Source organism: Saccharomonospora sp. NPDC046836 (genome assembly GCF_040645195.1).
Classification (GTDB): domain Bacteria; phylum Actinomycetota; class Actinomycetes; order Mycobacteriales; family Pseudonocardiaceae; genus Prauserella_A.
Map to the genome: position 1 here is coordinate 56,984 of NZ_JBEYXW010000016.1, position 98,889 is coordinate 155,872.

Here is a 98,889-nt window from a genome sequence, read left to right on the forward strand (position 1 = left end):
TCGATGTTCGCAGAACCAGCTGAGCCCGTGCTCGACCGGGCTCCGGGCAACGTACGGGCTGTCACCGCCGCCCATGCTGGTCATGGTACGACGCGACTTCGCCGCGTTGCCGGGTTCCGTGACTCGCCGTTCTACATTTTGGACTGGGAGTTCCCTCCCGGCACGAGCGAGGGAGCACACGATCACCGTGGGGACCAGATCGGTGTGGAGCACTACCACGTCATCCACGGTGAACTCGTGATCGTCGTCGATGGAGCTCGTCACGAGCTCCGCGACGGTGACGCCATAGCGATTCGGCCGCAGCACATGCGGGAGGTCCGCAACGACTCGCGGCAACCTGCCCGGCTGTTGCTTGTGGTCGAACGGCTGACGGGAAGGTTTCACCGGGCAACACGGGGCCTTGACGCAGACGGATTCCCGGCTACTCTACCTGTCTAAGCGTACGCGTGTTCGCTTGTAGCGAGCAGAGTAACGATCGGTTCCGCATGGCGCGCCGGCGGAGGGCGACAGCGCGGTCGGGGTGAGCAGCCGTCCACCATCAACCTCAGGGACTCTCATGAAGAACAAGGTTCGAGCTCTCAGTGTTGCGGCCAGTGTTGCTGTTGGGTTGTCCGCGTGCACCACCGGCGGCGCGGGCGGGGAAGGCGTCAGCGGTACGAGCACGATCCGGACCGCGATCAATGCCGCTCCGACGACATTCACACCGTGGACGGCGGAGACCCGGGACGACTACGACGTCAGCCGTCTGCTGTTCAACACGCTGGTGCGCCGCGGCGCGGACAACAAGATTGTGCCCGCGCTGGCGACCTCGTGGGACGCGACGCCGACCACGGCGAGGTTCACCCTGCGCGAAGGCGCTACGTGTGCCGACGGCACGCCGATCACCGCGGAGGTGGTCCGAAACTCGCTGCAGACGATGGCGACGGCCGAGCACTCCGTCTTCCGGGAGATCGTGTTCGGGCCGGGCAAGCCCACGATCTCGGCCGACAACAAGGCGAAGACGGTGACCATCCAGCTCGCACAGCCATGGCAGGACCTGTTGCAGGGGATGAGCCTCGTGGCCACCGGCATCGTCTGTCCGGCGGGCCTGGAGGACCAGGAGGGACTGCGGACCGGTTCCGTGAAGGGCGCATTCTCCGGCCCATACGTGCTCAGCAAGAGCTCGCATGGCGTGTCGTACACGCTCACCTTGCGCGAGGACTTCACGGAATGGCCGGACTATGGCGACACGCCGCAGCGCGGCGAACCCGCGCGGACCATCCAGGTCGACGTGATGGCGAACGGGTCCTCGCGGGCGAACGCGCTGCTCACAGGCGGGATGGACATTACAACGATCAGCACCCAGGACATGACTCGTTTCGACGGCCAGAAGGAGTACACCACCCACCGGCTGCCCTCCAGCAGCCTGTACCTGCTCTTCAATGAACGTCCCGGCAGCCTCTTCTCCGACGAGAGGGTACGGCGGGCAGTGGTCCAGACCTTAAGCCGGGAAGCGTTCAACAGCGCCGCGACCGGTGGTCTGGGAGATCTCGCGGTCACGTTCAGCCACAGTGCGGTCCCGTGCGCCAACACCGACCCCTCCGTGCTCGTCAAACAGGATGTCGCAGCAGCCAAGCCAGTCCTGAGCGGCAAGACCATCCGGATCAACGGGCTGGAGGTGATCGGGCCACAGGGCGCCGGGAACACCTACATCGCCGAGGCACTCCGCGCCGCCGGGGCCACAGTGGAGCTCGCCAACGTCGACGTCGCCACCTGGTCGACCACCGGCACGACGAAACCCGGCGCATGGGACCTCACCGTGTTCGCCGGAATCAACGCGGGCGGGACGATGTACGGCGCGCTCTCACCCATCGTCGGGCCACCGACCGAGGCTGGTGGCGCGAACTGGTCGGGCAACGAGCACAAGGACGTGCTGGCGATGGTCGACCAGGCGATGCAAGAACCCGACCAGCGGACGAGGTGCGGTATCTATCAGCGGATCCAGGAGACGCTGATCGACGGGGTGCACGTGATGCCCCTGTCGTACCTCCCGGCTCAGCTCACCGCCCGCCCTGGCTTCTCCGCACAGGTCTACAACGAGCAGGTCGACGTCAGCACGATGCAGATCGACAACGAGGGCTGAGTCGTGAGCACCGCGCGTGTAGACGATCCGGCTCAGCACGCGGTATCGGCGGCGGCCTTGTGGGAAAGGCCGTGGCTGCGGTTCGGTGTCCAGCGGGTGACCGGGCTGCTGGTGTCGTTCGTCCTCCTGGTCACGGTGACGTTCGTGATCGTCCCGCTGATCCCAGGGGATCCGGCGGCGGCGATCGCCGGCCCGGAGGCCAGCGGAGCGGAGATCGCACATATTCGCCAACAGCTCGGGCTGGACGAGCCACTGCACGTCCAGTTTCTCGACTATGTCAGCGGACTGCTCACCCTGGACCTGGGGACGTCGTTCGCGAGTGGACAGGACGTCGCGACGGTGATCCTCGCCCGGCTGCCGTTCACCGCGGAGCTGGCCCTGCTGGCCATCGTGCTGGTGCTGATCATCTCGGTGCCGGTGGGCATGCTGGTCGCCGTCCTCACCCACGGTGGGCGCCGGTCGTGGCTCGACCACCTGTTCAACTTCGTGACAAGCCTGGTCTACTCGGTGCCCCAGTACGTGATGGCCACCCTGCTCGTCTCGGTCCTCGCAGTCGGCCTCGGTTTGTTCCCGGCGGCCGGAGCCGAGACCTTGCTCTCGCTGGTTCTGCCGACGCTGGCGCTCATGCTGCTGCCCATTTGTGTCGTCTCGCGGGTGGTTCGCCGGGAGACCGCGATCGTGCTGGATCAGGACTACATTCGTACCGCCAGAGGATGGCGGATCGGCCGCCTGCGGATGTTCGGCCGGTACGTGCTGCCGAACGTCATCACCACCACGCTCACCTTGTCCGGTCTCATCCTGGCCTCGCAGCTCGGCGGAGCGGTGGTCATCGAGAGGGTGTTCGCGTGGCCAGGACTGGGACAGGGCATCGTCGATGCCTTCCAGGCGCGCGACTACCCCGTCATCCGGGGCGCGATCCTCGTCCTTGGACTGATGGCAACCGTGATCATCATCGTCGTGGATGTCATCCTGGCGATCATCGACCCCCGCACGCTGGAGGCCGACCATGAGTAGCCTCCAGCGCAGACCACTGTGGACGCCCTCTCTGGTGGCTGGCATCCTGCTCGGTCTCTGCCTTCTCGTGGCGGCGGTCCTCGCGCCGATGCTGCTGGCCGACCCGGCCGGGCAACTGACCGGACAGGCCGGGGAGTCTCCCAGCGCCGAGCACTGGCTGGGAACCGACAACCTTGGTCGGGACAACCTGGCCCGGGCATTGGCCGCCACCCGCCTCACCTTGCTGATGACGTCCGGCGCCACCGTCCTCGCGGTCGTCGGCGGCATTGTGGTGGGCGTGGGGATCTGGTTGTCAGGGCGGCGGGTCCGCAAGATCGCACTGCGGCTCCTGGAAACGTCGGTGGCCTATCCCAGTCTGATCTTCGCCCTGGTCATCGCGGCCATCCTGCGTCCAGGCGTGGTCTCCAGTGTGGTCGCGATCGGCGTCGCGGGAATCCCGAGCTTCGCGCGGCTGACAGCGAACCTCGCGGCCAAGATCTCCACCAGCGACTACGTCACCACGGCCCGGCTGCTCGGGGTACCGCCGCGGGCCATCGCCGTACGGCACATACTGCCGAACATGGCCGAGCCGCTGCTGATCCTGGCTACCACGGTGTTCTCACTGTCCCTTGTGGAGCTGTCGGCGCTGTCGTTCATCGGCCTGGGCGTGCAGTCCCCGAACTACGACTTCGGCCTTCTGCTCAACGAGAGCCTGACGCAGATCTACACCCAGCCGACGTCCGTGCTCGGTCCGTCCATCATGATCGTCCTCACCGGACTGGCCGTGATGTTGCTCGGGGATGCCCTCGCCGGCAGGGCCAACCCGCGCACCAGCCGGCGAGCCCTGCGACATCCCTCTGTTCCGGCGGTCGCGGAGATTCAGGACGAGAAAGCCCCGCTGGTCCGCGTCGAGAATCTGCGTGTCAGCGTTCCCGGCGGCGCCGAGCTCGTGCGAGGGATCTCGCTGACCGTCGATCCCGGCGAGGTGGTCGCCCTTGTCGGCGAGTCCGGCTCCGGCAAGTCACTCACCGCCATGTCGGTGGCCGGACTGCCGCCGGCGGAGCTCGAGGTTCACGCGGACGTTCTGCGCGTGGACGACATGAACATGCTGGGACAGGCGGACAGGAGCCGTCTCGGCAGGGAGATCTCGATCATCTACCAGGACCCTGGGACCACTTTCAACCCGTCGCTGCGCATGGGGGTGCAGCTCACCGAGGTACTTCGCACGCACCTGGGTATGGGGCGACGCCATGCCAGGAAGCGCATCACCGAAGCGCTGGCACAGGTGAACATCACCGAGCCCGAACACCGGTTGAGACAGCATCCGCACAAGCTCTCCGGGGGCATGCGGCAGCGCGGCATGATCGCCACCACTCTCGTCACGGCACCGAAGCTGATCGTGGCCGACGAGCCGACCACGGCGCTTGACGTCACCGTCCAGCACGAGGTCCTGCGTCAGTTCCGGAAGATCCACCGCGAACAGGGCACCGCGATGCTCTTCATCTCCCACGACCTGGGTGTCGTGGAGGCGTTGTGCGACCGGATTCTGGTGATGAAGGACGGAGAGATCGTGGAGCGGCTCACGCCTGCCCAGCTACGGAACCGCGACGTGCACCACCCCTACACCCAAGCGCTGATGGACGCCGTTCCCGTGGTGGACACCTCGCCCGCGCGGCTTGCTCGACAGGAGTCCTCATGACGACAGTTGAGGACGCGAACCAGGTCCCCGTGAAGGTCGGCACGATGCCGACCCTCGAGACCCGGCAGCTGCATGTGTCTTTCGGCCACACGTCGGTACTGCGGGACGTGAACATCATCGTGCCGGCCCACACCGCTGTGGGCCTGGTGGGCGAGTCCGGCTCAGGCAAGTCCACATTGGGCAAGGCCGTCGTGGGGATCAACAAGCCACGCAAGGGTCACGTCCTCGTCCATGGAGAGGACGTCTTCGCGGCCGGTAAGCGGCGTCGTGCCGTCATTCGACGACAGGTCCAGTACATTCCTCAGGACCCGTTCTCCTCTCTGAGCCCACGCCGGAACATCGGACAGACTCTCGCCGAGGCGCTCGACCCGAGAAGGGCAAGACCATCGGACCATGAGCAACGGATCACCGAGGTGCTCGAGCAGGTCCGCCTCGGTGCGGACGCGATGGCCAAATACCCGCACCAGTTCTCCGGCGGGCAGAGACAGCGCATCGCGATCGCCCGCGCCCTGATCCTCCAACCGCGGTTGATCATCGCCGACGAGATCACCTCAGCGCTGGATGTCTCGGTCCAAGCGGAGATCCTGACGTTGCTGCGATCGCTGGAAAGCACCATCGACGCGTCGATGCTGTTCATCTCCCACAACCTGGCGGTCGTCCAGGCGCTGTGCGAGTACGTTGTCGTGATGTGCCAGGGCGTCGTCGTCGAACACGGCAGGGTGGACGACGTGTACCGCAACCCGCAGCATGGCTACACCCGCCGGCTGCTCGCCTCCGTGCCCGGTTCGGAGGGCTTCAGCCTTGACTGACACCGCGATGCCCCATCGGGGCGTGACGATCGACGGCTGCAATCCGAGCAACTGGGATTCGCCGGATGTCTTCGACCACCTGCGCCGGGGCGGCGTGACAGCCACCAATGCGACGATCGCCATCTGGGAGGGGTTTGCCGAGACTGTCGACGAGACCGCGAAATGGCACCGACGGTTCCGGGAAGACGTGGAAAAGCTCGTGCACATTCGCTTCGCTGACGACATCCACGCGGCTCACCGGCAGAACAAGGCCGGAATCATCCTTGGTTGGCAGAACATCTCTCCCATCGGCAACGACCTTGAACGCCTCGAAGCATTCCACGTCCTCGGCGTCCGAATCGTACAGCTTGCGTACAACATCAGGAACCTCGTCGCGAATGGGTGCTATGAGCCGAACGATGACGGCCTGAGCCTCTTCGGCGTGAAAGCGGTCAGGAAACTCAACGAGCTCGGGATTCTCATCGACCTCTCGCATGTCGGCGACCAGAGCAGCCTGCATGCCATCGAGGTATCAGACCAGCCGGTGGCGTTCACGCATACGAATCTCCGCGATTTCTTCGACAGCCCTCGTAACAAACCGGCCGATCTGATCCGTGCTCTTGTCTCGCAGGGCGGCGTCGTCGGCGCGAACGCTTTTCCACAGTTCCTGCCGAGCAGATTCGACGCTGACATCGGGGAGTACCTGGACGGTGTGGAGCGCCTCATCGAAGTCGCCGGAATCGACCACGTCGGCATCGCCTCCGACTTCTGCGAGGGTCGCGACTGGGATTTCTGGCCGTATCTGGGCCGGCTGCACGGCACCACCCCTCACTTCGAGATCAACGTACCCGCGCCGAACCCGGTCATCAAAGGATTTGAAGGAAGCTTCGACATGCCGAATGTCGCAAACGGGCTCCTCGACCGCGGTTACCGCGACGACGAGGTTGCCAAGATCATGGGCGGGAACTGGCTACGCCTTTACCACACGGTCTGGGGCGCCTGACGACAATGCGAAAGGAGCACGGTGGTCAGCGAGTTGTTCGTCAATGCCAAGGTGTTCACCGGTCGCGGTGAGACGGACTTCGCGTCCGCGTTCCGCATCACGGACGGGTCCTTCAGCTGGGTAGGTGACCAGTCGCGGGTACGCGACGAGCCGGCTGTCGACCTGGCTGGACGGACCGTGCTCCCCGGTTTGCTCGACGTGCACACGCATCCAGCGGCGCTGGCCACCCTCATGGATGCCGTGGATTGCCTGCCACCGAAGGTCACGTCACTGGCTCAGTTGCTCGATCAACTCCGCGCCCACCGCAACGTCGGCGCCGGTGTTGACCAATGGATTGTCGGCAGGGGTTACGACGACGCGCGGTTCCCTGAGCGCCGCCCACCCACCGCGCGTGACCTCGACCAGGTGTCCACCAGGCAACCCGTCATCGTCAAGCGCTGTGATGGTCACACCGCGGTGTGCAACACCAGAGCATTGGAACTGGCAGGTATCACCTCGGCCACGCCTGACCCGGCCGGCGGGCGCTTCGAACGGGACGAACAGGGCTTTCCGAACGGGATTCTTACCGAACTGGCTGCCGTGCGGGCGGTCGAAGGGTTGCTCCCGACTCTCGGTCGCGACGAGCTGGCTGACCGGCTCGCCGGCCTCAACGAGCGCTTCCTGTCCCGCGGTATCGTGGGCCTCTGCGATCTGCGCGCATCGACGCTGCCTGATCCACTGTGGACGTTTCGCGCCGCGCGACAGCGTGGCCTACGGCCGCGATGCACGCTGTACCTGGAATGGGAGCCCGACCGGCCACCGGCCGAACTGTCCGATGCGGACAGATCCGGCCAGGTGCGAATCGGTGGTCTCAAGCTCTTCATGGACGGCGCGTACTCCAATCGCACGGCATGGGTGAACGATCCCTATCCAGACTCGTGTGAGCACGGCATCCGGACCCTGTCCGACGCGCAGGCACGCGCGGCCGTCGACTGGGCACGGCGCAACCAGGTTCAGGTTGCGGTGCACGCGATGGGAGACAGGGCACTGGAGCACGTCGTCGAGTTGTTCGGCGCGGACGAGCCGTGGCTGGCCGATCGGCCAGCCATCCGCCTTGAACACGCGACACTGGTGTCAGCCGAGCTCATCGAGCGAGTCAACAGCGCGAGGATGTCCTTCGGCATCGCAACACACACGATCTTCCTGTACGCCGAGTACGACAGCTACCGCGCCAATCTCAGCGCCGAGCAGGCACGGATCGCCTACCCCATCCACTCGCTGTACCACAGTGTGAGGCCGCTCGCGCTCGCTTCCGACTGCCCTGCCACCGCGTGGAGCGACGCCGACAACGTGTTCGTCTCGGTCAAGGCCGCGGTGCTGCGCCGGGCACACAATGGCGCCGACATCGGGCAGGCCGAGGCGATCACGGTGCCACAAGCCCTGTCGCTCTACACGGGACGGGCGCGTCAGATCGCCCCACTCGGCCAGGTCGGGTTGATCGCACCAGGCTACGACGGCAGTTTCGTTGTCCTGGATCGTGACGTTTTCACCATCGCGCACGAGGACATCGATCGGGTGCAGGTCGATGAGACGTGGATCGGCGGATCCCAGGTGTACTCACGCTGACTCGCCCTCGGCATTGCGGTTTGGCTCCTCGCGGGTCTCGGTTGCAGAAGCGATCATGATGCCAGCGCCACGGGATCTGGTGGGGTGGTGTCCCAGGGGTTTGGCCAGGTGTGGAGGGTGTTGCGGCGGGGTTGTTGTTCGGGGTCGATGTGGGCTGGGGGGATGTACCAGGGGATTCCGTTGATCATGCGGATTTCCCAGTCGCTGTGGTGCACCACCCGGTGGTTATGCTGGCAGACCAGGGTGAGATTGTCCAAAGTGGTCGGTCCGCCGTTGCTCCACTCCACGATGTGGTGGGCCTGCGACCACTTGGCCTTACGGTCGCAGCCCGGAAAACTACAGCCGCGATCCCGGTGGATCAGGGCCCGCCGGAGGCTTCGGGGAACCGTGCGGGTTGTCCGCCCGACGTCAAGGACCTCGCTGGCGGTACCGAACACCATGGGGGCGGCTTTCGCGTCGCAGGCCATCCGCCGGATCTGCCCGGCCGACATCGAGAGGTGACCATCCACGAGGCCCTGGCCGATCCCGGTGGTGAGCTGGTCCAGGGTGGCCGACACGAGCAGCGTGACCGGTTCCCCCGCTTCGGTGGGGGTGTCCGGGCAGCGGGCCGCCAGCGCCAGGATGTCGGCGAACGCGTCGCCGTAGCGTTCGTCCCGGCTGCGGAGGTCCGGGCCATCATCGCTGGCGCGGGGTGCGGTCAGCGGCGACAAGAGATTGCTGAGGAGCGCCCCGGCTTCCTTATCGAGCCCGAACGTTCCGGTGACGCCGTCGGCGGTCTCGTGGAAGTCCAGCCACCGTTTCGGCCGTATCAGGGTGTCATCTTCGGGTTCGGCGCCATCAGGGTCCAATCGGTCCCGGATCTCCCGACCCAGCCTGGTGATGATCCGAGGCTCGCTCACGATTGCGGCCTCGCAGAGGATCTTCTCCGCCACTGCCCGGTCGTCGTCGGTAGCGTCAAGAGGTAACTGGCGGATCGCCTTATGGATCGCATCCACGTGCTCCGGCCCGATTGCGCCGTTCCGCAGGGTGTCCGCGGTCATGGCCAGTTCCGCCGCGACCGGCGCACCCGACGTGGTGACCGAAGGCAACAACGCGCGGGCGTGGGCGACCATGCGCCGCGCATCAATCGGGTTGAGGTTGAACATCTCCCGTATCAACGCCCCGACACCGGAACAGTTCAGTTCGGCAGGCAGCCCACGCGCCTCGATCTCCGCGATGAACGCCAACTCCCGGGCATAGCTCTCCCGACGACCCTGCTCCAACCCCCGCAGGCCGTCAACAAGTTCCTTATCCCCCAACGACATCGGGGAGATCACGCTCTCACACACAAACACAGCCTACCACAAGACTCGAACATGTGTTCGATATATTGGGTAAGTGTCGGGCTCTTGTGGCGGACGCGGGCTTTAACGTCGCGCCCGCCCGAGGAAACCGTGGACCTGCTTGACATCGGCGCCGAAACCACCCCGTATTACGGCGTCGCCCGTGTGTGTACTTCTCGATCCGATGTGGACGGTGTGCGCGACGGCGTTCCGTGACCTATCGTTGCGCATGGGTCATGCGGTCGGCCGAGGGGGTCTCAGCCGTCGTGATCGACCGTGATTGGCCTCCCGGGGAGGCTTGCAAGCCGACAAGCCCGCGAAGTCCTCGTGGCCTTCGTGCTTAGCTCTGGCGTCCACTGTGTAGATGGGCGCCGTCACGCCCGAGGGGTGATCGGTGCGTGCCACAGGCCGACGATCGCATCGACCAGGCCCGTCGCCGCCTCGTGCCAGCTAGCCCTGGGGGTGGGGGAGCCGTCGGCGAGGGCGCGCTCGCGCTCGGCGACCATGTGCACCATGAGCTGACGCGCCATGTCGCCACGTTCCCTGCGCACCTCGACCGGAATGTCGGGAAGGCACCGGTTGAGCCCGTCAATGGTTTTTACCAATGCGGGCGAGGTGAGGAACTGCTCCGACATGATCTCGCGTAGCGAGGGGTCGGTCATCAGCTGCGCGCCGAACCGGCCGAACCAGGTCGGGTTGCCCAACTCGGCCAGGTGCTCAGGAGCAGGGCGCACCAGACAGGCCACCCAGTCCCGCGGGTCGGTGGACTCGCCGGCCTCCGCGACCAGTCGCGCACGGATCCGCTCGATTTCGACGGTGTGCTTGCGAACGATTGCGCGCAGCAGGTCGGTTTTGGTGCCGAAGTGGTAGTTCACCGCGGCGTTGTTGCCTTGCCCTGCCGCTTCGCTGATCTGGCGGTTGGATACCGCGAAGACACCGTGCTCGGCGAACAACCGCTCCGCCGTCGCGAGGATTGCCTCTCGCGTGGCGCTGACGCGATCGGCCCGCGTGGTTCCGCCCCTCACGTCCATCCTCCTGCGAGTTGGTCTTGGGTACCTGGCCAGTTAACCGAGGGCTGCTAGGCTAAGTCAAGCGCTTGATTTAAATTCCCACGACGTACGTCGCATCCAAAGACGGAGACTCACTCATGACCTATGCCCCTGCCCGGGAACGGCCGAACGCCATCGTGGCGGTGCTGGCCCTCGCCGGGATCGTGGTCTCGCTCATGCAGACCCTGGTGATCCCGCTGGTCCCGAAGCTTCCCGAGCTGCTCGGCGCGTCCGCCTCCGACACCACCTGGGCCATCACCGCGACCCTGCTCGCCGCCGCCGTCGCGACCCCGACCGTGGGCCGGCTTGGCGACATGTACGGCAAGCGGCGGATGTTGCTGTTCAGCCTGGGGATGCTGGTGATCGGGTCGGCCGTCGCCGCGGTGTCGAGCAGCTTGGCGCCGATGGTGGTGGGGCGGGCGTTGCAGGGGCTGGCCGCTGGTGTGATCCCGCTGGGGATCAGCATCATGCGTGATGAGCTGCCGAGCGAGCGGCTGGGGTCGGCGACGGCGCTGATGAGCGCGTCGCTGGGCGTGGGTGGCGCGCTGGGCCTGCCTGCCGCGGCGTTCCTGGCGGAACGGGCGGACTGGCATCTGTTGTTCTGGGCGTCGGCCGGCCTGGGCGCCGTCGCCGCGGTGCTCGTGCTCACGATCGTGCCCGAGTCGGCCGTGCGCACGGGCGGCCGCTTCGACCTGCCTGGCGCGGTGGGGCTGTCGGTCGCGCTGCTATGTCTGCTGCTGGCGATCTCCAAGGGCGCGGACTGGGGCTGGGGCAGCGCTCTGACCATGGGCTTGTTCGGTGCCGCGGCCGTGGTGTTGCTGCTGTGGGGCTGGTGGGAGCTGCGTACCCGCCAGCCGCTGGTCGACCTGCGCACCACCGCGCGTCGCCAGGTGCTGCTCACCAACCTCGCCTCGGTCGTGTTCGGGTTCGCGATGTTCGCGATGTCGCTGGTGCTTCCCCAACTGCTGCAGCTGCCGGAGGCCACCGGCTACGGCCTGGGGCAGTCGATGCTCGCCGTTGGCCTGGTGATGGCGCCCAACGGCCTGGTGATGATGGCGATGGCGCCGGTGTCCGCACGGATCTCCCAGGCACGGGGGCCCAAGGTGACGTTGATGCTGGGCGCGGCCGTGGTCGCGACCGGCTACGGCCTGAGCATCGTGCTCATGTCGCAGATCTGGGAGCTCGTGCTGGTCTCCAGCATCATCGGCGCCGGTATCGGCCTCGCCTACGGCGCCATGCCCGCGTTGGTGATGGCGGCTGTGCCCGTGTCCGAGACCGCCGCGGCCAACAGCCTCAACACCCTGATGCGCTCCATCGGCACCTCGATCTCCAGCGCGGTCGCGGGAGTGGTACTCGCCCACATGACCCTGTCGCTGGGCTCCGCCACCGTGCCCACGCAGGACGGCTTCCGCGTGGTGCTGGCGGTCGCCGCGGCAGCCGCGCTCGTGGCACTGGGTGTCGCGTCCTTCCTCCCCGGTCGCCGTCCCTCACCGGTTCGCACGGCAGCGCAACCGGTCGCGACCGCCGCGCAGGGAACCTAGAGCCCGGGTCACACACCGCCCAGCTGGAACGTGTCGCCGGTCTTGTCGATCCACTCCTGCAGCCGTTTGTGCAGATTGGAACGGACGGCGTGGAAGGCAGGGTTGTGGGCGAGGTTGGCGAGTTCGTACGGGTCGTCGTCGAGGTTGAACGGCAGCCAAGGCTGCCCTTCCAGGCACACGTACTTCCAGTTGTCCCTGGTGACAATGCCCCGCCGGCCGCGGTCGACGCTCTCCGGGTGTCCTGTCGGTACCGGCAGGCTCAGGTAGGCGTCCTCCGGTGGGCCGTCCCAGACCGGCGGGCGCATCCCGGGTGTGGTGACCAGCCTGCTGTAGTCGGTGCCTTCCATCTCCTCCGGCACCGGGATGCCGCACAGGCCCAGGGTCGTCGGCGTGATGTCCACGTGGGTTCGATTGGTCACCCGCGTGACGGGCGGTACCGTGCGCGTTGGGCTCGTCGGCGCCGGCCCGTGGGCCGGGATCCTGCACGCTCCATTGTGGACAGCGCCTCCGGAGACCACATTGGCCGCCGCGTGGGCGCGTCGCGCCGGTGCGGCGCGTTCGTTCGCCGCCGAACACGGCACGGAGGCGGTCCCGTCCTTCGAGGAGTTGCTCGACGCCGTTGACGCCATGGCCTTCGCGGTGCCGCCCTCGGTGCAGTGGAGCCTGGCGAGCTAGGCGGCGCGGGCAGGCAAGCACGTGATTCTCGAGAACCCATCGCGGATTCGCTCGACGGGGCATCCGGCTTACACGTCTGTGGCTGTGCGGAAGCCGAGGTTGCCGCTGGAGCTGTCCGGGCTGTTGGCGGTGCGAGCGGCGACGCGGTAGCGGTTGCAGTAGGAGTCGTGGCAGAGGTAGGACCCGCCCCGCATCGCGCGGTTGGCCTGTGCGTCGTCGAACCAGCCTGCGCACCATTCCCAGACGTTGCCCGACACGTTGTACAGTCCGAACCCGTTGGGCTGGAAGGCATTCACGGGTGCGGTGCCGGCGTAGCCGTCCTCGGCCCTGTCCCGCACGGGGAACTGGCCCTGCCAGATGTTGCAGCGGTGCTCCCCGTCCGGGGTGAGCTCATCGCCCCACGGGTAGCGCGCCTGATCCAGCCCGCCACGGGCGGCGTACTCCCATTCGGCTTCCGTCGGCAGCCGCCGCCCTGCCCAGGTGCAGTACGCCGCCGCGTCGTGCCAGGAAATATGGACTGCCGGATGGTCCCAGCGCCCGTCGAGATCGCTACCCGGCCCTTCGGGACGTCGCCAGAACGCGCCGGACACACCGCACCACCACGGCGTCTGCTCGGGTCGCGGTGAGCTCTTGCGCAGCGCGCCTGGCAGGAACTTCGCGAAGACGTAGCTCCAGCCGAACCGTTCGGCGTCGGTGCGATAGCCGGTGGCGTCGACGAACTCAGCGAACCGCTCGTTCGACACGGAGTGCGGGTCGATCGCGAACGGTGCGACGGTCACCGCGCGGACCGGGCCTTCCCGGTCCTCCGGGAAACCGTCCGCGTCCTCGGTGCCCATCCGGAACACCCCGCCTGGCAACGTGATCATGCCGTCCAGGTCTGCCCGCTCGCGGGCGACGATTCGCGTGTGGACGGAGTCCCTCGCGGGTTCCGACGGCGGACAACATCCGGACATCAGCAATCCTCCTCAGCCAGCGTCCACGATAACCGGGCGCCTGAGCGGGCAACTCACACGGCTGGGCAGGGGACTCGCGTGCTGGACTGGGGGACTCGCGGACCTGAGTGGGCAACTCGCGGGCCTGGGCGGGGGACTCGCGCGCTGGAGCGGGGGACTCGCGACGAATGGGGGCTCGACGGATGCAGTGCAATATGACATGCTACCGGTGTGTCTGCGAGGAGGGATCCGGTCGACGTGCTGGTCATCGGCGCGGGGATGGTGGGTGCTGCGTGCGCCTACTACTGCGCCGATGCGGGCCTGCGCGTCGCGGTGGTCGACCGCGGCGCCGTCGCGGCGGGCACCACGAGTGGCGGCGAGGGCAACATCCTGGTCTCCGACAAGGAGCCGGGCCCCGAGCTCGACCTCGCCCTGCTGTCGAACCGGCTGTGGCGGGAGCTGGGGGAGCGGCATGGTGCGGACGGGTTCGAACTGCAGCACAAGGGCGGGGTCGTCGTCGCCAGGACACCGGAGTCGGCTGCCGGCCTCGCCGCGCTCGTCGGCGCGCAGCGGGCTCACGGTATCGACGTCGTGGACCTGACGGCCGGGGAACTGACCGACCTCGAGCCGAACCTGACCCGCGACGTCTGCGCGGGCGCGCTGTATCCCCAGGACATGCAGGTGCAACCGATGCTCGCGGCGGCACAGTTGCTGCGGCACGCGCGTGAGCTCGGCGCGACCGTCCACACCGGAACCGAGGTGCTTGGCCTCACGCGTGGCCGGGACGGCAGGGTCACCGGTGCGCACACCTCGGCGGGTGAGTTCCCCGCGCGGTGGGTGATCAACGCGGCGGGCACCTGGGGCGCGGAGGTTGCTGCGCTCGCCGGGGTCACGGTACCCGTTCTGCCGCGCCGTGGGTTCGTACTGGTGACCGAGCCGCTCCCGGTCGTCGTGCGGCACAAGGTGTACACCGCCGACTACGTGGCCAATGTAGCCAGCGGCGACGCAAGCCTGGAGACCTCGGTCGTGGTGGAGGGGACCCAGGCCGGCACTGTCCTGATCGGAGCGAGCCGGGAACGGGTCGGGTTCGATCGCACGATGTCGTTACGGGTGCTGAGCAGGCTCGCGGCGCAGGCCGTGGGGCTGTTCCCGTTCCTGGCCGATGTCACGTTGCTCCGCGGCTACCTCGGGTTCCGGCCCTACTGCCCGGACCACCTGCCGGTGATCGGCCCCGACCCGCGCGCGCCAGGGCTCGTGCACGCGTGCGGTCACGAGGGCGCGGGCATCGGCCTTTCCGCGGCGACCGGTCACCTCATCACCCAGTCCCTGACCGGCAGCACACCGGAGCTGGACATCACGCCGTTGCGTCCCGACCGTTTCGCCGAGGAGGTTTCGTGACGTTTCGTTTCGGCGACCGGGAGATCGCCGTCGAGCCGGGCCAGAGCATCGGTGCCGCACTGCTGGCCGCCGGGTACCGGTCGTGGCGCACCACGCGTCACGACGGCGCGCCCCGCGGCATCTTCTGTGGCATCGGTGTCTGCTTCGACTGCCTGGTAACGGTCAACGGTCGCCCCAACCAGCGCGCCTGCGTAACTGAGGCACACCCCGGTGACCGGGTCGAACCGCAGGAAGGAACGGGACATGCCGGCCTCGCCTGCTGACGCCACCTACGACATCGCCGTACTGGGGGCGGGGCCGGCCGGGCTGGCCGCGGCGGCCGCCGCAGGACGCGGCGGAGCCCACGTGGTGCTGCTCGATGGGGGACCACGGGTCGGCGGTCAGTTCTGGCGGCACCGGCAGGGCGACAGCGGGCGGGGCCACCGTCATTGGTCCACTGTGGAGCGGCTGCGCGCCGCGGTGCCGGACTTCCGGCCGGGGCAGGCCGTCTGGCATGTCGAGCGCACCGGAAACGGCTTCACCGTCCACACTGCCACCAACACGCTCGCCTGCCGGAAAATGATCATCGCGACCGGTGCGTACGACCGGCAGCTGCCTTTCCCGGGCTGGACCCTGCCCGGCGTGTTCACCGCAGGCGGTGCGCAGGCGCTGCTCAAGGGGCACGGGGTGACGGCAGGGCGGCGGGTGGTCGTTGCCGGGACGGGCCCGTTCCTGCTGCCCGTCGCCACCGGCCTTGCGCATGCCGGCGCGCAGGTGGTCGGCGTGTTCGAGGCCGGCGCACCCACGGCGTTCGCCCGCCACCCGCGGGTACTGGCGGCCAACCCCGGCAAACTCGCGGAAGGCGCCTGGTACGCCGCCGCCCTGGCGCGCCACCGTATTCCTTTCCGGACACGCCATGCCGTGATCGCCGCGGACGGCGAAGGCGAGGTCGAGGCCGTGACCGTGGCGCGTGTGGACAGCCAGTGGCGCATCGTGCCGGGCAGCGCGCGGCGGATCGCCTGCGACACCCTCGCGGTCGGCTACGGGTTCACCCCGCAACTCGAGATCCCGCTCCAGCTGGGCTGCGCGGCGGAACTCGGCCTCGACGGCAGCCTCATCGCATGCGCCGACGAGCGGCAGCGCAGCAGCGTCCCCGGCGTCTACCTCGCTGGGGAGGTCTGTGGCGTCGGTGGTGCCGAACTGTCTCTTGTGGAGGGTGAGCTGGCCGGACTGCATGCCGCGGGGGTGACCCCTGACCGGCGGCTGGTGCGCAGGCGGGCCACGCTCCGTGCCTTCGCAGCCGCGTTGCACGCCACCTATCCCGTCCAGTCCGGCTGGCAGGAGTGGCTGGCCGAGGACACCCAGGTCTGCCGCTGCGAGGAAGTCAGCGCCGGAGCCATCCGGCGGACCATCACCGAACTCGGCGCCAGCGACCCGCGCTCGGTCAAGCTGCTGGCTCGGCCTGGAATGGGGCTGTGCCAGGGCCGCGTGTGCGGTCATGCCGTCGCCTGCCTCACGGGAGAGCCGACCGCGGCCGCTCTGCAAGGCATCGCCACCCGGCCCATCGCCCAGCCCGTGACCCTGGGCAGTCTCGCCCCGCACCCCACACTGGAGGAAAAATGAACGCCCGCACCAAGCCATGGCACGGCGTGCTCGTCGCAACGGCCCTGCCGCTCACCGAATCGCTCGAGATCGACGTCGACCGCTTCGCCGACCACGTGTCCTGGCTGGCCGCGCAGGGCTGTGCCGGGGTGACCCCGAACGGTTCGCTCGGCGAATACCAGACGCTCACGCCCGAGGAGCGGACCCGTGTCGTGACGACCGCCGTCGGCGCCGCCCCGGAGGGCTTCACGGTGATGCCGGGTGTGGCGGCTTATGGTGCGGCCGAGGCGCGCCGTTGGGCCGAACAGGCCGCCGAGGCGGGCTGCCCTGCGGTGATGTTGTTGCCGCCCAACGCCTACCGGGCCGACGAGCGCGCGGTCGTCGCGCACTACCGTGAGGTCGCCAAGGCGGGCCTGCCCATCGTGGCCTACAACAATCCGATCGACACCAAGGTCGACCTCGTTCCCGAGCTACTGGCCGAGCTCTACCACGAGGGACTGATCGTCGGGGTCAAGGAGTTCACCGGTGACGTGCGGCGGATCTACCGTATCGCCGAGCTGGCGCCGGGCCTCGACGTCCTGTGCGGTGCCGACGACGTGGCGCTGGAACTGGCCATCGCCGGGGCGAGCGGCTGGATCGCCGGCTACCCCAACGCGCTGCCGAAGTCCACTGTGGAGTTCTGGAATGCCGCCACGGCAGGGGATCTGGACACCGCGCTTCCGCTGTACCGGCTGCTGCACCCGCTGCTGCGGTGGGACTCCCGCACCGAGTTCGTGCAGGCCATCAAGCTCAGCATGGACCTCGCCGGGCGCTACGGCGGGCCGTGCCGGCACCCGAGGGTGCCGCTGACCGCCGAACACGCCGCCGCCGTCCGGCAGGCGACCGAGAAGGCACTCGCGGAAGGGCTGTCCTGACCGATGCGGGCCACCAGGGTCTTTCATGCCGTCGACTCGCACACCGAGGGCATGCCGACCCGCGTCATCGTCGGCGGGGCCGGGGTGGTGCCGGGTGCCACGATGTTCGAGCGCCGCCAGTACTTCGTCGAGCACCTCGACCACGTCCGCCGCCTGCTCATGTACGAGCCGCGTGGGCACTCGGCGATGAGCGGTGCGATCCTGCAGCCGCCCACCCGCGCCGACGCGGACTGGGGCGTGCTGTTCATTGAGGTGTCCGGCTGCCTGCCGATGTGCGGGCACGGCACGATCGGCGTCGCCACCGTACTCGTGGAGACCGGCATGGTCGAGGTCACCGAGCCGGTCACCACCATCCGGCTCGACACCCCCGCCGGGCTCGTGGTCGCCGAGGTCGCCGTGCGGGACGGGGCAGCCAAGTCGGTGACCATCCGCAACGTGGCGTCGTTCTCCGCCGGGCTGGATCGCACGGTCAGCGTGCCCGGGTTCGGCGTGGTGCGCTACGACCTCGCGTTCGGCGGCAACTTCTACGCCATTCTCGGGCTCGAGCAGCTCGGTATCCCGTTCGAGCGGGCCGAGAAGGACCGTATGCTCGCCGCCGGTCTGTCCATCATGGACGCCATCAACGAGCAGGACCGGCCGGTGCACCCGGAGAATCCGGAGATCACCGGCTGCCATCACGTCTACCTCGCCGCGCCAGGGTCCACCGCCCGGCATTCCCGCCATGCCATGGCCATCCACCCCGGCTGGTTCGACCGCTCGCCCTGCGGCACAGGGACCAGTGCGCGGATGGCCCAGCTGCACGCGCGGGGAGAGCTGCCGCTGGACACCGAGTTCCGGAACGAGAGCTTCATCGGCACCGAGTTCCTCGGCAGGCTGCTCGGCGAGACGACGGTCGGCGGGGTACCGGCGGTGCTGCCCGCGATCACCGGCCGGGCTTGGCTGACCGGCACTGCGCAGTACTTCCTCGACCCCGACGACCCCTTCCCGGAGGGATTCCAACTGTGATCCCGGTACTGCCGATGCCGGCCGCCATCGCCGCACTGCAGGCGGCGCTGCGTGCCGGACTCGAACCCGAGGCTGATCCGCCGCGGTCGGTCGTGCCCGTACGGCATGGTCAACTGCTGCTGATGCCTGCCGACTGGGACGGCTACACCGGCGTCAAGCTGGCGTCGGTGGCGCCGGGTAACTCCGGCAACGGCCTGCCGCGCATCCAGGGCACCTACCTGTTACTGGATGCCGGGACGCTCAGCCCGCTCGGCACGCTCGACGGGATCGCGCTCACCGCGGTGCGGACGGCCGCGGTGTCCGCGGTCGCGGCCGACCTCCTCGCCGGGGCCGACGCGGCGCGGCTGGTCGTGTTCGGGTCGGGGCCGCAGGCCCGCAGCCATGTGGCGGCGTTACGAGCGGTCCGCCCCATCCGCGAGGTCATCGTCGTCGCCCGCGACGCCGCGAAGGCCGAGGCCTTCGCGGCCGAGTGCGCGCGGGACGGTCTGGCAGCGCGGACCGGGACGGCCTCCGCCGTGGCGCACGCGGACCTCATCGCGTGCTGCACCACCGCGCGCACCCCGCTGTTCGACGGCGCCACGTTGAATCCGCGGGCGACCGTCGTCGCGGTGGGCTCGCACGAACCCGAGGCGCGCGAGGTCGACGACGTCGTCATGGGGCAGTGTGCCGTCGTCGTGGAAACCCGGACGGTCGCGCTGCGCGAGGCCGGTGACGTGATGCAGGCTGTCGACGCGGGTGCGCTGGACCCTGCCGAGTTGATCGAGCTGAGCGCCTTGGCGAAAGGCGCTGCGACACTACCGCCGGGACCGCGCATTTTCAAGAGCGTCGGGATGGCGTGGGAGGATCTCGTGGTCGCCGCCGCCAGCTACGAAGCGAGCAGGGAGAACCACCGTGGCCGCTGAGCACCCCGCACTGCCACCGCTGAGCGGCAGGCGGAACCTCCGTGAGGAGATCACCGAAACGCTGCGGGCAGCGGTGATCTCCGGGGAGCTGGAGCCTGGTGTGGTCTACTCCGCGCCCAGCCTGGCCACCCGGTTCGGGGTCTCGGCCACCCCGGTGCGGGAGGCGATGCTGGACCTGGCCAAGGAAGGCCTCATCGACACGGTGCGTAACAAGGGTTTCCGTATCACTGAGCCGTCGGAGAAGGATCTCGACGACCTGAGCACCCTGCGTGCGCTGATCGAGGTGCCCACCGTGCGTGCGATCGCGGAGGCCGGTGTCGATCCGGCGGTGATCGAGGCGCTGCGGCCGCTCGCCGCCGGAATCGAGGAGGCCGCCGCCAGCGGGGACCTGATCGCCCATGTGGCGACCGACATGGAGTTCCACCTGCGGTTACTGTCGCTGGCCGGCAACCCGCATCTGGTCGAGATCGTGCGCTCTCTGCGGGCCCGGTCGCGCATCTACGGCCTTCGCGCCCTCGCCGCGAGCGGGCAGCTGGTGGCGTCGGCCCATGAGCATGCCGAGCTGCTCGATCTCATCGCCGCGCGGGACGCCGCCGGCGCCGAGCAGCTGATGGAACGGCACATTCGCCACGTGCGCGGCATCTGGGCCGGCACGCGCTCTTAGTGTGGCGGTGCCGGACAAGGTCTCACCGGAAGCGGGCGTGCTGTGCGAACTGTCGGTGTCGATCTCGCCGCCGAGGCGGCTTGCACGGCGATCGCCGTGGTCGAGTGGCACGCGGGTACGGCAGCAGTGGTCGAGCTGGAGTTCCCTGCCGATGACGCGGCGGTGCTGCGGCATGCGCACGGAGCGGACAAGGTGGGCATCGACTGCCCGCTGGGCTGGCCGGATGCCTTCGTCGAGTTCCTGCGCACCCAGCGCGCCGACCCGGCCGGCATCGCGACGGACCTGCCCGGTGCCGCCTGGCGGCGGTCCCTGGCCTACCGGCGCACCGACGAACGGGTGCGTTCGCTGTGCGGGATGGTCCCACTGAGCGTGGCAACCGACCGGATCGGTGTGACGGCGATGCGGGCGGTACGGCTGCAGGCGCTACTGGCACAGCGCGGACATCGTCTCGACCGGGCGGGGACGGGGCTGATCGTCGAGGTGTATCCCGCAGCCGGGCTGAAGCACTGGCAGCTGCCCTTTCGCCGGTACAAGGGCAGCAAGAACCTCGCCGCACTCGGCACGCTGATCGACACCCTGCGGGAGGCCGCTCCCTGGCTCGACTTCGGTGCACACGAGGGGCTGTGCCGGCAACGAGATCACGCCGCCGATGCCGTCCTCGCCGCGCTGCTGGCGCGTGCGGCCGCCTGCGGCCTCACGATCCAACCCGCTGCCACGGAGCGGGCGGCGGCCGAGTCCGAGGGCTGGATCGCGCTGCCCACGTGCACACTCGGTGACCTCGTACGCTCTGCGTGACCATACAAGTGCTGTGAGCAACCAAGACCTCGGTGCGCTTCCGCCAGCGGACGGCAACGCCGGCGCCTAGTGTTAGTCTCAGCGCGGCCGTAATGGCCGTGTGCCGTGTTGCGCACCTTACTGGGGTGGAAGTTCGGTCGGACGGTGGCCGCGGCGTGTCTGCCCGTTGTGGTCGAGTGCGGTTACGTGTGGAGAGTGGAATGCGGATGCCGCTGACGGATACAGGCGCGCACGCGAAACCTGCCGGCTCGGCGCCGGCGGAGCGGAAGTACCGGCCCGAGCTGCAGGGGCTGCGGGCGCTCGCGGCGGTTCTCGTGGTGGTCTACCACGTCTGGCTCGGCCGGGTCTCCGGCGGCGTGGACGTGTTCTTCTTCGTCTCCGGATTCCTGATCACAGGCCAGTTGTACCGGGCGAGCCTGCGCGGCCGGATCCAGTTCCGGCCGATGTGGGGCCGCATGATCAAGCGGTTGTTCCCCGCCGCGCTCACCGTGCTGCTCGTCACGATGGCAGCGGCCGTGGTGCTGCTGCCCGAGCATCGATGGTTCCAGACCATCCGTGAGGTCATCGCTTCCGCGCTGTACCTGGAGAACTGGCAGCTCGCGGCATCGTCGGCGGACTACTTCGCCCAGCACAACACGGCCAGCGTCGTGCAGCACTTCTGGTCACTGTCGATCCAGGGCCAGTTCTACCTGGTGTGGCCGCTGTTCATCGGACTGACCGTGCTGGTCGTGAGGCGGGCCGGCTGGGGTATGCGGTGGTCGCTGTTCGTGGCGCTGGTTCTGGTGTTCGTCGTCTCGCTCGGCTACTCCGTGTGGCTGACCGTGGTCAACCAGCCGTTGGCGTACTTCCACTCGCTCACCCGCGTCTGGGAGTTCGCGCTCGGCGGGCTCCTGGCGCTCGGCATTTCCTCGGTGACCCTGCCGAGAGCACTGCGGATCGTGCTGGGCTGGGCCGGTGTGGTGGGACTCGTATCGTGTGGGCTGCTGCTGCAGGTCGGCACCGTGTTCCCCGGCTACGCTGCGTTGTGGCCGACGGTGTCCGCGGCACTCGTGCTGCTCGCCGGTGCGACCGGCAGCGCCGTCGGCGCCGACCGCCTGCTGGCGTCACGCCCGCTCACCTACCTGGGAAACCTCAGCTACGCCCTGTACCTGTGGCACTGGCCGGTCCTGCTCTTCTACCTACTCGCCAGGGACCGGGAGTCGGTCGGCATCCTGGGTGGCTCCTTCGTGATCGGTGTCTCGCTGGTGCTGTCGGTGCTCACGTACCACCTGGTGGAGAAACCGGCGCGGGACTCCCGGATCGGCGTGACGACACGCTGGGGTGCCTACCGCTTCGGCGTGCTCACGCTGGTGCCGGTTCTCATTGCCGCGGGTGCCTGGCAGATCGTCACCACGCAGCGCGCGGCGTTCGCGCTCGATCTCGACGACCCGGCCCATCCCGGGGCGAGGGCATTGGCGTCCGACGGGCCGCTGCTCAACCTCCAGACCTCGATCGTGCCCCCGTTCGCCACGCTGCCCGACCAGTACGAGATCTTCCCCGACGACGAGTGCACCATCTCGCCGCGCCACGAGAAGCTGCGGATCTGCACGGTCGAACCGCGGGGACCGATCACCCGGCGCATTGTGGTGGTCGGTGACTCGCACTCACAGCAGTACATCGCCGCGCTGCGCCCGATCGCCGCGAAGCACAACTGGCAGATCGTCGCAGTGGGTAAGGGCGGTTGTGCGCTGACGACCGACCGCACGTGGCCCGAGTGCGGGGAGTGGAACGACGCCGCCATGGCCGAGATCCTCGAGATGAAGCCGGATCTCGTGGTGACCATGGCGACGAGAGATGTGCGCGCCGGGCTGACGGAGTGGACTCCGCCCGGTTACGTCGAGCAGTGGCAGCGGCTCGGTGACGCCAACATCCCGGTGGTGGCCATGCGGGACAGCCCGCGCTACGACTTCGAGCCCTCCGAATGCGTGCAGAAGTACGGTGCCGACTCGCCCCGGTGCGCCAGGCCGCGGGCCGAAATGCTGGCGCCCGAGCCACCGTACGCCCGGCTCGCCGGAGTACCGCGGAATGTGTCCTTTGTGGATATGAGTGACAGCATCTGCACTGCCGACAAGTGCCTCCCGGTGATCGGCAACGTACTCGTCTACCTCGACGATAACCACATCACGGCCGCCTACCTGCAGACCATGGCCCCGGAGCTGGAACGGAAACTGGCGCTGGCGCTGGGCTGGGAGGACGTGTCCATGGTGCTGTCGACGCCGCCACGCTGATTCGATCCGGCGGTTACGCAGGAAATTGATGATGATCACAGGAGCGGGAAACGGGAACGGTTTCCCGCCGATCAGGCGCGCCCTGCTTCCGGCGACACCTCGCTGACCGGCCTGGACGCCGCGCCGGGGCGGGCGGGGGAGTGCGCGAATCCGCCAGTTTATCCTGCCCCGATTAACCGCGTATCACGGGGCTGTTGCATCCGCACCAATTAATTTCTTGTTACGAGGCATCTGTTTGACAGATGCAGAGTGTCACTTTTGACTGTTTGACGTGCTCCAGGGCCTTTCGGAATCTTGAGTCGAACCGCGGCGGCTCCACGCACGCGGGATCGGCGCGGATTCGCAGGCAAGGGCTGGCGAAACCGGCTTGCGGATCGCAGGAGAGGACAACGCATGAGATCACTCCACAAAGCAGCCGCTGTCTGCGGACTCGTCGCGGCGCTCGCGCTCACGGCATGCTCTGGCACGTCCGGGAACAGCTCCGGCATACCGGAGCTGGTGCTCGCCGTCGAGACGAGCGAGGGCGACCCGTTGGCGGACATGCTGCTCGCCTTCGCCGAGGAAGTCGAAGCCGAACTCGGCGACGCGGTCGAACTCGAGGTGCAGACGGGCGGCGCAATCGGCGACGAGGAGGCCGTGCTGCAGGCCCTGCGTGGCGGCGCCGTCGACATCGCCGCGGTGAGCAGTTCCGTCGCGAATGTCGACCCGGCATTCAACATCATGGAGATGCCGTTTCTGTTCACCGACCGGGAAAGTGTCGCGGAATTCCTCGACGGCGATTTCGGTGCCGAGCTCAGCGATTCTCTGGTGAGTTCCATCGGAACCCGTGTCCTGTCATTTGGCGAGAACGGTTTCCGGCACATCACCAACAACGAGCGCCCGATCGTGACGGCCGAGGACCTCGCGGGCCTGCGCATCCGCGTTCCCGGCAACCCGGCCAGGGTCTCCCTCTTCGAAACACTCGGCGCGTCCCCCACGCAGATCGACATCGGCGAGGCGTACCTGGCGCTCGATCAGGGGGTGCTCGACGGGCAGGAGAACCCGCTCAAGGTGATCGACGCTTTCTCGTTCTACGAGAAGCAGCGCTATCTCTCGCTGACCTCGCACATCTACAGCCCCGTCTACCTGACCATGAACGACGACAGCTGGCAGGAGCTGTCCGCGGAGATCCAGCAGGGACTGGGCAAAGCGGCGGCTGCCGCGGCCGAACGGAGCAGGACCGCGGGCGCTGAGGCCGACGAAAGCCTGATCACGAAGTTCACGGAGGCAGGCGTCGAGGTCAACGAGGCGAACGTGGCGCAACTGCGTGGCATCGTGTCCACTGTGCGCGATGAGATCGCGGCCGACATCCCCGGCGACTTCGCCGACCGTGTACTCGCCGAGTACGCCCAGTGAGCCCCTCAGGAGAGCGGCCACCCCTGCCACTCGGTGCGCTGAACACCGCGAAGCGGATCGGTCTGGTGTACATGGCATCGAGCGTGCTCATGGAGGCCGAGATGTACGCCATGGCCACAGCGGATGTCACGATCCACACCAGCCGGGTCACCCTGCCCAGCGTCACCGTCGACGGCATCGACGCGATGATGCGCTCGCCGGAGCTGCGCGCGGCGGTCGAACTGGTGGCGCAGGCACCACTGGATGTGCTCGTGTTCGGCGGCACGAGCGCGTCCTTCCTGCACGGCACCGCCTGGGACCGGATGCTGATCCAGCACATCGAGGAGTGGAGCGGCCTTGTCGGTCGCTGCACGACCACCTCCACCGCCAGCATCGCCGCGCTGGACGCTGTGGGATCGGGGCCGATCAGCCTGGTGACGCCGTACCGCCAGGAGGTCATCGACCGCGCGGAACGGTTCTTCGGCGAGAACGGCCATCCGGTGCTCGCCAGCTCAGGCCTCGGCATCACGAGCGATCACGAGCTCGCCGAGGTGCCGCTGGAGAAGGTGTACGACCTCGCCGTCGAGACCGACGTCCCCGAGGCCACGACGGTGTTCATCAGCTGCACCAACTTCGCGAGCGTCGGCGCGATCGCCGCGCTCGAGGACGAGCTCGGCAAACCGGTCGTCAGCGCGGTACAGGCGTCGTTCTGGTACGCGCTACGGCTGGCGAAGGCGGATGATGCCGCCCAGCCCGGGTTCGGCAGGCTGTTCGGAGCGCGGCCATGACCACTGTGGACTCAGCACAACCGGCATCGGGCGCGCTCGAACCGGCGCCGCCAACGCACACCGTCATCGACCGGGTACTGGAGGCGCTCGCCGCGCTGTCGCTCGTGTCGATCACGGTGCTGCTCTTCGCCAACGCCACGCTGCGTTTCCTGTTCAACTCGCCGCTGGGCTGGACCGAGGAGATCGTGACGGGGCTGATGCTGTGGCTGACGATGTTCGGCTTCGTGCTCGGCGTCCGCAGGCGTGAGTCGATCACCGTGCGGGCCTTCGTCGGCAGGTTGCCGCTGAAGGTCCAGGTGTGGCTGAAGCTGGCGACCGATCTCGTGACCGCCGTCGTCCTGCTGCACCTGGCGTGGTTCGCCTTCCAGTACCTCACCGAGTTCGGCTCCGACACGACGGCGTACCTGCGGTTGCCGCGCGGTTTCTTCACCGCCGCACTGCCCGTCGGTGCGCTCGCCGCCGCGCTGCTCGTCCTGGTGCAGCTGCCGAAAGGCCGCGAGGCCATCCTGCGCCAGCAACAGGAGGAACAGTCGTGATCCTCGTCGTCACACTGCTGGCCATCGTCGGCCTGCTCGTCCTCGGCACACCCTTGATCATCGCCATGGCGGGCGGTGTCGCGCTGTATGCGACGCTCGACGGCGCCTGGATGCTGCAGTACCCGCAGCAGGTCACCGACGGCATGGGCAGCTTCGTGCTACTGGCGATGCCGCTGTTCATCCTCGCGGGTGTGGTGATGAACGCCGGCGGAATCGCCGACCGGGTCTTCGCCTTCGCGCGGTCGCTCTTCGGCCCGCTGCCCGGCGGGCTCGCGCAGGTGGACGTGTCGACCAGCCTGTTCTTCGGCGGGATGGTGGGTACGTCGGTGGCCGACCTGGCAGGCACCGGATCCACCCTGATCCCGCAGATGAAGAAGCACGGCTACCCCGCTCCGTACGCCGCCGCGGTGACGGCCTCCTCGTCGGGAATCGGCCCGCTGATCCCGCCGTCCTCGCCGATGATCCTGTACGCGGCGGCCACCGGTACCTCGCTGGGCACGCTGTTCATGGCCGGTATCGTGCCCGGCATCATCCTCACCGTCGTACTGATGGTGGTCGTCGGCGTGCAGGCGGTGCGCAACGGCTGGGGCGAGAAGATCGCCTTCAGCTGGGCCGAGGTGTTCCGCACCCTGCGGTCGTCGATTCTGGCCTTCGGCGTGCCGGTCATCATCCTGCTCGGCCTGACACTCGGGGTGTTCACGCCGACCGAGTCGGGTGCGTTCGCCGTCGCCTACGCGATCGCCGTGTCCGCGCTGGCCTACCGTTCGCTCGGCCTGCGGAAGCTGTACCGCTGCCTGGTCGAAGCGGCCGTGCTGACCGGTGAGGTCATGCTCATCGTCGGTGTGTCCGTTGCGCTCGGCGCTGTGCTCGCGATGGCCGGGTTGCCCGGGGTGCTGACGGACTTCGCGACCTCCGTCGTTCCCGGGGACGCGCAGCTCGGCTACGTCGTCGTGCTGACGCTCGTCGCGATCGTGGCAGGCATGCTCTTCGACCCCCTGATCCCGGTGATCATGCCGGTGCTGCTGCCGACGGTACTCGAGGTGGGCATCGATCCAGTCCACTTCGGAGTGATCATCGTGCTGACCGTCGTCATTGGACAGGTGACCCCGCCGGTCGCCATGTCGCTGGTGGTGGCGGCCAAGATCGCCAAGGTCGACGCGTGGCGGGTGCTGCGCGCGAACACGCCGTTCCTGCTCGCCACCATTGTCGTGCTGGTTCTGGTGATGCTCTTCCCGCAGCTGGCCACCTGGCTTCCGTCCATTCTCGACGATCAGCCATGAGTGCGGTGGACCTGCTCAGGGAGATCTCGCTGACGCAGCTGCGTTACTTCATCCGAGCGGCCGAGCGCGAGAGCATGACACGAGCTGCCGAGGACCTCTACGTCGCACAGTCGGCGGTGTCGTCGGCGGTCGCCCACCTGGAGAAGGAGCTCGGGGTCCAGCTGTTCATCCGGCGGCATGCCAGGGGACTCATCCTGACACCGGCGGGGAGGGAGTTGCTGCTACGGGCGCGGCAGGTGCTCAACTCGCTCGCCGAGTCACTGGAGGAGATCGCGGGCGACGCCCAGGCCTTCTGGGGCACCCTGCACGTCGTGTGCTTCAGCCCGCTCGCACCGTTCTACCTGCCGTCGATCCTGTCCGGCCTGAAGGAGGAACACTCCGGGCTCGACGTACACGTCAGCGAGGCGGTGGCCGGTGAGGTAGGCGAGTTCCTCGAATCGGGGCGCGCCGAGATCGCGCTGACCTACGATCTCGCGCTGGGCGACGGCATCCAACGCGAGGTCCTTGCCGAGATCCAGCCCTACGTCGCGCTGCCGGCCGGCCATCGGCTGGCAGCTGCGACGAGCCTGCGGCTGGCCGATCTCGCCGACGAGCCGATGATCCTGGTCGACCTGCCCTACAGCCGGGACTACTTCATCGGTGTGTTCACGGATCGCGGGCTGGTGCCGAACATCCAGTACCGGTCCGGTAGCTACGAGACGGTCAGGGCGCTGGTGGCGCAGGATCACGGCTACAGCCTGCTGCACCAGCGCCCCGCCACCGACACCACCTACGGGGGCGGGCGCATTGTCGCCGTTCCGATCGCCGACGTCGTGGAGCCGCTCCGGGTCGTCGTCGCCACACTGCAGTCGATGAAGGTGAGCCAGCGCGCGCGGGCGTTCGCCGACCGGTGCCGGGCAGTGGTGGCGCAGGGGCAGAACGGCTGAACCGCGTCCCGGCGCCGCATCGCCTCGGCGGATTCCCTGCATCGGTTTCGCCGATGCGGCAACGCTGATCTCGATGTTTGACGCTGTGCTCGGGGTCGCTTTTAGATCGTGTGTAGACCAATCGAGCGGGAGGGCACGTGATCGAGGACGACCTCAGACCCGGGTACGTCGACACGCCGATGGGCCGGATGCACGTCGTCACGCGTGGTTCAGGTCCATGTCTGGTGCTGCTGCACCAGACACCGCGGTGCTGGGACGAGTACCGGGCGCTGATGAGCAGGCTCGACGACTACCAGCTCGTGGTACCGGACCTCCCAGGGCACGGGGCTTCGCCGCCGCCGGTGGCCAACACGATCGAGGGGGCCGCGGAGGCTGTACTGGCCATATTGGACGCATTGGCCGTGCCCAGCGCCCATGTCGCAGGCCACCACTTCGGCGGGCTGGTCGCCTATCACCTCGCCGTGTCGGCACCGGAGCGCGTCGAGTCGCTCGTGCTCTCCTCGACCCCCTACATCGACGCGGCCGAACGTGAGCGCAGGCGGACGGCACCGGCCTTCAACGAGGTGGAACCACGATCCGACGGCGGCCACCTCGGCGAGCTGTGGCAGCGGCGTAGCGGCTATCTCGCCCGCCCCGATCCCGCCGTGCTGTCCCGGTATGTGCGGGACGTGCTCGCACACGCCGAGCCCGATCGCGGTCACGCCGCCGTCGCGGTCTACCGCTCGGAGGACGGGGTGGGCCGCTACCCGGGCCCCGTGCTGCGTATCGAGTCCGCCCGCGATCCACGGGCGTTCCCGCGCAGGGAACGGATCAAAGCGGCCTTCCCGCAGGCGAGGGAACTCGTGATCGGCGAGGGGGACATCGCCACGCCCGAGACATGCCCCGGCGAGTTCGCGGCGGCCATTGTGGACTTTCACCGCGGCGCGGTGCACCGGTGACCCCCGAGCGGATGCGCGCGGTGGTGCTGCGGGAGACCGGTGGCCCGGAAGTCCTGCGGATCGAGGAGGTCGCGATACCCCGGCCGGGCCCGGGTGAGGTGCTCGTGCGCGTCGCAGCGTTCGGCCTCAACAACGCCGAGGTGCTGCAGCGCGGCGGCGCGGTACCCGCGCCGCCGGGCGGAATTCCGGGACTGGAGTGTGCCGGCACAGTCGCCGAGACAGGGGCGGGCGTCGGTCCACATTGGAAGCCTGGAGCCACGGTGGCGGCGTTGCTGCGTGGTGGCGGGTACGCCGAGTACGTCTGCGTTCCAGCCGGCGCCTGCATGCGGATGCCTGCTGGGCTCGACCTGGCTACGGCCGGGGCGGTACCGGAAGCCGCAGCCACGGCGTGGTGGAACCTGGTGCAGCGCGGGCGGTTGCGCGCAGGGGAACAGCTTCTGGTGCATGGTGCGGCGGGTGGCGTCGGCTCCCTGGCAGTGCAGATGGGGCGGCTGCTCGGCGCCGAGGTGATCGCCACCGCCCGCGGCGAGGAGAAAACCCGGTTGTGCGCTGAGCTGGGTAGCAGCCAGGTCATCGACTACGGTCGCGACGACGTCTTCGCCGCGGTGCGCTCGATCGCGCCGGATGGCGTCGACGTGATTCTCGACAATCAGGGCGGGCCTGCGCTGGCCGATAACGTGGCGGCGCTCGCGCCGCTGGGCCGGCTTGTCGTCGTCGGGACGCAGGCAGGAACCACGGCAGAACTCGATCTCGGTACCCTGATGGCAGGCGGCGTGGAGATCTCCTCGTCCAGCCTCGGCAGGCTCGACGACGGCCTGCGTGGCCGGTTGTGCCAGGACGTCGAGCGCGAGGTGCTGCCACGAATCGCCGCCGGAGCCCTGCGTCCCGTGCTCGACAAGCGGTTTCCCTTCGACGAGATTTCCGCGGCGCACCAATGGTTTTCCGATCCAGGCCGGATCGGCAAGGTTGTCGTGACGGTGACCGATGGCATCTGATGATCCGATGCCGGGCAGCGGAACAAGCTCTTTGCCTGATGGTCACGGGCGCGGAAACATCAGTTACGTGAAGAGCACCCTGACGCCGGTAACGGCGAGCGATTTCATTCGTGCCATCAGCCGCGCCGCCACACCCGTCACCATCGTGACGACCCAGGACGGCGGCAGGCGGCTCGGTCAGACGGTCTCAGCGCTGAGCCGCGTGTCGGACGAGCCCGCCGTGCTCGGCGTGTGCATCAACCAGCGGAGCCCGATCAACGAGGCGATCCGCGCCAGAGGCGCCTTCAACATCTCGGTGCTGGGCAGCGACCACGGCGCCGTCGCCGACAGCTTCGCCGGGCGGGACAGCGTGGCGCGTCCACGGTTCACCTTCCTCGACGAGGAATGGCGGCACGGGGACAACCACCTTCCGGTGTTCAACGGCAGCGTCGCCGCCTTCGAATGCGAACTGCTGAACGTCACCGGTATCGGCTCCCATCACCTGTACCTCGGCGAAGTGCACCGGGTCGCGCACACCGACGTCGAACCGCTGCTGCATCTGCGCGGCAACTACCGCACCCTCGCCGCTCACAACACGGAAGGACAGCACCAATGATCAAGACCGGGGACGAGTACCGCGAGTCCATCAGCACCGGCCGCGAGATCTACATCGACGGCGAGCGGGTCAGCGACGTCACCAAGCACCCGATGTTCGCGCCCATTGTGGACATCCGCGCGCGCATCTACGATCTCGCGCACGAGGAGGCTTCGCAGGATGTCATGAGCTACGTCGACGACAGCGGCGAGCGCAACGCCATCGCGAACAAGCTGCCACTGTCGCAACAGGACTGGCATGACAAGCGCAAGGCGATCGACCTGGTGCTCGACGAGGCACGCGGTGTGGTGACCAGGGTCGGCGACGAGACCATCGGCGAGATGTGGGCGCTCTACGACGGTCAGGACGTGCTCAACGAGGTCGACCCGCGCTTCGCCGCGAACATCCGCAACCACGTGCACCGCGCTGTTACCGCGGACCCGTTCCACATCTCGGCCAACACCGACCCGAAGGGCGACCGTTCGAAGCGCCCGCAGGACCAGGATCCGGACATGCTGCTGCATGTCGTCGCCGAAACCGACGAGGGCATCGTCGTGCGGGGCGCCAAGTACGAGACGGCCGCTCCCTATGCGACGCAGGCGTTCACCAAGCCGACGATCGCCAACTGGGGTGACAGCGAGCTGTCCGACTATGCGGTGGGTTTCGTCATCGACCTGAACTCGCCCAACCTGAAGTTCATCTGCCGCACCGGTTTCGCCGGGCGCAGGCCCGCCACCGACTACCCGCTGGCCAATCGTGTCGACGAGGTGGAATCCCTCGTCATCTTCGACAATGTGGTCATCCCGTGGGACAACGTGCTGTTCTACCGGCACACCCGCGCCGCGACCTACGTGCGCAGCACCCTGCACCGGTACAGTGCCCTGCCCTACGTCCACCGCTCCATCCGCTTCGCCGACCTGATGATCGGCGCCGCGCTGTGGAACGTCCGGCAGACCGGGCTCGACAAGAACCCGGCCGTGCAGGAGAAGCTGGCAATGCTCGCGTGCTACCGCGAAGGCATTGACGCGCACCTGACCGCGGCGATTACCAACGCCGAGACCAGTCCTGGCGGGCTCACCATGCCCAACCAGTCGCTGCTGTACACCGGCCGGGTGTGGGCGCAGACGCAGCTGCCCCAGATGATGCACTGGGCGCGGGAGCTGTGCGGCGGCCAGATTTGCATCACGCCCGATTCGGCGACCTTCGGGATGGCGGGTGCCTCGCCGTGGCTGGAGAAGTACTACTCGATCACCGACGACTGGCAGGCCGATGACCGGCGCAAGCTCCTCGCGTTCGCCCGCGACCTGCTCAACAGCGACTACGCAGGCCACCGGCTCACCTTCCAGCTTTTCGCGCAGGCGCCGCCGTTCGCGCACTACCAGGCCGTGTACCGCAACTTCGACTTCGACGGCCCGCTCGGCCTTGTCAAGTCCGCCGCGGAGCTGTCGGACCGGGTGGAGGGCGTGCGCGCATGACACACCAGCGGATTCGCCCGTTCAATACCAAGGACACCTACCCGGAACAGAACCTGGACAACGACCTGTGCCAGGCCGTGGTGGCCGGCGACACGATCTACCTGCGCGGCCAGATCGGCCAGAACCTCGACACGACGGAGAACGTCGGCGTGGGGGATGTGGCGGCACAGGCCGAGCAGGCGATGTCCAACATCGCAACGCTACTCGGCGAGGCGGGCTCGACACTGTCCGATGTGGTCAAGGTGACCGTCTACCTCGTCGACCCGCGCCACCGGGAGAGCGTGTACCGGGTCATGGGCCGCTGGCTGCGAGGCGTGCATCCGGTGTCGACGGGTGTGGTGGTGAGCGCGCTGGCGCGACCCGAATGGCTCGTGGAGATCGACGCGATCGCCGTGCGCCAGGGGGTGGCTTCGTGACGTTCTCACTGGCCGCGGTCGACCGGAACACGGGTGCACTCGGCATGATCATCACCTCGTCGTCGCCCGCGGTCGCCTCGCGCTGCCTCAACATCCGCCCGGGGCTCGGCGCGGCGGCGAGCCAGAACGTCACCGATCCGCGGCTTTCCGGCAGCCTGCTCGACCGGCTGGCCGCGGGGGACAACCCCCGCGTGGCCATGGACACCGTGGTCGCCGAGCACGCGCTGCGTGACTACCGGCAACTGACCGTTGTGGACAGTGCGGGCCGGTCGGCGGCGTTCAGCGGTGCCGGTGCGCTCGGACGGCACCACCACGTCGAGGGTGACGGTGTGGTGGCGGCGGGCAACATGCTTGCGGGCCCGGCCACGATCACCGAGCTCGTGCGGGGTTACGAGTCCTCGACGGCGCGCGAGTTCGAACAACGGCTGCTGGACGGGCTGGCGGCCGCGCTCGCGGCCGGCGGCGAGGAGGGCCCCGTCTACGCCGCGGGCCTGCTCGTCTACCGCGAGGTCGACTGGCCGGAGACGACCCTGCGCGTCGATTGGTCCGACAACCCCTACGCCGCGCTCACCGAACTGTGGCGGGTGTGGAAGCCACAGCGCGACGACTACGTGCGGCGCGCGCTCGACCCCGCTGCCGCGCCGAGCTTCGGGGTTCCGGGTGACCTCTGAGCCGCTGGGGGAGCACAAGCGGGTGGCGCGGGACCTGCTGGACCGCGAGTGGGAGCTGGTGCGTTCGATCAGCACCGAGCTGCACGCCGATCCGGAGACCGCCTGGCACGAGCACCGCGCCCACCGCAGGCTCACCGATCTGCTGGAGGCGAAGGGCTTCACCGTCCAACGTGGAGCAGGTGGCCTCGACACGGCCTTTCATGCCCGGATCGGTACGGGTCCACTGCACGTCGCGTTCGTCGCCGAGTACGATGCGCTCCCCGGGCTCGGGCACGCCTGCGGTCACAACCTCATCGCCGCCTCGTCCGTCGCGGCGGCACTCATGGTGTGGGAGGTCGAGTCCGTCGCGGGCGGGCTCGGCGTGACCGTTCATGTGCTCGGCACTCCCGCCGAGGAGGGCGGTGGGGGCAAGATCCTGCTGCTCGAGGCCGGAGAGTTCGATGGGATCGACGCCGCACTGATGATGCACCCGGGACCGGCCGATGTCGCACGGGCGGAGCCGTTCGCGGTCGCCCACTGGGAGGTCACCTACCGTGGTGCGGGCGCGCATGCCGCCGCCTACCCCCACCTGGGCGTCAACGCCGCCGATGCGTTCACGGTCGCCCAGGTGGCGATTGGGTTGCTGCGCCAGCAGCTGCCGCAGAGCGTGCGTGTCCACGGTGTCGTGATGCACGCGGGTTCCGCGCCGAACGCCATCCCCGAGGCCGCGGTCGGGCGCTGGTACGTCCGCGCCGCGAGCCTGGCCGAACTCGACGACGTCGAACGGCGGGTCCGCGCCTGCTTCGAGGCGGGTGCGCTCGCCACCGGATGCGAGCTGGACATCGTGCCGGAGTCGCCGCGTTACGCGGAGTTCCGCAACGATGAGGAACTGCTCGGCTACTTCGTGCGCAATGCCGCGGAGCTCGGCCGCGACATGACCACCGAGCCTCCGGACGGCGCTGGGGCGATGAACACCGCGTCCACCGACATGGGCAACGTGTCCCAGGTCCTGCGGGCGATCCACCCCTACCTCGGCATCGGGTCACTACCCGCGGTGAACCACCAGAAGGCGTTCGCCGACGCCGCCGTGGGACCGCTGGCCGAAGCCGCGCTGCGTGATGGTGCGACCGCGCTCGCCTGGACCGCGATCGATCTGGCGTTGTCACGCTGACAGCCGGCGCGGCGAGCTGCCCGGTGGTGGCCCCCAGCGGGCAACTCGCGTGCCGCAGCGGGGGACTCGCGTGCGGGAGCGGGGGACTCGCGGACCGGCGCGTTGTCAGGTCGCTGGCAGGTCGATCCGCACCGATGCCCCGCGCCCGGACGGTGGGTCGGTGAAACGGACGGTCCCGCCGTGAGCCTTGATCGTGTCGGCGACGATCGCGAGTCCGAGTCCCGAACCGGGTAGGGCGCGGGCGGCCGGCGCGCGCCAGAACCGTTCGAAGACCTGGGCGCGGTCGGCGCGTGGCACACCCGGACCGTCGTCGGTCACAGTGAACCAGCCAGGTTGCGAGCGCACTGTGATCGTCGACGCGGCCGGGGCGAACTTGATCGCGTTGTCGACGAGATTCAGCACGCTTCGTTCGAGGGCCGCCGCATCGCCGCGCACCGACCAGGACCGGCACTCGACATCGAACACCTGCTCGCGGGCGCGGCTGCGCGCCCGGGTCAGCGCCCGGTCGATGATTGCGGACATCTCGACGTCCCTGCGTTCGAAGTCGTGCTCGTCGCGGGCCAGCAAGACGAGCTCGGTGATCAGCTCGCTGAACTCGCCCGCTTGCGCCTGCAGCCGATCGAGGATGATCGCGTACTGATCGGCGGGCAGCGGCCGTCCAGTTTGTCCACTACGGACAAACAGATCGATGTTGGTGCGCAGGCTGGTCAGCGGGGTACGTAGCTCGTGCGCCGCATCGGAGACCAGTGCGCGCTGCCGTCGCCGCGACTCGCGTAGCGCCGCGGTCATCGCCGAGAAGGCGCGGCCCAGCCGGCCGACCTCGTCGTGGCCGGTGACGGTAATGGGGCGATGCAGATCGTCGGTACGGGCGATCACCTCGGCGGTTTCCGTCAGCCGCTCCATTGGTGCCAGCGCGTTACGGGTCAGCAGCAAACCCGATGCCGCGGCGAGCACGGCACCGAACACCGACACGACGATCAGCACTGTGCGCAGACCACCGAGCGTATCGTCGATCTCGGTGAGGCTCCGGCTCACCATGAGAACCTCGCCATGACCCACGTTGCGCAGCAGGATCCGTACCGGTTCTCCGGCGCGGGTGGTGCCGTCGCGCAGCGCCGTGGTCTCGACGGTGAAATCCTGCGGTTCGGTGACGACCGGATCCATCCCGGACGGTGTGCAGGCCGTGCCGTCGGCCGTGAGCAGCTGCATGCCGACGACGAACGGCTGGAGCTTTCGGTTGGTGTCGTCGGGGTTGCACAGCGCCGCGAACCCGGGTGGGCCGGGCGGTGGCGGCGCGCCTTCGGGAGGCAGGCTGTTGCGCAGCGTCTCATCCAGCTGGGTGCGCAGGTTGTGTGACGTCGCGAACCAGGTCACCGTGCTGATGGCCGCGATCACCACCGCGACGATGCAGGCCGTACTCAGCGCGATCCTGCTGCGCAGTAGTAGCCTGCGCTCCCGATGGCGTCTGCTCATGACGCGGTGCGGAGGATGAAACCGACACCTCGTACGGTATGGAGCAGCCGCTCCCCGCCGGCAGCCTCCAGCTTGCGCCGCAGGTAGCCAACATACACGTCGAGGGTGTTGGTGCCCGGGTCACGGCCCCAGACGGCCTGCTGCAGGCGGTGTCTGGTCAAAACTCTTCCCGGGGCGCCGAGGAAGGCACTGAGCAGGTCGAACTCGGTGGGCGTGAGCGGCACCTGGCAGCCGGCCCGGGTGACCTCACGCGTCTGCGGGTTCAGCTCGAGGTCGGCGAACCGGCGCACCGGCGCGGGTGTGACCGGGCAACGATTCTGTTTGAGCAGTGCACGCACCCGAGCCAGCAGCTCTTCCAGTGCGAACGGCTTGACCAGGTAGTCGTCGGCTCCCGCGTCGAGACCGGTCACGCGATCGCCCAGGCCGTCGCGTGCGGTCAGCATGAGCACCGGCATCCGTTCGCCGGTGGCCCGCAGCCGCCGGCATGTCTCCAGCCCGTCGAGCTCGGGCATCAGAACGTCCAGGATCGCCAAGTCGGGCCGCCGGACGCTCCCGACCAGGTACAGGGCTTCGGCGCCGTTCCCCGCCGTGTCGACCTCATACCCTTCGAACTCCAAGCTGCGCTGCAAGCTCTCGCGCACGTCGGGATCGTCGTCGACGACCAGCAGCCGCATTCGTTCTCTCGCTCTCACACCTCGTACACCAGATGCCAGTCGAGACTAGCGATGGTTGCTGTGTGCCTGCTGTGTTCCCCCTGGATCGGTGAATTCCCCGCCTCTCATGATTCTCTCAGCGGAATTGGAGGTGATTTTCACTTCCCGGAATGCACCGTGGTGACGGATACGGTCACAGCGCCGTGCTCGGCTGATGTGCATTGCGGCGAGAAGGAGCGAGAAGTGTCGGTCAGCGCGATCCGGGGGAGGCAGCCCGATGGTCAGCAGTGCGGTCTCGAATCGTCCGCTACTGCCACTGTGGACATCATGATTCCGGTCTACAACGAGGAACGCGCCCTGCCGGGCTGCGTACAGGTCCTGCACGCGTTCCTGTGTGAGCATTTCCCTTTCGACTGGAACATCGTCATCGTCGACAACGCGAGCACCGATGCGACAATGGCTGTCGCGCGAAAGGTCGCCGAGGAGTTCGACCGGGTCCGGATCCAGCACCTGGACCGCAAGGGCCGTGGTCTGGCCCTACGGGAGACGTGGCGGGCCAGCACCGCTGATGTCGTCGTCTACATGGATGTCGATCTCTCGACGGGCCTCGACGCGCTGCTTCCGTTGGTGGCGCCACTGGTCAACGGCCATTCGGACATCTCGATCGGTTCCCGGCTGGCACCGGGTGCCCGGACGGTCCGTGGTCCGAAACGTGAGTTCATCTCGCGCTGCTACAACTGGCTCATCCGGCTCAGCCACGGTGCCCGGTTCTCCGACGCCCAGTGCGGTTTCAAAGCCGCGCGGACGGACGTCATCCGGCCCATGCTGGACCACGTCGAAGACGACGCGTGGTTCTTCGACACCGAACTGCTGCTGCTCGCGGAGCACAACGGACTCCGCGTGCACGAGGTACCCGTCGACTGGGTCGAGGACACCGATAGCCGGGTCGATGTGGCCGGCACGGCGCGCGAGGACATCGTGGGGCTCCTCAGGGTGGCTAGGGCGAAGGCATCGGGGGCGGCGCGGGTGCGGGAGCTGCCGCAACGCCCGGCGCCGCGTGCGGCTCATCCGGATGCGGTGCTGCGGCGCAGTGAAGGGGCATTGTCGTGGGAGGTGGTGTCCTTTGCCGTCATCGGCGTGATCTCGACGGTGGCGAACCTCGCGCTCTACGGCCTGTTCCGGACGTGGTGGCCAGTGCTTGTTGCCAACCTCGCCGCGCTGGTGCTCACGACACTGTTCAACACCGAGGCCAACCGCCGGTTCACCTTCGCGGCGGCGAACAAGGCACGGGGCGCGGCGCACCTGCAGGGATTCGTCGTGTTCGGCCTGTACTACGCGTTTACGTCGGCTGCGCTGCTGGTACTGCACCAGATCGACCCCAGCCCCGCGAGGGCGCTTGAGCTGGTGGTCCTGTTCGTCACCTCGATGCTCGGTACGGCGGGGCGGTTCGTCCTACTGCGTAGCTGGGTTTTCCGGAAGGCAAAGGGAGAGGACAAAGCATGACGATCGCCGCAGGGCACGCGGTAACGCCGGCACAGAGTGGGCCTGCGCCGCGCGCACGATGGCGAGCATGGGCACTCGCCGCGATCTGTGTCGCGGCGGCGATGCTGTACGCCTGGAAGATCAACGCCGGCCAGTTCGGCAACACGTATTACTCGGCCGCCGTCAAATCCATGACGCAGAGCTTCACCAACTTCCTGTTCGGCTCGTTCGATCCCTATGGCGTGTTCACTGTGGACAAGCCACCGATGGCGCTGTGGGCGCAAGCGCTCTCGGCGCTCATCTTCGGCTACCACGGTTGGGCACTGCTGTTGCCGCAAGTGATCGAGGGCGTCGCCGCGGTGTTCCTGTTGCATCGCACGGTGCGCGGCTGGGCGGGCGAGAACGCGGCGCTGGTCGCCGCCGGGATCCTGGCGCTGACCCCAATCACCGTGGCGATCAATCGGGACAACAATCCCGACACACTGCTCGTACTGTTGTTGATCGGGGCCGCATACGCCTTTACCCGGTCGGTGCAGGCGAACGCGGCGGCCGGCCGGACCCGATGGCTGTTGCTGTGCGCATTCCTGATCGGATGCGGGTTCCTCACCAAGATGCTGCAGGCGTGGATCATCGTGCCGGGAGTGGCGTTGGCGTATTTCGTCGGCAGCTCCGCGCCGGTCAAACGCCGGCTGGTCGACCTGCTGGGTGCGGGCATGGTCCTGTTCGTCTCCTCGTTCTGGTGGGTGGCGTTGCACGACTGGTGGCCCGGCGACAAGCCCTACATCGGCGGCAGCGCGGACGGTTCGGCCTGGGATCTGATCTTCGGCTACAACGGTTTCGGCCGGATCTTCGGTGACAGCGGCAATGCGACGACGGGCGGCGGCCCGCTCGGGGACTTCGACCTTCCCGCCGGTACGGCGCCGCCATCGGGCGGTGGCGGATTCGGTGGATTCGGTGGCGAGTCCGGCGCCACGCGCATGTTCGGTGACATCGTCGGTGGCCAGATCTCGTGGCTGCTGCCGCTGTGCTTGCTCGTCCTGGTCGCGGTCGCCGTTGCGGGCTTCCTCCGGATGCGGGGCGCGCGGCCCGGCAATCCCGCCGAGCGGGCGGGCTGGTTCCTCTGGGGCAGCTGGCTGCTCGTCACACTGGTGGTCTTCAGCTACGCCCAGGGCATCTGGCACCCGTACTACACGACGATGCTGGCACCGGCGATCGCCGCGGTCTCCGCTGCCGGGGTGGTCCGGTTCTGGCGCGCCTACCGGGCGGCGCGCAACGCGAGCTGGCTGCTGCTGCCGCTGGCCATCGTCCTCACCGTGGGCTGGGCTTTCGTCGTGGCCAGCCGGGATACCTCCTGGTACGGGTGGACCCGCTGGGCCTGCCTCGCGCTGGGCGCGCTCGCGCTCGCCGGTCTGGTCCTCGGCAGGATGTCGCCGGAGCACCGCCAGATCGTCGCCACACCGGCCCTGACCACTGGCCTCGTCGCCATGTTGCTCGTACCCGCCGTGTGGTCGGCGGGCACGGCCGCCGCTGCCGAGCTGAACGGCACGAATCCGACGGCGGGGCCGTCCGGCGGCGGATTGGGCGGCTTCGGGTCCCGGATGGCGTCGGGTGACCAGCCCGGTGGCAGGCAGCTTCCGGAGGGCATACCCCGTGACAGGCAGCTTCCCGGTGTTTCCGGCGGGGACGGCGCCGGGCTCACCGAGGCGCAGCGGCGCATCCTCGACTACGCCAAAGAACACAGCGAGGCCGCGAAGATCACGCTGGCCGTCAACGGCTCCGCGATGACGGTCGCGCCCTACATCATTGACTCAGACGAAAACGTGATCGCGATGGGCGGCTTCAGCGGCTCCGACAACACACCGTCGGTCGACCAGCTGGAGACCTGGGTCGCCGAGGGCACGCTGCGCTTCGTGCTCAGCGATGCCGGTGACGACGCCGGCCCTGGGGGATTCGGCGGCATGGGGCCCGGCGCGCTGAACGGCGCGGCACAGCAGGAACGCCGGCAGTGGATCCAGCAGCACTGCGCGGAGGTGGATCCGAGCCAGTACGGTGGCGGGGGGCAGCCCACGGACGAGCCCGGCGGCCTGCGGGGAGTTGCGCAGACCCTGTACGACTGTCGGCGCTGAGCACGCTACGCAGGAACCGTCCTATGCAGACGAATCGATGTCCGCGTGACCTCGTTCAGGACCGCGCGGCCAGGGTAGGCTCCGCCGGGGTGGCGAAGTACTGGTTTTCCGGCCGGGGCAGGCCGTAGTGCCCGCGCAGAGTGCGCTCGGTGTAGTCGCGGCGGAAGAGACCACGTTGCTGGAGCACGGGCACGACCTGTTCGACGAAGTCCTCCAGCACCGCGGGCAGGATCGGTGGCATGATGTTGAACCCGTCGGCCGCGCCGGAGCAGAACCAGTCCTCGATCACGTCCGCGATCTGCTCCGGCGTACCTGCCGTGACGAAATGGCCGCGGCCGCCGGCGAGGGTGTGCAGCAGCGAACGCAGTGTCGGACGTTCGCGTTCCACGAGGCGGTGGATCAGCTCCGCACGGCTCTGCGCACCCTGGACGGTGGCCGGGTCCGGAAGGTCCGTTGTGGACAGCCGTTCGTCGAGTGCGAGGTGGGAGAGGTCGGCGCCGCCGAAGCGCGCGGAGAGGTGGGCGAGGCCCACGGCGGGCACCGTGAGCTCGTTGAGCTCCTGCCACAACCGGTTCGCCTCGGCCTCGGTCGCGCCGATCACGGGGCTGAGCCCCGGCAGCACCAGAACGTGGTCGGGGGAGCGGCCGAGCCGGGCGGCGCGGGCTTTCAGGTCGGCGCTGAACGCCAGTGCCGTGTCCTTCTCCAGGTGTGCGGTGAACACCGCCTCGGCGTAGGTGGCGGCGAACTGCCTGCCCTTGTCCGATGAGCCCGCCTGCACCAGCAGTGGCCGTCCCTGCGGTGAGCGCGGGATGTTCAACGCACCCGTCACCTGGTAATGGCGTCCCTGGTGTTTGATCGGGCGGACCCGCGCGATGTCGACGTAGGTGCCCGCGGCGGGGTCGTCCACCCGCGCGTTGTCGGCCCAGCTGTCCCAGAGCTTGCTCACCACGTCGAGGTACTCGAACGCCCGGTCGTAGCGTTCGTCGTGGCCGATCTGAGTGCTGTCGCCGTAGTTGGCGGCGGTGGCCTTGAGCCAGGAGGTGACGATGTTCCAGCCCACCCGGCCGCCGCTGATGTGGTCGAGTGACGCGAACTGCCTGGCCAGGTTGTAGGGCTCGGTGTAGGTGCTCGACGCGGTCGCGATCAGTCCGATGTGCTCGGTCGCTCTGGCGAGCGCCGCCAGTGTGGTCAGCGGTTCGAGGCCGCCGCGTGCGGCGTGCTCGACGTCGCGGCCGATGGCGAGATGGTCGGCGAAGAAGATCGAGTCGAACTTTCCCCGCTCGGCGAGCGCGGCGATGTTCTCGTAGTAGGCGATATCAGTGAGGCTCGACGTGCTCGCGCGGGGATGCCGCCACGCCGCCTCATGATGACCGCGGCCGTGGATGAACACGTTCAGATGCAGTGTCCGTGACATCAGTTTTCCTTCCCTGGGTTCTCGTCGGCCACGCCGAGTCCGCGTAGCAGCGTCTGCCGTGCCGCGACGATCGCCGGATGGGTGCGCTGCCGGGGGCGGGGCAACCCGACCTGGTGGTCGAGCACGATCTTTCCGGCTTCCAGCACCAGTACCCGGTCGGCGAGCGCCAGTGCCTCGTCGACGTCGTGCGTGACCAGCAGTACCGCTGGCCGGTGTGCGGTGACCAGGTCCAGCAGCAGGCGGTGCATTCGCAGCCGGGTCAGTGCGTCGAGCGCACCGAACGGCTCATCGGCCAGCAGCAGGCTCGGCTCCCGCACCAGCGACCTCGCGAGCGCGACCCGCTGCTGTTCGCCGCCGGACAGCGCGTTCGGCCACGCCCGTTCCCGGCCGGCAAGGCCAACGTCGGCGAGTGCCGCGGTACCGCGCTGCGCGGTGTCCGGACCACGCAGGCCCAGCGTGACGTTGTCGAGCACCCGGTTCCAGGGCAGGAGCCGGGAGTCCTGGAACAGCACGGAACGGTTGCCGGGCACGACGACGGTACCGACACCGGTGACGTCATCGTCCAGTTCGGACAGTGCCCGCAGCAGTGTGCTCTTTCCGGAGCCGCTGCGGCCGATGAGCGCGACGAATTCGCCTGCCGCGATGGTCAGCGACACGTCGTCGAGGACTACCCGGTCGCCGTAGCGACGGGTCAGGCCCTCGGTGACCACCGCGGGCGCCGGTGCGCTCATGATCCGATCGTCTTTCGCCACGACAGTGCCTTGCGCTCCACCAGCCGCACGGCGAGGTCCGAACAGAGCCCGAGCACCGCGTAGATGACGAGCCCGACCACGATGACATCGGTCTGGCCGTAGTCGCGTGCCTTGGTCATGAGGTAGCCGATTCCCTCCGTGGCATTGATCTGTTCCAGTACCACCAGCGCCGTCCAGCACATCGTTACGGCCAGCCGCAGACCGGTGAAGAATCCCGGTAGTGCGCCGGGGAGCGCCACCCGGCGCAGGAACTCTGTCCGCGACAGGCCCACGGTCCTGGCGAGCTCCACGTACCGCACGTCGATGCCGCGCAGGGCCGCGTGGGTGTTCAGGTACACCGGCACGAAGACGCTGCTGGCGATGACCGCGATCTTCATCTCCTCGCCGATTCCCAGCCAGAGGATCGCCAGCGGGATCAGGGCGAGCGTGGGGATGGCACGTTTGATCTGGACGAGACCGTCGATGGACGCCTCACCGAGCCGGCTGAGCCCCGCCACCAGTGCGAGCACCAGGCCCACCGCAACACCGATGGCCAGCGCCAGGTAGGCACGCTGGGCGGAGGCGCCCAGATGGGGCAGCAGCTCACCGTCCACGAGCATCTCGAAACCCGTGCGCAGGGCCACCGAGGGCCCGGCCAGCTGGCGTGGCGACACCCAGCCCACCGTGGCGGCGAACTCCCAGACGACCAGCACGACCACGGGACCGAACAGCAGGCCGAGCGGTTTAACCGGGCGCGGCACGAGGCGCGGCTTTCTCGCGTGCTCCGTTGGTGCGACGACACTGCGGGGGAGCAGATCGCGGGTCACGGCGTTGCCGATCGGCTCGCGCCGGAGCGCTCGGCGGCTTCCGCGATCACCGGATCGAAGCGGGTGTCGAACTCCGCGCGGGCGTCCAGCCGCTGCGGCAGGTCACCGGCTTCGGCGAGAATGTCGATGGTGCTCTGTTGTGTCGCGATCAGCGCGTCGTCCAGCGGTGGGAACGAGTACTCCCCTTCGGACTCGACGATCGCTCTGCCTTCGGCCGCGGTGAGATCCTGGCCGCGTACGTAGTAGGCGTCGATCCAGGCATCCACATTGTCCTGTGACCATTGTGCCGCGGCGACCCAGCGCTGGACGAAGTCCCGGATGGCGGCGGCCTTCGCGGGATCGGCCAGCGCCCCGCCGCGGGCGTAGAGGTATTGCAGTCCACTTGCGACGCCCTCGGTCTCCGAATCGGGAACCGCGCTGGCACCGGCGTCGCGGTACTCGGTGAGGTAACGCGTGAAGTGCGGCTCGTTGAGCACCGCGACATCGACCTGGCCGGTGCGGATGGCATCGGGAAAGTCCGCTGCCTTCAAGGGAACCAGCTGGACATCGTCCGTGGTGAGCCCCGCCTTGCGGAGCGCGCGCAACACGTACGGCTGGCGCCCTGTGCCCTCGCCGTAGGTGATGCGCTTGCCCTTGAGATCGGCCAGCGTCGTCACGCGGACGCCTGGCGCGACGGCCATCCGGTAGTCGGGTAGCGCCTGCCGTTTCGCCGCGACGATCGGCACGGCCTCGCCGGAGGCGTGTGCCTGGATCGGCGGAGTGTCGCCGACGGCCGCGAGATCGACCGCGTCGGCCCGGATGGCCTCGAGTATCGACGGCCCGCCGAGGAAGTTCGCGTACTCCACCGAACTGGCCAGCTGGTCGTGTTCGCCCGATGCGCGCAGCAGGGTCTGCACCGCCTCGTTCTGGTCGGCGACGACGAGCTTCGTGCCGGATGGCACGGTGGTCGGCAGGGGCGTGTCCGTCGGCGGTGGTGCGCTGGCGTCCGTGGCGGGTGCGCATGCGGTGAAGGCCAATGCGGCGACGAGCGCAAGACCGATCCTGGTGGCGCGGCGGGAGAGCATGGCCGTGATCCTCAATGCGGCCCGTTCCCTGTACAAGAGCGGCTCACAGAATGAGAAAAATGGCGCGAAAACTAATGTGCAGAAAGAAAGTTAAGCGTGCGTACGAAAGCCGGATAGGTTGAACAGCGGCATCTCGTCGGGCGTCAAAGGATCGAGCCGAAACCTAGAACGGTGGTGGGTCGTGGAGTGGTTCGGGTTCGCTGGTGTAGGTGTAGCCGCTGGGTGTGGTGATGGTGACGGCGGCGGTTTCGGGGTGTAGGTGGTAGGTCCACCCGGGCCGGTTTTTGAGCCGGTGGTGGCGGCGGCAGTAGTTGACGAGGTTGGTGTGGTCGGTGTTGCCGTGGCGGTTCCAGGGGGTGTGGTGGTCGTTGTCACCGAAGTGCGCCGGCCGGTGACATGACGGGAACCGGCATTCGCGATCCCGCACCCGCACGAACTCGTCGGTGAGCGCCGGTGGCCGATACTTGCGCCGTCCCACGTCGATCGGCGCTCCGGTGAGCGGATCGGTGACGATCCGCCGCCAGGTCGAGGAGGGCTGGTGGGCGATTTCACGGGCCACGTTGGCCGAAATCGGACCGTACCCCGCCAACTGTGCGGGGTTGTCGTTCAATCCGGCCAGGGTGGTCAGGTCGACGTAAACATGGACATCGGCCTTCGCCCTCGAACCGTCGGTGTTCGTGCCGAGCAGGAGTTCGGCGAAGACGTCGGCCCGAAGTTGGTCGAGAGTGCGGGATTCGTTGCCGCCACGCAGGGTACGGGCCATCCGGTCGATCCGAGCGTAGGCGGATGAGGCGACCTCGGCGGGCAGATCGGCGAGCAATGTGGACATGCCGTCCTCGCCGGGTAGCAACTGCACCGACCGTTCCGCCCGACGGTGGGCCGCCCGCCGGGCGGGCCCTGCAGGATCGGTCTTCATTGCCCAGTAGGCAGCAACCCGTCGCACCTGGTGAGGGTTCTTGCCTTCAAGCCGAGGAGCGACAGCAGAGTCAACCTCCCGAGCCTGCGAGTCGTCGAGCCACGCGGTAGCGCTGGCCACCTTCGAAGCCCGATAGGAATCGACAAACACCGGACTCCATAGCAGCCAAAGTCTCCGGCAGCCGATGGACCAAGGTGGTAGACAAATCCACAACCCGCCGAGCATGCTGCTCACTAACCGACAACAGCAATGCCAACTCGGCAGCCACATCGGGAGCATGCCCCCGATCCTCATCCAGCGAGTTGATCGCCTGATGCAACGAGGCATCAACCCACATCTTGATCCGATTGAGAGCCAAGATCCGATCCGGAATCTGTTGGTCTAGCGAGAAATCCCCCACGAACCGATCATACCGCACTGCGTAGCGAACTACAAGGCGGCCTGACAGCGATACCCGGACCGTGGGGAACTGTCGCTAGTAGACAGTGGCAAAACTCAACCACAGGAGCGACAGTTTCACACGGCGCTCCGAAGGCGTGCCTGAAACCCAACCACCCCAACCACAAACACCTCAACGACCCCAACGCTAATCGCCCCCACCCACCTCCCGCGCCACACGCGACAGCCGCAACCGGTAGCCCGCCCACCACTGCGGGGTGGTGCCCGGTGGCAGGTTGTCGACGTCCTGCCGCAACCCGACGGCGCCGTCGATGAGTTCGCGGACGATGTCCGCATGCCCGGCGTGCCGGTGGGTCTCAGCGGTCATGTGCACCAGGATCTGGTGCAGGGTCACCTGGCTGCGTTCCCGTGGCCAGTGCGGTACCTCGCCGACCGCGTCGAGCCCGAGCCTCTCGATGGTCGCGTCCGAGTGTGCCCATACCCGGCGGTACAGTCCGACGATCTGCTCCCGCGACTCGTCGGCCGTCGCCCACATGTCCGCGTTGGGTTCGGCATCGTCGCTCAGCCAGGGCAGCGCTTCGGGGAACGGTCGGCCGAACACGCCGCCGAAGTACCCCGCCTCGCAGCCCGCCAGGTGCTTGACCAGACCCAGCAGGTTCGTGCCGGTGGGTGTCAGCGGGCGGCGGATGTCGTATTCACCGAGTCCGTCGAGTTTCCACAACATGGCGTCCCGGGCAGTGCGGAGGTAACGGTGCAGGGTCGCTTTCGCCTCAGGCAGAGTCATGCCGGACAGGTTCTCACCTACCGGTAAGCCCCCCACTCCGGGGCGGCCAACGCGTGTCTCACCAGCGTCGCCTGTGCGACACTGAAAGGACAGCCGCTGGCTCGAGGGAGTCGACATGGCCCAGCGAACACCACGGCACACCCAAGGCACGCGGGCCAGGGTGCCTGCGAAGCTGATCGTGGCCGCGATCCTGATCGTGATCGCACTGATCTTCATCCTGCAGAACCGGCAGAACATCCAGATCTACCTGCTCACCGCTACATTAAGCGGTCCACTGTGGGCGGTACTGGTGGGTGTGGTGGTGCTGGGCGGGCTCACCGGCTTCCTGCTTGCTCGCGGCAGGCGCTGAGGCGCCCCCGTCAGTGGCGACCGCGACGCTCCTCGGGGGGACGTTGCTGGCCACGCTGCACGGCGGTGAGAATGACGCGCAGCACCACGCCGAGGATCAGCAGGTTGCCGATCATCTGCGTCATGACGACGACCCGCGCGGTTTGCGTCACCGGAACGATGTCCCCGAAGCCGACGGTGCTGAAAACCGTGACCACGAAGTACAACGCGTCGGTGCGCGTGAGTCCCGTGTTGAAGCTTCCCGGCTGGGCGGCGGCGACGATCGAGTACGCGCTGGCGTACACGAGCAGGAACATGGCCACCACGAGGGCGAGCGCCTGGATGCCCTGCAGCGTCGGAAACGGCGAGCGCAGGATCAGCCGGATCTCCCATGCCACCACGGCCACGACCACGAGCAGGCCAAGTACCAGGACCGTGACGGCGGTGCCGTCGAGGCGCTGGCCGACGGGTATCACGTAGTACACCACCACCAGCACCGCGACCGTCACAAGCGGGCGGATCACGGCCAGCAGCACCACCCGCCTGCGTTGTGCCCTGGTGAGTTGGCCCGGGCCGGAAGGACTCGTGCTCATCTCGTCAACGGGCGAGCGCCTTCTGCTTGAGCGTCTCGTACTCCTCGCTGTTGATCGCGCCCGTGTCGAGAAGTTGCTTGGCCTTGGCGATCTGCTCTGTCGCGCCGTCGCCGGATGAGGACACCGTGCGGACGTAGTCGTCGAACTGGGATTGGGCGGTCTGTGCTTCGGCCCTGCGCCGCTCGCCCATGTGCTTGCCCTCGGCGATCAGGTAGATGAGCACGCCAACGAACGGCAGCACCAGCACCAGCACCACCCAGCCGGCCTTGCCCCAGCCGGAGACGTCCGAACGGCGGAAGAGATCGCCGAAGATGACGATCAGGAGCCAGAACCAGATCACCCACCCGAAGAAGACCAGCATCGTCCACACCAGGTTCAGGAATGGGTACTCCGAAGTCGCTTGCGCCAATGTCATGACTCCTCCTTCAGCGCGAACGCGTGCGCCGGCGCGGCGCGCCGTCACCCCCTTTCGTATGTCGGCCGGCGCGAGCCGCTCCTCACCTCGATCAGGTGAGTTGAGTGGTCACCCGTCGGTCGCCACCGCTCCCGGGTCTGGGCCCATGCCTCGATGTGCAGATCCGCGTTGTGAGCGGGCGCCCTGGTGCCGCCGACGAGGGGGCTCGCTCCGATGCCATCCAGTGCGCGTGGCGCATGCGCGGCAGCGTCGGCGACAGCCGCGTTCCCCGACACCACCCGCGCCGGGTGAGGTCAGGTGAGCCCGAGTTCGCGTGCGGCAACCACGGCGGCTCGCCGGTTGTTCACCCCGAGCTTGGCGTAGATGGCGCGGACGTGGGTCTTCACGGTGTTCACCGAGACCAGCAGTTCGGAGGCGACCTCGTCGAGCGGGCGGGGCGAGGTCAGCCGGGCGAGCACGGCGTGCTCCCGGCCGGTGAGCACACCGTTCGCCTGCCCGCCCTCGACGTCCGCGAGAACCCGGCGCACCCGGGACGCGAAAGCATCCGCGTCCCCGAACCCGCCGATCTGGTCGAGCAGCAGCGTGCGAACCGCGGGATCGGCATAGGCGAAGCACCGGATGGCCTCGTGTGGTGCGGCCAGCGAGAGTGCCGTGCCGAGGGCACGCCTGGCGTGGGTGCGCCGCCCCGCGTGGAGGGACACGGCGGCCTCGGACAGGCGGCACTCGATCTCGGTCAGCGCGACCAGCCGCGGCGCGGACCCGCTGAGGGCTTCCCGCAGCGCCCGGTCCGTCGCGGCCAGATCGCCCCTGGCGAAATGGGTCCTGGCCGTCATCAGCTGCGCTTCCGCGGTGACGCCACAACGTTGCACGTACCACTCGCAGACCTCACGCGCGAGTGCGAACTCCGCCACGGACAGCGCGCACTGGTGCTCGATCGCCGCCGCGACAGCCGACAGCTCGTGTGGGATGTGTAGCTCGGCCGCCTGGTGGCGCGCGGCCTGCAGCAGCCTCAACCCTGGCAACCGGGAGCCGAGATCGAACCGGGCGGCACCCGTGAGGACACCGGCCAGGAAGTGCACCACCGGCTGTTCCGCGTTGGCGATCCGCGTCGCGGCATCGAGTGCCATGCGGGGGCGCAGGTGCAGCAGCCGGGCGAGGCCGAGCAGGCCGTACCCGGCCGCGAGCCACGGAGACCGCTGCCAGCCGTTCTCGTCGGCCATCGCGATCGCCTGGGCGCAGGCTCGTTCCGTCGCCGCGTAGTCACCGGCTACAGCGGACAGTGCGGCCAGCGCGACGTGGTTGTGCAGCACGAGATAGTCGAGATCCTGCTCGCTCGCCAGCCGGTTGGCGACCTGCAGTTCCCGCAGCGCCGCCGCGCGATCGTTGTCCCGGATCAGGCGGACACTGCGATCCAGTCGGATCCACGCGTGCGTTCCCGCTGGCTCGGCGGACTCGGCGATCTGGTCCGGTCGCCCGTCGAGTGGGTCGGACATCCGTCCACATGCGAGCGCGTGAGCGGAGACGACGAGGCGTCGCAAGGCCACCAGATCGCTGTCCGGTGTGGACGGCCACGCCACGCCACAGCGGGCGATATCGGACTCCGCGGCCGCCAGCTCACCGAGCTCCAGGTGTGCCAGGGCGGAGTAGAGGCACAGCATCGGATCGTTGCGCACCAGCTCGGTGCCCGCGATCGCGAGCGCACGCAGCACCAGGTCCGCCTGGCCCCGCAGCAGGATGCCGACGGCGAGGTCTCGCAGCAGTTCCACGAGTGCTGCCGCGTTGCCGGTCTCCTCGGCGTGGTGCAATGCCTCCAGCGGGAAGCCTTCCGCCGCAAACCATTTCGCCGCGACGCCGTGCAGCACGCCGACCAGCTCGGGACTGTGCCGGTGCAGATCGGCTCGCAGATACGACCGCAGCAACGGATGGATGCGGTACCACTGGTGCTCTTCGCCCACCTGGACGACCAGCGAGCTCTCCCGTTCCAACTCGGCCAGCACACCACCGGCGTCCGGTCTGCCGGACAGTGTCGCGGCCAGCTGCGGTGCCACCACGTCGCCGACGCTGAGTACCCGCAACAGGTTGCGCGTCTCGTCCGGTAGCCGCGCGAGGACCTCGCCGACCAGGAAGTCCGCGATCGCCTGGTCGCTGCTGGCGAAGTCGGCGAGGAACGCCTCGGGATCGCCTGCCTTCCACAGTGAACGGGAGGCGAGCCGCAGGCCGGCGACCCAGCCGTCGGTCTGCTCCACGAGCCGGCGCAACTGGTCATCGGTGAGCACGACTCCCGTGTCCCGCAACAACTCCCCGGCTTCGGCGACGGAGAAACGCAGGTGGCTCATACGAATCTCGTTGAGCCGTCCCTGTACCCGTAAGCGCGCCAGCGGTAACGGTGGATCGGACCGGCTGGACAGCACGAGACGGAGGTTCCTCGGCTGGTGCCGGATCAGCGTTGTCAGGACATGCACCGTTTCGGCCCCGGATACCTCCTGCACGTCGTCCAGAACGAGATGCAGACGGCCGGGTAGCACCTCGATGGCGTCGAGGAGGTCCGCCAGAAACCCCATCGCGTCGGGCTCGCGGGGTGGCGTCAGCGTCCGTACGGCGCAGTCGGCAGGAACGGCGGCGCAGTCGCAGATCGCGGCGAGTACCGCAGTGAGGAAACGCTCCGCGCAGTCGTCGTCGCTGTCCAGCGCGATCCATGCCTTGTCCGCCTTGCCGGTCGAGCTGACCCAGTCGGCGAGCAGGAACGTCTTGCCGTACCCGGCGGGGGCACAGACCAGCGTCACATCGGAGGCCGCGACAGCGTGTCCCAGCTGATCCAGCAGCCGCGGCCGCGCCACGACAGTCGCTGGCACCCGTGGTGCGGCGAGCTTGGCGTGCGGCAGCCGCCACCTTCGTGGCCGGTCGTGACCGATGTCCTTCATTGTTGTGACGCTATGGATGCGCGCAAAATGGTCACTAGGGTCCAACGGCACAACCGCGCAGGGCCCGATCACTCCGGCACGTCAAGGATTTCGGCCTCCAGCAGGCCCTGCATCACGGCTGCCGCGACGGCATCACGGCGCCTGCGCACGGAGAGCTTCGCGTAGATGCCGCGGATGTGTGTCTTCACGGTGTTCGGTGACAGCGTCAGGTCTTCGGCAATCTCCTCGATGGACCGCAGCGTCGGCAACAGGCGTAGAACACTGCGTTCCCGTTCAGTGAGCGGTGGAGGGAGCGGCGGCGGGCGCAGTTTCCCCCGCCGCGCGAGGATCTGGCCCGCGAAGCGTTCGCCCGCGCCGAGCCTGCCCAGCAGTCTGGTCAGCATGGCGAGCACATCCGGCGAGGCGAACACGAGCGGATACCAGACATCCATGCGTTCTGCCGCCGACAGTGCCTTGTCGAGCAACCGCCGCGCCCTGACGTCGTCTTCCGTGTCCACCGCGATCTGCACACCGGTCAGTGCCGCCTCGATGGGTGTCCACGGCAGCACGGTGGGCACGGCGTTGTCGAGCACCGGCCGCACCACGTTGTCCGCGGAACCGGGCCTGCCGAGTGCGAGCTGCGCGCGCGCCCGCATCACGAGCAGCTCGCCCGAGCCGGCGAGCGCGGGCTGGCTCCAGCGCAGGATCGACCGGGCGTGCTCGCCTGCCCCGAGCAGGACCGCCGCGCGGTGTTCCAGGACCGCGAGCAGCGCCGCCTGCCCGACGGGCAGCGCCTCAGCGGCCGAGGCCGTCCGCGCCCGCTCCATCCGCCGCAGCCCGCCATGCCACTCGCCGAGCTCGAACTCCGCAGCGCCGCGCAACGTCCCCGCCACCCGCTGGTCTGTCACGGTGATGGGCGGTGCCGCGTCGTCGAACAGCTGCCCTACCCGGATGGCCTGCTCCACACAGCTCGCCGGTTCCGCGCGGAGCAACGCGCCGTAGGCCAGCAGCGTGCAGGCGGCCGCGCCATCGACCGTACGGTGGCGTCCCAGTGGTTCCTGGCGAGTGTCGACCTCGCGAGCCACGGTGGTCATCAGGCGCAGGTCACCGATCGCCTCGGCGAGCTCGCCCAGCAGCGTCAGGCAGCGGGTTGCCACGTGCTGCTGCCCGCGGTCCTCGGCCTCCTCGAGGACCGCCGCCAGCCGCGCGTGGGCGTCCGTGTGGTCACCGCGGGTGAGCGCGGCTGTCTCCTGGGCCAGGGTGGCCAGCGCCGCCAGTGCGGTGTCCTGCGCCAGGCCGGTGTCCACCGCCTCCGCGGTGCGGACGATCCGCTGGACGTCGCCGTCGAGCTGCGCGCGGCGCGCGTGGTCGAGCTGCCGCAGCACCGTCAGCTCGGCGTCGGGCCGATCCGGCCAGACGGCGTCGACATGGGCGAGGTGCAGGTCGGCGATGCCGGTCTCGCCTGCTTCGAGGTACAGAGCCGCGACAACGAGCGACAACAGGGGATCGCCGGTGATCCGGCGATCGTCGAGGACGGCCAGCGCCTGGCGCAGCACAGCGTGCTGCCCGGCGAGGAAGAGCCGCACCGCTTCCCGGCCCAGCGCCGCCGCGATGCGCTCGGCGTCCCGTGCCTGGGCCCAGTGCGTGAGGGCCTCGGCGGGGCGTGCCTCCGCGGCGAACCACCCCGCCGCCAGCGAATGCAGTGCCAGCATCCGGCTGGGTTCGCGGCGGGACAGGTCGGCCCGCAGGTAGGACCGCAGCAGGGCAGGCAGGCGGTACTGGCTGCGCCGGGCGTCGGCATGGACCGTCAGCACGGTGCGCCGGCTGAGGTCGTGCAGCAGCGCCGCGGCATCCGGCCGCCCGGACAGCACGCTCGCCAGCTCGGGCGTGACCTCGTCGCACACGCTGATGGCACGCAGGAACTCGTACGCCTCGGCATCCAGCTGCGACAGCACCTCGTCGCGCAGGTACTCCAGCAGCGCCCGGTCGTGACCGGCGAGGAACTCCTCGAGCCCGCCCTGCCGTACTGCCGACGCGGCGGCCAGCCGTAGCCCCACGGCCCACCCCTCGGTCGCCTCGATGAGCCGGTCCAGCCCGCCGTTGGGCACTGCGGCTCCCGCGGCGACGAACAGTGCGCCCGCCTCGACGGGGGAGAACCTCAGCTCGTCGGCCCGTATCTCGACGAGCTCGTCGGCAAGGCGTAGCCGGTTCAGCGGCAGCGGCGGATCGGCCCGTCCCGACGCGACCAGCCGCAGCCCGGCGGGCTGATGCCGGATCAGCGCCTGCAACCCGCGCTGTGTCTGCGGATCGGTGATCTCGTCCAGCGCGTCCAGTACCAGCAGCACCGGGGTGGGCAGCTTGTCGAGTGCGTCCACGACGTCGGCGAGGAAGGCGAGGTCCACGCTCGGCGTGCCGGGCAGTTCGAGGCTCCGTAGCGGGCTGTCCTGCGGCACCTGGCTGGTGGCGCCGAGTGCATCGAGCAACGCCGACCACAGCCGTCGGTCGTCGTTGTCGTCCGCGTCGATCGACACCCACGCCACGTCCTGCGCGGCGCGGCGCTGGGCCCATTCCGCCAGCAGCAGCGTCTTGCCGAACCCCGCGGGCGCGCACACCAGCGTCGCGGTCGCGTCACGCGCCTGATCGAGTGCCGACAAGAGCCGCGGGCGGGAGACCAGATTGGCAGGCAGGTCCGGAACCACGACCTTGGTTCGCGGTACCCGCCAGGCGTTCCCCCTGCGCGGGTCCGGCATGGGTACCCCTCCCGGTGCTCCATTCGATTGTCGGCTCCCCGCCTGTGTGCGTGCCAGTCCACCCCCCGCATCTCACCCATCGCAGGCGAGGAAACACGCCACGCGTGGCCCAACGGTGGGCGTGGTGGCAACGAGCTGACCGTGTCTGGAGCCGAACATGGGCAAGCGTGCAAGTTCGCGGCGACGCCGACGGTCCGCTCGCACCGTGGTGGCGGGCCTCGCCGCCACAGCACTGCTCTGCGTGCTCCCGGCGGGCTTCCCGGTCGTCGAGAGGCTGCTGGTCGGGCGGGCGGAGGTACTGGCGATCACGCTGTTCTTCGCCGCCGTGTCCGCGCTGTTCAACGGCAGCGCGTGGGCGCTACTGGCGGCGGCGGTCCTGGTGGCGATGGCCGTGCTCGGCCATGCCGCGGGGCAGGCAGCCGTCTCCTGGTGGACGGTTCTCGTCACGTTCAACCTCGTGGCGACGGCGTGCGCACTGGCCTTTCGGCGCGGGCGGCGTCAGGGCGTGCGGAGGCACGACGCCGAGGAGGTGGGCCGGTGCCGGACATGAAATATGAATTCCGAGTCCACGGGCGGGTGTCCGAGCAGCTCCGCGATGCCGTCGGCGACTTCAGCGGGATGCAGATCGTCCCCGCGCCACCGGAGACCCTGATCTACGGCACGGTCGCCGATCCCGCCCACCTCCACGGAATCCTTGTGCTGCTCGAGAGTTTCGGACTGCGCATCGTGTCGGTGCATCAGATCCCCGAGCTGCCCAGCACAGGGGAGTGAGCCGGCCATGGCCGAGCCTCACGACCCGAACGTCGAGCCGCTGAGCGACGGCGAGCGTGCGGAGCTCGACCGGCTGCGCACCGAGGTGCAGACGCTCCGCGAACGCAGACCAAAGCGCAGGATCGCCTGGAAGTCCATTGCCGCGGGGTTCCTGCTGGTGCTGGGCTGCCTGCTCACCCCGGTGTCGCTGGCGACGGTCTGGGTGCACAACCAGGTCGCCAACACCGACCGGTTCGTCGCGACGATGAGCCCGCTCATCAGCCAGCCCTCGGTGCAGGCCGCGGTCACCAACCGGGTCACCGACACGGTGTTCACCTACGTCGACGTGCAGGGCCTGGCCAACGACGCGATCTCGGCGCTGGCCACGCAGGGCGTGCCGCCCGGGGTGACCGACCGGCTACGGGGGCTGACCGGGCCACTCAGCTCGAGCGTGCAGGGCTTCGTCCACGGCGAGGTCGCCAAGGTCGTCGCCGGCCCGGGGGTGTCGCAGCTGTGGGACCAGTCGATCCGCATCGCCAGCGAGCAGATGAACGCCGTGCTGTCCGGGCAGAGCTCGGCTGTGGTGGTCAGCGGCGGTGACGTGAAACTGGACCTGGCGCCGTTCATCAACGCGGCCAAGCAGCAGCTCGCATCGTCTGGTCTCGGCCTCGCCAACCGGATTCCCAGCGTGCACCCGACGATCACGATCACCAATGCCAGCTCACTGGAACGAGCCAAGTCGGCCTACTCGCTGCTCGACACCGGCGCGACCTGGCTGCCCTGGGTCACGCTGGTGTTCTTCGCGGCGGGGATCTACCTGGCTCGCGATCACCGGCGGGCGCTGGTAGGCACCGGGCTCGGCGTGGCTGTGGCCATGGTGGTGTTGGCCGCGGGCCTGTACATCACCCGCGGCGTCGTCATCGGTGCGGTGCCGCAGCAATCCGCGGCCGCCGCCGGCGACTCCTACAACGTCGTCGTCCGGTTCCTGCGGGACGGGCTGCGCACGCTCTTCGCCGTCGGGATCGTCGTCGCGCTCGGTGCCTTCCTCGCCGGCCCGTCCAAGACGGCCGTGGCAATCCGCACCGGGCTGTCGCGGGGGATCGCGTGGCTGCGCCGCGGCGGAGCGCGGGCCGGGCTGCGCACCGGCCCGGTCGGGCCGTGGGTGTACGCCTACCGAACGCCGCTGCGCGTGGCGTTGGTAGCGGTGGCCGCGCTCGTGTTCGTGTTCTTCGCGCAGCCGAGCGGGCTGACGGTGCTGATCATCGTGCTCGTGCTGCTGGTCTGTCTCGGCATCGTGCAGTTCCTGGCGCAGCCACCCGCTGAACAGCGGGAACAGGAACACTGAAGCTCAGGCGGCGTCGGTGCTCGGCAAGCTGGCGTACTCCTCGATACGGGTGATGAGGCCGTCTTCGAAGCGGAAGTACACGGCGGCGTCGACCCGGAAGAGCGCTCCGTCCTTCATGATCACGTTCACCACATGCTGCTGGAGGACTTCGCCGGGCCGGGAGAACTGCCGGGTGATGTCGTAGCGCATCGACCGGATGGGCTCGATGTGGGCTTCCATGCCCGAGATGTTCTCCTGGATCGTCGAGTCGCCCTTGCCGTCGTTGTGCCAGACGGTGGCCTTCGCGGAGCACATCGCTCGCGCATCGGCCCATTCCCTGTTCTCCAGGTGGCGCAGATAGGTGATCGCCTTGTCTTCGAGGTCCTGGCTCATGGTGTTGCTTCCTTCTGTGTGTGGTGTGACTTGTCGCCGAACTCGCGGGGCTCAGTTCTCGGCGTAGACGAGAGCGCGTTCTCCTGCCTCGACTCGCATGGGCAGGTGGTTGCCGGGAGGCGGGAGAGGACACGTGAAGACGGCCGGGACCAGGTGGTGGTGGGAGAGCGTCGCCTGGTTGAAGTCGACGGTCAGGGTGCTGCCGGGCTCCAGGAGCGGCAGTACCAGCCAGCGGCCGATTTCGGGTGTCCCGGATCTGTTGGTCTCGTCGGTGAAGACCACGAGCCGCTGGCCGGGCATGTCTTCGAGTACGGACAGCACGTATTCGGTGCCGTTGACGGTGACGGCGAGGTCGACCGGCGCCAGGATGGCTTCCGTGCTGCGGGGAGTCGTCAGGCGTCCCACTTCGATGCGGCGGCCCTCCGGAGCCGCTCGATACACGCCTTCGAGGACCCAGGCCGGGTCGTAGGGGTAGGTGTCGATCCCGCTGAGGCCCGACCGGGCGAGAGCCCCGTGGTCCATGACGACCACGCCGTAGAACCCGTCCGCGCCTCCCGCAAAGCCCGCACGGCCATCGGAGAACTCGAGCGAGCTGCCGGACGGCACTTCGGTTGTTCCGTTCACCGCCTCGCCGTTGACCGTCATGCCGTCGTCGGCAGCGACCGACACCGTCAGGGCGCCCGCCTCGGTGATGCTCCACTGCCCGGGAACGCCGGGAATGACGTGGCTGTCCGGGCCGGTCACCCTGCCGTTGGCGACGACCTTCACCTTGCCGTTCGGGCCGGCGATCTCGTCCCACCTGCTCTTGCGCCACGCCTCGTAGCCGGCGGGCACGCTGCCGGCGTTGTTCGCTGTATCCAGGAGCGTCCGGCGTGCGGCCCATACCCTCCGTTCGGTGCGCACTGCGAGGTCGTCGCGGCGCAGGATGCTGTGTGAGCTGCCGGTGTCGAGTAGCTGGTCCAGTGCCGTGAGGTCGTCGGCCGAGAGCACGTCGGCGACGGCCCCGCGCAGGCGTCGCAGGGTGGCGAGCGCGTAGCGGCCGACCGCGGGGGAGCGGGAGTGCTCGATGTCGACGGTGATCGTGCGTTCGCCTTCGAGGGTGAATCCGGCGGCGGTCAGCTTGGGTCCCCAGTCGGCACCGCGGTGGGGTACGTGCCCGGCGTGGCGGTGGTCGCTCGCGGCATGGCAGCGTTCCTCCAGGCCGGGGCGGTTCCCGGGGGCGTCGTCGGGCAGGAAACGGGGCAGGCCGGCGAGCTCGACGACGGCGAACAGTCCGCCGGGGGCGAGCATGTCGTGGACCTGACGCAGGGTGCGGTCGGGATCGGTCATGTGGTGCAGGGAGGCCGATGCCCACACCAGGTCGGGCTTGCCGAGGTCCGGCCACGCCGAGTCGAGGTCGGCCGCAACGGTGCGCACGCGATCGGCCAGCCCGTTCTCGCGGGCCTTGTCCCGCAGGCGATGCAGATGGTCGGCCGAGGAGTCGACAGCGGTCACCTGCGCCTCGGGGAAGCGGGTGAGCAGGGCGAAGGTCCCGGCACCGGTCCCGCAGCCCAGGTCCACGATCTGGTGGGGGCTCGCCTCGACGGGCAGCCACGCGGTGATGGACGCGGTGTGCCCCGCGAGGACTTCCGCGTCGAGCTCGAGGATTTCCGCCTGGCCGTCGACGTCGTTCTGGTGTTCGTGAACGTGCGGTCCGCCAGGGTCCTGTGCAGTGGACTTCATGACGCCACGGTAAGTCGATCATGCGTTAAACGCACAGCGGTTTGCTCATCCAGCAAGACGATAGCTGTTCGGGATGCCGACCACGCAAGTCAAGATCGGTCCGTCTTGCCGGTTTGGTGCCCGCGGCGGGCCTCGCGGTCGAAGATGCCCAGGATTTCGCATGGCCCGCCCGCGGTGCCGATCGCGTGCGGGAGCATGGTGGGAAACTCGGCCGCCTGGTTGGTTTCGATGCGGAACCGGCGGTGGCCCAGCAGGAGGACGGCGGTGCCGGAGAGGACGACGAGCCACTCGCGGCCAGGGTGAGCGCGCATGCGGGCGGGGTTGTCCGGTGGCGGGTCCGTCATCCGCTGGCGCATGACGGTCATACCGGGATCCGCTTTGATCGACCACCGCATCCCGCCGTGAGTGCCGTCGATCATCGGGCTGGCGATCACGTCGTCGGTGTCCGACTCGACCAGCTGGTCAAGAGAGGTGTCCAGGGCGCGGGCGAGGATGACGAGCTGGTCCAGTGCGAGGCGGCGCTGACCGTTCTCGATCCGGCTGAGCGACGACGGACTCAGCCGGGCACGGGTGGCCAGCTCCTCCAGTGACCAGCCCTGCGCCACCCGCAGGGCGCGAATTCGTTTGCGTACGAGGCTGCCCAACTCGCCATCGTCTTGCTTCATAGGCACGATCCTATGCTCAAACCGCAAACCGCACTTACGGTCATGGAGTAGCGCCCCGTAATCAGGGGCCCCACCAACACGAAGAAATGAGGTACCGCCATGTCACCGGACGGAACCGTCGACGCCGTGGTGATCGGCGGTGGCGCCGCGGGCCTGAGCGGCGCGCTGATGCTGGCACGCTCGCGCCGCTCGGTCGTCGTGATCGACAGCGGCACGCCCCGCAACGCACCGGCCGCGGGTGTGCACGGCCTGCTCGGCCTGGACGGCACACCGCCCGCGGAGCTGCTGCGGCGCGGCCGGGAGGAGGTGCGCCGCTACGGCGGGCGGGTCGTGACCGGTGAGGTGACCTCCGCCGTGCCTGCCGCTCTTTCGGCAGACGGCGACCCCCGTTTCACCATCACCCTGGCCGACGGCAGGGCCACGCAGGCCCGCCGGGTGCTGGTCGCCACCGGACTGCGCGACGTGCTGCCCGACATCCCCGGCCTGGCCCAGCACTGGGGCCGCGGCGTGGTGCACTGCCCGTACTGCCACGGCTGGGAGGTGCGCGACGAAGCCATCGGCATCCTGGCCGTAGGCCCGGCGTCGATCCACCACGCGCTGTTGTTCCGTCAGCTGACCGAAGACCTGGTGTACTTCACCCGCGGCACCGACCTGGCCGAGGACACCCGCGCCCGATTCGCCGCCCGCGGCATCCGCGTCATCGACACGCCCGTCGCGGAGGTCGAGTCCGACGAGAGCGGCATCACGGGTGTTCGGCTGGCCGATGGACGAGTGCTGCCGCGGCGCGTTCTCGCGGTCGTCACGACGACGCTGGCCCGCACCGACGGCCTCGACGGTCTGCGGCTGCCGATGGAGGATCTGCCGGGCGGCATGGGCCGCCGCTTCGTCACCGGCATGGCAGGCACCACCGAAGTGCCGGGGGTGTGGGTGGCGGGCAACGCCACCGACCTGACCGCGCAGGTCGGTGCCTCCGCCGCGGCCGGAGCCCTCGCCGGTGCCCACCTGAACGCCGACCTCACCACAGCCGACACCAACGCGGCCCTCGCCGCCGCGTCGTCCAGGACCACTCACGCCTGAGTCGCGCGTCTGTTTTAGTGACCGATGCTGTCCGGCACGAGCACCACGGAGGACACCATGACAACCACGCCGAACGACCCGACCACCGCGCTGCCCGGCCGCCCGCCCGTGGTCGACCTGGCCACCTGGCAGGCCGCCCGTGACGAGCTCCTGGTCCGCGAGAAGGCCCACACCGGCGAGGGCGACGCTCTCGCCGCGGCCCGCCGCCGGCTGCCGATGGTGGAGCTCGACGGGACGGTCGAGGTCGTCGGACCCGATGGCCCGGTGCAGTTCCTGGACCTGTTCCAGGGCCGTGAGGAGCTCGTGGTCTACAAGCACATGTGGTACGACGGCGCGCCGCACCAGGGGCAGTGCGAGGGCTGCACCACCACGGCCTGGCACCTGAAGGACGCCGTCTACCTCAACGCCCGCGGCGTCTCGTTCGCCATCCTGACCACGGGCCGGTGGGACGAGGTGGCTTCCTACGTCGAGTTCATGGGCTACACCCAGCCCTGGTACTCGGTGCGCGACGTGGACGCGCCGGTCGGCGGCGAGATGGGTTACCTCACCTGCTTCCTGCGCGAGGGCGATCGCGTGTTCCTCACCTACTCCACAACCGGCCGTGGCAACGAGCGGGTCAACGGCTCCTTGGGCCTGCTCGACATGACGCCCTACGGTCGTGGCGAGGCGTGGGAGGACAACCCCGAGGGCTGGCCCGAGGGGCACAGCCCGTGCTGGTCATGGCGCTCGGACGCGGACGGAAACGCCACCTGGGGCCCGACCAGCCGCCCCGTGCCACAGTGGACCCGCCCCGGCGCGACCCCCGTGGAGACCCTCGGCCGGCACGGCCACCACCACTGACGGCGACGTGTTCTACGACGTGGACCTGGGGGAGGGCGTCGGCGTACCGGACTGGCAGATCGTCGCGGCGTCGCGTAGGGCCGTGCGGGTGTTGTTCGCGGCCGTGCGGATGGCGGCGGTGTCCGGCGGCTGCGCCGACAGCGCGCTCTGCAGCTGTTGCAGGCTGGCCTTGGCGTTGTCGAGCTGCGCACTCGTCTGCGTACCGATCGAACTACGGGCGGCATCGATGGAGTTGGACAGGCTCGTCGCGGCTGCGCGGACCTGGTTGCCCGTCGCCTGGCCGGTGAAGAAATCGGTGACCGTGTTGACGAGCCCCTGCCCGGCGTCCGCCAGGCCCGTGCAGGCCGAAGCGCCGGTCGTGGGCGCGCCGGGCGTCGTCGTCAGCGGGGCGGTCTGCGCCGGCGGCGGGGCAGGTGCGGTGGTCGTGGGGCCCCCGCCTCCGCCTGCGCAGGCGGCGAGAGTCGCGGTGGCGGCGATCAGCATGGCGGCTCCCAGTAGTCGCCGATCAGCGGCAGCCACGATCGATCACTCCCCTCAGCAGAAGGAAAACCCCTGCCACGATCGCGGGCCAGCAGCCGGCGGGGCTCATACGACACGGGTGATCTCAGCGGGTTCCGCCAGAGCACGCTGGAACGGAGGAAGGAACCAGAGGTGGTGCCGGGATGAGTTCCAGCCAAGCGCGGCCATCGCCGGCGCGCCGCGCCTACGCCGCCGGTGCGCTGCTCGCGCTCGCCGCGGCCTTCGTCGCCGGCATCGTCGCGCTCGTGCGCCACCCGGTTCAGCTCGTGCTTGCGGTGCTGCTCATCGGTGTGGCGGTGGCGGCGGCCTGGGCGGCGCTGGTCCGCCGTGGCGTTCGCAGGGTTGCGGCCGCGGTGCTGGCGGCCGTCGCCATCGTGGCGACCGCGGCGCTGCCCGACCTGCGGGCCTACCTCCTTTTCCTGCTCATCATCGCGCTGCTGTTGCTGACGGTCGCCGCGGCGAGTCTCGCGCTCGGCGACGATCTGGCGCCCCCGGTGGCCGCTCATCCGGTCGGCCCTGCGCACAACGGAGTGCTGTTGATGAACCCCCGGTCCGGCGGTGGGAAGGTGGCCCGGTTCGAGCTGGAGAGCAGGGCACGGAGCATGGGCGTTCAGCCGGTTGTGCTCACACCGGGGGACGACCTGCGGGCGCTCGCCGAACGTGCCGCGGCGACCGGTGCCGACGTGCTGGGGATGGCTGGTGGTGACGGCTCCCAGGCCGTGGTCGCCGACGTCGCGCGACAGTATGATCTGCCGTTCGTGTGCGTACCGGCAGGCACCCGCAACCACTTCGCGCTCGATCTGGGACTGGACCGGGACAACGTGGCGGCGGCGCTGGAGGCCTTCGGGCAGGCGGTCGAGCGCCGGATCGACCTGGCGACGGTGGGCGAGCGCGTGTTCGTCAACAACGCCTCGCTCGGCGTGTACGCGATCGTCGTACAGTCGGCGGGCTATCGCGAGGCCAAGGTCGCCACTGTGGCCCAGCGCCTGCCCGAGCTGCTCGGTCCTGATGTGGTGCGCCCCGACCTGCGTTTCACCGGCCCGGACCAGGAGCAGCACCCACCCGCTGATGTCGTGCTGGTGTCCAACGGGCCCTATCGCCTCGACAACCTGACCGGCTTCGGCAGCCGCCCGCGGCTGGACTCCGGCCTGCTGGGTATCGCCACCGTGACGTTGGACCGCGCGCGGGACATCCCGGTGCTGGTGTCCGCGGAGATGACCGGGCGGCTCGCGCGCTTCCGCGGCTACCGGTCCTGGGCCGTCCCCGAGTTCGTCGTGGACTCGAACCAGCCCCTGGTGGAGGTGGGTGTCGACGGTGAGGCGCTGCGGCTGCCTCCGCCACTGCGGTTCCGGACCCTGCCCGGGGCACTGCGGGTGCGGCTGCCGCTGTCCGCGCCCGGCCCGTCGGCCGCGGCGGCGGAGAGCAGGTGGGCGACGGTGCTCGCGCTGTTCCGGATCGTCGGCGGGCACCCGGCACGCGCGGGGACATTCATCCGTAGCGGATGAGGGTCGCGGCCGCACTGTCCGGGCATGCTCGCGTGGAGCCGAGCCCAACTTTGGGGGTGGATGCCATGGCTGGCGGTCACACCGTACGAGACACCCAGCACGCGACGGCCTGGACCGGATGGATCTCGTTCGCCGGGATCATGCTGATCCTGGTCGGTCTGTTCCATGCCATCGAGGGGTTCGTCGCGGTCTTCAACCGGACGTACTACCTCGTGACGTCGTCGGGCCTCGTCGTCAACGTCAACTACGCGGCGTGGGGCTGGGTACACGTCGGCCTCGGCGTGCTCGCCGTCGTGATCGGGGTCGGCGTGCTGGGCGGTAACACGGCCGCGCGTGTCGGCGCGATCATCTTCGCCGCGGTGAGCGCGATCGTGAACCTGGGCTTCATCGCCGCGACCCCGGTGTGGTCGATCCTGGTCATCGCGGTCGACGTCATCATCATCTACGCGATCATGGTCCACGGCCGCGAAATGAGGCTGGAGAAGTAGCAGGCGGGCATCTCACCCGGCGTGGGCGAGCAGCCGGGCCCGCTGTCGTGGGCACAGTGAGTGCACACCTAACCCGACACCGAATACCCGGGAGGGGACTATGAGTGAGCACGCACACCCGGGAGCGGGGACCGCGCGCGGCGTGGGATCCGTCTCCTCCACGCCCTCAACACCGTCAACACCCCCAACGTCTTCGACGTCGTCAACGCCCTCGACGTCCTCGACTACGCCGACGTCCTCGACGGAGCCACGCACCGGCGTCCGGTCGGCGTGGCTGGGCTGGCTGTGGTTCGCCAGCGTGATGCTGATCCTGCTCGGCGTGTTCAACGTCATCGAGGGGCTCGTCGCACTGTTCAACCGGAACTATTTCGTGGCGGGACCGCAGGGCCTGCTGGTGTTCAACTTCACCGGCTGGGGCTGGATTCACCTGATCATCGGCGCGCTCGCCGTCGTCACCGGAGCTGCGCTCTTCACCGGTGCGATCTGGGCGCGCATTATCGCCGTCGTTCTCGTGGTCATCAACGCGATCGCGCAGCTGGCGTTCCTGTCGGCGTACCCCGTGTGGTCGACGCTCGTGATCGTGCTCGATGTGGTGGTGATCTGGGCGATCGTCGTCCACGGTGAGGAACTCAGGCGTGAGGAGAGCTGGTGAGCCTGCCAGGAGTGAGCGCACATGGTTCGCATCGAAGGCGAGATCCTCATCCGTCAGCCGGTCGAGAGGGTATTCGACTTCGTCGCGGACGAGCGTAACGAGCCGCTCTACAACCGGGGCATCAGCGATGTCGAGCAGATCACCGACGGGCCGATCGGCGCGGGCACCCAGTTCGTGGCGACCGTCAGGGCGATGGGGCGTGCCCGCAAGATGATCCTGGAGTACACCGAATTCGAGCGGCCGCGGAAGCTCGCGTCGAGGACGATCATGTCCACGGCCGACATCAGCGGCACGCTGGAGTTCGAGCCCGCGCAGGGCGCCACGCGGATGCGCTGGTCGTGGCAGCTCGAGCCACGGGGCGTCTTCGCTCTGCTGGCGCCCGCCCTCGTGCCGGTCGGCAGGCGCCAGGAACGGGCCATCTGGACGAACCTGAAGAGGCATCTGGAGGGCAGCCAGGCCCGCACCTGAGCTCCCTGCCGTGGCGCCGGAGCGCGAAGACCGCGCCCGGCGTCACTGTGCTGCGGCGCCTCCGTGAGCCGGGTCTTTCGAACGGTCCTTCAGGGACTTTCAGCCCTGCGCAAGGCATTCTCGCGCGAGCAGCGTGCCAGGTAGCCGCATCCGGGCCAGCCGCAGCCAAGGCGAGGACTGACTCATGCTGACTCAACCGCTGACCGGTGATCTCCGCCGGTACCTGCACCAGGTGGCAGGAGCCCTCGGCCTGCCGCCCGACGCGTCAGTGACGCTGCACGACGCCGAACCCTCCGGCCGGGTCGCGCTCCGTTCTCGCCTGCCGGCCTTTCCCAACCTGGACGCGTTGCTGCAGTGGACCACGCGGCACGGCTGGTGCCTCGCTGTGCGGAACTTTCACGGTACGCAGGTGATCCCGTTGTGCTATCTCGGTCCCGACCCCGTTCCTGATCCTGCGGAGGTGGCGCGGTTCGCCAGGGAGATGGTGTCCGGTGCGCATACGGGAGCCACGGCACCACCGGCGGAGTACGACCAGGCCGAGGTGCTCAACCGGCTGGCGGACACCTGAGCGGCTCACGCCCCGATGACGAGGCCCGGCACCGGTGAGGTGGCGGCGTACTGGGCGAGCCGTTGTGGCAGGAGCCTGCGCACAGCGGCCGGGAACGTGGGCGGAACCGCGTGTCCCGGCGCCGCACCATCGAGCAGCGCACGGGCGTACCGCGCGACGCGTTCCGGTGCGGGCAGCACGTCCTCGCCAAGGTAGGACAGCACGATGAGGTCCTCGCTGCACGCGGTCTCGATGGCGCCCGCCCAGCCGTGCTGCTCGTCCCAGAGCAGCGCGACGTCCCGCTGCGGGAAGCCGGGAATGAATCCGTCGAGAGCGAGATAGGTCTCCAGCGGGTCCGGCTGCGCGCAGTAGGAGTCACCCTTCAGTCCCAGTGCTGCCGCCACACTCCGTGCGTACTGGTGCAGCCCGCGCAGAGTGGTGTCCCACGACTCGAGCTCTAACTCCATGCTGTGTCCTCGTTTTCGTATCTGGAGATCTCTCACCCAGATACCCCGGCGCCGTGGTGCCAAAACTCCGCCATTGGAGTCATGCGTGGCCCGGTCACGCGGGAATGACACGAACAGCTCAACACCGCTAACAGCCTGCGGCCCGCATAGGGCGCTGAAATCGCCTGGCGAGGGCGTACAGGGCCTGGCGGCCGAGGCGTTCCGGGACGTACGCGGTGGCCCGCAACGCTCCGGCGACCGCACGGATGGTCGCCATGGCAAGCTCGAACGACTCCGGACTCGCCGTACCGGTGACTGCTTGCAGCAACGCGTCAACGCGCGCTGCCTCCGCGTTCGAGGAGATGCCTTCGACGAACCGTCCTTCCAGGCCCAGAAGGTGCGCTACGTACCACCAGTACCGGTACAGCGAAGCAAGTTCTTCCGACGTTATCTCGAAGCCCATGAGGCTTTCGGCCCGGAACCCGGTCAGACACTGCTGGACCCAGACCAATCACACAGGTTACTGGTCTATACCGGCGTTCCCGGCAGTGAGAGCTACGAGAAGTTGCAGGTGCTGTCCGTCATCGGCGCACAGGCACTACGCTAGCGGGGGAACTTCCGAGCTGACCTGGTGCGGACGCCGGCAGAAATAGACCAGGGCGGGCGGCAGGTTGGCCCAGACCGTACGGCTGATGACAACCTCCTCGAACCGTGACCGCAGCGAGCGCAGCAACCGCTGGGCCGGCGGAGCCCACCGGGCGTGGACATAGGCGAAGGTGGTGAAGACGCCTGCCGGCTGCATGGCCGCGACCACCGCCGACAGAACGTCGTGCTGGGACTTCTCGGCGTACGCCGCCCAGGGCAGGCCGCTGACCACGACGTCGACCTGGCCGATGCCCCGCTGCGCAAGCACGTCTTGGAGGGATCTGGCATCCGCGATCGCGACGTCAACCGCCGGATGGAGCGTTGCCAGCCGTCCGGCGAACCGCGGGTTGAGCTCGATGGCGATGTGCCGGCCGGATCCCGCCAGGCGTTGCTGGATGATCTCGGTGAACGCCCCGGTTCCGGGGCCGAGCTCGAGAACGATGGGAGAGCCTGTCCGCGGTACCCCAGCCGTGGCCAGCTCTGCCAGCGCCGGTCCGCTCGGCAGGACAGCGCCGACGGTCATGGGATCGCGCACGAACTCGAAGAAGAACGACACAGCTCAGATCCCCCACCCGGTCGCAAGACTTTTGATTTCCCAGATCCCATTGTGGCAAGCATGTGCCAGCTGAATCCGCCTACTGCCGCTCGGGATTGGCGGAGTACAGGTAACACCTGTTCGGACTGCTCGAGCACAAGGCATCAACAGTGCCCCATCATGGCCAGCTATGCGCGTCGAGCAGCAGAGCCCAGAGCTGCGAAGGCGCAGCGTTCGACGTGGCCGTCACGGAGTAGAAGCCGTGCATCGTTCACCTACCGCCCGTCACTGGCGCCGGTGACGACGGTGAGTTTCCCGGAGTGATCGGGAACGATGATCTCCGGTCGTGTGCGTGCCATGTGTGACTCCTCGTTTGTCTTGATCGATTCCACCACGGATCGAGCGGTCGCTGCTATACCGGGATGCCCGATCCCCCGGATGTGCGCTTCCCGTGGCCGAGCCCGTCAGCGAACAGACGGTCGAACTGCTCCTCCGTCGCTCCTCCTGCACAGTGCGAATGGCGTTCTTTTCAGCACCGGAGTAATTCACCGGGATGGACTTGTCGATGTCACTGGAAGATCCGGTGACCACAGCAACTTTTCCAGTGAGATTGGCCATGTGCCCATTCCTCTGGAAAGTGGATGTGATCTCAGGCTGCGCCTGATCCACAGAGATATCCACGGCCTCCCGGCTCACCGACACCCCCGCCGGAATCATCACCGAACTCGGCGAGACACTCCGGCAGACCCCGCTCGGCGTCGCACTCACCGGCGACACCACCCGATACACCGGCCCGCCCCGCAGCATCGCCTATCGGTGGTTCACCGACCCGACCAGCCGGGTCCTGTACCACTCCGACGACCATGCGCTGCACTCCCGCGTCTTTGCCTCCGGACTACGCAACACGGTCACACTCCGGGGGCCCGACTCATGGGCCGCTCACCTCCGAAACCTCTTGCTGGCCCGCAGCGAAGAATTCCGCACTGTCTGGAATGAACACGAAGTCGGCAGCGGCTACAACGACGTCAAACGTTTAATGCAGCCCGAGGTCGGCGCACTCGAACTCACGATGAACGGGTACGCGCTGCACCGGCAGATGTTGCCGTCACGAGATCGTCGGCCTCTCCCGCAAGGGCCGGTGCGGCCTCCGCCGCCGGTGCGGCGTCGGCTGCCGTCGCCGTCGCCAGCAGCGGCGCCGCTAACGTGATGGCGGCGCCGCCACCCAGAAGGCTTCGCCGGGACACGCCCGACTGGTCACGGCCCGCATCATCACTTGGATTCATCGATTCTCCCCGGTTGGGCGGCGGATGAGACACACCGGAACCGTCTGCATGATCGACCGGCTCAGGTGCTGCCCACTCTGACCACCGAAGACGATGACAGCCAGGACCTGCCGACCCGAGGCTAAGCGGGCGGGGCAGCAGTGAGCGCGGGCGCGTTGGACCACTCGATGCTGCGTCCTCGTTGTCGTATCTGGAGATCTCTCAGCCAGATACCCGGGCGCCAAAACTCCGCCACAGGTGTCATGCGCGGCCCGCGACATCCCTCGCCACGGCGGCGAAGTTGCCGACCACGGGGTCGATGTCGCCGACACGCCGCGCCATGGCGAGGTGGACTATGCGAGTCGCCGGGCTCAACGGCCGGAAAGCCACCTCGCGGCGGCGAAGGCCGGCCACCGAGGACGGCACGAGCGACACGCCGAGGCCACCGGCGACCAGCGCCACGATCGTCTGCATCTGGACCGCTTCCTGCACCACGTTGGGTGTGAAGCCCGCCTGCCGGCAGCATGCGGTGATCTGGTCGTACAGGCCCGGCCCGAGGTCACGCGGGAAGAGCACGAACTGCTCACCCGCCAGCCGCTCGGCGCTGACAGCGCCCTCGGCTGCGAGTGGGTGGTCGGCAGGGAGGGCGACGAGCAGGCGCTCGGCGCCGAGCGGCTGGACGTCGAGACCGGCGGCGTCGCCAGCGGTCAGCGGCGGGCGCAGCAGCCCGATGTCCAGCGTGCCCGCGTGCAGGGCGCGAGCCTGCTGCACCGTGGTCAGCTCGCGCAGCGTGAGACCGACCCCGGGGTAGCGCTCGCGGAAACGGCGCAACGTGCGGGGCAGCAGTGCCAGCGTCGCCGAGCCGACGAAGCCGAGCACAAGCGTCCCGCTGTCACCGCGACCGGCCTGCTGCGTGGCCTGGCGTGCGGCCTGAGCCGATGTCAGCACATCCCGCGCCGTGGTCCGCAGCGTCTCGCCGGCCGCGGTGAGCCGCACGGTCCGGCTGCTGCGGTCGAAGAGCGTGACCCCCAGATCGCGTTCCAGCGCCCGGATCTGCTGACTCAGCGGGGGCTGGCGGATGCCGAGCCGATCGGCGGCGCGGCCGAAGTGCAGCTCCTCGGCGACCGCGAGGAAGTAGCGCAGGTGTCGCAGCTCCACGGTGTACCGTCCCGGTAAACGATATGTCTGGCATATCAATGCCGCTGTCTTCGCCTATTAACCCTATTGATGGCGAGGAGAAGATCGACGATCGAGGCATGCGCAGACTGCTCACCGCGGCCGTGATCGCGGTCGCCGCCCTGCCCGGCACGGCTGCCCCCGCGATCGGGACCGACCGCCCTGCCACGGGGCTCATCCGCACCGATTTCCACGTGTCCAGCGATCCCGGTGTCCGCATCGCCGTGCGCGAGGTCCGCACCCCGGGCGGGCCGCGGGACACGCCGCCGGTGCTGCTGCTCCACGGTGCGCGCGTTCCCGGTGTCGCGAGTTTCGACCTTCCCGTCGCCGGGGGATCGCTGGCCGCTGACCTGGCCAGAGCGGGACACCGCGTCTATGTGATGGACGCGCGGGGGTACGGCGGTTCGACCCGGCCTCCCTCACTGGCCGAGCCGCCCGAGGCCAACCCGCCCGAGGCCAACCCGCCCGAGGCCAACCCGCCCGCCGTGCGGTCCAACGCCGTCGTCCGGGACATCGCCGCGGTGGTGGACCGGATCGGCAGGGGCCGGCAGGTGGCCCTGCTCGGCTGGGCGACCGGTGGGCACTGGCTCGGCCAGTATGCCGCCGCCTACCCGGATTGGGTCAGCCGGCTCGTGCTGTACAACACGCTCTACGGGCCGAATCCGGAGCACCCGACCCTGGGCCGGGGCAGCGGCTACGAGGATCCGAACCGGCCGGGCCAGTTCAATGCCGGCCGCTACGGTGCCTACCGGCTCAACACCGCCGAGAGCCTGCTGCCGTCATGGGACAGCTCGATCCCGGTCGAGGACAAGACCACCTGGCGAGATCCCGCGGTCGTCAACGCCTACGTGCGGGCCGCGCTGAAGTCCGATCCGACCAGCGACAGCCGCAGCCCCGCCAGTTTCCGCGCCCCGAGCGGCGCGCTGGAGGACAGCTTCTACCTGGCCACCGGCCGGCAGCTGTGGGACGCCAGCCTCATCACCGCGCCGACGCTCATCCTGCGCAGCGAGTACGACTTCTGGAGCAGGGCCGAGGACGTCCGGCTGCTCGAGGAGCACCTGGTGCACGCACCGGCTGTGCGTGCCGTCGAACTGGCGCAGGCGACGCATTTCGCGCACCTCGACCGCATGCAACGCGGTCGCGGTCAGTTCCTCACCGAGGTCACCCGGTTCCTGTCTGGGAGCCACTGACCTCGCGCGGCGAGTGTCCACAGCGGATTACTCGCAGGCGATCCCGTCACCGTCGCGATCGAGGTCATAGATGTCCGTACCGATCACGCGGATCGGGCCGGTCACGTAGGCGGGGCCGTCGCCACTGCCGCCCGCGCAGTCGACGTCGCTGGCCACCGGGACACAGCCGCTGTAGTTGGGATCGCATTGCGGCTCGGGTTCGGGCTCGGGTTCTGGGGCCGGCTCGGGTTCGGGCGGCGCCGGTGGGGGTGGCGGTTGCGGGGCGGGGGGTCGTGTGGTCGTGCGCGGCGCTGGAGGTGGGGGAGCGGCGGGCGCGACCGTCGTGGTCGTGGTGGTCGGCGGCGGTGTCGTCGTGGTGGGACGGGTGCTGCTGGGCTGTGTGGTGGGCGGGCGGGTCGTTGTTGCCGTCGTGAGATCGGCAGCCGTGCTCGACGGCGGGCTGTCGTCGTCTTGGCCGGCCAGCGCGGCGATGACCAGGATGACGGCGATCGTCGCGGCGATCCATGCGGGGCGCGAGGAGAAGATGGTGCGGCGCTTTCGTTCCATGGCAGGCATGGCAGCGGTGGGCAGTGGAGTCTGCGCCGGTGCGGGGACCGGTCTCATGGGTACCGTGTCCTCGCCGGTGTGTTTGGGCAGGCGGAGCACGGCCTCGAGCCCGTTGCGGCCCTCCTGGATCAGCGCCTCGCAGCCCGCTCTGCCGCTCTGCGCGCTCACCTGCGCGAGCAGAGGCCCGTAACGTTGTGACATCGCGAAGGTCAGCTCACCAATGCGGACACCGTCGAGGCGGACCTCGATAGCGCTTTCGCCGCGGTACTTTCCCGAGCCGATAACGCACCAGCCCAGTTCGACGGCAACGCGGCGCTGCCCGCCTGGCGGCACGGCATAGCGAGCCAGGGCGGGCTGATGGTGCTCCTCGCGAGTGACCACGACCGTGACTTCGGATCGCAGCATCACCAGGCCCGACGACGAATTCTCGATCACGGTGTGACCCCCAAAAGCTTGTCGGCATACGTGTATCGAGAAATGGACTGGACCGTTACGGCGAGATCGAAATGATATCGATTTCGCGAAAAGCCGCCATTGTCCGTGAATTACCGACTCGTCCGGCTCATCCACAGTGGACCGGCATTGGCGGCTGGGGTTCGACCCACCCGATGTCCCCGCACGCACCGCGGGCGGCAAAGATAGCCCTCGTGACTCCGAGGTGGTACGAGGAAGGCGAGGAGCCGGACTACCGGTTCACGCTCGCCAATGAACGCACGTTCCTCGCATGGCTACGCACCGCGCTGGCCCTACTCGCCGGTGCGGTGGCCCTGGCCCAGCTGGTGCCCGCGTTCTCGGTGGCGGGGGTGCGCACCGGCCTCGCGGTGCTGCTCGCGGTGACGGGCACGGTGCTGGCGGCGTTCTCGTACCGCCGGTGGGCGCAGGTGCAGCGGGCGATGCGGCACGGCCGCCCGCTGCCGATGACCTGGCTGCCGTTCGTGGTGGGCGTCGTGGCGGCGCTGGCCGGGGTCGCCGTGGTGGTGGTCGTGTTACTGCACACCCGATGAGCACCCGGGACCCGGGGCTGCAGCCCGAGCGGACAGCGCTCGCCTGGCAACGAACGGGCTTGGCTGCCGGGGTCGTCGCGGTGCTTGCCCTGCGCAACGGCGTGCTTCACGGCGCCCTGCTCGACCTGGTTGCCGGGACGCTGCTGGTGGTCGTGCTGCTGATGACCTTCATCCTGTCGAGGGTGCCGTCCGGCACCGGAACGGCCCGCCGGCTACTGCTGGCCACCGTCGGCGCGGTGGTGCTGGCCGGTGTACTGATCACCGTGCAACTGCTCATGAACCCGGCGTAGGCACGCTTCTGTACATCTGTACTAGTACAGATGCGTTCGGATAGTCCACACCGGACAGTGCGTGACTGGTCATGCCGGGACGTTATCGGAGCGGGTATTGGACGCACGGACCGTGCCGGTGTTGCGTGAACGCGTCACGATCACGATCACGGTGCGGGAGTGGAAGCGGATGGGAAACAACGGTGCAGGTGGCGAGGGACGCGCTAGGCTCTCGCGCAGGAACATGCTTGCGGCCGGTGCCGCGGGGGTCGGCGCGACGATGCTCGCGGCACCGGCCGCGGCGGCGGAAGGACAGCCGCAACGAGTGAGCTGGTTCGCGGACAAGGTCGTGCTCATCACCGGCGCGACGTCCGGGATCGGAGAGGCGACGGCCAGGGCCATGGCCAGGGAAGGGGCGAGTGTCTTCTTCTGCGGTCGCAGGAAGACACTCGGCAGGCGGGTGCAGGACAGCATCCGCGCGGCCGGTGGCGCGGCGACCTACCACTATGCCGACGTGCGCGACGAGGGTGACGTGCGGCGCTTCGTCGAGGCCTGCGTCGCGAGGCACGGCCGGCTCGACATCGCCGTCAACAATGCGGGCGTCGAAAGCCCGCGCGCCGTGCGACTGCACGAGCAGACCATGGCCGATCTGGAGGACGTCTGGCGGACCAACGCGGGCGGTGTCTTCCTGGCCATGAAGTACGAGCTGCCGCACCTGCTGGCGCAAGGAGGTGGCGCGATCGTGAACACCGCGTCGATCTCGGCGGAGGTGGGCTTCGCGACGATCGCGCCCTACAACGCCAGCAAGCATGCGGTCGCCTCGCTGACGAAGGTGGCCGCTCTGGAGTACGCGGCCGATGGCATCCGGATCAACGCGCTCGCTCCGGGGGCGGTCGACACACCGATGCTGCGCCGGGCCGCCGAGGCGTTCGGGATGACCTACGAGCAGATCGCCCAGGACTATCCGATCAGGCGCATCGTGCATGCCGACGAGATCGCGCGGGTGATCATGTGGCTGAGCACTCCCGACGCCGCTGCCGTCGTCGGCACCGATGTCGACGCCTCCGGTGGTTACCTCACGGGCTGACCGCCCGGCCGGCCGATGGTCGCCGAATGCCGACGTTTCAGGTCGCTTTTTCACCCGTTCCTCCCGGCTCGGTCGTGAGGGAAACGTCAACTCTCGAATCGCCGGCGTCAAGGGTTTGTCAGTGCGACTCCGGTGGGTAGATCTGAGCGGTGACCATCGCGCTGAGGGGGCCATTGATTGCTCCGCGAGAACGGAAGGGCACGCGGATGGCTGACGTGGCTTATGTCGTGCTGACAGTCGGCATTTTCGCGGCTCTGGTTCTGATATTGCGGGGTCTGGAGCGGTTATGAGCGGCAGTGGGGCATTGGCCGATGTTGTCGGCGTGGTGCTCGCGTTGTTGTTGCTCGGTTACCTTTTCGTGGCGTTGATTCGGCCGGAGAAGTTCTGACATGTCCGACACCGCCGCGGGCCTTGTCCAGGTCGCTGTTCTGCTCATCGCGCTCGCACTGGTCTACAGACCGCTCGGCGACTACATGGCCCGCGTGTTCACCGACACGCGGCACTGGCGTGTCGAGCGGCTGATCTACCGGATCGGGCGGGTGAGTCCCGACTCGGAGCAGCACTGGAAGACCTACGCCACCGCGGTGCTCGGCTTCTCGTTCGTCTCGGTGCTCCTGCTGTTCCTGCTCCAGCGGCTGCAGCCGCTGCTGCCGCTGAACTTCGGGCGGACCGTGGACACCGGCGTCGCGTTCAACACCGCGATCAGCTTCGTGACCAACACCAACTGGCAGTCCTACGTGCCGGAGACGGTGATGGGTCACGTGGTGCAGATGGCGGGCCTGACGGTGCAGAACTTCGCCTCCGCCGCGGTCGGTCTCGCTGTCGCGATGGCGCTGGTCCGCGGTTTCGTGCGGGCTCAGACCGACCGCCTCGGCAACTTCTGGGTGGATCTGACCCGGGGTGTCCTGCGGATCCTGCTGCCGATCTCGTTCGTGTTCGCGATCGTGCTCATCGCGCTGGGGGTCGTGCAGAGCCTGCGATCCGGGGTCGCCGTGACCAACCCCGACGGATCGCACAGCACGATCGCGCTCGCGCCTGCCGCGAGCCAGGAGGCCATCAAGGAACTCGGGACCAATGGCGGTGGCATCTTCAATGCCAACTCGGCGCATCCGTTCGAGAACCCGAACTCGTGGAGCAACCTGATCGAGATCTTCCTGCTGCTGGTGATCCCGGTGTCGCTGACCCGCACGTTCGGTGTGCTGGTGGGCAACAAGCGGCAGGGCACGGTGCTGCTGTCGGTGATGACCGTGCTGTGGGCGGCCATGCTCGCGGTGGCGTGGTGGGCCGAGACGCACCCGAACGGCCCGGCGGCGTTGTTGGCGGGGGCGAGTCTGGAAGGCAAGGAACAGCGCTTCGGAATACCGGCGTCGGTGTTGTTCGCCAACAGCACGACGGGCACGTCGACCGGTGCCGTCAACGCGATGCACGACAGTTTCAGCGGACTCGGCGGCGGTGTGCCCATGCTGAACATGATGTTCGGCGAGATCTCTCCGGGCGGGGTGGGCACCGGGTTGTACGGAATCCTGGTGCTGGCGATCATCGCGATGTTCCTCGCCGGCCTGATGGTCGGCAGAACCCCCGAGTATCTGGGCAAGAAGCTCGGCAGACGTGAGGTCACGGCCGCCGCGGTGTCGATACTGGCCATGCCGACCGTGGTCCTGCTCGGCACCGGCGCGGCCCTGCTGCTGCCGGCCACCACGGGGGCGCTGAACAACGTGGGCGCACACGGCTTCTCCGAGCTGCTCTACGCCTACACCTCGGCCAGCAACAACAACGGCAGCGCGTTCGCCGGCATCACCGTCACGAGTGGCTGGTTCCAGTCGACACTGGGTGTCTGCATGGCGCTCGGACGGTTCGTGCCGATTCTCGCCGTGCTGTGTCTCGCCGGTTCGCTGGGGGCGCAACGGAAGGTCCCGGAGACCGCGGGCACGTTGCCGACCACGAGCCCGCTGTTCGCGTCCATGCTGGGCGGCACCGTGGTGCTCGTGGCCGCGTTGACGTTCATCCCCGCACTGGCGCTCGGCCCCATCGCGGAGGCACTGGCATGACGACGACTCACGAGCGTCCCCGGCGCACACCGGAGGAGGCGACCCAGCATCGCGTGGAGAACGCGGGCCGGGTGGGGGCAGGCGTGTTCAACCCGCGCCAGCTGCTCATCTCGCTACCCGACGCGCTGCGCAAGCTGAACCCGCTGCACCAGCTGAAGAACCCCGTGATGTTCGTGGTGTGGGTCGGGTCGGTACTCGTGACGGTGTTCGCCGCCGCCGAGCCGGGCTGGTTCACCATCGGGGTCGCGCTGTGGCTGTGGTTCACGGTGCTGTTCGCGAACCTGGCCGAGGCCGTCGCCGAGGGAAGGGGCAAGGCGCAGGCGGCGACCCTGCGGCGGCTCAAGAAGGAGACGATCGCGCGGCGCCTGGGTACCGACGGCAGCGAGGAACGCGTCCCGGGTACCCAGTTGCGTATCGGCGACCTGGTCGTCGTCGAGGCCGGTGACACCATTCCCGGTGACGGCGATGTCGTCGAGGGCATCGCCACCGTCGACGAGTCCGCCATCACCGGCGAGTCGGCCCCGGTGATCCGGGAGTCCGGTGGTGACCGGTCCGCGGTCACCGGCGGGACGACCGTGCTCTCCGACCGGATCGTCGTGCACGTGTCGACGAAGCCAGGCGAGTCGTTCGTCGACCGGATGATCGCGCTCGTGGAGGGCGCGTCCCGGCAGAAGACACCGAACGAGATCGCGCTGACGATTCTGCTCGCCACGCTGACGATCATCTTCCTGCTGGCGGTCGTGGCGTTGCAGCCGATGGCGCGCTACTCGGGCAGCCTCCAGTCGGTGGTGGTGCTGACGGCGCTGCTGGTGTGCCTGATCCCGACCACGATCGGCGCCCTGCTCTCGGCGATCGGCATCGCGGGGATGGACCGGCTCGTGCAGCGCAACGTCCTCGCGAACTCGGGGCGTGCGGTGGAGGCAGCGGGTGACGTCAGCACCCTGCTGCTGGACAAGACCGGCACGATCACGTTCGGCAACCGCCGTGCCACTCACCTGTTCCCGGTCGGCGGGCACACTGTCGCGGAGCTGGCCGCGGCCGCGCGGCTGTCGAGCCTGGCCGACGAGACCCCGGAGGGCCGCAGCATTGTGGAGTTGTGCGCCCGGGAGTACGGACTGGCCGAGTCGGCAGGCGCGCGGGAACAGGCGGCGAACGTGGTGCCGTTCAGCGCGCACACCAGGATGAGCGGGATCGATCTCGACGGCAGGATGGTGCGTAAGGGCGCGGCGGGGGCGGTGCTGGCCTGGGTGACCGAGCACGGCGGCTCCGTTCCCGAGGAGGCCACCGCGATCGTCGACCGGATCGGGCACGACGGTGCGACTCCACTGCTCGTCGCCGAGCGGGCCAACGGGGGGACCGATGTCCTCGGCGTGATCAGGCTTTCCGACGTCGTCAAGCCGGCGATGCGCGAGCGGTTCGCCGAAATGCGCGCGATGGGCATCCGGACCGTCATGATCACCGGGGACAACCCGCTGACGGCGAAGGCCATCGCCGAGGAGTCCGGTGTGGACGATTTCCTCGCGGAAGCCAAGCCCGAGCAGAAGATGGCACTGATCCGGCGAGAGCAGGACGGCGCCAGGCTCGTCGCCATGACCGGCGACGGCACCAACGACGCGCCCGCGCTGGCACAGGCCGATGTCGGCGTTGCGATGAACACCGGCACCATGGCGGCCAAGGAAGCCGGGAACATGGTCGACCTCGACTCGGACCCGACGAAGCTGATCGACATCGTCCGCATCGGCAAGCAGCTGCTGATCACCCGCGGCGCACTGACCACGTTCAGCATCGCCAACGACCTCGCCAAGTACTTCGCGATCCTGCCTGCCATGTTCACCGGCATCTACCCGCAGCTGGCGGCGCTGAACATCATGCGGCTGCACTCGCCGAGCTCGGCGATCCTGTCGGCGGTGATCTTCAACGCGCTGATCATCGTTGCCCTGATCCCACTGGCACTGCGCGGCGTCCGGTACCGGCCTTCGAGTGCGCGTGCGCTGTTGCGCCGCAACCTGCTGATCTACGGGGTGGGCGGCATCATCACGCCGTTCATCGGCATCTGGCTGACCGACCTGCTGGTCCGGCTACTCCCGGGGATGTGACCGACATGAAGACACTGGCAGCCCAGACCTGGGCCGGTGTGCGGATCCTCCTCGTGCTGACCGTCATCGTCGGAATCCTGTACCCGTTGGCGACCTGGGCGGTGAGCCGCCTTCCCGGCCTGCGGTCCAATGCGGAGGGTTCAGTGGTCACTGTGGACGGTCGCGCCGCGGGCTCCGGCCTCATCGGCGTCGACCCCGTCGCCGCCGACCCCAGCCACGACCCGTGGTTCCACACCCGGCCGTCGGCCAGCGCGTCCCAGCCGCTGGGCCAGGGGGACCCCTCCACCTCCGGCGGATCGAACAAGGGCGCGGCCGACCCGGGGCTGGTCGCCACGGTGCGGCAACGTCAGGAGGCCATCGCGCGCAGGGAGGGCGTGGCACCGGGCCAGGTTCCGCCGGATGCGGTCACCGCCTCGGGCTCGGGCGTGGATCCCGGAATCAGCCCGCCATACGCGGATTTGCAGGTGCCCAGGGTCGCGCGGGAGAACCGCCTGCCGGAGGACCTGGTACGCCGGCTCGTGGCCGACAACACCACGGGCAGGGGGCTGGAGGTGCTCGGCGAGCCCGCCGTCAACGTGCTCCGGCTCAACCTTGCGGTGCAGGCGGCCGCCACCGGCCGTCCAGCGCCGTAGCCGGCGAGCTGCGCCACAGTAATTGACAGCCGGACCCACTCGGTGTCATGGTTCACTACATGAGTAATGAACCAGGGTGCCTGAGTGGACGTCAGGCACGGCGCGTGCCGAGATGAGCGACGACGGCAGGCCGCTGTTCCTCCAGATCGCGGAGCGGCTCGAGAACTCGATCATCGACGGCTCGCTGCCGGAGGACACCCGCGTGCCATCGACCAACGAGCTCGCCGCTTTTCACCGGATCAACCCGGCGACCGCCGCGAACGGGGTGAACCGCCTGGTGGCCGACGGGCTGCTCTACAAACGAAGGGGAATCGGGATGTTCGTGGTGCCCGGGGCACGCGAGGTGTTACTGGAACGCCGCAAGGAGTCGTTCGGCCAGGCGTTCATCGAACCGCTGCTGACAGAGGCACGCAAGCTCGGAATGAACGCCGAGGACCTCAAGAAGATGATCGACGCCTGGAAGGACGAGGCATGAACGCCGTGCGGACACGGGGCCTGACCAAGCGGTACGGCGACTTCGCCGCACTCGACGGGGTCGGCATCGAGCTGGCCGCGAACCGCATCCACGGCCTGCTCGGCCGCAACGGTGCCGGCAAGACCACGCTGATGCAGATCCTCACCGGCCAGCAGCTCGAGACCTCCGGTCAGGTGGAGGTGTTCGGTGGTCATCCGTACGAGAACGAGGCCGTACTGCGCCGGATCTGCTTCATCAAGGAGTCGCAGCACTATCCGGAATCCTTTTCCGTTCGGCACGCGTTCGCGGCTGCCCGGCTGCTCTACCCGGACTGGGACCAGCACCTCGCGGACCAGCTCATCGAAGAGTTCGCGCTGCCGCTCAAGCGGCGGATCAAGAAGCTTTCGCGGGGCCAGCTCTCCGCGGTGGGCGTGACCATCGGGCTCGCCGCGCGGGCCCCGCTGACGTTGTTCGACGAGCCGTACCTTGGCCTGGACGCGGTGGCCAGGCACACGTTCTATGACCGGCTGCTCGCCGACTACGCCGAGCACCCGCGCACGATCGTGCTCTCCACCCACCTCATCGACGAGGTCAGTGACCTCATCGAGCACGTCGTGCTGATCGACAAGGGGCGGATCCTGCTCGATGAGGAGGCCGAATTGTTGCGCTCGCGGGCGGTGACGGTGACCGGGCCTGCGCAAGCGGTCGAGGAGTTCGCCCGCGGCCACGTCGTGCTGCACCGTGAGCAACTGGCCGGGTTCCTCCGCGTGACGCTGGAGGGTGTACGCCCCGGCCAGAGCGCGGACGGCCTCGAGTTCGCACCGGTGTCGCTACAGGAGCTCGTGGTTCGTTCCACTCAACACGCCGCCGGTGAGCGTGCACTCGCCGGGGCCGCGAACGGGAACGGAGAGCGCGCATGAGCCGCGTGTGGCGGGTCGTCCGCATCCAACTGGTCAACGCCCCGGCCGTTCTCGGCCTCCCGGTGTTGGTGCTTCTGCTCGTGCTCGCCGCGAACATCGCGCTCTTCGCCGCGATCGGCGACGCGGCGCCACCGGATGGCAACATCACCGGTGCGGTGATCTCGATCTACGGGGTCATGCTGGCCGTGCACCTGCAGACGATGACCCAGGTGTTCCCGTTCGCGCTGGGCCTGAGTGTCACCCGGCGCACGTTCTTCGAGGCGACGAGTGTGGTGGTGGCAGCACAGGCGCTCGGCTACGGCGTTCTGCTCTACCTGCTGAGCCTGCTGGAGCGCGGGACCGACGGATGGTGGCTGCGGCTGAAGGTCTTCCAGATTCCGTTCCTCGACGTGAGCAACCCACTGCTGCAGATCCTCGTCTACACCGTGCCGTTCCTGTTCGTCTCCTTCCTCGGAGTGTTCCTCGGTGTGGTGTTCAAGCGCTGGGGCCAGCTGGGTGTGTGGGTGCTGGCGATCGGCGCCGGGGGAGCGCTCAGCCTGGCCGCGATCCTCATCACGTGGCAGCGCTGGTGGCCCGCCGTCGGCGAGTTCTTCGCCGGTCAGTCGGCACTGGCCTTGTTCGTCGGCTACCCGTTCGTGCTGGCCGCCCTGCTGGCCGGGGCGGGCTATCTGACGCTGCGCAGGGCGACCGCATGATGCCACGGCGCTCAGACTCCACAATGGACTGACGCCCACCGGGCGTTGTCGGGGGACGACGGTGGCGAGGTCGCGTGGCGGCCTCGCCACCGCCTTCGTGTGCACGGACTGAAGCGGTCAGTGAGCTGTCGTTCACTCGCTGTCGCGACATAGCACAGGGCGCAACGTCACGATCTCCGTTACACCTCTTGATCCCGGGCGGTTTGCTCCATATGCTCGCTGAAAGCGCTTACGAAAGCGCTTACATGGAGAGACCCAACGGCGGGTGGATCATGCACATTGCGAACAGACTTCGGCTCGGAGCGCTGATGGCCACCGCGGCCCTCGTGCTCACGGGCTGCCTCAGCGACAACTCGGCCCAGAGCGGCGCTGATGAGGACGACGGCCCCATCAGGATCGGCATCTCGCTGCCGTTGACAGGTGACTTCTCGGAGCCCGGCAAGGGCGTCCAGCGTGGGTACGAGACCTGGGCCGAGTACGTCAACTCCAACGGTGGTCTGCTGGGCAGGCAGGTCGAGCTGATCATCCTCGACGACCAGTCCAACGCCGACCGGGTCGCGTCCGACTACGAGCGGCTGATCAACACCGACAGGGTGGACCTCATCTTCGGGCCGTTCTCGACCCGTCTGGTGGTGCCGGCGGCCCAGGTCGCGCAGGACTACGGCTACCTCTTCGTCGAACCGGCAGGTGCGGCGGAGGAGGTCTTCACGCAGGGCTTCGACAACCTGTTCTACGCGGCACCCGCGGTGGCCGACGACCACTACAACCACCTGGCCGAGTACATCCTCGCTATGCCGGAGGACCAGCGCCCGTCGACCGCCGCGTACGCGGCGATGGACGATCCGTTCGCGCAGGGCACCGCATACGGCCTCAAGGAGAAGCTGGAGGCCGGCGGCATCCGCACCGTGGTGGACGAGGTCTACCCGCCCAACACCACCGACTTCGGCTCGATCGCGGCGAAGATCGCCGACTCGCGCGCCGACATCGTCGTCGGTGGCACCCAGTACCAGGACGCGGTGAACCTCATCGTGGCGTTGCGGCAGCTCAACTACCAGCCCGAGCTGGCGGCGTTCTCGACCGCGCCCACCAACCCCGAGTTCCCACAGGCGATCGGGCAGCAGACCACGGGCATCCTGTCGCCGACCGGCTACACGACGCAGGCCGGCTACCCGTCCAACGAGGTGTTCGTCGACTACTTCCAGGAAAAGCACGGAAACACGCCCACCGAGGACGAGGCCAACGCATGGACGACCGGCCAGGTCGTCGCCGCCGCGGTCGAGGCCGCCGGGTGCGCGAGCCCCGACACCGAGTGCCAGCGCCAGCTCATCGACTGGCTGCGGAACAACGAGGTCGAGACCGTCGTGGGCACGCTCAGCTGGGACGAGGCAGGCAGGCCGCAGAGTGCGCACCTGATCCAGCAGTACGTGGACGGCGAGATCAAGATCGTGCTGCCGGAGGACGCCGGCGAAGCCGAGTTCGTCTACCCGAAGCCCGCGTGGTGAGCCGGCCGTGACTGGATCGCTGCTGCTGCAGAGCCTCGTGCTCGGCGTGCTGCTCGGCGGGCTCTACGCTCTGCTGGCGGCGGGCCTGACCCTCTACTTCGGAGTGATGCGGGTGGTGATGATCGCCCACTCGGCGTTCCTCATCCTCGCCGCCTACCTCGCGTGGTTCTTCACCCGCGAGACCGGGCTCGACCCGCTGCTGTCGCTGGTGTTCACGGTGCCGTTGTTCTTCGCGATCGGTGTCGTGTTGCAGCGCCTGCTCATCGCGCGGCTGCGGCCCGCGACGCTCACGATGATGTCGGTGCTGCTCACGTTCTCGATCGCGATGGTCATCGAGGGCACGCTCGGGTTCCTCTTCACCGGAACACACCGGCGCGTCCAGTTGCCTTACTCCGGTGCGCATCTGGAGTTCTTCGGCGCGAGCATCGCGGTGGTCAAGCTCATCGCGTTCGGGCTCGCTGGGCTGTCGCTCGCGGCGTTGTACGTCCTGCTGAAGGTGACCAGGTTCGGCCAGGCGCTGCGCGCGACCATGCAGCACAAGGAGGCCGCGCAGCTGCTCGGCATCAAGACCGACCGGGTCGCGGGTTACGGCTTCGGCCTCGGCCTTGCCACCGCGGCGATCGGGGGCACGGCGCTCGCGCTGGACTCCACGATCTACCCGTCGCTGCACTGGCACTGGATCGGACCACTGATGGCGATCATCGTGGTCGGCGGGCTCGGCAGCATTCCGGGCGCCGCGATCGCCGCAATGGCGCTCGGGCTCGGGCAGAGCCTGCTGCAGGTGCCGCTCGGGACCACGTGGGCGCAGACGTTCTTCTACCTCGCACTGTTCGCGACCCTGATGTTCCGCCCGCAGGGATTCTTCGGAGGCCGCCTTGCCCAGCGATTCTGATCTCCTGACCGTCCACATCGACCGGCCGAGAACGACGGTCCGGGTGGCCAAGTTCGCCGGTCTGGTGGCGCTGGCCGCCGTCGTGGTCGCGTTCCCCGGCATGGCGCCCGACTCGTTCATCCTGTCGGTCGGCGTCGTGATCATGAGCTATGCGGTGCTGGCGACGTCGTGGAACTTCGTCGGCGGATTCACGGGTTACATCTCGCTCGGCCACGCCGCGTACTCGGGCCTCGGCGGGTACGCCACCGCGTTGCTCATCCTGCGAGCTGACGTCAACCCGTGGCTCGCGCTCGTCCTCGGTGCCGTGATCGTCGCGCTGCTCGCCGTGCCGATCGGCATCGCGAGCCTGCGCGTGCGCGGGGCGTCGTTCGTGATCGTCTCGATCGCGGTGGTACTGATCTTCCTGCTCGTGTTCCAGAGCTGGGGTACGTTCACCGGCGGTTCCAACGGCCTGCGCGTGCCGCGCCCGTTCGGGCCGGAGGTGCTGCGGCCCGAACAACACGAGCGGTTCTTCTACCTGCACGCCGTACTGCTCGCGCTCGCGCTGCTGTGCTGGTGGGCGATCGACCGCTCGCGGTTCGGCATGGGACTGAAGGCGATCCGAGAGGACGAGGACAAGGCACAGTCGCTTGGCGTGCCCACGTTCACCTACAAGCTCGTGGTGTTCGTGGTGTCGGCGTTCTTCACCGCGCTCGGCGGCGGGCTCTACGCACTGTGGTTCGGCTTCCTCGACCCGGTCTTCCAGTTCTCCATTCTCACGGGTTCCTATCTCGTGCTGATGAGTCTGCTGGGTGGCATCCGCAGCCTGCTCGGCCCCGTGCTGGGCGCGGTGATCGTCGCCTACGCCACCGAGTACTTCAAGGCACAGTACGGGGACACGCAGGCACATCTCATCGCGATGGGTGTGCTGCTGGGCATCGTCGTGCTGTTCATGCCCGACGGGATCATCCCCGCGGCGCGTGACCTGATCAACCGGTTCCGGCCGCAGCAGGCGTCCATCCGCGAGGTCACCGCGGCGGAACTGGCCGCGCAACGTGAGCAGGCCGAGCTCGCGGCCACGGCCAAGGGGGCGGGACAGTGACCACAACCACGCTGGAGACCGTCGAGCTCACCAAGTCCTTCGGTGGAGTGCACGCCGTCGACGGGGCGAGTGTGTCGTTCCGTCCCGGCAGGATCAACGCGCTGATCGGGCCCAACGGGTCGGGCAAGACGACGTTCTTCAACTGCGTCACCGGCATGATCAAACCGGACTCGGGCAGCGTCACCTACCGCGGCCACGACATCACCGGCAAGGCGCCGCACCGCATCGCGCGCGCTGGTATCGGCCGCAGCTTCCAGCTGTGCCGGGTCTTCCCGCGGATGACGGTGCTGGAGAACATGCTGGTGTCCGTCCGCAGTGGATCGTTGGTGGGCAGGCTGGCGCCCGCCCGGCAGCGCGGCGACATCGCGCGTGCCCGCGAGCTGCTCGCCCGGGTCGGTATCGACCACCTCGAACGCGCCGAGGCGCGCGATCTGTCCTATGGGCAGCAGAAGCTTCTCGAGTTGGCCGGGGTGCTCATGACCGATCCCGAGACGATCATGCTCGACGAACCGGCAGGGGGCGTGAACCCGGCACTGATCGACCGCATCGGCGGGCTGGTCCGTTCGCTCAACGGCGAGGGCAGGACGTTCATCGTCGTCGAACACAACATGGACATGGTGATGAGCCTGTCCGACCACGTCGTCGTCTTCGACCGGGGCAGGCCCATCGCCGAGGGCACGCCCGCCGAGGTCCAGGAGGACCCGCGAGTCCTGGAGGCCTACCTTGGCGTCTGACTACCTTCTCGAGCTCGTCGACATCGAGGCGGGCTACGGTCGTGCGGCGCTCGTGCTGCGCGGTCTCACAGTGCGGGTGCCGCCCGCGAGCGTGGTGTGCCTCGTCGGGCCCAACGGCGCGGGAAAGTCCACTGTGCTCAAGGTGGCCAGTGGAATGCTCGCGCCGCGTGCCGGCCGCATCCGCATCGGCGGCGAGGACATCACCGGCAGGGGTCCGCAGGACATGCTCAGGCACGGCCTTTCGCACGTGCTGCAGGGACACAGTGTGTTCAAGGAGATGACCGTCGGCGAGAACGTGCTGCTCGGCGCGTACACGCTGCGGGAGAAGGCACGGATCGCCGAGCGCGCCGACTTCGTCAAGACGCTGTTCCCCGTGGTGGCCGACCGGTGGGGTTCGCTGGCCGGTGCGCTGTCCGGGGGCCAGCAGAAGCAGGTCGAGTTCGCGCGCTCGCTCATGGTCAGCCCGCGGGTGGTGCTGCTCGACGAGCCGTCGATGGGCCTCGACCCGAAAGCCACTGCGACCGTGTTCGAACAGGTCGTACGGATGCGCGATGCGGGCACCGCGGTGCTGCTCGTCGAGCAGAACGCTCGCCGCGCACTGGAAACCGCCGACCTCGGCTGCGTGCTCGACCTCGGCCGCGTGCACATCTCCGGCCCCGCCACCGAGCTGCTGGCCGACCCGCAGCTCGGCGAGCTCTACCTGGGCAGCCGCAAGACCGACCGCCGCCAGCCATCGACACCGGGAGCAGACAAGTCATGACCGTGCACACTTACCGCATCCTCATGAACGGCGTCACCGGCCGCATGGGCTACCGGCAGCACCTGCTGCGTTCGATCCTCGCGATCCGCGACGACGGCGGCATACCGCTCGCGGACGGCAGCAGCATCCAGGTGGAGCCGGTGCTGGTGGGCCGCAACGGTGGCAAGCTCGCGACGATGGCCGCGCAGCACGGCATCGCCGACTGGAGCACCGACCTCGACACGCTGCTCGCCGAGGACGCCGCGCAGATCTACTTCGACGCGCAGGTCACCGGCGAGCGCAAGAAGGCGATCCTCAAGGCCATCGCCGCGGGCAAGCACATCTACACCGAGAAGCCCATCGGGTCCACGGTCGCCGAGGGCGAGGAACTGGTACAGGCCGCGGAGGCCGCCGGAGTCGTCAACGGTGTCGTGCACGACAAGCTGTACCTGCCGGGCCTGTTGAAACTCAAGCGGCTCATCGACTCCGGGTTCTTCGGGCGGATTCTGTCCGTGCGCGGGGAGTTCGGCTACTGGGTGTTCGAAGGGGACTGGCAGACCGCGCAGCGTCCATCCTGGAACTACCGCGCCGAGGACGGCGGCGGCATGGTGCTCGACATGTTCTGCCATTGGAACTACCTACTGGAGAACCTGTTCGGCCCGGTTCGCGCGGTGATGGCCAAGGCGGTGACGCACATCCCCGAGCGTTGGGACGAGCACGGGCGCAAGTACGAGGCGACGGCCGACGACGCCGCGTACGCGATCTTCGAGCTGGAAGGCGATGTCATCGCGCAGATCAACTCATCATGGGCGGTGCGCGTTGACCGCAAGGAGCTCGTCGAGTTCCAGGTGGACGGTACGCACGGCTCGGCGGTCGCCGGGCTTTGGGGCTGCCGGATCCAGTCGCGTGCGCGCACGCCGATGCCGGTGTGGAACCCCGACCTGCCGACTACGGAGGACTTCCGCGGCCAGTGGGAGGACATGCCGGACAACCAGGAGTTCGGCAACGGTTTCCGCGCCCAGTGGGAGCGGTTCCTGCTCGACGTCCACCATGGCAGGCGCCATCCCTACGATCTCGCAGCCGGGGTGCGCGGGCTGGCGCTGGTCGACGCGGGGCTGGCGTCGTCGAGGGAAGGCAGGCGGGTCGAGCTGTCCACCGGGGTGAGCTCATGAGCTCCATCGAACTGCCCGCTGCCGATGGTACGTGGACCCGACTGGAGCTGCGCGCGCCGCGGCAGTGGAAGGAGCACCCGCAGCCGTACTCCTCGCGGGTCGCGTTCGCAGCAGCGCACGTCGTCGCCGACCCGGTTGGCGACAACACGCCCGGGGTGCCGGCCGCCGTCGACTGGGAGTCCACTTTGGCCTTCCGGCGGGAGCTCTTCCGCTACGGCCTCGGTGTCGCGGAGGCGATGGACACCGCCCAGCGCAACATGGGCCTGGACTGGGCCGCGGTGCGGGAACTGGTGCGCCGCAGCGCCGAGCAGGCCCGCTCGCACGGAGCGCGCATCGCCTCCGGCGCGGGCACCGACCACCGCGACGAGATCGCCGACGTCGAGGGTGTGCTCGCCGCGTACGAGGAGCAGGTTGCCTACGTCGAGGGATGCGGCTCGCAGGTGATCGTCATGGCATCGCGGCACCTGGCGCGTGTGGCGGCGTCCGCCGACGACTACCTCCGGGTGTACGGCGCGATCCTGCGGCAGGTGCGCGAGCCGGTGATCCTGCACTGGCTCGGCGAGGCGTTCGACCCCCAGCTCGCCGGCTACTGGGGCTCGACGGATGTCGCGACCGCCACCGAGACCTTCCTCGCACTGGTGCGGGAACACGCGGCCAAGGTCGACGGCGTCAAGGTGTCGCTGTTGTCCGCCGAACACGAGCGCGGGCTGCGGGCCGCGCTGCCCGCCGGGGTGCGGCTGTATACCGGTGACGACTTCAACTACCCGGAGCTGATCCGCGGTGACGGCGAGCGCCACTCCGACGCGTTGCTGGGTGCGTTCTCCGCCATGGCGCCCGCGGCATCCGCCGCGCTGTCCGCATTGGACGACGGCGACCTGGAGACCTACGACGCCGAGCTGGCGCCGACGCTGCCGCTGTCGCGGCACGTGTTCGCCGCGCCGACCTTCTACTACAAGACCGGCATCGCGTTCCTGGCGTGGCTGTCCGGTCATCAGCGCGGGTTCACGATGATCGGCGGCCTGCAGTCGGCCCGTAGCATCCCGCACCTGGCGCGGATCTTCGAACTGGCCAACGAGGCGCAGCTGCTGCCCGATCCCGAGTTCGCCGCGTACCGGATGCGGCTGTGGCTCGAGGCGGCGGGTGCGGTGCGATGACGAGTACGGTGTCCACAACGGACGTTCCGTCCGGGTTGCCTGCTTGTATCCCGACGCCGGAGCCGGGTGACCCGCGGCTGGCTCGGCTGTCGCTCAACCAGCGCACCACCGCGAACTGGTCCCTACGTGAGGCGGTGGACGGCTGTGTCGCGGCGGGCATCGGTTCGATCGGCGTCTGGCGTGAGCCGGTGGCCGAGGTGGGTCTCGACGTTGCGGTACGGATGATCTCCGACGCGGGGCTGCGCGTGTCGAGTGTGTGCCGCGGCGGGTTCTTCACCTCGGCCGAGCCGGCCGCGCGGGCCGCCGCGCACGCCGACAACATCGCGGCGCTGGACGAGGCCGCAGCACTGGGCTGCGACACGCTCGTACTCGTGCCCGGTGGACTGCCCGCGGGTGACCGCGACCTCGCCGGTGCCCGGGGCCGCGCGGCGGATGCCGTCGGTGCACTGGTGCCCGCGGCGGCCGACCGCGGCGTGCGGCTGGGAATCGAACCCATGCACCCGATCTTCGCGGCCGACCGTGGTGTGGTCTCGACGCTCGCGCAGGCACTCGACATCGCCGAGGACCATCCCGAGGACGTCGTCGGCGTGGTCGTCGACACCTTCCACGTGTGGTGGGAGCCGGGCGTGGTCGGCCAGATCGCGCGGGCCGGGCGGCGCATCGTCAGCTACCAGGTGTGCGAGTGGATCACGCCGCTGCCGGCCGACTCGCTGCTGTCTCGCGGCATGATGGGCGATGGTCACATCGACTTCGCCACCCTGACCCGTGCCGTCGCCGAGGCGGGCTACACCGGCGACGTCGAGGTGGAGATCTTCAACGCGGACGTGTGGGCGGCCCCCGGCAGCGATGTGGTGGCCACGCTCGCCCGCCGGTACGTCGAGCTCGTGCAACCACATCTGTAACCACCACGATCCCCAACCCCTACCGAGGGATGGAGTCCAACGATGGGCAAGAAGAGATTGTGGGTGGCCGCAGCGAGCGCGTTTCTGCTTGCGGGCACCCTGGTGGCACAACCGGTCGCGGTCGGGGCAGAGCCCGTCGCCGGCGACCAGCCGATCACCGATCCGGTTCCCGAGGACCCGGTGCAGTCACGCCTCGGCCTGGTGCTCGAGGAGTACGCGCAGCTGCCGGAGTCCGACCCGACACCGCCGCCGACGGACTACCGGTTGATGCGGCACAACCGCATCAACTACATCGGTGAGGTCCCCGACGGGTCCGGCCGGCTGTACGTTCCCGACCTGAACGGCCCGCTCTACCTGCTCGACGGCAACGAGCAGCACGTCTATCTCGACATCAAGGAGCGGTTCGGCGACTTCTACTCCGGGCGTGGCATGGGCACCGGCTTCGGCTTCGTCACGTTCCACCCGGACTTCGCGCGTAATGGCAAGTTGTACACCGTCCACAGTGAAGACCGGGACGCGATCGCGACCAAGCCGCCGACCTACCCGAACCAGCCCAACGCGTTCGTGCAGAGTGTGGTGACCGAGTGGACCGCGGACGACTCGTCGTCCACTGTGTTCACCGGCACGCAGCGGGAGATCTTCCGTTTCGGCTTCACACAGCAGATCCACGCCATCCAGCAGATCGACTTCAACCCGACCGCCAAGCGCGGCGACGAGGACTACGGGCTGCTGTACCTCGCCGTCGGCGACGGCGGGATCGGCCTCGACACCGACATCACGCAGGAGCTGGACAACCCGGCCGGCAAGATCCTGCGGATCGACCCGCTCGGCACCAACGGACCCAACGGCCAGTACGGGATCCCTGCGTCCAACCCGTTCGCCGGCCAGGCCGGTGCGCTGGGTGAGATCTATGCCTACGGCATGCGTGACCCGCACCGGTTCACCTGGGACCGTGGTGGCAACAAGGCGATGTACCTCGGCCACATCGGACAGCGTGCCGTCGAGGCGATCTACGAGGTACGCAAGGGCGACAACCTCGGGTGGGCCGAGCGCGAGGGCATGTACCGCTTCGACCCGGCGACCCAATGCGCGCTGTTCCCGCTGCCCGAGGACGACGAGCAGTACAGCTACGTCTACCCGGTGGCGCAGTACGACCACGACCCGCCCGCCAACTGGCCGTGCAACTCCGACAGCGGCCATGCCGTATCGGGCGGTCAGGTGTACCGCGGTCAGGACTTCCCGCAGCTGTACGGAAAGTACGTCTTCGGTGATCTGGTCGACGGCCGGGTCTTCTACACCAACGTCAAGGACATGAAGCGCGGGAAGCAGCCCGCGACCATCCACGAGCTGCAGATCTTCGACACCGACGGCAAGCGCCTGCGGATGCCCGACCTCGTCGGCGACGAGCGGATCGATCTGCGGTTCGGCAGCAACGCCGCGGGTGAGCTGTTCCTGCTCGCCAAGGCGAACGGCAAGATCTGGAAGGTCGTCGATGTCAAGGAGGGCAGCGCGCGCTCGGAGGTCACCAACACCGTGCAGCGCAACCTGGTGGCCCACTACGACTTCGAGCACCCGTTCCCGGTCAACGGTGGCCAGGAGTACGACCTCGGCTCCTCGCGGACGCTGCTGAACCTCGTCAACGGTGGCTGGGACAGCCGGGTCGCTGATGGTGCCTACCCTGGCAGCAACAACGCGATCCAGCTCAGGCAGGTCAACCCGGCGCAGAACGGCAACGACGACTGGAAGGCCGGTGTCTGGCAGAACGACGCAAACAACGTCGAGTCGCTGAGCGACTTCGCCGGGGCGAAGGGCATCACGGTGATGGGCTGGTTCAAGATGACCGGCCAGAACCCGAGTCCGAACACGACGACGGCCGACCCGGACGACTACTACAACGCGGTCGGGCTCGCGGGCATCCTCTCCGGTGACTCCGACGGCCATGGTGTTCGGGCGCTGCTCGAGTTGATCAACGTCAACGGTGAGCTGCGTCTGGTGGCCCTCGGCCGCCGGCTCGACGGCGGCGCGTCGCAGACGTATGCGGCGTCGCAGAACTGGCAGGAGCTGTTGCCGCAGGGCCAGTGGGTGCACCTCGCGGCGACGTTCGACTACACGACAGGGAAGATGAAGCTGTACCGCAACGGCAAGGAGATCCCCGGCTTCTACACGGCCGCCGGTGACCCCTGGCAGCTGGACGGCACGGGCACGAGCCCGACCAACCCGCGCGGCATCAAGATCGGCGGCAGCTTCCCGCAGAACAACATCGAGCGCAACCCGTGCAACTGCCGCATGGACTCGCTGATGTTCCTCGACACGTCGCTGACCCCGGGGGCGGTGACCGAGCAGTACCGGAGGTTCTTCAACCGGTAGGGGAGTGAGTCGAGCAGCGGGGCCCGGGCAGCGAGTACTGTCCGGGCCCCGCGGCCCGCTCGGGGGCGGGATGCTGCTGAGCTCGAACGGCCCGACCCGGTAGTTCCCTGGCAGCATGTGGACGTCGAACAGGGTCGTCAGGTCGTCGCCGGGCAACCAGCGCGGTCTAGACCTCAAGAGCGCGCAGCAGGATTCGCAGGAGTCCGTCGAGTGTGCCGAGTTGCTTCTCGCTCAGCGCCGAAAGCAGCCGGGTGACGTTGGCCGTGTGCGCCGTCATCGCGTCCTCGACGGTGGCGGTGCCCCTGTCGGTGAGCCGGACGCGGAAGCTGCGCCGGTCCGCGGGGTCGAGGGTGCGCTCGACGAGCCCGGCCGCCTCCAGCCGATCCAGCCGGTTGGTCATGCCCGCGCGGGTCAGCATCAGTGTCGCGGAGAGTTGCGACGGCCTCAGCGTGTACGGATCGCCGGAGCGCCGCAGCGACGCGAGGACGTCGAACTCGCCCTTCTGCAGCCCGAACGCGGTGAAGACCGTCTCCTGCGCAGGGGCCAGCAGGAGCCCTACCCGGCCCAGGCGGCCTGCGACGGCGATGGCGTCGAGGTCCAGGTCCGGACGTTCCCGCACCCAAGCCTCGACCACGGCGTCGATGGCGTCGGGGTGCACTGCCTTCGTCTCACTCACGGCCACAGTCTATTCGATGCCGCGTCTATCCGATGCAGTATAGTTTGACGCCTTACTATCAGCTGTGTGACTATAAGGTCATGGGCACACCGCATCTCACCAGTCAGGAGATGCCGCCGCTCGTGGTGCGGCGGAACGAGGTGGAAGTCCTGGGAGCGGGACCGAACACGATCTCCCGGCTCGCCGACGTGCCGGCGACCGGAGGTTCCCTGAGTGCCACGCGCACGACGTCGGGCAAGGGGCAGGACGGGGCCGCGCCGCACTACCACCGCGCATCGGCGGAGACGTTCTTCGTCCTTGGCGGTGTTCTGCAGGTACTCATCGGCGTGGAGATCGTCACGGCGCAGGAAGGTGACCTACTGTTCGTGCCGCCACGCACCGTCCACGCCTTCGGCGCGGCGCCGGGATTCGGAGTGGACCTGCTGATCGCGTTCACCCTCGGTGTCGAGCGGTTCGGGTACTTCCGGCTCCTCGACCGGGTTCGCAATGGCGACGCCGAACCAGGGGGCGTTCTCAAGGGTAAGGGCGAGCCGCTGTTCCGCGAGGGCAGCGCCACGACTCTCGACCTGCTCGACACGACGACGTTCACCACCGGTGCCGTCGTCCTCACCTACCGGCCGGTCACGGCCACGTCCTGAACAGTTTCCGCACAGCACCGCGAAGGAGAACGCCGTGAACAACGAGGTCACCGACTACATCAACAAGACGCTCCCCTGGCAGGCGGAGGTCTGCGGCAAGCTGCGGGAGATGGTCCACGCGACCATCACCGACGCCGAGGAACAGCTGCAGTACGGCAAGCCGCATTTCCTGAGAAACGGCAAGCACGCCGCCGTGATCCACGTGGCGCGGAACAAGGTGTCGTTCATGGTGTTCGAGGCCGGTGGCATCGAGCCTGTGAAGGGTTTCCTGAGATCTCTTGGCAACGGCGACCGCAAGGCGGCCGACATCACCGAGGGTCAGGACGTCGACTACGACCTGCTCGCCGGCATCCTTGCCAAGACCAGCAGCAAGCTCTGACAACTGGCACTGCGGTGATGGTGCTCCCGTTCGCGCGAGGACGGAGGGGAGCACCGGCCCGCATCCTTTCCGCTTCGGTGGGGTGGTTGCCGTTATTCGGTGGGGTTGTTGGGTTTCAGGCACGCCTTCGGCGCGCCGTGTGAAACTGTCGCTCCTGTGTTTGGGTTTTGTCACTGTCTACTAGCGACAGTTCCCCACGGTCCGGGTATCGTTGTTCAGTCTCGGTTGGATCCTCTCCCGATTTGCTTGTAGTGGTCTACTTGACTGCGGTATGATGGGTCTTGTGGGGGATTCCTTGTTAGGGCAGCAGATTCCGGATCGGATCTTGGCTCTCAATCGGCTCAAGATGTGGGTTGAGGCTTCGTTGCATCGGGCTGTGGATGCGCTGGATGAGGATCGGGGGCGTGCTCCCGATGTGGCTGCCGAGTTGGCGTTGCTGCTTTCGGTGAGTGAGCAGCACGCTCGGCGGATGGTCGATCTGTCTACCACCTTGGTTCATCGGTTGCCTCGGACTTTGGCTGCTATGGAGTCTGGTGTTGTGGATTCTTATCGGGCTTCGAAGGTTGCTGCGGCGACGGCTTGGCTCAATGACCCGCAGGCTCGGGAGGTCGACTCGGCTGTCGCTCCTCGGCTTGTCGGTAAGAATCCTCATCAGGTGCGGCGGGCCGCTGCCTATTGGGCTCTGAAGGCTGATCCGGAGGGTGCTGCCCGTCGGGCGGGGCATCGTCGGGCGGAGCGGTCGGTGCAGTTGTTGCCGGGCGAGGATGGGATGTCCACGTTGCTCGCTGATCTGCCTGCTGAGGTTGCTTCATCCGTGTATGCGCGGGTTGATCGGATGGCCCGTACCTTGCGCGGTGCCAATGAATCGCGCACCCTCGACCAACTTCGGGCCGACGTGTTCGCTGAGCTTCTCCTGGGTTCGCCCACCACCGGTTCCGGGGTGAAGGCTGATGTGCATGTCTATGTCGATCTCACGACTCTGGCTGGGTTGAACGACGATCCCGCGCAGTTGGCGGGGTACGGTCCGATTCCGGCTGCGGTGGCACGGGAGATCGCCGAAGAACCCTCCTCGACGTGGCGGCGGATCGTCACCGATCCCCTCACCGGGGCGCCGGTGGACGTGGGACGGCGCCGCTACCGCCCACCCGCCGTGACCGACGAGTTCGTGCGAGTACGGGACCGCGAATGCCGTTTCCCGTCGTGCCACCGGCCGGCGCACTTCGGCGACAACGACCACCACACTCCGTGGAGCGACCGAGGAACTACGGATCAGGCGAATCTGGTCAACCTCTGCCGCCGCCATCACCGACTCAAGGACCGACCCGGGTGGACCTACCGACTGCACCCGGACACGGGGGTCGTCACCGTCACGACACCGAGCGGCGGCACCTACACCAGCAGCGTTCGACCGCTGCACGAACCGCGCTCACCTTAGCCGGACCACTTTGCCGCCTGCTGCAGGATTTGCCGCAGCCAGCGGTGTGCCTCATCGTGCTCCTTCTGCTCGTGCCACCACAGCGTCTCAACGATCGGTGGCGGGTTACCCGGGCAGTCGAGCACGCGCAGATCCGTGCGAGCGGCTAAACGGCGGGCGATCCTGTGCTGCAGGATCGCGATCCGGTCGGTGCCCGCGACCAGGTACGGCGTCGCCTGATAGCTGTCGACCCGCACGGCGACCCTGGGCCGGGTCGCCAGGCGGCCCATCAGCGGGCCCAGCGGTGAGCTCGGCGGGTAGCCGCCATCCGGATGATGCGGCACGACCCACGGCAGCCGCTCGAGGTCAGCCAGCTCGAGCCGGTCGCCCACCGGATTGTCCCGGTCGACCACACACACCCATCGGTCGCGGAACAGTTCCTGCGAACGGATACCGGGCGTGCGCAGGTCGGCCTTGGGAGCCGAGATCATCCCGTCCATGACCCGCAGCGTCTCCAGGACGTCGGAGGGCAACGCCTCCCGCACCACCCGGATGTGCAGCCGAATGCTCGGTGCCGCCTCATACATCTCGCGCGAAAACCGCTCACCCAGTGCGGCCAGCACATAGTCCGGCATCAGCAAGGTGAACTCGCGCTCCGACTCCATCGGATCGAACTCCGGGCTCGTGGCGAACAACCGCTCCAAGCTCGTGCACACCGGTTCCACCTGCCCGGCGAGCTGCACCGCCAGCGGAGACAGCACATAAGACCCACGAGACCGGACCAGCAGCTGGTCGTTGAAATGCCGCCGCAACCGCGACAACGCCGCGCTCGCCGTCGGCTGGCTGACGCCGACCCGCTCGGCCGCACGCGTCACGTTGCGTTCCCGGAGCAACTCGCGCAGAAACACCAGCAGGTTGAGGTCCAGGCTCGCCAGCGATGTCGGTCGCCGCGTCACTGTGCGCCGACCCGAACCCATGGCCTCCATTAGTGCCCGGACGTGATCAGCTGTCAAGAACGCGCCCGCCCGGTCGACAGGAATGCGCGCAGCTCACGCACCGTCGCCGCCGGGCTCTCCTCGGCGAGATAGTGCCCGCAGTCGAGACTGCTGCCCACGGCCTCCGGCGCCCACCGGCGCCACATCTCCAGCACATCCGGGGTCCGGCCGAGTGGGCCTGCGTTGCCCCACAGGACCAGCGTGGGACAGCCGATCCGCCGCCGGCCGCGGTCGGCCTCGTCGTCGGCGCGATCCACGGTGGCGCCCGCCCGGTAGTCCTGGCACATGGCGTGGATGACCGAGGGCCGGTGGAACGCCGCGCGGTAGGCGGCACGCGCCTCCTCGGCGAAGACGCCGTCGGTGCCACGCAGGAAGAACGCGTCCGGATCGGCGGCGATCAGCCGTTCCGGCAGCGTGCCGTCCTGGGCGAGGAAAAACCAGTGCCAGGCCGAACGGGCGAAGGTGGCGTCGACGCGGGCGAAGACGTCGCCGGTGGGCAGGATGTCCAGCACGCCGAGCGCCGTCACCGCGTCTGGATGGTCCAGCGCGAGCCGGTAGGCGCACCGGGCTCCCCGGTCGTGCCCCACGACGGCGAACCGGTCGAACCCCAGCGCCGCCATGACCGCCACCTGGTCGACGGCCATGCACCGCTTGCTGAACGTCACCGGATTGTCCGCCGTCCCCGGCGGCGGAGTGCTGTCGCCGTACCCGCGCAGGTCGGCGGTGACCACCGTGCGCTCCCGAGCCAGCTCGGGCGCAACACGGTGCCACATCGCCGACGTCTGCGGGTAGCCGTGCAGCAACAACACCGGCGGCCCGCTGCCGCCGGTGCGCACCCGGATGCGCGCCCCGGACGGCGTTGTCACATCCCGCTCGGCGAAGCCCTCGAACATCAGCCGAGCCGATACCACTCGACGGCGTTGCCGGCGAGTACCGCGTTCGTCTCGGCGGCGGTCAGGGCGGCGAGGAGCCGGTCCTGCCCCCGGCCATGGTCGTGCGGATGGTCGCTCGCGTACATGAGCATGGCCTCGGCGTCGACCAGGTCCAGCACCTGCCGCGCCTGTTCCGGATCGCGCGGCAGGTGGGCGGGCGCCGTCGTCAACCGCATGTGCTGCCGCACGATCTCCGACGGTTTGTCGTCGAGCCACGGCACCTCGCGCCAGACCCCCTTCCAGTCCTTGTCGAACCGCCACAGCAACGTGGGCAGCCAGGAGAACCCGCATTCCAGCAGTGCCACCCGCAGGCCGGGAAGCTCGGCGAACACGCCTTCGGTGACCAGGCTGGTCAGCTGCGCCTGCGCGATCATCTGCGAGTTGGCCAGATAGTCCTCGAGGTAGGTGTGCGTGATCCCGGTCGGGGTGGCGGCGTTGCCGGTCCGGCCCCACGCGTGCAGGCCGACGACGAGACCGTGCTCGGCCGCGGCCCGCAGCAGCGCCCGGTGCCGCCTGTTGCCCCACGGCGCATCCGTGCGCACCGGCAGCAGCACCTGGACGATCCCGGGATGATCGCCGATCCGCTCGATCTCGGCGACCGCGGCGTCGGTGTCCAGCGTCGTCACCACCATGCTGGCCCGCAGGCGATCGTCCGCGGACAGCCATTCCGCGATCAGCCAGTCGTTCACCGCCCGGGTGAGCGCGGCCTCGTAGTACGGGTTGCGGTTGGCAGAGAAGGAGGTGGTGCACGTGAGCACAGCCGCGCGCAGTGCGTGCCGATCCAGCACCTGCGCACGGATATCGGCCACAGCCCGCGCCGGGAACAGACCCGCCGCCCTGGCCTCCGGTGTGGCGCTCGTCGGCGCCTGCGGGGGATACGCCCCTGCCTGCGCGGTGGAGATCGACAGACCGCTCTCCACGACGTAGTTGCGCCAGTAGGGTTCGAGGTAGGGCTTCAGCTCCGCGAGCGAACCGGGTGCACAGTGGACCTCGGTGTCGACCGTCCCGGTGGCGATGGCGGCGGTCGTCATCGCGTCACCTCCGTGGCCCGCTGCGGGAGGTCGTAGAGCCGGCAGGCGTTGGCGCCCATGATCCCGTCGCGTAACGCCGCCGGGAACAGCCGCGGCGCATGCCGCGGGGAGTCGAAGTCCCAGTGCGGGTAGTCGGAGGCGAACATGATCCGCTCGCCCATCCCGATGTGCCCCAGTATGACCTCCAGATCCGCCGGGTTATCCGGCTCCTCGATGGGCTGAGTCGTGAACCAGAAGTGCTCACGGATGTACTCGGACGGTGGCTTGCGCAGGTGCGGCACGTCGAGCCGGAGCTGCTCCCACGCGTCGTCGAGCGCCCACATCAGTGGTGCCGCCCAGGCGATCCCGCCCTCGATGCAGATAACCTGCAGGTCCGGGTACTGGTCGAAGACGCCCTCGCACAGCATGCTGACGACGAGCGACGCCATCGTGTTGCCGTTCCACACGTGTTCTTCGAGGTAGAACGACGGCCAGCCTGCGCCACGATGCAGTTCCAGGCCCCCGGTGTGCGCGGCGATCGGCAACCCGGCCTCGGCGGCGGCGGCGTAGATCGGCCAGTACCGCCTGCGACCGAAGCCGAGCTCACCACCCGTGGACAGCAGCACCTGGACGAAACGCGGATCGCCCGCGCGCCGCAGGATCTCCTCGGCCGCCAGGTCGGGTGACTCGACCGGGATCGCGATCGAGCTGCGCAGCCTCGGCTCGGGGTCGAGCAGCGCGTCCTGTTGCCAGTCGTTGAGTGCGCGGCACAATGCCGCGGCGTACTCCGGCTCCTCGACACCCCAGCTGTGCCCCTGCAGGGGGATGAGGATGCCGTGGTCGACGTCGAACTCGTCGAGCAACTGGCTCCGGATCAGCCCCAGATCGCTGCCGGGCGGTCCCGCCTCCGGCCAGGAGTCGAGGCGGAACCCCGCGTTGCGGACCCGCGGGTAGATTTCCGGCGGTCCCGGCACCCTGCTGCCGAACATGTCCCATCGCGCCTGGTGCGCCGCCGACAACCGCGAGCGGATCTCGGCGGCCGGAGCGGCCGGATGGATGTCCGTGTCGACGATCGTGTAGCCGGGCTTGCCCGGCGCCCTGCCGGGTGCCTCAGCGACTGCTGGGCTGCTCACGTTGCCCTCCCGTTGTCCCGCGGCGCGCGCCGCCGCTGGTATCCACTACTACGTAGGCATCCTCGACGTGTACCGGGAACGTCTCGGCGACGTAGGGACCGGGTATGCGCCCGCCCTTCGGTTCGCCGGTGCCGACCTCCACCGACACGTCGTAGGTGCGGGCCGGGGGCTCGTCCGGCCCGAGGAACGACTGGCCGGTCGCGAGGTCGTATTCCCAGCCGTGCCAAGGGCAGGCGACCAGGGCCTCTTCCTCGTCCAGCACGAACTCGCCCGGCCTGCTGGACTGGATCCACGGCTGCGTCGCACCAAGGCAGAGCGGACCGCCCTGGTGCGGACAGTAGTTGTTCAGCGCGTAGAAGTTGTCGCCGACCCGGAACACACCAATCGAGCGCCGGCCCGCCTGGACGATCCTGCGTTCCCCCGGCGGGAACTCGTCGAGCCGCGAAACCACGATCCTCATGTTCGAGGACAGTAGAGATCCACCCCGGCCGCCAGGAAAGAGAAAGTTTCGATGCCCCGCATCGACGGTGTCGATACCGGCGAACCGGCCTGCCCGTCGCGCACGTGTGGACGGTCACGGGTACATGCCTGTTCAGCCAAGGAAAACCCGCGCCGGTGACCATCCGTTGTTCACTGCCGATCAGAGCAAGCGCGAGGCACGTGGCGGCCTGGGGAGATCGATCCGAAACTTGACGCGGGCCGACGGCTCGGGTCAACTTCCTTCCCAGCCGGTCACAGGGTGGTGTCCGGAGAAACGAGGAGACAGATCGTGCCTACTCATTCGCTGATTCCGTCCTCGCTGTCCAGAAGGACCTTTCTCAAACGCTCCGCACTGGCCACGGCCGCCGCGGCGGCCGGTCCCGCGCTTCTCACGGCGTGCGGCTCCAGCCCGGCCGACGGTGGCAACGGCGGCGAGGCGATGACGTTCCTCAGCATCCTGCCCCTGGAAACCCTGTCCATGGCACCGGAGTTGCTCGCGGTGGCCGGTGGTCATTTCGCCAAGCACGGCCTGGATGTCACGCTCCAGGCGGTGAAGGGCTCGCCGCAGGCCATGCAGACGCTGCTCGCCGGGGTCGGGCCGGTGACCAGGCTGGGCCAGATCGACGTGATGGCCGCGGTGGCGGAGGCAAAGCAGCCGCTGGTGAACATCGGTACGCTCAGCCGGGGTTCGACCGTGCGCGTCGTGTACAGCAAGCAGGATCCGTTGGAGAAGCCGGAGGACTTCGTCGGCAAGACGATCGGTGTGCCGTCGGAGGGCGGTACGAGCAGCAAGGTCGTCTCGCTTGTGCTGGCCAACGCCGGTCTCGACCCCGAAACGGTACCCCGCCAGGTCACCGGCCTCACGCCAGGCACGTTCAACCTGGTGCAGCAGGGCCGCATCGCCGGTTATGTCGTCAGCATCGACACGGCGACCATCGTCATGTCGCAGCACGACGACGCGGGGGTCTTCGACCCCAGCACGGTCGTGAAGTCCGACTCGCAGGTCTATGTGTCTACTGAGGACACGATTCAGAATAGCCCGGACGCGCTCAAGGCCTTCATGGCCGGGATCCGCGATGCGCTGGCCGAGTTCGTGGCCGACTCGAACTTCGACAAGACGATCGCCGCGCTGCGTAAGGAGTATTCCTTCGCGACGTTGGACGACGACACGATCGCCAGGCAGAGCCTCACGATGAGCCGTGAGTTGTGGACTGGTGGCGATGCGTCGAAGCCGTTGCTGGTCACCGACGAAGCCGCCTGGGCCGCCGGATACGGGGAACTGGTCGCGGCCGGACAGGCGAAGCCCGGGGGAGACCCGGCTTCCTGGTTCGACAACAGCCTGCTGCCCGAGCCCAAAGCTTGAGCCCGAGGAGTCGCATGTCCAGCCACCACGAGGTTGAAACCCTGGATCCGTCTGTTGTTTCTTCTGTGCCGGTCAAGTTGGAGTTGATTGGTGTGGGGAAGGAGTTTGTTACGAAGCGGGCGACGACGCGGGCGTTGCA

The 98,889-nt window shown here is 68.5% G+C and carries 100 protein-coding genes and 1 pseudogene; 68 read left to right on the forward strand and 33 right to left on the reverse strand.

Annotated features, from left to right (window positions below; all coding sequences use genetic code 11):
* The first annotated feature begins 3 nt into the window (after positions 1-3).
* The 7 genes from ABZ863_RS19205 (at position 4) to ABZ863_RS19235 (ending at position 8,210) form a co-directional block, all read left to right on the forward strand.
* Positions 4-438, forward strand: a complete 435-nt coding sequence (locus ABZ863_RS19205) for a cupin domain-containing protein (RefSeq protein WP_358537267.1) — start codon at positions 4-6, stop codon at positions 436-438.
* A gap of 118 nt (positions 439-556) precedes the next feature.
* The gene (locus ABZ863_RS19210; RefSeq protein ID WP_358537269.1) at positions 557-2,122 is read left to right on the forward strand and encodes an ABC transporter substrate-binding protein; all 1,566 of its coding nucleotides are present in this window, start codon (positions 557-559) and stop codon (positions 2,120-2,122) included.
* Between the two features lie 3 nt (positions 2,123-2,125).
* Positions 2,126-3,136: an ABC transporter permease gene (locus ABZ863_RS19215; RefSeq protein WP_358537271.1), complete on the forward strand. Its 1,011-nt coding sequence runs from the start codon at positions 2,126-2,128 to the stop codon at positions 3,134-3,136.
* Complete coding sequence (locus ABZ863_RS19220; protein WP_358537273.1) at positions 3,129-4,814, forward strand: dipeptide/oligopeptide/nickel ABC transporter permease/ATP-binding protein; 1,686 nt, start codon at positions 3,129-3,131, stop codon at positions 4,812-4,814. The genes ABZ863_RS19215 and ABZ863_RS19220 overlap by 8 nt, the downstream gene beginning before the upstream one ends.
* Complete coding sequence (locus ABZ863_RS19225) at positions 4,811-5,623, forward strand: ABC transporter ATP-binding protein (RefSeq protein ID WP_358537276.1); 813 nt, start codon at positions 4,811-4,813, stop codon at positions 5,621-5,623. Before ABZ863_RS19220 ends, ABZ863_RS19225 begins: the two co-directional genes overlap by 4 nt.
* A gap of 22 nt (positions 5,624-5,645) precedes the next feature.
* Positions 5,646-6,605, forward strand: coding sequence for a membrane dipeptidase (locus ABZ863_RS19230; RefSeq protein ID WP_358537278.1), 960 nt, complete (start codon positions 5,646-5,648; stop codon positions 6,603-6,605).
* Positions 6,606-6,626: 21 nt separating this feature from the next.
* The gene (locus ABZ863_RS19235) at positions 6,627-8,210 is read left to right on the forward strand and encodes an amidohydrolase (protein WP_358537280.1); all 1,584 of its coding nucleotides are present in this window, start codon (positions 6,627-6,629) and stop codon (positions 8,208-8,210) included.
* A 53-nt stretch (positions 8,211-8,263) separates the two neighbouring features.
* On the opposite strand, the gene ABZ863_RS19240 is transcribed toward ABZ863_RS19235, so the two are convergent.
* Both ABZ863_RS19240 and ABZ863_RS19245 read right to left on the reverse strand, forming a co-directional pair.
* The gene (locus tag ABZ863_RS19240) at positions 8,264-9,538 is read right to left on the reverse strand and encodes a DUF222 domain-containing protein (RefSeq protein WP_358537282.1); all 1,275 of its coding nucleotides are present in this window, start codon (positions 9,536-9,538) and stop codon (positions 8,264-8,266) included.
* A gap of 368 nt (positions 9,539-9,906) precedes the next feature.
* On the reverse strand, positions 9,907-10,563 hold the full coding sequence (locus ABZ863_RS19245) for a TetR family transcriptional regulator (protein ID WP_358537285.1): 657 nt from the start codon (positions 10,561-10,563) through the stop codon (positions 9,907-9,909).
* A 116-nt stretch (positions 10,564-10,679) separates the two neighbouring features.
* On the opposite strand from ABZ863_RS19245, the gene ABZ863_RS19250 reads away from it, so the two are divergent.
* Positions 10,680-12,122 carry an MFS transporter gene (locus ABZ863_RS19250; RefSeq protein ID WP_358537287.1) on the forward strand — a complete coding sequence of 481 codons (1,443 nt, stop codon included), beginning with the start codon at positions 10,680-10,682 and terminating at the stop codon, positions 12,120-12,122.
* A gap of 8 nt (positions 12,123-12,130) precedes the next feature.
* On the opposite strand, the gene ABZ863_RS19255 is transcribed toward ABZ863_RS19250, so the two are convergent.
* On the reverse strand, positions 12,131-12,541 hold the full coding sequence (locus ABZ863_RS19255; protein WP_358537289.1) for a sulfatase/phosphatase domain-containing protein: 411 nt from the start codon (positions 12,539-12,541) through the stop codon (positions 12,131-12,133).
* A gap of 4 nt (positions 12,542-12,545) precedes the next feature.
* On the opposite strand from ABZ863_RS19255, the gene ABZ863_RS19260 reads away from it, so the two are divergent.
* Positions 12,546-12,797, forward strand: a complete 252-nt coding sequence (locus ABZ863_RS19260; RefSeq protein WP_358537291.1) for a Gfo/Idh/MocA family oxidoreductase — start codon at positions 12,546-12,548, stop codon at positions 12,795-12,797.
* 68 nt (positions 12,798-12,865) lie between these two features.
* Here ABZ863_RS19260 and ABZ863_RS19265 read toward each other — a convergent pair whose 3' ends face one another.
* On the reverse strand, positions 12,866-13,663 hold the full coding sequence (locus ABZ863_RS19265) for a formylglycine-generating enzyme family protein (protein ID WP_358537519.1): 798 nt from the start codon (positions 13,661-13,663) through the stop codon (positions 12,866-12,868).
* A gap of 297 nt (positions 13,664-13,960) precedes the next feature.
* Between ABZ863_RS19265 and ABZ863_RS19270 the strand changes: the two genes are divergently transcribed.
* The 21 genes from ABZ863_RS19270 to ABZ863_RS19370 all read left to right on the forward strand — a co-directional run bounded on the left by ABZ863_RS19270 (position 13,961) and on the right by ABZ863_RS19370 (position 34,378).
* A complete protein-coding gene (locus ABZ863_RS19270) occupies positions 13,961-15,127 on the forward strand; it encodes an FAD-binding oxidoreductase (RefSeq protein ID WP_358537293.1) in 1,167 nt (388 codons plus the stop codon).
* On the forward strand, positions 15,124-15,390 hold the full coding sequence (locus ABZ863_RS19275) for a (2Fe-2S)-binding protein (protein ID WP_358537295.1): 267 nt from the start codon (positions 15,124-15,126) through the stop codon (positions 15,388-15,390). The genes ABZ863_RS19270 and ABZ863_RS19275 overlap by 4 nt, the downstream gene beginning before the upstream one ends.
* A complete protein-coding gene (locus tag ABZ863_RS19280; protein WP_358537297.1) occupies positions 15,371-16,729 on the forward strand; it encodes an FAD/NAD(P)-binding oxidoreductase in 1,359 nt (452 codons plus the stop codon). The genes ABZ863_RS19275 and ABZ863_RS19280 overlap by 20 nt, the downstream gene beginning before the upstream one ends.
* Complete coding sequence (locus tag ABZ863_RS19285; protein ID WP_358537299.1) at positions 16,726-17,622, forward strand: dihydrodipicolinate synthase family protein; 897 nt, start codon at positions 16,726-16,728, stop codon at positions 17,620-17,622. Before ABZ863_RS19280 ends, ABZ863_RS19285 begins: the two co-directional genes overlap by 4 nt.
* A gap of 3 nt (positions 17,623-17,625) precedes the next feature.
* Positions 17,626-18,627, forward strand: a complete 1,002-nt coding sequence (locus tag ABZ863_RS19290) for a proline racemase family protein (RefSeq protein WP_358537301.1) — start codon at positions 17,626-17,628, stop codon at positions 18,625-18,627.
* Positions 18,624-19,529: an ornithine cyclodeaminase family protein gene (locus ABZ863_RS19295; RefSeq protein ID WP_358537303.1), complete on the forward strand. Its 906-nt coding sequence runs from the start codon at positions 18,624-18,626 to the stop codon at positions 19,527-19,529. The genes ABZ863_RS19290 and ABZ863_RS19295 overlap by 4 nt, the downstream gene beginning before the upstream one ends.
* Complete coding sequence (locus ABZ863_RS19300; RefSeq protein WP_358537306.1) at positions 19,519-20,193, forward strand: GntR family transcriptional regulator; 675 nt, start codon at positions 19,519-19,521, stop codon at positions 20,191-20,193. The genes ABZ863_RS19295 and ABZ863_RS19300 overlap by 11 nt, the downstream gene beginning before the upstream one ends.
* Before the next feature lie 42 nt (positions 20,194-20,235).
* On the forward strand, positions 20,236-20,988 hold the full coding sequence (locus tag ABZ863_RS19305) for a DUF429 domain-containing protein (protein WP_358537308.1): 753 nt from the start codon (positions 20,236-20,238) through the stop codon (positions 20,986-20,988).
* Between the two features lie 206 nt (positions 20,989-21,194).
* Positions 21,195-23,255 carry an acyltransferase family protein gene (locus ABZ863_RS19310; RefSeq protein ID WP_358537311.1) on the forward strand — a complete coding sequence of 687 codons (2,061 nt, stop codon included), beginning with the start codon at positions 21,195-21,197 and terminating at the stop codon, positions 23,253-23,255.
* A gap of 393 nt (positions 23,256-23,648) precedes the next feature.
* A complete protein-coding gene (locus ABZ863_RS19315; RefSeq protein ID WP_358537313.1) occupies positions 23,649-24,650 on the forward strand; it encodes a TRAP transporter substrate-binding protein in 1,002 nt (333 codons plus the stop codon).
* Entirely contained in the window at positions 24,647-25,417 is a 771-nt protein-coding gene (locus tag ABZ863_RS19320; RefSeq protein ID WP_358537315.1) for a maleate cis-trans isomerase, read from the forward strand. Before ABZ863_RS19315 ends, ABZ863_RS19320 begins: the two co-directional genes overlap by 4 nt.
* The gene (locus tag ABZ863_RS19325; RefSeq protein WP_358537316.1) at positions 25,414-25,953 is read left to right on the forward strand and encodes a TRAP transporter small permease; all 540 of its coding nucleotides are present in this window, start codon (positions 25,414-25,416) and stop codon (positions 25,951-25,953) included. Before ABZ863_RS19320 ends, ABZ863_RS19325 begins: the two co-directional genes overlap by 4 nt.
* Entirely contained in the window at positions 25,950-27,233 is a 1,284-nt protein-coding gene (locus tag ABZ863_RS19330; protein ID WP_358537318.1) for a TRAP transporter large permease, read from the forward strand. The genes ABZ863_RS19325 and ABZ863_RS19330 overlap by 4 nt, the downstream gene beginning before the upstream one ends.
* Entirely contained in the window at positions 27,230-28,159 is a 930-nt protein-coding gene (locus ABZ863_RS19335; protein WP_358537320.1) for a LysR family transcriptional regulator, read from the forward strand. The genes ABZ863_RS19330 and ABZ863_RS19335 overlap by 4 nt, the downstream gene beginning before the upstream one ends.
* Positions 28,160-28,296: 137 nt before the next feature.
* Complete coding sequence (locus tag ABZ863_RS19340; RefSeq protein WP_358537322.1) at positions 28,297-29,097, forward strand: alpha/beta fold hydrolase; 801 nt, start codon at positions 28,297-28,299, stop codon at positions 29,095-29,097.
* Positions 29,094-30,092: an NAD(P)H-quinone oxidoreductase gene (locus ABZ863_RS19345; protein WP_358537325.1), complete on the forward strand. Its 999-nt coding sequence runs from the start codon at positions 29,094-29,096 to the stop codon at positions 30,090-30,092. The genes ABZ863_RS19340 and ABZ863_RS19345 overlap by 4 nt, the downstream gene beginning before the upstream one ends.
* A 67-nt stretch (positions 30,093-30,159) precedes the next feature.
* On the forward strand, positions 30,160-30,687 hold the full coding sequence (locus tag ABZ863_RS19350) for a flavin reductase family protein (protein WP_358537327.1): 528 nt from the start codon (positions 30,160-30,162) through the stop codon (positions 30,685-30,687).
* On the forward strand, positions 30,684-32,141 hold the full coding sequence (locus tag ABZ863_RS19355; RefSeq protein WP_358537328.1) for a 4-hydroxyphenylacetate 3-hydroxylase family protein: 1,458 nt from the start codon (positions 30,684-30,686) through the stop codon (positions 32,139-32,141). The genes ABZ863_RS19350 and ABZ863_RS19355 overlap by 4 nt, the downstream gene beginning before the upstream one ends.
* The gene (locus ABZ863_RS19360) at positions 32,138-32,557 is read left to right on the forward strand and encodes a RidA family protein (protein WP_358537330.1); all 420 of its coding nucleotides are present in this window, start codon (positions 32,138-32,140) and stop codon (positions 32,555-32,557) included. Before ABZ863_RS19355 ends, ABZ863_RS19360 begins: the two co-directional genes overlap by 4 nt.
* Positions 32,554-33,228 carry a DUF1028 domain-containing protein gene (locus ABZ863_RS19365; RefSeq protein WP_358537332.1) on the forward strand — a complete coding sequence of 225 codons (675 nt, stop codon included), beginning with the start codon at positions 32,554-32,556 and terminating at the stop codon, positions 33,226-33,228. The genes ABZ863_RS19360 and ABZ863_RS19365 overlap by 4 nt, the downstream gene beginning before the upstream one ends.
* Positions 33,218-34,378: a M20 family metallopeptidase gene (locus tag ABZ863_RS19370; protein ID WP_358537334.1), complete on the forward strand. Its 1,161-nt coding sequence runs from the start codon at positions 33,218-33,220 to the stop codon at positions 34,376-34,378. Before ABZ863_RS19365 ends, ABZ863_RS19370 begins: the two co-directional genes overlap by 11 nt.
* Before the next feature lie 105 nt (positions 34,379-34,483).
* Here the strand turns inward: ABZ863_RS19370 and ABZ863_RS19375 are convergent, their stop codons facing one another.
* On the reverse strand, positions 34,484-35,851 hold the full coding sequence (locus tag ABZ863_RS19375) for a HAMP domain-containing sensor histidine kinase (protein ID WP_358537337.1): 1,368 nt from the start codon (positions 35,849-35,851) through the stop codon (positions 34,484-34,486).
* Positions 35,848-36,525: a response regulator transcription factor gene (locus ABZ863_RS19380; protein ID WP_358537339.1), complete on the reverse strand. Its 678-nt coding sequence runs from the start codon at positions 36,523-36,525 to the stop codon at positions 35,848-35,850. The genes ABZ863_RS19375 and ABZ863_RS19380 overlap by 4 nt, the downstream gene beginning before the upstream one ends.
* Positions 36,526-36,831: 306 nt before the next feature.
* On the opposite strand from ABZ863_RS19380, the gene ABZ863_RS19385 reads away from it, so the two are divergent.
* Entirely contained in the window at positions 36,832-38,007 is a 1,176-nt protein-coding gene (locus tag ABZ863_RS19385; RefSeq protein ID WP_358537522.1) for a bifunctional glycosyltransferase family 2/GtrA family protein, read from the forward strand.
* Positions 38,004-40,112, forward strand: a complete 2,109-nt coding sequence (locus ABZ863_RS19390) for a glycosyltransferase family 39 protein (RefSeq protein ID WP_358537342.1) — start codon at positions 38,004-38,006, stop codon at positions 40,110-40,112. Before ABZ863_RS19385 ends, ABZ863_RS19390 begins: the two co-directional genes overlap by 4 nt.
* Before the next feature lie 55 nt (positions 40,113-40,167).
* On the opposite strand, the gene ABZ863_RS19395 is transcribed toward ABZ863_RS19390, so the two are convergent.
* The 7 genes from ABZ863_RS19395 to ABZ863_RS19425 all read right to left on the reverse strand — a co-directional run bounded on the left by ABZ863_RS19395 (position 40,168) and on the right by ABZ863_RS19425 (position 46,247).
* A complete protein-coding gene (locus ABZ863_RS19395; protein ID WP_358537344.1) occupies positions 40,168-41,526 on the reverse strand; it encodes an LLM class flavin-dependent oxidoreductase in 1,359 nt (452 codons plus the stop codon).
* Entirely contained in the window at positions 41,526-42,257 is a 732-nt protein-coding gene (locus ABZ863_RS19400) for an ABC transporter ATP-binding protein (RefSeq protein WP_358537346.1), read from the reverse strand. The genes ABZ863_RS19395 and ABZ863_RS19400 overlap by 1 nt, the downstream gene beginning before the upstream one ends.
* Positions 42,254-43,018: an ABC transporter permease gene (locus ABZ863_RS19405; RefSeq protein WP_358537348.1), complete on the reverse strand. Its 765-nt coding sequence runs from the start codon at positions 43,016-43,018 to the stop codon at positions 42,254-42,256. Before ABZ863_RS19405 ends, ABZ863_RS19400 begins: the two co-directional genes overlap by 4 nt.
* 62 nt (positions 43,019-43,080) lie before the next feature.
* The gene (locus tag ABZ863_RS19410; RefSeq protein ID WP_358537350.1) at positions 43,081-44,148 is read right to left on the reverse strand and encodes an ABC transporter substrate-binding protein; all 1,068 of its coding nucleotides are present in this window, start codon (positions 44,146-44,148) and stop codon (positions 43,081-43,083) included.
* A 163-nt stretch (positions 44,149-44,311) separates the two neighbouring features.
* Positions 44,312-45,214, reverse strand: a complete 903-nt coding sequence (locus tag ABZ863_RS19415) for a DUF222 domain-containing protein (protein ID WP_358537352.1) — start codon at positions 45,212-45,214, stop codon at positions 44,312-44,314.
* Positions 45,135-45,464 (reverse strand): hypothetical protein, encoded by a 330-nt coding sequence (locus ABZ863_RS19420; RefSeq protein ID WP_358537531.1) that lies wholly within the window; start codon positions 45,462-45,464, stop codon positions 45,135-45,137. The genes ABZ863_RS19415 and ABZ863_RS19420 overlap by 80 nt, the downstream gene beginning before the upstream one ends.
* 186 nt (positions 45,465-45,650) lie before the next feature.
* Positions 45,651-46,247: a DinB family protein gene (locus ABZ863_RS19425; protein WP_358537354.1), complete on the reverse strand. Its 597-nt coding sequence runs from the start codon at positions 46,245-46,247 to the stop codon at positions 45,651-45,653.
* 115 nt (positions 46,248-46,362) lie between these two features.
* Between ABZ863_RS19425 and ABZ863_RS19430 the strand changes: the two genes are divergently transcribed.
* On the forward strand, positions 46,363-46,596 hold the full coding sequence (locus tag ABZ863_RS19430; RefSeq protein ID WP_358537357.1) for a DUF1049 domain-containing protein: 234 nt from the start codon (positions 46,363-46,365) through the stop codon (positions 46,594-46,596).
* A 10-nt stretch (positions 46,597-46,606) separates the two neighbouring features.
* Here ABZ863_RS19430 and ABZ863_RS19435 read toward each other — a convergent pair whose 3' ends face one another.
* From ABZ863_RS19435 to ABZ863_RS19450, 4 genes are all read right to left on the reverse strand, one after another.
* Positions 46,607-47,167 (reverse strand): potassium channel family protein, encoded by a 561-nt coding sequence (locus tag ABZ863_RS19435; RefSeq protein ID WP_358537359.1) that lies wholly within the window; start codon positions 47,165-47,167, stop codon positions 46,607-46,609.
* A gap of 4 nt (positions 47,168-47,171) precedes the next feature.
* Positions 47,172-47,582 carry an SHOCT domain-containing protein gene (locus ABZ863_RS19440; protein WP_358537361.1) on the reverse strand — a complete coding sequence of 137 codons (411 nt, stop codon included), beginning with the start codon at positions 47,580-47,582 and terminating at the stop codon, positions 47,172-47,174.
* A gap of 293 nt (positions 47,583-47,875) precedes the next feature.
* Positions 47,876-50,503 carry a LuxR C-terminal-related transcriptional regulator gene (locus ABZ863_RS19445; protein ID WP_358537364.1) on the reverse strand — a complete coding sequence of 876 codons (2,628 nt, stop codon included), beginning with the start codon at positions 50,501-50,503 and terminating at the stop codon, positions 47,876-47,878.
* Positions 50,504-50,571: 68 nt separating this feature from the next.
* The gene (locus ABZ863_RS19450) at positions 50,572-53,232 is read right to left on the reverse strand and encodes a LuxR C-terminal-related transcriptional regulator (protein ID WP_358537367.1); all 2,661 of its coding nucleotides are present in this window, start codon (positions 53,230-53,232) and stop codon (positions 50,572-50,574) included.
* Positions 53,233-53,389: 157 nt separating this feature from the next.
* Here ABZ863_RS19450 and ABZ863_RS19455 point away from each other — a divergent pair, with 157 nt between their 5' ends.
* The 3 genes from ABZ863_RS19455 to ABZ863_RS19465 are packed head-to-tail and all read left to right on the forward strand — an operon-like array spanning position 53,390 to position 55,327.
* Complete coding sequence (locus ABZ863_RS19455; RefSeq protein WP_358537370.1) at positions 53,390-53,782, forward strand: hypothetical protein; 393 nt, start codon at positions 53,390-53,392, stop codon at positions 53,780-53,782.
* Positions 53,779-54,003 (forward strand): hypothetical protein, encoded by a 225-nt coding sequence (locus tag ABZ863_RS19460; protein ID WP_358537373.1) that lies wholly within the window; start codon positions 53,779-53,781, stop codon positions 54,001-54,003. Before ABZ863_RS19455 ends, ABZ863_RS19460 begins: the two co-directional genes overlap by 4 nt.
* 7 nt (positions 54,004-54,010) lie before the next feature.
* Positions 54,011-55,327, forward strand: coding sequence for a hypothetical protein (locus ABZ863_RS19465; RefSeq protein ID WP_358537376.1), 1,317 nt, complete (start codon positions 54,011-54,013; stop codon positions 55,325-55,327).
* Between the two features lie 3 nt (positions 55,328-55,330).
* On the opposite strand, the gene ABZ863_RS19470 is transcribed toward ABZ863_RS19465, so the two are convergent.
* The 3 genes from ABZ863_RS19470 to ABZ863_RS19480 all read right to left on the reverse strand — a co-directional run bounded on the left by ABZ863_RS19470 (position 55,331) and on the right by ABZ863_RS19480 (position 58,086).
* Entirely contained in the window at positions 55,331-55,699 is a 369-nt protein-coding gene (locus tag ABZ863_RS19470; RefSeq protein ID WP_358537379.1) for a nuclear transport factor 2 family protein, read from the reverse strand.
* A 51-nt stretch (positions 55,700-55,750) separates the two neighbouring features.
* Positions 55,751-57,421: a DUF1684 domain-containing protein gene (locus ABZ863_RS19475; protein ID WP_358537382.1), complete on the reverse strand. Its 1,671-nt coding sequence runs from the start codon at positions 57,419-57,421 to the stop codon at positions 55,751-55,753.
* Positions 57,422-57,510: 89 nt separating this feature from the next.
* Positions 57,511-58,086, reverse strand: a complete 576-nt coding sequence (locus ABZ863_RS19480) for an XRE family transcriptional regulator (RefSeq protein WP_358537385.1) — start codon at positions 58,084-58,086, stop codon at positions 57,511-57,513.
* Between the two features lie 99 nt (positions 58,087-58,185).
* On the opposite strand from ABZ863_RS19480, the gene ABZ863_RS19485 reads away from it, so the two are divergent.
* Positions 58,186-59,163 (forward strand): NAD(P)/FAD-dependent oxidoreductase, encoded by a 978-nt coding sequence (locus ABZ863_RS19485; RefSeq protein WP_358537388.1) that lies wholly within the window; start codon positions 58,186-58,188, stop codon positions 59,161-59,163.
* Positions 59,164-59,220: 57 nt separating this feature from the next.
* Positions 59,221-60,003: a DUF899 domain-containing protein gene (locus ABZ863_RS19490; protein WP_358537391.1), complete on the forward strand. Its 783-nt coding sequence runs from the start codon at positions 59,221-59,223 to the stop codon at positions 60,001-60,003.
* A gap of 12 nt (positions 60,004-60,015) precedes the next feature.
* Here ABZ863_RS19490 and ABZ863_RS19495 read toward each other — a convergent pair whose 3' ends face one another.
* On the reverse strand, positions 60,016-60,522 hold the full coding sequence (locus ABZ863_RS19495; RefSeq protein ID WP_358537394.1) for a hypothetical protein: 507 nt from the start codon (positions 60,520-60,522) through the stop codon (positions 60,016-60,018).
* A 143-nt stretch (positions 60,523-60,665) separates the two neighbouring features.
* Here ABZ863_RS19495 and ABZ863_RS19500 point away from each other — a divergent pair, with 143 nt between their 5' ends.
* The gene (locus ABZ863_RS19500; protein WP_358537397.1) at positions 60,666-62,027 is read left to right on the forward strand and encodes a diacylglycerol kinase family protein; all 1,362 of its coding nucleotides are present in this window, start codon (positions 60,666-60,668) and stop codon (positions 62,025-62,027) included.
* A 65-nt stretch (positions 62,028-62,092) separates the two neighbouring features.
* Positions 62,093-62,515 (forward strand): hypothetical protein, encoded by a 423-nt coding sequence (locus ABZ863_RS19505; RefSeq protein ID WP_358537400.1) that lies wholly within the window; start codon positions 62,093-62,095, stop codon positions 62,513-62,515.
* 12 nt (positions 62,516-62,527) lie between these two features.
* On the opposite strand, the gene ABZ863_RS19510 is transcribed toward ABZ863_RS19505, so the two are convergent.
* Positions 62,528-62,848 (reverse strand): hypothetical protein, encoded by a 321-nt coding sequence (locus tag ABZ863_RS19510; RefSeq protein WP_358537533.1) that lies wholly within the window; start codon positions 62,846-62,848, stop codon positions 62,528-62,530.
* On the opposite strand from ABZ863_RS19510, the pseudogene ABZ863_RS19515 reads away from it, so the two are divergent.
* The 3 genes and pseudogenes from ABZ863_RS19515 to ABZ863_RS19525 form a co-directional block, all read left to right on the forward strand.
* Positions 62,778-63,167, forward strand: a pseudogene (locus tag ABZ863_RS19515) (hypothetical protein); the annotation flags it as partial. The gene ABZ863_RS19510 and the pseudogene ABZ863_RS19515 overlap by 71 nt on opposite strands.
* 21 nt (positions 63,168-63,188) lie before the next feature.
* The gene (locus ABZ863_RS19520; protein WP_358537403.1) at positions 63,189-63,635 is read left to right on the forward strand and encodes an SRPBCC family protein; all 447 of its coding nucleotides are present in this window, start codon (positions 63,189-63,191) and stop codon (positions 63,633-63,635) included.
* A 184-nt stretch (positions 63,636-63,819) separates the two neighbouring features.
* Positions 63,820-64,203 (forward strand): DUF6292 family protein, encoded by a 384-nt coding sequence (locus ABZ863_RS19525; RefSeq protein WP_358537406.1) that lies wholly within the window; start codon positions 63,820-63,822, stop codon positions 64,201-64,203.
* Between the two features lie 5 nt (positions 64,204-64,208).
* Here ABZ863_RS19525 and ABZ863_RS19530 read toward each other — a convergent pair whose 3' ends face one another.
* The 3 genes from ABZ863_RS19530 to ABZ863_RS19540 all read right to left on the reverse strand — a co-directional run bounded on the left by ABZ863_RS19530 (position 64,209) and on the right by ABZ863_RS19540 (position 65,829).
* Positions 64,209-64,649 carry a DUF6292 family protein gene (locus ABZ863_RS19530; RefSeq protein ID WP_358537409.1) on the reverse strand — a complete coding sequence of 147 codons (441 nt, stop codon included), beginning with the start codon at positions 64,647-64,649 and terminating at the stop codon, positions 64,209-64,211.
* A 127-nt stretch (positions 64,650-64,776) separates the two neighbouring features.
* Positions 64,777-65,139 carry a hypothetical protein gene (locus tag ABZ863_RS19535; RefSeq protein ID WP_358537412.1) on the reverse strand — a complete coding sequence of 121 codons (363 nt, stop codon included), beginning with the start codon at positions 65,137-65,139 and terminating at the stop codon, positions 64,777-64,779.
* An 87-nt stretch (positions 65,140-65,226) separates the two neighbouring features.
* Entirely contained in the window at positions 65,227-65,829 is a 603-nt protein-coding gene (locus ABZ863_RS19540) for an SAM-dependent methyltransferase (RefSeq protein ID WP_358537415.1), read from the reverse strand.
* 652 nt (positions 65,830-66,481) lie between these two features.
* Here ABZ863_RS19540 and ABZ863_RS19545 point away from each other — a divergent pair.
* Complete coding sequence (locus ABZ863_RS19545; protein ID WP_358537525.1) at positions 66,482-67,015, forward strand: hypothetical protein; 534 nt, start codon at positions 66,482-66,484, stop codon at positions 67,013-67,015.
* 316 nt (positions 67,016-67,331) lie between these two features.
* On the opposite strand, the gene ABZ863_RS19550 is transcribed toward ABZ863_RS19545, so the two are convergent.
* Positions 67,332-68,228, reverse strand: coding sequence for a LysR family transcriptional regulator (locus ABZ863_RS19550; RefSeq protein ID WP_358537418.1), 897 nt, complete (start codon positions 68,226-68,228; stop codon positions 67,332-67,334).
* 98 nt (positions 68,229-68,326) lie between these two features.
* Between ABZ863_RS19550 and ABZ863_RS19555 the strand changes: the two genes are divergently transcribed.
* A complete protein-coding gene (locus tag ABZ863_RS19555; RefSeq protein ID WP_358537421.1) occupies positions 68,327-69,436 on the forward strand; it encodes an alpha/beta fold hydrolase in 1,110 nt (369 codons plus the stop codon).
* 27 nt (positions 69,437-69,463) lie between these two features.
* On the opposite strand, the gene ABZ863_RS19560 is transcribed toward ABZ863_RS19555, so the two are convergent.
* Positions 69,464-70,417: an excalibur calcium-binding domain-containing protein gene (locus tag ABZ863_RS19560; protein WP_358537424.1), complete on the reverse strand. Its 954-nt coding sequence runs from the start codon at positions 70,415-70,417 to the stop codon at positions 69,464-69,466.
* Between the two features lie 212 nt (positions 70,418-70,629).
* Between ABZ863_RS19560 and ABZ863_RS19565 the strand changes: the two genes are divergently transcribed.
* From ABZ863_RS19565 to ABZ863_RS19655, 19 genes are all read left to right on the forward strand, one after another.
* On the forward strand, positions 70,630-70,986 hold the full coding sequence (locus tag ABZ863_RS19565; RefSeq protein WP_358537427.1) for a DUF202 domain-containing protein: 357 nt from the start codon (positions 70,630-70,632) through the stop codon (positions 70,984-70,986).
* Positions 70,983-71,276 carry a DUF202 domain-containing protein gene (locus ABZ863_RS19570; RefSeq protein ID WP_358537430.1) on the forward strand — a complete coding sequence of 98 codons (294 nt, stop codon included), beginning with the start codon at positions 70,983-70,985 and terminating at the stop codon, positions 71,274-71,276. Before ABZ863_RS19565 ends, ABZ863_RS19570 begins: the two co-directional genes overlap by 4 nt.
* Before the next feature lie 97 nt (positions 71,277-71,373).
* On the forward strand, positions 71,374-72,342 hold the full coding sequence (locus tag ABZ863_RS19575) for an SDR family oxidoreductase (protein WP_358537433.1): 969 nt from the start codon (positions 71,374-71,376) through the stop codon (positions 72,340-72,342).
* A gap of 286 nt (positions 72,343-72,628) precedes the next feature.
* The gene (gene kdpF / locus ABZ863_RS19580) at positions 72,629-72,730 is read left to right on the forward strand and encodes a K(+)-transporting ATPase subunit F (RefSeq protein ID WP_358537436.1); all 102 of its coding nucleotides are present in this window, start codon (positions 72,629-72,631) and stop codon (positions 72,728-72,730) included.
* 1 nt (position 72,731) lies between these two features.
* A complete protein-coding gene (gene kdpA, locus ABZ863_RS19585; RefSeq protein ID WP_358537439.1) occupies positions 72,732-74,390 on the forward strand; it encodes a potassium-transporting ATPase subunit KdpA in 1,659 nt (552 codons plus the stop codon).
* Complete coding sequence (kdpB, locus tag ABZ863_RS19590) at positions 74,387-76,486, forward strand: potassium-transporting ATPase subunit KdpB (protein ID WP_358537442.1); 2,100 nt, start codon at positions 74,387-74,389, stop codon at positions 76,484-76,486. The genes kdpA and kdpB overlap by 4 nt, the downstream gene beginning before the upstream one ends.
* A gap of 5 nt (positions 76,487-76,491) precedes the next feature.
* Entirely contained in the window at positions 76,492-77,118 is a 627-nt protein-coding gene (locus ABZ863_RS19595) for a potassium-transporting ATPase subunit C (protein WP_358537445.1), read from the forward strand.
* A 112-nt stretch (positions 77,119-77,230) separates the two neighbouring features.
* Positions 77,231-77,593 (forward strand): GntR family transcriptional regulator, encoded by a 363-nt coding sequence (locus tag ABZ863_RS19600; RefSeq protein ID WP_358537528.1) that lies wholly within the window; start codon positions 77,231-77,233, stop codon positions 77,591-77,593.
* Complete coding sequence (locus ABZ863_RS19605) at positions 77,590-78,492, forward strand: ABC transporter ATP-binding protein (protein ID WP_358537448.1); 903 nt, start codon at positions 77,590-77,592, stop codon at positions 78,490-78,492. Before ABZ863_RS19600 ends, ABZ863_RS19605 begins: the two co-directional genes overlap by 4 nt.
* A complete protein-coding gene (locus tag ABZ863_RS19610) occupies positions 78,489-79,187 on the forward strand; it encodes a hypothetical protein (RefSeq protein WP_358537451.1) in 699 nt (232 codons plus the stop codon). The genes ABZ863_RS19605 and ABZ863_RS19610 overlap by 4 nt, the downstream gene beginning before the upstream one ends.
* A gap of 308 nt (positions 79,188-79,495) precedes the next feature.
* On the forward strand, positions 79,496-80,689 hold the full coding sequence (locus ABZ863_RS19615) for an amino acid ABC transporter substrate-binding protein (protein WP_358537454.1): 1,194 nt from the start codon (positions 79,496-79,498) through the stop codon (positions 80,687-80,689).
* A 7-nt stretch (positions 80,690-80,696) separates the two neighbouring features.
* Positions 80,697-81,581 carry a branched-chain amino acid ABC transporter permease gene (locus tag ABZ863_RS19620; protein ID WP_358537457.1) on the forward strand — a complete coding sequence of 295 codons (885 nt, stop codon included), beginning with the start codon at positions 80,697-80,699 and terminating at the stop codon, positions 81,579-81,581.
* Positions 81,565-82,662, forward strand: coding sequence for a branched-chain amino acid ABC transporter permease (locus ABZ863_RS19625; RefSeq protein WP_358537460.1), 1,098 nt, complete (start codon positions 81,565-81,567; stop codon positions 82,660-82,662). Before ABZ863_RS19620 ends, ABZ863_RS19625 begins: the two co-directional genes overlap by 17 nt.
* Entirely contained in the window at positions 82,659-83,396 is a 738-nt protein-coding gene (locus ABZ863_RS19630) for an ABC transporter ATP-binding protein (protein ID WP_358537463.1), read from the forward strand. The genes ABZ863_RS19625 and ABZ863_RS19630 overlap by 4 nt, the downstream gene beginning before the upstream one ends.
* On the forward strand, positions 83,386-84,156 hold the full coding sequence (locus tag ABZ863_RS19635; protein ID WP_358537466.1) for an ABC transporter ATP-binding protein: 771 nt from the start codon (positions 83,386-83,388) through the stop codon (positions 84,154-84,156). The genes ABZ863_RS19630 and ABZ863_RS19635 overlap by 11 nt, the downstream gene beginning before the upstream one ends.
* Positions 84,153-85,307, forward strand: coding sequence for a Gfo/Idh/MocA family oxidoreductase (locus ABZ863_RS19640; protein WP_358537469.1), 1,155 nt, complete (start codon positions 84,153-84,155; stop codon positions 85,305-85,307). The genes ABZ863_RS19635 and ABZ863_RS19640 overlap by 4 nt, the downstream gene beginning before the upstream one ends.
* Positions 85,304-86,461 carry a dihydrodipicolinate synthase family protein gene (locus ABZ863_RS19645; protein ID WP_358537472.1) on the forward strand — a complete coding sequence of 386 codons (1,158 nt, stop codon included), beginning with the start codon at positions 85,304-85,306 and terminating at the stop codon, positions 86,459-86,461. Before ABZ863_RS19640 ends, ABZ863_RS19645 begins: the two co-directional genes overlap by 4 nt.
* A complete protein-coding gene (locus tag ABZ863_RS19650; RefSeq protein ID WP_358537475.1) occupies positions 86,458-87,363 on the forward strand; it encodes a sugar phosphate isomerase/epimerase in 906 nt (301 codons plus the stop codon). Before ABZ863_RS19645 ends, ABZ863_RS19650 begins: the two co-directional genes overlap by 4 nt.
* 42 nt (positions 87,364-87,405) lie before the next feature.
* Positions 87,406-89,730 (forward strand): PQQ-dependent sugar dehydrogenase, encoded by a 2,325-nt coding sequence (locus ABZ863_RS19655; protein WP_358537478.1) that lies wholly within the window; start codon positions 87,406-87,408, stop codon positions 89,728-89,730.
* A gap of 166 nt (positions 89,731-89,896) precedes the next feature.
* Here the strand turns inward: ABZ863_RS19655 and ABZ863_RS19660 are convergent, their stop codons facing one another.
* On the reverse strand, positions 89,897-90,406 hold the full coding sequence (locus ABZ863_RS19660) for a MarR family transcriptional regulator (protein WP_358537481.1): 510 nt from the start codon (positions 90,404-90,406) through the stop codon (positions 89,897-89,899).
* Positions 90,407-90,486: 80 nt separating this feature from the next.
* Between ABZ863_RS19660 and ABZ863_RS19665 the strand changes: the two genes are divergently transcribed.
* The 3 genes from ABZ863_RS19665 to ABZ863_RS19675 all read left to right on the forward strand — a co-directional run bounded on the left by ABZ863_RS19665 (position 90,487) and on the right by ABZ863_RS19675 (position 92,858).
* A complete protein-coding gene (locus tag ABZ863_RS19665) occupies positions 90,487-91,044 on the forward strand; it encodes a cupin domain-containing protein (protein WP_358537484.1) in 558 nt (185 codons plus the stop codon).
* A 34-nt stretch (positions 91,045-91,078) separates the two neighbouring features.
* Positions 91,079-91,423 (forward strand): DUF1801 domain-containing protein, encoded by a 345-nt coding sequence (locus ABZ863_RS19670; protein ID WP_358537487.1) that lies wholly within the window; start codon positions 91,079-91,081, stop codon positions 91,421-91,423.
* 283 nt (positions 91,424-91,706) lie between these two features.
* Positions 91,707-92,858: a DUF222 domain-containing protein gene (locus ABZ863_RS19675; RefSeq protein WP_358537490.1), complete on the forward strand. Its 1,152-nt coding sequence runs from the start codon at positions 91,707-91,709 to the stop codon at positions 92,856-92,858.
* On the opposite strand, the gene ABZ863_RS19680 is transcribed toward ABZ863_RS19675, so the two are convergent.
* Genes ABZ863_RS19680 through ABZ863_RS19700 form a run of 5 tightly spaced genes read right to left on the reverse strand, consistent with a single transcriptional unit; the run spans position 92,855 to position 97,367 of the window.
* A complete protein-coding gene (locus ABZ863_RS19680) occupies positions 92,855-93,793 on the reverse strand; it encodes a LysR family transcriptional regulator (RefSeq protein WP_358537493.1) in 939 nt (312 codons plus the stop codon). The two genes, ABZ863_RS19675 and ABZ863_RS19680, sit on opposite strands and share 4 nt — an antisense overlap.
* A 53-nt stretch (positions 93,794-93,846) precedes the next feature.
* Positions 93,847-94,725, reverse strand: a complete 879-nt coding sequence (locus ABZ863_RS19685; RefSeq protein ID WP_358537496.1) for an alpha/beta hydrolase — start codon at positions 94,723-94,725, stop codon at positions 93,847-93,849.
* Positions 94,725-95,795 (reverse strand): amidohydrolase family protein, encoded by a 1,071-nt coding sequence (locus ABZ863_RS19690; protein WP_358537499.1) that lies wholly within the window; start codon positions 95,793-95,795, stop codon positions 94,725-94,727. The genes ABZ863_RS19685 and ABZ863_RS19690 overlap by 1 nt, the downstream gene beginning before the upstream one ends.
* Entirely contained in the window at positions 95,792-96,907 is a 1,116-nt protein-coding gene (locus ABZ863_RS19695; protein ID WP_358537502.1) for an amidohydrolase family protein, read from the reverse strand. The genes ABZ863_RS19690 and ABZ863_RS19695 overlap by 4 nt, the downstream gene beginning before the upstream one ends.
* Entirely contained in the window at positions 96,885-97,367 is a 483-nt protein-coding gene (locus ABZ863_RS19700) for a Rieske 2Fe-2S domain-containing protein (RefSeq protein WP_358537505.1), read from the reverse strand. Before ABZ863_RS19700 ends, ABZ863_RS19695 begins: the two co-directional genes overlap by 23 nt.
* Positions 97,368-97,676: 309 nt before the next feature.
* Between ABZ863_RS19700 and ABZ863_RS19705 the strand changes: the two genes are divergently transcribed.
* Positions 97,677-98,750 carry an ABC transporter substrate-binding protein gene (locus tag ABZ863_RS19705; protein ID WP_358537507.1) on the forward strand — a complete coding sequence of 358 codons (1,074 nt, stop codon included), beginning with the start codon at positions 97,677-97,679 and terminating at the stop codon, positions 98,748-98,750.
* Positions 98,751-98,889 lie beyond the last annotated feature (139 nt).

What these genes read in the sequence shown, in the direction of transcription:
- ABZ863_RS19655 (WP_358537478.1), top strand. Translation starts at nt 87,406, where the DNA reads ATGGGCAAGAAGAGATTGTGGGTGGCCGCAGCGAGCGCGTTTCTGCTT.
- ABZ863_RS19225 (WP_358537276.1), top strand. Translation starts at nt 4,811, where the DNA reads ATGACGACAGTTGAGGACGCGAACCAGGTCCCCGTGAAGGTCGGCACG.
- ABZ863_RS19440 (WP_358537361.1), bottom strand. Translation starts at nt 47,582, where the DNA reads ATGACATTGGCGCAAGCGACTTCGGAGTACCCATTCCTGAACCTGGTG.
- ABZ863_RS19290 (WP_358537301.1), top strand. Translation starts at nt 17,626, where the DNA reads ATGCGGGCCACCAGGGTCTTTCATGCCGTCGACTCGCACACCGAGGGC.
- ABZ863_RS19600 (WP_358537528.1), top strand. Translation starts at nt 77,231, where the DNA reads ATGAGCGACGACGGCAGGCCGCTGTTCCTCCAGATCGCGGAGCGGCTC.
- ABZ863_RS19525 (WP_358537406.1), top strand. Translation starts at nt 63,820, where the DNA reads ATGCTGACTCAACCGCTGACCGGTGATCTCCGCCGGTACCTGCACCAG.
- ABZ863_RS19520 (WP_358537403.1), top strand. Translation starts at nt 63,189, where the DNA reads ATGGTTCGCATCGAAGGCGAGATCCTCATCCGTCAGCCGGTCGAGAGG.
- ABZ863_RS19500 (WP_358537397.1), top strand. Translation starts at nt 60,666, where the DNA reads ATGAGTTCCAGCCAAGCGCGGCCATCGCCGGCGCGCCGCGCCTACGCC.
- ABZ863_RS19505 (WP_358537400.1), top strand. Translation starts at nt 62,093, where the DNA reads ATGGCTGGCGGTCACACCGTACGAGACACCCAGCACGCGACGGCCTGG.
- ABZ863_RS19700 (WP_358537505.1), bottom strand. Translation starts at nt 97,367, where the DNA reads ATGAGGATCGTGGTTTCGCGGCTCGACGAGTTCCCGCCGGGGGAACGC.
- ABZ863_RS19390 (WP_358537342.1), top strand. Translation starts at nt 38,004, where the DNA reads ATGACGATCGCCGCAGGGCACGCGGTAACGCCGGCACAGAGTGGGCCT.
- ABZ863_RS19470 (WP_358537379.1), bottom strand. Translation starts at nt 55,699, where the DNA reads ATGAGCCAGGACCTCGAAGACAAGGCGATCACCTATCTGCGCCACCTG.
- ABZ863_RS19690 (WP_358537499.1), bottom strand. Translation starts at nt 95,795, where the DNA reads ATGACGACCGCCGCCATCGCCACCGGGACGGTCGACACCGAGGTCCAC.
- ABZ863_RS19530 (WP_358537409.1), bottom strand. Translation starts at nt 64,649, where the DNA reads ATGGAGTTAGAGCTCGAGTCGTGGGACACCACTCTGCGCGGGCTGCAC.
- ABZ863_RS19355 (WP_358537328.1), top strand. Translation starts at nt 30,684, where the DNA reads ATGATCAAGACCGGGGACGAGTACCGCGAGTCCATCAGCACCGGCCGC.
- ABZ863_RS19400 (WP_358537346.1), bottom strand. Translation starts at nt 42,257, where the DNA reads ATGAGCGCACCGGCGCCCGCGGTGGTCACCGAGGGCCTGACCCGTCGC.
- ABZ863_RS19205 (WP_358537267.1), top strand. Translation starts at nt 4, where the DNA reads ATGTTCGCAGAACCAGCTGAGCCCGTGCTCGACCGGGCTCCGGGCAAC.
- ABZ863_RS19650 (WP_358537475.1), top strand. Translation starts at nt 86,458, where the DNA reads ATGACGAGTACGGTGTCCACAACGGACGTTCCGTCCGGGTTGCCTGCT.
- ABZ863_RS19435 (WP_358537359.1), bottom strand. Translation starts at nt 47,167, where the DNA reads ATGAGCACGAGTCCTTCCGGCCCGGGCCAACTCACCAGGGCACAACGC.
- ABZ863_RS19455 (WP_358537370.1), top strand. Translation starts at nt 53,390, where the DNA reads ATGGGCAAGCGTGCAAGTTCGCGGCGACGCCGACGGTCCGCTCGCACC.
- kdpF (WP_358537436.1), top strand. Translation starts at nt 72,629, where the DNA reads ATGAGCGGCAGTGGGGCATTGGCCGATGTTGTCGGCGTGGTGCTCGCG.
- ABZ863_RS19570 (WP_358537430.1), top strand. Translation starts at nt 70,983, where the DNA reads ATGAGCACCCGGGACCCGGGGCTGCAGCCCGAGCGGACAGCGCTCGCC.
- ABZ863_RS19265 (WP_358537519.1), bottom strand. Translation starts at nt 13,663, where the DNA reads ATGATCACGTTGCCAGGCGGGGTGTTCCGGATGGGCACCGAGGACGCG.
- ABZ863_RS19380 (WP_358537339.1), bottom strand. Translation starts at nt 36,525, where the DNA reads ATGCGGCTGCTGGTCGTCGACGACGATCCCGACGTGCGCGAGAGCTTG.
- ABZ863_RS19280 (WP_358537297.1), top strand. Translation starts at nt 15,371, where the DNA reads ATGCCGGCCTCGCCTGCTGACGCCACCTACGACATCGCCGTACTGGGG.
- kdpA (WP_358537439.1), top strand. Translation starts at nt 72,732, where the DNA reads ATGTCCGACACCGCCGCGGGCCTTGTCCAGGTCGCTGTTCTGCTCATC.
- ABZ863_RS19310 (WP_358537311.1), top strand. Translation starts at nt 21,195, where the DNA reads ATGCCGCTGACGGATACAGGCGCGCACGCGAAACCTGCCGGCTCGGCG.
- ABZ863_RS19460 (WP_358537373.1), top strand. Translation starts at nt 53,779, where the DNA reads ATGAAATATGAATTCCGAGTCCACGGGCGGGTGTCCGAGCAGCTCCGC.
- ABZ863_RS19615 (WP_358537454.1), top strand. Translation starts at nt 79,496, where the DNA reads ATGGCCACCGCGGCCCTCGTGCTCACGGGCTGCCTCAGCGACAACTCG.
- ABZ863_RS19410 (WP_358537350.1), bottom strand. Translation starts at nt 44,148, where the DNA reads ATGCTCTCCCGCCGCGCCACCAGGATCGGTCTTGCGCTCGTCGCCGCA.
- ABZ863_RS19510 (WP_358537533.1), bottom strand. Translation starts at nt 62,848, where the DNA reads ATGACGTTGAACACGCCGAGCAGGATCAGCATCACGCTGGCGAACCAC.
- ABZ863_RS19555 (WP_358537421.1), top strand. Translation starts at nt 68,327, where the DNA reads ATGCGCAGACTGCTCACCGCGGCCGTGATCGCGGTCGCCGCCCTGCCC.
- ABZ863_RS19485 (WP_358537388.1), top strand. Translation starts at nt 58,186, where the DNA reads ATGTCACCGGACGGAACCGTCGACGCCGTGGTGATCGGCGGTGGCGCC.
- ABZ863_RS19595 (WP_358537445.1), top strand. Translation starts at nt 76,492, where the DNA reads ATGAAGACACTGGCAGCCCAGACCTGGGCCGGTGTGCGGATCCTCCTC.
- ABZ863_RS19360 (WP_358537330.1), top strand. Translation starts at nt 32,138, where the DNA reads ATGACACACCAGCGGATTCGCCCGTTCAATACCAAGGACACCTACCCG.
- ABZ863_RS19375 (WP_358537337.1), bottom strand. Translation starts at nt 35,851, where the DNA reads ATGAGCAGACGCCATCGGGAGCGCAGGCTACTACTGCGCAGCAGGATC.
- ABZ863_RS19335 (WP_358537320.1), top strand. Translation starts at nt 27,230, where the DNA reads ATGAGTGCGGTGGACCTGCTCAGGGAGATCTCGCTGACGCAGCTGCGT.
- ABZ863_RS19480 (WP_358537385.1), bottom strand. Translation starts at nt 58,086, where the DNA reads ATGAAGCAAGACGATGGCGAGTTGGGCAGCCTCGTACGCAAACGAATT.
- ABZ863_RS19430 (WP_358537357.1), top strand. Translation starts at nt 46,363, where the DNA reads ATGGCCCAGCGAACACCACGGCACACCCAAGGCACGCGGGCCAGGGTG.
- ABZ863_RS19475 (WP_358537382.1), bottom strand. Translation starts at nt 57,421, where the DNA reads ATGAAGTCCACTGCACAGGACCCTGGCGGACCGCACGTTCACGAACAC.
- ABZ863_RS19210 (WP_358537269.1), top strand. Translation starts at nt 557, where the DNA reads ATGAAGAACAAGGTTCGAGCTCTCAGTGTTGCGGCCAGTGTTGCTGTT.
- ABZ863_RS19465 (WP_358537376.1), top strand. Translation starts at nt 54,011, where the DNA reads ATGGCCGAGCCTCACGACCCGAACGTCGAGCCGCTGAGCGACGGCGAG.
- kdpB (WP_358537442.1), top strand. Translation starts at nt 74,387, where the DNA reads ATGACGACGACTCACGAGCGTCCCCGGCGCACACCGGAGGAGGCGACC.
- ABZ863_RS19425 (WP_358537354.1), bottom strand. Translation starts at nt 46,247, where the DNA reads ATGACTCTGCCTGAGGCGAAAGCGACCCTGCACCGTTACCTCCGCACT.
- ABZ863_RS19285 (WP_358537299.1), top strand. Translation starts at nt 16,726, where the DNA reads ATGAACGCCCGCACCAAGCCATGGCACGGCGTGCTCGTCGCAACGGCC.
- ABZ863_RS19395 (WP_358537344.1), bottom strand. Translation starts at nt 41,526, where the DNA reads ATGTCACGGACACTGCATCTGAACGTGTTCATCCACGGCCGCGGTCAT.
- ABZ863_RS19245 (WP_358537285.1), bottom strand. Translation starts at nt 10,563, where the DNA reads ATGGACGTGAGGGGCGGAACCACGCGGGCCGATCGCGTCAGCGCCACG.
- ABZ863_RS19490 (WP_358537391.1), top strand. Translation starts at nt 59,221, where the DNA reads ATGACAACCACGCCGAACGACCCGACCACCGCGCTGCCCGGCCGCCCG.
- ABZ863_RS19445 (WP_358537364.1), bottom strand. Translation starts at nt 50,503, where the DNA reads ATGAAGGACATCGGTCACGACCGGCCACGAAGGTGGCGGCTGCCGCAC.
- ABZ863_RS19450 (WP_358537367.1), bottom strand. Translation starts at nt 53,232, where the DNA reads ATGCCGGACCCGCGCAGGGGGAACGCCTGGCGGGTACCGCGAACCAAG.
- ABZ863_RS19665 (WP_358537484.1), top strand. Translation starts at nt 90,487, where the DNA reads ATGGGCACACCGCATCTCACCAGTCAGGAGATGCCGCCGCTCGTGGTG.
- ABZ863_RS19640 (WP_358537469.1), top strand. Translation starts at nt 84,153, where the DNA reads ATGACCGTGCACACTTACCGCATCCTCATGAACGGCGTCACCGGCCGC.
- ABZ863_RS19645 (WP_358537472.1), top strand. Translation starts at nt 85,304, where the DNA reads ATGAGCTCCATCGAACTGCCCGCTGCCGATGGTACGTGGACCCGACTG.
- ABZ863_RS19315 (WP_358537313.1), top strand. Translation starts at nt 23,649, where the DNA reads ATGAGATCACTCCACAAAGCAGCCGCTGTCTGCGGACTCGTCGCGGCG.
- ABZ863_RS19250 (WP_358537287.1), top strand. Translation starts at nt 10,680, where the DNA reads ATGACCTATGCCCCTGCCCGGGAACGGCCGAACGCCATCGTGGCGGTG.
- ABZ863_RS19605 (WP_358537448.1), top strand. Translation starts at nt 77,590, where the DNA reads ATGAACGCCGTGCGGACACGGGGCCTGACCAAGCGGTACGGCGACTTC.
- ABZ863_RS19685 (WP_358537496.1), bottom strand. Translation starts at nt 94,725, where the DNA reads ATGTTCGAGGGCTTCGCCGAGCGGGATGTGACAACGCCGTCCGGGGCG.
- ABZ863_RS19220 (WP_358537273.1), top strand. Translation starts at nt 3,129, where the DNA reads ATGAGTAGCCTCCAGCGCAGACCACTGTGGACGCCCTCTCTGGTGGCT.
- ABZ863_RS19610 (WP_358537451.1), top strand. Translation starts at nt 78,489, where the DNA reads ATGAGCCGCGTGTGGCGGGTCGTCCGCATCCAACTGGTCAACGCCCCG.
- ABZ863_RS19385 (WP_358537522.1), top strand. Translation starts at nt 36,832, where the DNA reads ATGATTCCGGTCTACAACGAGGAACGCGCCCTGCCGGGCTGCGTACAG.
- ABZ863_RS19325 (WP_358537316.1), top strand. Translation starts at nt 25,414, where the DNA reads ATGACCACTGTGGACTCAGCACAACCGGCATCGGGCGCGCTCGAACCG.